Genomic DNA, 115,343 nt, shown 5'->3' with positions numbered 1-115,343 from the left:
TGATTTTATTTTATCATATTCGATGGAGGATGCTTTATTTAACAACAGGTATTCAATAATATGTGTAAAATTGATCACCCCCGAAAAACGGCTGTTTTCCATTACCGGGTAAATACGTTCTCCATTACCAGCCAGTTTATCCAATACAGACGATACCTCTTTTTCTCCATCCAGGCAACTCAGGTTCTCTTTCATAAAAGAGCCTACCGGTAAATCGTATTTTTTTTCTGCCATGGCCGTAATAATATCCATTCTGTTAATAGTGCCTTTGGGTGCACCATTGTCCAGTACAATAAAATACCGGGTATGGTTGTTCATAAGAATATTGGCGGCGTCTTTTATGGGGGAGTTACATTGCAGGCTGTTGTAATCGTGCATCAGCACTTCCTTCAGTTTAATACCTTTTACCAGTGCTTTCAATTTTAAATAGTGCTCTTCCATGCCGGCAGCATACATTATAAAAATGCCCAGTGCTAATAAGGGAATATTGAAAAAAGCTACGCCTGCTATCAGGCAACCAATCGCTATTATTTTACTGATAACAGCCACTGTGCCGGTAGCGTGTATATAATTAAGTTTAAAACCCAGCAACGCACGTAACATGCGGCCACCATCTAAAGGGAAGGCTGGTATAAGGTTAAAAACAACCAGCCATATATTGGCTACATACAAATTTACCAGGAAGTATTCTTTTTCTGCTATACTCAACTGTTCATCTGTTTGCCAGAAACCATATTTGTCTTTTACAAAAACAAGCAATATGGCTGCTATCAGCAGGTTTACCAGGGGCCCGGCAGCACTAATAGCCAGCTCTTGCCGGGAATTATCGGGCAGCTTTTCCAGGCTAGCAATGCCGCCCATGGGTAACAGCAAAATGCTTTTGGAATGAATGCCAAAGCGGGCCGCTACCAGGGCATGACCCAGCTCGTGCAGGAGGATACATACAAATACTGCCAGCAGAAAGGCGAACGCCCAGGAAAGCTCTGACAGGCTGGCCCCATACTGGGTATATACCATTACTATCCAAACGGGTAGTAGCAAAAAAGTCCAGTGTATATATACACTCACCTTTTTTATTGTCGCTATTTTAGTGGCTCCGCGCATAAAAATTGTATTAATTGGTTTATAATACTTTTGCTAAAAACTGGTAACAGGTATGTTTGGTCTCTGTAAATATTTTAGTGGTCATTAGTATTTCTTCGCGTAGTTTATGACTGTTTACCTGGATATCGCTCAATGGTTCTTTTTCTTTGGTTACATATTCTTTCATCCGTACTTTCTGGCGTTGGATGTCGTGTTTTAGTTGCGCAAATTTTTCTTTCTGCACTACCAGCAGGTTTTGAAAATGCTCTACCTGTGCCAGTATCGGTTGTTTTGTGTTTTTTTCCACTACTTCCTGCAACCGCTTTTCCAACGAGGATATTTCATCGTTATAAAAAGAAAGCATATCAATGGATTCTTCCATTTCGGTGTGGTAATTTTCTATGTTGAGAATTAGCATAACTGTTTATTTATGTGCTATGAATAAAGGAACACTGGAGTTTTCCATTAGCGTGTCTGCCGTGCTGGCTTTAAACCATCTCGACATTTTACTGCGTTGGTAAGCACCAAGCACCAGTAAAGTATTTTCGTGCTGTTTTAATAAATAAGCTAAAATCTGGTCATCTGCATTTCCGCTTGTAATCATATATTTTGCTTCCGGAAAATGCCTTTTCATAAATTCTTTCATCAGCTTGTTATCAGGCAAATGCAAGTTGTGTTTATGGTTCTTTACCGTTAAAACTTCTACAGGTAATCTTTTCAGCGAGCTGAATAAGGAACTGAAACTTTGTATGGCAAATACTGATGCCGGGCTGCCATCGTATAACAGTACTATTTTTTCAATAGGATTATAGGTAAGTGGGGTTACCAGCACAGGGCATTGCACATTGCTCAATAACTCGTGCATGAAAAAGGTAGGTGTTTTTTCATCATAAGCCGAAAAGCTTTCTGTTTTATTCACTATCAGCAAATCGGCATATATACTTTCATGCAGTAGCTCATGAATGGCTACATATTTATTATGATGAATGGAATATTCAATTTTTGCCTGCTGACAGGCATGTTCAAAATTACTTGCCGCTTCTTCGCGTTTTTCTTTGTCGCCGGCTTCCAGCATATCCCATTTTTCGGTGCGTATGCCACCATTGCCGGTTATTTCCGACAATTTATAGCTGTGATAGGTAACATCATCTAAAAACACGCCTACCAGGTGTGCGTTACATTCTTTGCACAGCTGAATGGCATAGCGGGCGGTGCTGGTGGAGTAATCAAAGCCATCAAAAGCGGCAATTATCTTTTTCATGGTATGAATTTTAATGGTGAGCAATAAATACAGGGAGATCAATGGTACGTATTACCAATTCGGCCGTGCTGTGCTTAAAGAAACCCGATAACATGTTACGGCCAAATGCCCCCATTACTACAAAAGTGTTCTGCTTGCCCAATAGCTGCTGTAGCAGGGAAGTACTGGCATTGCCGTGCAATAGTTCAAACCCAATGCACGAATAGTGCATTTTTAGCCATTCGCCTACTTTATTTCTTTGAGTTATTTCGCTGTCTTTGTGTGCGTTTACTTCCAGTACCCGTATCTTTTTATCTGCCAGTTCGGGAAAAAGGTAAGTGAACTGCTTCATGGCAAAAACACAGGACATAGAACCGTCGTAAGCAAACAATATTTCTTCAATGGCGGTGAAGTGAAAGGGGGCTATAATCACCGGGCATTCTGCTTTTGCCAGTACCTCTTTGATAAAACTGCTGGGAGTGCCGTCGTACTGGCTGTTAAAAGACATTTCGGCATCTACAATCAATACATCTGCAAACCGGCTTTCTGTAATAATATCGGCCAGGCAGTGGTTATAACATAATGAGTAAGGAATGCCGCGTGTATCACAGGCTTCTTTAAACAGCTTCACATTTTCATTGTAAAGTTTATTTCGTTCTTTTACTTCTGGTAAGTTGCCAGCTACAATGCTGTCGACATAAGGCATACCCAATACCGATTTTCTTACCGGAACTATTTCTTCTGCTTCCGGGCTTTCTAAAAAAACACCCGTTATTTTGGAATGGGTAAGCCTTGCTACATAAGCTGCAAAATCTAACAGGTTTCTGTTCAATTTTGTAGCATCCATCGTTACCAGAATCTTTTCCATAACAATATGTTTGATACCAAAGCTAGTAGTTGTATTTCCTTATTACGATGATACCTGCTATAGGTGACAATGACATTCGTCAACTTATATAAATTATTGTTATATTAACGGTGTGCCATAAATACAGGTAGTAAATGCTCTTTCAGTACATCGGCAACAAAGCTTTTCTTAAACATCCTGGCAAAATACGATTTGCTAAATGCCCCGCTTACCAGGATAGAAGCGGGCTGCTCACTTATCCAGGTAGAAAAATATTTACTTTCCTGTATGGGTAATACCATAGAAGTTAATGCAGTGAAATGCCTGGCAGTGAGCTCTTTAATATAAAATTCGTCGGGTATTTCCTGCATGGTCTCCTGTGTGTATACCAACAGGGTTTTATGTGAGTGCCACTCCGGAAACAGGTAGGTGAATTGCTTAATAGCGTAGGCTGCCGATTCGCTTCCATCATAGGCCAGTATATTGCCGGTAGGGTAGGTAAATTGCTCGGGAACCATTATTACGGGGCATTCCGCGGTGTGCAGCAATTCTTTTACATACTCGTAATGTTCATTCCCCATATTGGAATAGAGGGTTTCGCAGCTTATAATAGCCAGATCGGAAAAACGGGTTTCCTTTATCAGGCCGGGTAAGGCAAAGTCGGAAAAGTTTTTGTGTATGCTATAAGCAATCTGGTGTTTATTACACAGGCATTCAAAATGAGCTATGTTCTTTTCCAGGTCTTCCGAGTGTTCTTCTTCCAGCAGTCTGTCGTATAAAGTACCGCCCAGTGGGCCTGCATAACTCCATAAGCCAGCATAATCTGTCTGAGGTAAAAAAATACCGGTAAGTAAAATCGTGCGCTCCACATTCATCCTGCGTGCAAATTCAAAAGCACCTTCCGAAAAATGGCTGCCGTTAAAGGCTATGACAACTTTTCTCATGACAAAATTTTTTTATGCACTGAATGTACCCCGTTTTGCTGCCGGAAGAAATGACAAAAGAGCGTGGGAGGAATGAGAATTATCATTGTTAGATGCCGGTAGGTGATGACAACTGTCATCGGTAGCGGTGATGCTTCTCATCGTCGTTGTATGACGCCAGGTGTAGTTTTGGAGCATGCGATTGTTTAACACCATAAAACCTATAATATGATACAACCGTTCTTTTCCGAAGCCGCTGAAGTGATAGAAGCCACGCATTATATGCCTGCTATATCTATTATTCTGCCTTTTGAACCTAAAATGGCGGGTAAACATGAATTAAAACACCGGTTACACCTGGCGGTATTGACAGTACATAAGCAATTGGCTAAAAACTATTCGAAGGATAAGGTGTTGGCAGTTAATGCCAAACTGGAAGAAGCCATCAACACAATAGATTATTCTTCCTATAAAAAAAGCATTGCTATTTATGTGTCGCCTGTATTTCAAAAAATATACTACCTGGATATTGCCGTAGAGGAAAAGATCATTATTGATGAAACTTTCGAAATAAGGGATCTGGTATTTTCTAAAAAAGATTTGCATAAATACCTCGTATTAGTATTGAATGAAGATCATTACCGGTTTATTATTGGTAATACTACCCAGTTCATACATATTATTAATAGCGTTAAAGAAACCGAAGCGGTTCATCGCGACCTGCCTTCCCAAACTGGTAATTTTTCGGACACTGCCAGCCAGGATGAAATAGATAGGAACAAGTTTCTGTTACTGGCCGATCTCTGTTTGGGAAGAGTATTGTTATCGCACGATTTGCCTTTATTTATACTAGGTCCTGAGCAGGTGATCGGGCATTTTAAACAAATAAGCCATCATCATAAACGTGTGATACAATATGTATCCGGCTCTTTTGAAAAGGCAGGTGAGCAGGAGATTGGTAAAGTGCTGGCCCCTTATGTGGCTAACTGGAAAAGAGTATGCCAGCAAAATGTTCTTCATAAACTGGCTATGGCCGTAAATGAAAATAAGATAACAGCAGGCATACATAATGTATGGCGGGATGCCCAACATAAAAATGGCAGTCTGCTGGTGGTAGAGAAAAATTTTATGTATCCTGCTATGAAAGATATAGCGGCTGATGATGTAATTGAGCCTTTGGAAGAAGAGGTAGCTACACCATTTTACATAAAAGATGCAGTAGATGATGTAATAGAACAGGTTTTAATAAATGGAGGAGATGTAGAGTTTGTAGATGAAGGTCTGTTAACAGCTTATCAGAAAATTGCATTGATCCGCTTTTTCTAATTCCATTAATTGTTTATAGATATGTTACCAACAACAATGAAGGCCGCTGTGGTAAGGGAGTTTGGTAAACCACTGCAAATAGAAGAAATGCCAGTGAGGGCACCGGGCAAACATGAAATACTGGTAAAAGTGGTAGCCAGTGGCGTATGTCATACCGATTTGCATGCGGCAGATGGTGATTGGCCGGTGAAACCCAAGTTGCCGCTGATTCCCGGACACGAGGCTATTGGCTATGTGGTAGCCCTGGGGCCAGACGTAACGGGCGTTAAGGAGGGCGATATAGTAGGCGTGCCCTGGTTGTATAGTGCCTGTGGTTGCTGTGAATTTTGTATTACAGGCTGGGAAACACTTTGCCACGATCAGCGAAATGGGGGCTACAGTGTAGATGGTGGGTATGCGGAATATGTAGTGGCCGATGCGCGTTATGTAGGCCATTTTCCGGCAGGAACAGATTGCAAAGCCATGGCGCCCATTATTTGTGCAGGAGTAACGGTATATAAAGGTTTAAAAGAAACTGATACCCGGCCCGGCCAATGGGTAGGTATTTCGGGCATAGGAGGGCTGGGGCATCTGGCCATTCAATATGCCAAAGCAATGGGCTTGCAGGTGGCGGCTATAGATGTAGATGATGAAAAACTGGCATTTGCCAGCAGCCTGGGAGCCGAACTTACAGTAAATGCAAAGAAGCAGGACCCCGGAGCGTTTTTGCAAAAAGAAACAGGCGGAATGCATGGCATGCTGGTAACGGCTGTTTCGCCCATAGCATTTAGTCAGGGCATTTCGGCATTAAGGCGTAAAGGAACCATAGCGTTGAACGGCCTGCCGCCAGGCAGTTTTGATTTGCCCATTTTTGAAACTGTGTTAAACCGTTATACAGTAAGAGGTTCTATTGTAGGCACACGCATGGATTTGCAGGAAGCTATTGATTTTGCGGTAGCCGGAAAGGTTAAAGCCACCATACATACCGCTAAGCTGGACGATATTAATACAGTACTGGGTAATATGAAGGCAGGTAAAATTGAAGGCAGGGTAGTACTGGATATAGCATGAACTGTAATTTACACCATACCAAACCCCTGGCTGCTGCCATCATTGAAGGCTGGCTTTCTACTTTGGAAAAGGTCAGGAATGAAAACGTGTTGCTAAAAGGCCTTTTGGCAAAAGCGTTACAAAATGAAGTGCATGCTGCTTTTATAGAAATAGCTGAGCATTATCAACAACTGTGTATTAACCAGGATCAGTTAATTGCATTACTGAGACATGATATTGCCTCGCTTTGGGAACAAATGAAAGCCGTAGAAGGGGATGATGATTTTTATAAATGGTTAACCAGTTTCAGGACACTGGAAAAAGACATGGGAAAACTAAAACGGGAATTTGACAAGATGGCCAGGGAGTTTAATAATTCCCTGGCAGCTTATCTTTAATGCTTCTGTTTAATCTATTAATGTTTCCAGTTTATGCAGGTTGGAAATAAATATGCGATTGTCCTGGATTTGAATAAGCTTTTCCTCTTTAAAATCTCCCAAGGTTCTTATCATTGATTCTTTGGCAATGCCTGCTAAAGAGGCGAGGTTATCCCGGGAGATATCAATGGTGAAATCGGTATCGCCGGGAGTATGGTATTTTTTATATAAGGTAACTAAAGTAAAAGCTACTTTCTTTCGAACGGAATGAAAAGCCAAACCCAGCAAGTGGCTTTCATTTTCATGGATGTTGACTGCCAGTATATGAATAAACTTTTTCATCACCAATGGGTTGCTGTTCACCAATTCTTCAAATTCTGCGCGGGGAATAACAGCCAGCTCTGTTTCCTCCAATGCTTCTGCGCTTTCTTTGTAGGTAATGCCTTCCAGCAAAGGCATATATCCTAAAAACTCTCCCTCATTATAGAGTTTAAGGATCAGTTCTTTACCCTCCTCATTTCTTTTAAAGCATTTCACTTTTCCTTTTTGAATATAGAAGAGGCGGGATGGATGATTTCCTTCGGTATATATTAACTGTTTTTTCTTGTAATAATTAATGCTGCGGTTTTCTTTGAGTTCGCTTAAATAATCTTTGTTTGCTGCCACTTCAATTAACTCATTTACGCCGTTGAGGTTATTGGAAAAGTCAGCTTTAAGCATTGCTGTTTTTTTCAGCCTGCTTTCTACAGCACTCAATAATTCTGTGCCTTCAAAGGGTTTAGTGATGTAGTCATCAGCGCCCATTTCCATACCTTTTCTGATGTCTGTTCTTTCTGTTCGGGCAGTTAAGAAAATGAAAGGAATCGATTGCAGCTCCGGATCACGTTGCAACAGGTGTAATACGCCATATCCATCTAAAACAGGCATCATAATATCACAGATAATCAGGTCGGGATTTTTTTGTTTAGCCTGTTCAATACCTATTTTTCCGTTTTCCGCTGTAATTACCTGGTAACCTGCCAGTTCCAGTATCTCGGCCATATTTTCACGGATATCGTTATTGTCTTCAATAAGTAAGATGGTTTGCATTTAACATGGTTGAATGGCGAAATGTATTTCGAATGTAGTGCCTTCGTTTAATTTGCTTTTGCAGAATATGGTTCCGTTCATCAGTTCGGTATACTTGCTGATAATATGAAGCCCAAGGCCCGTTCCCTGTATGTTGGATACATTGCTTCCCCTGAAGAAACGCTCAAACAGGTGCTGCTGGTCTTCTTCCGATATGCCCAGGCCTTCATCTCTGCATGTTAAACAAAATCCTGTCTGGTTTTGTTTGCTGGCTAGCTGAATAATGGTTTTTTCCGGTGAAAACTTAATGGCATTGGATAGCAGGTTCAGTACTATATGTTTTAACATGGTAGCATCCATTGTCAGCTCTGTGCATCCTTCGTGTGTATACACTATTTTCTGGCCTTTCTTCATCAGGCCATTCAATTCACTAACAATGTTTTGGATGTGTTCTTTCACCTGGAAAGAGGCGGGCCGTACTATAATTTTACCTTCTTCAATTTTGCCCACCGATAAAAAGTCATTTAAAATATCTGTTAGCAGATTCACCGATGAAATGATGCGTTGTACATGTTTTTGCCGCTTTGCATGATCGCTCGACTCTGTATACTTTGAAATTAGGTACGCGGAAGAAAGCACAGTACTTAATGGTGTACGAAACTCATGGGACGCAATAGAAACAAAGCGGGATTTTAATTCGCTTAATTCTATTTCTTTATGGAGGGCCAGTCTTAAATCCGTTTCTGCTTTTTTACGTTCGGTAATGTCTATGGCGATGCCCAGGTAGCCTTCAATACAGCCCTCTTTATTGCGCATGGCAGTGATATTGAGTGAAACAGGAAAGGTGGAATGATCCTTTCTTACATAGGTGAACTCAAATTCTTTAGGTTGGTTGGTTTGGGCAATTTGCTGGTATACCGCAAAATCGGGAGCTATGGATAAGCCTGCCTCGGCAGAAAGGGTTCTGGCAGTTTGTTTTAACTGCTGCTCCTGGTGAAAAATAACCGGGGAAGTATGCTGAATAATTTCATTGGCCTTATAGCCCAGGTGAAGTTCGGCAGAGGGGTTAAACAGGGTGATAGTGCCGGCAGGGTCTGTGGCAAAAATAATAGCGCCCGCATGTTCCCATACGTTGTGCAAAAAAATGTTTACCCGTCTTAGCTCCACATCTTTTGCTTCGGTTTGTGTAATCAGTTCTGCCAGTTGCTTTACCGTACTGGTTAAAGAAGAGGTGCGCTCCGCAATTTTTTCTTCCAGTTCTTCATTCAAATGCTTCAATTCCTCCTCCGCTTTTTTGCGTAAGGAGATATCGCTGACATAAGCTATTACAAATTTTCCTTTCTGCGTTTCAAAGTTACCCAGGCTTACCTCTACCGGAAATTCATCGCCGTTCTTTTTAACGGCGAACAGATCCATTCCCAACCCCATTGGACGGCTTTTAGGATGGGTGTGATAGTTGGCTACGTGCGAAGAATGCCTGTGATGAAAGCGCGAGGGAATCAATTTTGCCAGGGGAGCCCCCAGTAATTCTGATGCTGTATATTGAAACTGGGAAAGTAAAAAAGGATTGGCCAGCACAATAATGCCTTGTTCATTCGTTACAAGAATGCCCATAGATGCGTTACTAAACAATATATCAAACGTAACCTCAGTGCCCTTGTCCATTAATTTAAGGTTTTCGTTACTGCTGAATGTTAATCGTTAGTCTTTTGAATCTATCCTTTTCTGAAGTAGGCGGTCGTTAGCCGAAGTTGTAACTAAAGTTATTGGTAATGGATTGATTTCGAGCTTAAAAACACCTTAATGTGATGTTGCTCTCTCCATTCCTATATCCCGGTGGGGGAAATTGTATCTGTTTTTTCATCAGCTATTGCCACACATCTTTCTACCATAACCACCGCAATTAAATGACGTAACAGTTTGTTACTCAAATAGCCGCTATTATTTTGCTGTCGGAAATCAGGATGCAGCGCATCATGTGGACACATCCCTTCACTTAGGGGATGGCTGTAATGTATAGAAAAAATAGCTTCTTTTTGAGTAATGAAAGATTTATAAGTAGGAGTAGTAAGGTCTTTTGTAGTTTTTATATTTCATAATTCCCCCCAATATGAAACCAATTTTACTGGTAATAGCAACGGTTATTGCTATTACCGCTCATGCACAAAAGAAATGCCTGTTAACCGGGTATATTACTTCCGGCAAAGGTGAAGTGCTGCCGGGCGCTTCTGTTAAGGAAATGGGCCAGCAGGTGGTTTCTGTTTCTGATGCATCCGGATTTTATAGTTTGCCGCTGTTAGAAGGCAGGCATAAAATAGCCGTTGAAGGTAGTGGATACGGACAGCAGATACTGGAGCTGGCCATTGATAAAAATACCAGGCTGGATATCGGGTTAAAAGAAACTGCCAATACTTTACAGGAGGTTACCATTCGGTCTTCGGCTCAGCAACTGCTTACCCAACCACAAGCCGGACTGGAAAGGTTTTCTTTAAACGAAACCAGGAATATGCCTGTTTTAATGGGGGAGCGGGATCTCTTAAAAACCATTCAGTTGCTGCCGGGGGTAAAATCGGCAGGAGATGGGAATAGTGGTTTTTATGTAAGAGGGGGCAGTGCCGATCAGAATCTTATTTTACTGGACGACGCTCCGGTGTACAATGCTTCGCATTTCCTGGGTTTCTTTTCCACGTTCAATACCGATGCGATTAAAGAACTGTCTTTATACAAGGCGGCGATGCCGGCACAATATGGCGGTCGTTTGTCTTCTGTACTGGATATCAGTACCAACGATGGCAGTAACCAGGAATACAAGGTGAGTGGTGGTGTGGGGCTGGTGGCAACGAGGTTAAGTGTAGAAGGTCCTTTGCAAAAGGATAAATCTTCTTTTTTGTTATCAGGACGCCGTACGAATATTGATATGTATCTGAAGTTGTTGAGCGATTCTTCTTTGAATAGGAATAAGCTGAACTTTTATGATCTGAATCTGAAACTGGCTTATGTGCTGGGAAAGAAAGATAAAATAAGCATCTCCGGATATATGGGCCATGATGTATTACTGGTTGCCGGCTTGTTTGGCCTGGACTGGGGTAATAAAACGACGGCAGCGCGCTGGACGCATACGTTTAACAACCGGTTGCTGGCGCATACATCAGTAGCCTACAGCAGCTTTAACTTTACTGCTGCGGTGGAACAGAATAATTATAATATGTCAATGTATTCCCAGATCAAAGATCTAAGCGGAAAAACAGAGTGGATCTATTCACCCGGCACGCGCAGCAAAATATACATGGGGGTAAGTGGCATTTATCATAACATGAACCCGGGCAAAATCAGTGCTTCCGATAAAAGCAGCGTTAACAGTCAGCAACAGCAACGCAGGCGTTCCTTTGAAAATGCGTTATATGTAAACCACGACTGGAAGGCATCTGATAAGCTGCAATTGTCGTATGGGTTGCGACTTACGGCTTTTAGTATCATGGGCGGCGGCGGTTTTTACGAGTTGGATAAGCAGGGAAATGTTACCGATACTTTGTTTTACAAAAACAGGCAGGTGGTAAAAACATACCTGAACCCTGAACCGCGTGTATCTGCCAGTTACCTGCTTTCTTCCTCTGCATCGGTAAAGGCTTCTTATACACGCAACGTGCAGAATCTGCACCTGGTAGCCAATGCCACTTCAGCGGCGCCTACCGACAGGTGGGTGTCGAGCACCAATATTATTAAGCCGGAACTGGCTGACCAGGTGAGCCTGGGCTACTATAAAAATATAGCCGGGTATCAATACCTGTTTAGTGTAGAAACCTATTATAAGCAGATGCAGAACCAGATTGATTACAAAGACGGAGCAGATGTTTTTGATGACCAGGTACTGGAGTCGAAGTTGCTGTACGGTAAGGGCAGGGCATACGGACTTGAGATGCTGATAAAAAAGAGAAAGGGCAAATTGACCGGGTGGATTGGGTATACCTTATCTAAAACAGAACGCAAAATTGATGGTATTAATAATAACCGCTGGTACAATGCAAAACAGGACAGAACCCATGAAGTTTCCGTGACGGCTTCTTATCAGTTGAACAGCCGCTGGGTGCTTTCCGGCAATTGGGTATTTTATACAGGTAATGCAGTTACTTATCCCGCAGGCAAATATTATATAGGCAATCGTACTGTATATTACTATACGAACCGGAATGCACATCGCATGGCCAATTACCACCGGCTTGACCTGAATGCTTCCGTCAGCTTGTTTAAGAAGAAAAAGTTTTCTTCTGATCTTTCTTTTGGGGTGTACAATGCTTATGGGCGTGAAAATGCTTATGCCGTTTTCTTCAGGCAGGCCGCCGCAACACCCGGTAAAATTGAGGCGGTGCAGGTATCATTATTTCGTTTTGTACCGTCTGTTTCTTATGACTTTAAATTTTAGATAACTATGCACGTTCGATGGGTGACAGCACTGATGGCTATAGTAATACTGGCCATAGCTGGTTGCAAAAAGGTAATTAGTGTTTCTTTGGCAGGTGCCGATAGCAAATATGTGATAGAAGGGAAGCTGGATAATACCAGTGGATGCAGTGTGTTGCTGTCTACTACAGAAGATATTAACACGGTAAGTGGTTTTCAGGGTGTGGATAGTGCAGTGGTGACGCTTACGGTGGCGGGTGATTCTTTAATTTACCTGAAGCGAATTAAAAAAGGATCTTATTACACCTCCTATACAGGAGAGCCCGGTAAAACCTATTCTTTACAGGTGGTGATTAATGGAAATGTATTTACCGCTTCCAGCACCATGCCGCAACAGGTAAACATGAACTCACTGTATGTGAGTAATCGGAATATAGCCGGCAAAAAAAAGTATGTGCCCGTAGTTACCTATTCCGATCCTGCTGCCATAGCCAATTATTATAATTTTGTACAGGTGGTGAACCGTAAATCAGCTGGATTGGTCTTTATACAGGAAGATCATTTAACCAATGGCAACGATGTAAGTTTACCTTTGTTACTTACCGGTACCACCATTACCGATAGTTATTTAACGGAAATAGACAAAGGAGATTCGCTGCAGGTTGAAATGCAATGTATTGATGCCAATGTGTATAGATACTGGTATAGCTTAAAAACCGGCGCCAGCGGGGAGGGTTTAATGGCTACGCCGGCCAACCCGGTAAGTAATATCACAGGCGGCGCATTGGGCTATTTCAGTGCACATACATCTCAGGTGAAAAAGATGAAGGTGGAGGATTGATGGGCCTTTTCATGTTTGGGTGAGTGTGTGCTGAAAGCAGGTAATAGCACATAAGAGGATTGCTAATGGCAATGCCCATTGGGTTGCTTTCTTTTTCATTTGTGTGAATTGAGGTTAGTGTGAAATAAATGGTGTGGCCAGCGACAAGGGGTTTGATGGTGAGTGTTGATATGGTTGAACTCATGGCCAATTTATTACTAATATTCCAGGTAATCTGAAAAAAATGCAACAATGACAGCGGGTTATGGCATAGCTTCTTTTTTATTGTAATTTGCCGTCCTATGGTGCATCCCTTACGGAAACATATTGAATCGATCAGCAAGCTCACTGATGAAGAGTTTGAGCATGTACTCACGCATTTCACCCCCGTAAAATACAAGAAACACACCCAACTGGTAAGAGAAGGCGACCTGGTAAAACAGGAATATTTCGTATTAAAAGGCTGCCTGCGTTCCTATATCACGGATAGCACCGGCAAAGATTTCACTTATAGCTTTGCTGCTGAAACCTGGTGGGTAACAGAAAGGGAAGCCTTTACCAAACACCAACCCGCCACTACCACCGTAGAATGCCTGGAAGATTGCGAACTGTTAGCGCTTACCCATGAAAACAGGATGAAGCTGGGCAGGGATCTGTGGAAATACGAGCATTATGTAGCCGAGAAAACCAATCTTGGATATATTGCCCTGCAAAAGCGCTTACAGCTGATGATCACCGGCAGTGCCAAAGAACGTTTTGAACAATTTGTAGCACAATACCCGCACTTATATAACCGCGTACCTAAAACTATGATCGCTTCTTACCTGGGCGTTTCGCGGGAAACCTTAAGTCGTTTGTACCGGAAATAACGCCACAAATGTCACAATTTTAATGTGAGGTTTGTGCTTTCTCACAGGAGAAGGACGGCTGAATTTTGTGTCATTAAATCAAAGATATATGACTTTACAAAATTCAATTTCCCTGAAAGGGCTGTTAACGATAGGCGCAATGATAGGTATATTTTTATCAGCCAATGCACAAAGCACCAGCACTGCGTCCCCCTCACAAACAAGTACTTATCAAATGCCACTGGGCAATTTTGAGGTAATTGCTATATCAGACGGCACTATTGCACTAAACCTGCATACCTTATTGCACGATGCCACGCCCGGCGAACTGGACAGCCTGATGCAACAGCATTTTCCGGATAGCATTGCACAAACAGCCATTACTGCCTTCCTGGTAAAAGGCAACGGTCAACAGATTTTAATGGATGCCGGATGCGGCAGCTTCTTTGGAGCCTCATTGGGGAAAGTAACTACGAATTTGCTGGCAGCAGGCACTCGTCCGGAAGATATCAATGCCGTACTGCTTACCCATTTACATGCAGACCATGTAGGGGGACTGGTAAATAATGGTAACAGGGTATTTACCAACGCCATGCTATACATTTCCCAGCCGGAAGCGGATTTCTGGCTGAACGCAGCCAACAAGGCCACCGCTAACAAACGCGCACAACCCTTTTTCGATGGAGCGCAGGCTGCTATAGCACCGTATCAAAAGGCCGGTAAAGTAAAAACCTTTCAACCTGGCGCACAGTTATTCCCTGGTATCAGCTCTGCTCCCTCTTTCGGGCATACACCGGGAGAAAGCTTTTATATACTGGAAAGCAAGGGACAAAAGCTGATGTTTTGGGGTGATGTAATACATGCAGGCGCTATACAATTTGCTAACCCCTCTATTACTATTGATTTTGATGTAGACCTGGCTGCTGCGGAAGCTACACGTAAGAAAGCATTTACCGATGCGGTTAAAAAAGGCTACTGGATTGCAGCGCCACACCTGGCTTTTCCGGGCATTGGTCATGTGAAAGCGGTGGGCAAACGTTATGAGTGGGTGCCGGTGAATGGTGGGGGAGTTGTTACGAAAGTATCCCGTTAAGGAATAGGTTGTCTATCAGAAATTGATTCTGTAAGTGGATGTGGTAAAAGTAGATTGTGCAGGGATAGGAACTACTGCGGATGCTTATATAGGGTGCTTTTGCAGTTTAGGCTTTATTTCTATAGCTATAGGTGCCACATCCACTAACTCCAACGATTTTACCATAGGCAGTGTACTGCTTTTGTACTTTAAAAAATGCGGAGTTTTCAAATGCGCCTGGTAGGCTTCTTCACTGGCATATATTTCAAAAACAGTAACGAGCTCGGGGTGTGCTTTGTCATAAACCGCCTGCAAGGCCAGTACGCCTTTTTCTACCTGCACCGCTATTTTAGCATGTTCAGCCAGTGCCGCTTTATAGGCAGTAAGATAAGCGGGGTGTATTTCCAGCTTTGCAATGCGTATTTTCCTTTGATCCTGTTGCGCCAATGCACTTTGGGTGCCTGTAGTAAGGATGCCGATGATCAGTAGTACTGAGAGGAGCGTGTGATGGATGGCTGGCATATGAGGTATTTTATGTATTAGGATCAAAGGTCGTACCGTGTAGGTTAAGATGGATGATATAAATAACAGTTTTTGCTACCATTTTTACAGGTAGCGTGCTGAATGGACGTAGTTTTCTGTTTTAAACCCGAAATGGGTAAGGATAATAGCCAAAAGGGCGATTGCATGGTAAAACAGGTATCAATGCTGCTGATGTTAAGTAATTATTACTCGTGAGGGATTTTCCTTTTCAAAACGAATTGAATGAAACTATCCCTCACCTGTAAACAAATAACTATGCGCATATTGATGTACGGCCGTTTCGTCCTCTTCGTGGCTTGCCTTTCCCTGTTTTTATTTTCCTGTAAAAAAAGCCATTCTGATGTGCCGGAGAAATCTGAAAAGTATACCATGATTGCCGGCACCTGGAAACAACAAGATATTTTGCTGGCGGTAGGCGTAAAGCTGGGTGGTCAGTCGTTACCTGCGGGCACCAGTATTATTGCCATTGCGCCGCTGCTGGGTTCGGCTGGCGCTTTATTTACCTGCACTAAAACCACTACTTATACTTTTAATGCCGATGGTAGCTTTGCTATTGATGGCTGTACCGATTTGCTGTTTCCTAAAGCAGGAGCAGCGGGTAAATGGACATTAGACATCTATGATGCGGTGTTTAAACTGAATACCGAAAAGAATGGAGATGATCCGCACTGGATAGATGATATTTCCTCTACTACATTGAAACTTTCCTGTTCCGTTACCATACCTGGCGTAGGAACAGCGCCGTTAACACTGGTTTTGCAAAAACAATAAGCAATTTTAACGGGCAAGCTACTGCCGTTGCGTTTTTATACGCGACGGCAATTTTTATGATAACACCTAACATAACAATATCATAATCCCGGTTCCGGTAAACGCGGGGATTTATAATTCCATATTTGTGGTGCTTTATGTGTAATACATTACAGGATATAAAAGACGGCAACCTGGACAGTTTTAGAGCTGCCTACCAGGAATACCATGTTAAGCTGTATTACTATGCATTCAAGCATACCCAGAGCGAATACCTGGCCGAGGAAACCGTACAACTGAGTTTTATCAAGTTATGGGAAAAAAGAGCTTCGCTTTCTAATCATTTCGATTTGTCTGTTCAGCTGTTTCGCATTGCTAAAAGCATTATGATTGACCTGATACGGAAACAAAAGGTGCAGCAAACCCACCAGCATGCTTTTGCTGAAACAGTGGCGCAGTACATAGAAACAGATCTTACTCCAAAATATACTCTACATAAAGTATATGATCATATAGAAAAGTTATCGCCCCTCCGCAAACTGGTATTTAAGCTCAATCGTTTTGAAGGGTTGTCTCATAAAGAAATAGCAGAAAAGCTTTCCATTTCTCCCAAAGCTGTAGAAAATCAGATACTGCGTGCCGTGCGTCAGCTGAAAGATGCGCTGATGCTCGCTTTTATACTCTGGCTGCAATCCCGCCGTTAGCCCATATTAACGAATTGTTACGGGTGAGGGATTTTCCTTTCACAAACGAATACATGGTACAATGAATATCTCAGAAATAGTAATAGAACGGTTTTTCAGGGGTACATGCAGTGAGGAAGAAAAGGCAGCGGTGATGGCTTATTTTAAAGATCATCCGGATAGCTGGGCGCAATATGTTACACCCGAAAGCTGGCAGCATTTTCAACCATCAGAAGCGTTGCCGTCTGCTGTTTCTGACAAAATGCGGAACGTTATTGAAGCAAGTGTGGCACAGAAAGCCAGGCTGAGAACCATGGTACGCAAAGGATTAGTGGCAGCAGCCGTGTTATTGCCCTTGATCATTGCCGCATTGTTGGTTACCAGGGACAAAAGGCCGGCACAGGATAAGCTGGCAATGGCATCGGGTGCGGCAGATAGCTTATGGGTGCAGTTGCAAAATACCACAAATAAAAGCAAGGTGCTTACATTAACAGATGGCAGTAAAGTAACGCTGGAACCAGAGAGTGCAATAAAATACCGGAAAGATTTTAGTAAGAAAGACAGGGTAGTGTATTTAACAGGACAGGCCTTGTTTTCAGTAACAGGCAACCGGAAGCAACCTTTTATGGTACATGCCGGAGGATTGACCACCACTGTGCTGGGTACGGTGTTTAAGATAACTGCCTGGAACAACCGGGCTAAGAACATCCGGGTGCAGTTGTTAAGTGGTAAAGTGATGGTAACGCCAGATAGCTTGCTGCCGGATGAAAGCATGCGCACTACCTACCTGCAACCGGGACAAGAGCTGCAATACAATGCACTCAGAAAATTGATAACCGTTAACAGTATCAACGAGCAGCAAGGCAAAGTGCCCGCTATAGCAACTACAGTAGTGCCTGCCCGTAAAATACTGGATGCACTAACATTTAATGATGAACCGCTAATGAATGTGTTCAGTGACATAGAAGCAAAGTGCGGTGTTCGTTTTGTGTATAATAAGAGTATTCTGACAGATCGCAATTTTACCGGCTCCTTTACAGTAGGTAAAGATTCCTTAAGCATATTCCTGTCGGACATTGCTGCATTAAATAATCTAACAATTAATACAAAGGAAAACGTGGTGTACATCACACCCTAACAGTAGTATTCCTGTTTTGACAGAAACGGTTCTGTAATGTATTCTCCCATGAATGCACAGTATCCCTATTGCCTTAAATAAAAATAATATGAGCTTAAAAAACAGCTGGTTAAAAATGCACTTCGTGTGCTGGCCCTTGTTACTGCTACTATGTTGTGCAGCAAACCTGCGGGCACAAACAGGCGCCCCGTCTGCCGCGGGCATTGTAAAAAATGAACAGGGCGAACCTTTAAAAGATGTATATGTAACGGTAGAGAACGCTGCGGATAAAACGTTGGAAACCACACTTACCAGCGATAGAGGCATCTTTGTATTTACCAAACTTCCTCCCGGTGGGCCTTATCATTTCACTTTTAAGCATGTGGGCTATATGGCAGACACGTTGAAAGGGCATATGATCACCGAAACCAGCAAGTTAACACTCTCTGTTATTTTACGCCAACAGAATAAGAACCTGGACCAGGTAGTGGTAACTGCCCTGGGTATTAAAAGAGAAAAGAAATCGCTGGGCTACTCGGTAGAAGAGCTGGACGGTAAAGAATTTGTACGGGTGAACCAGGAGAATTTTCTCAATGCCATGTCTGGTAAAATAGCGGGTGTTACCATCAACTCCACAGGCGGCACCGGTTCTTCTGTAAGCATGATCATTCGTGGAGCCACCTCCCTCAGCAGCGATAACCAGCCCTTGTTTGTGGTGGATGGTGTGCCGTTGGCCAATACGCTGAACAACATCAGCCAGATAGGTACTAACAACAAAGTAGACTATGGTAATGCTATTGCTGATCTGAATATGGATAACATTGAAAACGTGTCTATCCTGAAAGGTGCTGCCGCTGCTGCGTTGTATGGCTCCCGGGCAGGTAATGGTGTGGTGCTTATTACTACTAAAAGCGGTAAGAATGCCAAAAAGATGACGGTGAACGCATCGTTCAATACTGTGTTTGATATTCCCTATAAGTTTCTGAAATGGCAAACCAAATTTGGCGCAGGACAACTGGCAGCCATCCCGGTTTCAAGAAGTGGTAACCCGCTTACCAATCCCTTTGGCAGCCTGATACAGGAAAATGTAGATGGCACCTTTGGCGCTCAACTGGATATGGGATATGAAGAAGTACAATGGAACAGTCCTACCGATGAAAATGGTAAAAAGGTAGCCATGCCATTGGTATCGCATAAAAACAACGTAAAAAACTTTGTGCAAACAGGTGTTACCGCCATCACCAACGTATCACTGGCCAATAACAATGAATGGATCACGTACCGGCTATCCTATGCCAATATGCGTAACAGGGGCATTATTCCCGGTACAGACCTGTTTAAAAACTCCATTAACCTCAATTCCAGTGTAAAGCTTACTTCCCGGTTTAGCATCAGCACCAATATTGATTTTAGCAGAAACAACAGCAACAACAGGCCCGCGGGCGACAGGGGCACCAACTCCCTGCAATGGGCTTACAGTGTATCTCCACATATTGACTTACGCGATCTGCAAAACTATTGGATGCCGGGGCAGGAAGGCTTTCAGCAACGTACCCAGTACAACGGCTCTTTTAACAACCCTTATTTCATAGCGTATGAAGTAAGGAATGGTTTTGTAAGGGATCGCGTGTTCGGGAACATCCGGGCAGATTGGACCATTATTCCGCACTTAACCCTGATGGCCAGGTATGCGCTGGATAACTATGACGAAAAGCGCGAAACCATTGTGCCGGTAAGTTACCTCGATAATAAAAATGGAGCATACGGCATTATCAACCTGAATAACTATGAAAGAAACGCCGATTTCCTGTTAACGTATAAAAGTAGATCCGGTGTGTTTGATTATTCCTTTTCGGCAGGTGGCAATGCGCGTTACCAGTTCTGGAAAAACATCACCACTGCTACCAAAGACGGTACAGGCCTGATTGTGCCGGGTGTATATACCATTCAGAATATTTTACCGGAGAACCTGAATTATGCTAATAACCGGTATAAGAAAGGCGTGAACAGCGTATACGGCATGGCCAATATTGGCTATAAAGATAAAATATATCTTGACCTTACCGGCCGTACCGATTGGTCTAGCACGCTGCCTAATGCATCGTCCTATTTTTATCCATCTGCTTCGCTGAGTGTATTGGTGAGTGAAATAGCCAGGTTACATTCCGATAAAGTGAACCTGATAAAACTAAGAGGTAGCATTGCCCAGGTGGCCAATGATGCCGGACCTTACCAGTTAACCACCACGCTGGCCAATGCAGGCACCTGGGGCAGTATTCCCCGGTTAACTACTTCGGGCACCTTATTGAATCCTTATCTGAAACCCGAAACCGCTACTTCTTATGAAGGGGGAGCAGATGTGGCTTTCTTCCATAACAGGCTTCGTTTTTCGGCCACTTACTATATCTCTGAAAACAAGAACCAGATCTTTAACACCAAAACACCACCTTCCTCCGGTTACTCCTCCAAAAATATCAATGCCGGTTTGCTGAGAAGCAGAGGTATTGAGTTAACGCTGGGAGGTACCCCGGTAAAAACCAAAGACTGGGGGCTGGATCTGAACCTGAACTTTACACGTAACAGAACCAAGATCATCAGCTTGTCGGACAACATGCCTTATTATACTTTATGGGAAGAAGGCAAAGGTGGTGCGTGGACTTACCTGGGCGAAGACATTGGTGACATTTACGATGCACAACTGGTTACTGTAAAAGATAAAAATTCCCCTTATTACGGATTCCCGTTACTGGATAACAACGGTAAATGGCAAAGCATTGACGCCATCAACACCCGTAACAAGATCGGTAATTTTAACCCTAAGTTTATTATGGGTATGCAGGCTACGGTAAGCTATAAAAACTTTAGCCTGAGCATGACGTTCGATTGGCGCAACGGTGGCGATTTTGTTTCGCAAACCTACCGTTACGGTGAGGAGCATGGCAATTCACAATTGTTCCTGGATAAGCTTACCAACCCCGGCAATAAACGTGGTACTGAGCTGAGAGATTACCTGGTAAGTCATCAGGATGAACTGATAAAACCTAAAGGCAACCATTTTCCACTGGTAGGCGGCCCAACGCCGGAGTATAATAGTTTTCCGTTTGTATACGGCGCTTATGTGTTGCCCTATGGTGGCGTGTTTATACCGGGTGTTACTGCATCTGGTTACGATGCCAGTGGCAACCCCACCGGTTATACAGAAAACCTGGGTGGTGCAGGCACCAAAACACTACCTTATGCAGGTAGCACCGCCTGGTCGTTTACCCAGGCATTTTTATTCCCCGCTTCTTATCTGAAGCTGCGCGAAGTATCCTTTGCCTATGCCTTACCTGCCAAAGCCTTGAAAGCATTGAAACTACAACAGGCCAGCTTTTCTGTGTACAGCAGGAATATCATTTTATGGACAGCTGCTAAAATAGGCATCGACCCGGAAAACGCCTATCAGCCTTCTACCGATGTACAAGGCTCAGGCATGCAGTTTAAGCAGGGTATTGAAAGATACAACGTAACCCCTTGGGCTATTCCTGTGGGCGCTAAACTCAACGTAACTTTTTAAACATTGATTCAACTTCTGATATGAATAGAAAGAACTGGTTACTGCTGCTTTGCTTGATAGCACTTGCAGGTACCTCCGTTTCCTGTAAAAAAGAACTGATGAAATGGAATCAGAACCCCAATGGCGCTGATCCGAATACTACCAACCCTAACCTTATTTTATCTACGGTGCTTACGGAAGCAGGAAGGGCATATACCGATCTGGGCTTCCAGGATATTGCGGGTGTGATGCAGCATACACAAAAAGACGGATGGACGCCCAGCCATAATGAGTATGACTGGGGTGGCTCTAACACATGGACGCCTTATTATGATATTTTGCGCAATAACCAACTGGTGTATAACCGGGCCGTTGCCGGCAATATGGAGTTGCAGCAGGGTGTATGCCTGGTGATGAAATCTATGGTGTTTGGTCTTATCACCGACTTATGGGGGGATGCGCCCTATACCAATGCCCTGAAAGGCGATCTGGCAGATGTAGTGTATACGCTGCCTGCCTATGATGCACAGGAGGTGATTTATAAAGGCATTCTGGCCGACCTGGAAAAGGCGAATACCTTGCTATCTAAAGCCAAGGCAGCCTACCTGAACCCGATAGATGGAGTGGATGTGTATTTTCAGGGCGATCCTATCCGGTGGCGCAAAATGGCCAATTCCTTAGCGCTCCGGTATTATATGCGCTTATCAGAGAAGCTGCCACAAATAGCCAGGGAAGGCATTGAAAAAATAGCAGCAGATCCGGTGAACTACCCTGTTATCAGTAAAACGGATGCTTCGGAAGATGCTACTATGGATTTTGCCGGTAACAGCGGTACCGATTCCTGGCCTTCCAATACCGTATATGATAAAGACGGCAGCAACTACAGACGTTTAAAAATGTGCAATACACTGGTGCGTATATTGCAAAGCCGTCAAGATCCCCGGTTAGGTGTTTGGGCTAAAAAAGTAGATTGTTTTTTACTGGTAGATGATAACCTGCCATCCGGTACAGGTAATGTATTCGCTACCAGGGATACGGTAGTGGCAGGTGAAAGCAGGAAGGTGCGTTATGTTTCGCCGGATGTACTTGCCGCTAAAAAACTGACCTTAAACGATATTAACCAGGATGTGAATTTTGTAGGACTTCCGGTTGCTTTAAATGGCCCGGCTGTATATAATCTTAGTCCTGATGCGGCACAGGGCTCTACCAATCCGCATGTATCCTGGCTCAGCGATATATACAAGCAGCCCAAAGGCACTTTATTAAAATCGCGGTTTATCTCTGCAGCAGAAGTACATTTTATACTGGCAGAAGCGGCAGCTGTAAAAGGCTGGGCAGCAGGTGTTGCCGCCGATCATTACAAAGCCGGCATCCAGGCTTCCCTGGCTGCATGGGGTGTAGCCAGCAGTTATGCCACTTATATTACGCAACCACAGGTCGCTTTTAACAATACGCAACAACAGATTATAGAACAAAAATGGATAGCCAGCTGGACGGCAGCTACCGAAGCCTGGTTTGATTATAAAAGAACCGGATTACCCGCACTGAGTGCAGGCCCAGCCGCCAAAGCACCGGTAATGCCTGTAAGGTTATACTATATGCTGGACGAACGTAATTTAAACCAGGCGAATGTAAATGCAGCCAATGAAAAGCTGGAAACGACTATCTATTCCGCTTACGGTGCTAATGATGTTAAAAACAGTCCCTGGTCAAAACCCTGGATCATCCAGGGCACAGGCAAACCGTGGTAACCATTCCTTTATCCATTATCATAGAATATGAAAAAAATACTTGTATACTGTTGTCTTGCTTTTACCATAGGGAGTGTTGCCGCGCAAACCAGGCCTGCATTGCCTGCTCCCAAACATTCATTGATAGTTATAGCACACAGGGGCAACCATGTAGCCGTACCTGAAAATAGCATTGCTGCGATAGAGCAGGCTATTGCCTGCGGTGCCGATTATGTGGAGATGGATGTGAGAACTACCGCCGATGGCAAACTGGTGTTGATGCACGATGCTACTGTAAACCGTACTACTAACGGGGAGGGAAATGTTGCCAGCCTTACGTTTAACGAGGTAAGAGCATTGCAGCTGAAAGCTACCGATGGCAAAACCTACAAGGTGCCCACCCTGGAAGAAGCGCTGGCAGCCTGTAAAGATAAGATCCATATTTACCTGGACTTTAAAGTGGCAGATGTAGCAAACACCTATGCGCTTATCAAAGCTGCTGGTATGGAAAACCAGGTGGTAGTGTATATGAATGCAAAAGAACAATACAAACCCTGGCAGTCCGTGGCGCCGCAAATGCCGCTGATGACCAGCCTGCCATCCGAAGTAACGGATGCGCAAACGCTCCGGTATGCTTTGAACAAATACCGGATCAGCGCCTTTGATAATATTACCGACAGCGCCATGCTCAGCGTTACACGGGAGCAACAGGTGCAGGTATGGCTGGATGCACAACACAAAGGCGAAGGCCCTGCCACCTGGCAGGCTGCTATTCAAAAAGGCATTCAGGGATTACAGACCGATCAGCCTGCCGCTTTAATAGCTTATCTTGTAAAAAACAATCTCCGATAATTAAAATCCGATCATTGATATGAAAAAATACTTTGTATACGTGCTTGCTGTAATACTGCTATATCCTGCCGCTGCGGGTTATGCGCAAACGCCTGAAACAGCGCTGCAACATTACCTGGGTAATGGCGATACCTGCTTTCATTGGGAAGTAAAAGAAACTTATGAAACAGGCACTGTAAAAGTGTATGGCTTATTACTTACGTCGCAGCAATGGCGTGGCCTTACCTGGCGTCACCAGCTGACCGTTTTTGTACCTAAAGAAGTTACTGCCGATGGCGCTTTATTATTTATTGCCGGTGGCGGCGTAAAAGAGGGTTATCCAAACTGGACTGGCCAGGGTGATGCTTTTTCTAACGGCATGGCGGCTATGGCCGATAAAAACAAGGCCATCGTTGCGCTGTTAAAACAAACGCCGAACCAGCCTTCGTTCAATAACCTGAAAGAAGATGCATTGATCTCTTACACGCTTCACCAGTTTAAAGAGGATGGAGATTATACCTGGCCTTTGCTTTTCCCGATGGTAAAATCGGCTGTACGCTCCATGGATGCCTTGCAGGCATTTGCGGGAGACAGTTTACATCATCCACTGCGCAGATTTGTAGTATCCGGTGCTTCTAAACGTGGCTGGACTACCTGGTTAACAGGCGCCAGCGACAAACGCGTGGCAGCTATTGCCCCTATGGTAATAGATATATTGAATATGCCCGTTAACCTGGACTACCAGATGAAAGTATGGAAAGAATATAGCCCGCAGATAGAAGACTATGTAAACCTGGAAATTCCGCAATCGGTACATTCCGATAAAGGCACAGCCATTACTACTATGGTTGATCCATACTCATACCGCAGACAACTGACAATGCCTAAGATGATTTTCATGGGCACCAATGATGAGTACTGGACGGTAGATGCTATTAAAAATTATTACGACAGCATCCCGGGTCAGAACCTGATCCATTATGTGCCTAATGCAGGCCATAACCTGGGTGATGGCAAAAGCGCTATGGAAGCATTAAGTGCTTTCTTTGGCTTAACCGTGGCTGATAAACCTTATCCTGTTTGTCAATGGAATGCCAAAGCATCTAAAAAAGAAGTTACCATCCAGGTAAAGGCTACGAATGCTGTATTGCAGGAGGTAGTTTTATGGCAGGCTGATTCGGAGAATATGCTTTTTACCAAACAAAAATGGGAGAGTAGCAAGGTGGCTAAAAAAGACGCTGCCAACCAAAGCGTTACTGTTGCTTATCCTGCCACCGGCTTCCGCGCGTTTTATGTAGACCTGGTATATGCCGATCCGAATGGCGGCACGTATACAGAAAGCACCCGAATGTTTGTGCTGGATCAGAAAACGGTATTGTTGCATTAAATATGTTGCTGCGAACAGGGCCAGCAATTATATAATTTACCAGGAAGGTCTGCATTGTTATAATGCAGACCTTCTGCTTTTAATCAGATTCCATAAAAGTGTCCATTGCTATAAAAAAAATCTACTCAAAGAGCGTCAGCTGGAATACGATAAAGAAAGCTAACATTGGGTCTGTTGCCATAATAGGATAAAAAATATTTAACACAGGAACGTTTTGTAATTTCCCAAATAGTCTATATCTTGATTGCAAACATCGCTGACACCTATTAACTGACCTGGCCTGTGTCCTGGAGTTAGCGAAGCTGCGTTCTGGCAAGTTGTATCATCGGTTTACACTACTTAATGAACCCCCATTCATTACTGGTTTACAACATTTTCACTATTGATGTTATGTTTTTATTGCTTACCGCCAGCGGTAACTGCTAATGCTGTGCAGTTGATGCAGGCACATACATAGCAGCAGTTATTTTTCTTTCCCGGCATACCGGAAGGGTATGCATTTCACCGCTTAATTAAAATTTATTTAATGGACAAACCTATTGAAAGGAATCAGCAGGGGCGTAATGCCTCCGGCCCGTCATTGCTATCCGGTAAACAGGGCAGCAACAGCTCTGTTTCTATTCCTTCTGTGGCCCTGCCTAAAGGGGGCGGCGCTGTCAGGGGTATAGATGAAAAATTCCTGGTAAATGCTGTTACAGGAACTTCTTCCTTTTCTATTCCCGTTCCGCTAAGTGCTTCCAGGAATGGCTTTGCACCGGCATTATCGCTCACCTACAATTCAGGGGCCGGGAATACGGCTTTTGGGCTGGGCTGGCAGATGGATACACCAGCTATTTCGCGGCGAACAGATAAAAAACTCCCCCTATACCAGGATGAAGAAGAGTCGGATACGTTTATAGCAGGCGGAGAAGACCTGGTGCCCTTTTTACAACAACAGCCAGATCAATCCTGGAAAACAGTAATACAAACGATTACTGAAAATGGGGTAGCTTTTACGGTAAAGCAATACCGTCCACGCACGGAAGGCGCTTTTGCCTTAATTGAAAAATGGCGGAATAACGCTACGGGCGAAACTTTCTGGCGCACCGTATCCGGCGATAACCTGCGTTCTTACTATGGTGATAACAGCGAAAGCCGTATCAGTGACCCGGATAATCCCCTGCGTGTGTTTTCCTGGCTGCTCACCAGAACGCACGACGATAAGGGGAATATTTATATATATTATTATAAGAAGGAAGATCATCAGGGTATTCCGGCTGCTTTACACGAAAAGAATAAAGCGCAGCATACTACGCAAGCGTATTTAAAAAAGGTAGTATACGGTAATAAAAAAGCCTACTATCTGGGGGATGATATTCCTGGCGAAGAGGATTTTATGTTTAAGGTAATACTAGACTATGGAGAACATGATGCCGCAATGCCGTTTGTAAAAACCATTGACCAGGAAAAAAATACCTGGGCATGCCGGAAAGATCCTTTTTCCAGCTATCGCCAGGGGTTTGAAGTGCGCACCTACCGCCGTTGCGAAAGAATATTATTATTTCACTGCTTTAGCGAGCTGCCCCTTACGCCTTACCTGGTAAATTCTTTGCAGCTGTTGTACAACGATCAGCTGCCCTTACCTAACAACTCTCAAAACATACCCGGCTACTCCTTCCTGGTAAAAGCCAGGCATAACGGGCATTTATGGAAGGATGATACACAAAGCTACAGCACGAAAAGCTTACCGGATATTGTTATACAGTATCAGCAACATGAATGGAATACCACTATCGAAAGCCTTTTGCCAGGGGATGCAGAACAGTTGCCAATAGTATTACATGATAAATCACATATATGGATTGATCTGTTTAATGAAGGGGTTACCGGTATTTTAACAGAACAATCCAACGAATGGTATTATCAACATAACCTGGGTAATGGCCATTTTTCCAAACCTGGTACGGTGAATCCCCGACCCGCCACTTCCGGCGGCCTTGCCACCGGACGGCTGGCCGTAATTGACCTGGAAGGCAATGGTATCAAATACCTGGCAAGGCTGGATGAGGAGCCTAAAGGCTTTTTCAAACTAACGGCAGAAGATGCCTGGCAGTCTATGCAGTTGTTTGAAAGCAATCCTACTGTTTCTTTAGCGAATCCGCATGCACGCCTGGTAGATCTGGATGGCGATGGTCGTGCCGATCTGCTGGTCACAGAGCAGGATAGTATGCGCTGGTATCCCTCTGCGGGCGAAAAAGGATTTGAGCTGCCTTGTACCATTAGCAAAGCCATAGACGAAGAAAAAGGCCCGGCTATTGTATTTGCCGATACGGAACAACAGATTTTTCTGGCCGATATGAGCGGGGATGGATTAAGTGATATTGTGCGCATTCGCAATGGCGAAATATGCTACTGGCCCAATATAGGTTATGGAAAATTTGGCGCTAAGGTTACGATGGATAATGCGCCGGTATTTGACCATCATGGGGCCTTTAATGCTTCTTATATCAGGCTGGCCGATATAGATGGCTCCGGCACTATTGATGTAATATATCTGGGCAAGAATGATTTTCGGGTATGGATGAACGGGAATGGAAACCGCTGGTCAGATGCGCCGCTGATTCTGGATGCCTTTCCTGGTATAGACAATGTAGCCGATATTGATGTCATCGACCTGTTGGGGCAGGGCACTGCCTGTATTGTATATACTTCGCCACTTACACACCAGCCCGTACAATATATTAACCTGATGGGTGGCAGGAAGCCACATTTGTTAAGCGGTTATAAAAACAACTGTGGCCTGGAAGTCACCATTGCCTATCAGCCCTCTACTTACTACTACCTGAAGGATAAAAAAGAAGGCAACGCCTGGATTACCAGGTTGCCTTTTCCGGTGCATTGCATTGCCAGTGTAAAAACGGAGGATAAAATAAGGGAAACTGTATTTACCAGCTCCTATGCCTACCGGCATGGCTATTACGATTATGAAGAAGGAGAGTTCAGGGGCTTTGCCCGGGTAGAGCAGCTGGATACAGAAGTTTTTGAACAGTTTGCGGTAAACAATGCAAAGAATGTAGTGGAGAAGCCACTGCATCAGCCACCGGTTAAAACTATTACCTGGTATCATACCGGCGCTTATATGCGTAACCGGAAAATACTTCACCAATGCGAAAGCGAATATTTTGCGAACAACGATTTTGCGGAATATGTGTTTCCCGACCCCATGTTGCCCGCAGGGTTATCCGGTACGGAATTGCAGGAGGCATATCGTTGTTGCAAGGGCATAGCCTTGCGCACAGAGGTGTATGGAGAAGATGCCTCTGATAAAAGCGCTATTCCTTATACCGTTACCCAATCCTCTTTTGAAATACGGCTGGTGCAGCCGAAGGAGAACAATAGCCATGCATCTTTCCTGCTGATATCTGACGGGGCTATTACCTATAACTACGATAGAAACGCAACCGACCCCAGGATATCACAGGTGATGATTCTGGCTGCGGACGTATGGGGCAATGTAACCAGCTCTGCCGCTATCACATATCCCCGTAAGCAGCGGCCCACAGGCTCCGCAGCTATTCCCGATAAAGTGTGGGATAGCCAGAATAAGCTGGCTATTGTGTATGATGAAGCATTGTTTACCAAAGACAAAATAGATGCCGCTGCAAACGTATACCGGCTACGGATTATATATGATACCCAATCATACGAATTGGGTGGTTTGTCGCTGCCAGCTGGTTTCTTCTTTCAAAAAGCAGATATCCTTACTGCTATTAACAATGCCCAACCCCTGTCGTTTGAAGAAGACTGGGATGGCTCTTTGCAGAAAAAATTAACCGCTCACAGCCGTGGCTACTTTTATAAAGACGATTTAAGCGGGCCACTGGCAGCAGGTGAGCTGCCGGCCTTAGCTATTCCCTATAAGTCGTACCAGATGGCATTTACCCAAAAGATGGTAAGCAAATATTATGGCAGTAAGGTAACGGATCAAATGCTGGAAGATGCCCAATATGTGCATATAGAGGGAGATGCGCACTGGTGGCTGCAACCGGGTGAAGCAATATATCCCGCTAATCCCAAAGCCGCCTTTTATAAGCCCACAGGCATGCGTGATGTGTATGGCAATGAAAGCCATGTGCAATATGATACGTATACTTTTTTAACTACTGCTTCAACAGATGCCATTGGCAATACCACTACCGCAGTAAATGATTACCGGCTGCTGGCACCGGTGCTGATAACAGATGCCAATTTAAATCGCGGTGCAATAGCTACTGATGAGCTGGGTATGGTAACCGCCACGGCATTGATGGGCAAAGATGGAGCAGGGGAAGGCGATACGCTGGCCGACCCTACTATAAAAGTGGAATATGATGTATTAAACTGGCAAAACAACCAGCAGCCTAATTATACGCACTCCCTGGCCAGGGAATGGCATGGCGCTGCCAATGCCCGCTGGCAGGAAAGCTATGCTTATACCGATGGTGGTGGCGGCACTATTATGACCAAGGTAAAGGTTGCACCAGGAAAAGCCCGCATCTGGAACAATGCAACCAAACAGGTAGAAGAAGTAGCAGCAGCCACCCGGTGGGTGGGTAATGGGCGCACCATCTTCAATAATAAAGGCAACCCTGTAAAGCAATACGAACCTTATTTCAGTACCACACACCACTATGAAAGCGAAGCGGCTTTAGTGGAAACTGGGTTCAGCAGCATTACCTATTACGATGCTGCCGGCAGAAACTATAAAAAAGAATACCCCAACGGCACCTTCTCAACAACGGTATACGATCCCTGGCATTCCCGGGCGTATGATGTCAATGATACCATACTGGAAAGTGAATGGTATGCTAAACGTGGCAGCCCCGATCCGCTGGCAGCAGAACCCACTGATGCCGAAACCAGGGCAGCCTGGCTGGTAGCCAGACATGCCAACACACCTGCTGTTACCTACCTGGATATTTTAGGCAGAACCACCTATGTAGTAGAAGATTGCGGCAATGGTAAAACCATAGCGTCTTCTGCCGAATCGGACACCACGCAGCATTATGGTAAACTGTACGACCAATTGGGGCGACTTGTTTCGGAAGGACGTGCTAATATGATTGGTGTAAATATCTATGGCAAATCGGCCGAGAAAGGCGAACGATGGTCATTTACAGATGTTGCAGGAAGGCTGGTAAAAGTATGGGACAACAACGAGCGCGAAATATACAGTACGTTCGATGCCTTGAACCGCCCGGTAAGTTCTTTTATTAAAGAGGGCGGCGTAGAAAAAATGGTTGGGTATATGGTATATGGTGATATGCTACCTGATGCAGCAGCCATAGCTGCCAACCGGAAAGGACGCGCTTACCAGCTATACGATCAAAGCGGGGTAGTAACCTTTGCCTCTATAGATTTTAAAGGCAACAACACCCGTGTAGAAAGAAGATTAGCCAAAGACTATCAGCAAACACAGGTATGGGACGTGCTGGCTGGCCTGGATAATATCACCGATATTGAAACCGCTGCTGCTGCTAAGCTGGAAGCAGAAGTATTTGCAGGCAGCTCGGTGCTGGATGCCTTTAACCGGCCACAGGAAGTAACCCTGCCCGATAACTCTATTGTAAAAGTAGCATTCAATGAAGGCGGCTATCCCGATTCTATACAAGTGAAAATAAGGGGCGCGGGGGGCTTTATTACTTTCCTTGATAAACAGGAGTATAATGAAAAAGGCCAGCGTTTAATGGCGCGCTATGGCAACGGAACTACTTCTTCCTACCTCTACGATCCTTATACACAACGTTTACTGCAAACATTGACCAAACAGCACGATGCGGATGCGGCCGGTGCTGCCTTGCAAAACCTGTTGTATACTTTCGATCCTGTGGGCAACCTGGTGCAGATAAGAGATGATGCGCAGCAAACACATTTCTTTAAAAACTCGGTAGTATATCCCGAAAACAAATTTGAATACGATGCACTGTACCAACTAACCAAAGCCACCGGCCGCGAGCATGTGAATGGCGGCCTGGCTCCCTATGCAGATAGCGATTTATCCAATATAGCACAGCTGCCGCATGTAAACGATGCCAACGCAGTAGTAACCTATACCGAGAAATACGAGTACGACGATTGCGGTAATATTAAAAAGTTACAGCATTCCGTTAAAAACGCCGATAGCAGCAGCAACACGTGGAGCCGCCGTTATAAATATGCGTATGAAGAAGATGCCAGCAATGCCACCAACCGCTTATTGGCTACCAGCCTGGCGGGTGATGCAGATGGGGTTTTCTCCGGTATCTATACGCATAACCTGTGGGGTAACATTACTGCTATGCCGCATTTGAGCGCAGCGGACAGCCTGCAATGGAATGCGATGGATCAGTTACAGCATGTGAACCTGGGCGGGGGCGGCAATGCCTGGTATGTATATGGGGTAGGAGGCAACCGCGTTAGAAAGGTAATAGAACGCATAGGCGGCAAAATACTGGAACGTATTAACCTGGGTTCGGTAGAAATATACCGCGAACGGCAAGGTAGCAGCGCCCCTGTGCTGGAACGCTATACACTTCACATAGCAGATAATACCGGTAAAATAGCACAGGTAGATACCAAAACCATCGACACGTTGGGCAGCGACACCGTAAACCTGTTAAACGAAAATAATATCCGTTACCAATACGGTAATCATATCGGTTCTGCCACACTGGAAACAGACAACGATGGTAATATCCTTTCTTACGAAGAATATTACCCTTATGGCACTTCTGCTTACCGCATTAGCAAAACGGGCAGCGACATCAGCCTGAAGCGTTATCGCTTTTGCGGTAAGGAAAAAGACGAGGAAACCGGCTTTTATTACTATGGAGCCAGGTATTATGCTGCCTGGCTGGCCCGGTGGACCAGCAGCGATCCTGCCGGTTTTGTAGATGGCTTTAATCTGTACAGGTATTGTATCAATAATCCTGTTAATTATCAGGATCCTAATGGCACGGATGTGCTTTTCAGGAATGATAAGCTGAACAGCAAAGCTTCTTTTGCTGATTTAAGCAAGTATGCACCAGAAGGTCTTCGGGTCATGGATCATGTAACGGCCGGTAATTACAGTAAATACTGGAATCCGAAAACGAATACATGGGATGTGTATGAATCCATACCACCACCAGTAGCGCCCGATCCACCTGATGCGGGTAGCCATCCGGATGCTTCTGCTACTGATGGCGGCAGCTCTGCCGGGGGGGCTCCTTCCACGCCGCCTGCCAATGCAGAACCGGCCGCACCTGTGGCGGATGACAACGATAGAAGTGGTGGCAGTGTAACAGGGGCAGCTACTACCAACGACTCGTACCAGAGAAAAAGGTATGAAACTACCGACCGTGCCGCATCCCGGGGGGCACAGGAAGGTATTGCGGAAGCCAGGGCAAGAGGTGACTCTGCCGGAGCTATGAAAACTGCTGAGGAAGTGTCTACTTTGAGAAACACGCGCAGAACCAATACCCAGGGCTTGTTAACACCACATGGCAGAGCTATATCACAAGCCATTGAAAAGCCCAGTGATTTTCCGCTCATGCGCGACCGATACACCAACCGGGTGCCTAGTGTAGAAAAAAATGCCTCCAATATTGGTGCATTAGGCCATACAGATGATGAGTTTGAAATAGCCAGAAGAATTGCAGTGGCAGCAGGTGAAAGCCGGCCTAGTATGCGCTACCTGGCAAAAGCCGGCCGCGTGCTGGGACCTATAGGTGCGGTGTTATCAGTGTTAGCATTAGGCAATGATTTATACCACAAAGATTGGTCAATGGCAGCGGGCGATTCGTTAACCGTGGCGGGTGGTGCTATGGAATTATATGCACTATATGCCTCTGCCGGCGCAGCAGCGGCCTCGGGAACCACCTCCGCAGCGGCGGTAACCATAGCTGGTGTGGCTGCGCTTCCATTGGGCCTGGTAGTAGGTGGCGTAGGTATGGCCATCACCTCGGGCATCAGTATGAAACGTGCCATGGATCGTGGCGATACAGCGGGGGCTGTTGTGGGAGGTGTAGGTATAGCAGCAGGTGCTTCTATAGCCGTAGGCGGCGCTATAGCCCTGGCGGGTGCTGCTGTTACAGGTACTGCAATTGCCGCGGCGGCACCGGTATTAATTATAGGAGGTGCTGTTGCTGCCCTCGGCGTGGGAGCCTATCATTTAGGTAAATATTTCAATTGGTGGTAAACAACATAAAAATTTATAACAATGATCGCTATTTCTTATCCTATTTATGTAAACGAAGCTTCGGATAACGTGCGGGTATTACACCAGGCGTTAGAAGCATTGGGCTTTCCGTCAGATGCATCCGAAATAAAAAAAGGTATTGCAGGAGAGGTCACTTTAAAAATGGTGCGTGCCCTGCAGGAACATTATACGGTTCGTTATCATGCCGACCTCGTGATAGATGAAGCTACCGCCCTTCTGATTAATGAAGAGCTAAAAGTAAGAGGATTACTGGACGAAGAACAGCCTGTATTAAAAGTCTACGGTATAGTACGCGACGAATACGGACGGCTATTAAATGAGGTAAGGGTGCAGGCGTTTGATCGCGACCTGCGTAAGGAAGAACTGTTGGGCGAGACATATCCCAAAGAAGGACGTTACGAAATACAGTACCGGAAGGAGCAGTTTATTCGCATAGAAAAAGGTGCTGCCGATATAGTGGTAAAAGTGCTGGATGCCAATGGGGGCGAATTGTATAAATCAGCCATCTTTTATAACGCGTCAGAAGCGCTGGAAGTAAACGTAAATGTAAAGGGAAATGAATACAAAGGAGCTTGTGAATGGGATGCGCTGGAAGCCGCCCTTACCCCACTGCTGGAAGGCCTATCGCCGTTGGAGCTAAGAGAAGATGAGAAGCACCAGGATGTTAGTTTTTTATCCGGCGAAACCGGTTTTAGCCAGTTACAGATAGGCATGTGGATAGTGAGCTATCATATGGCTGAAAAAACAAAACGGGAAGACACACCACTGGAAGCACCGGTGTTTTACGGCTTTATACAACAGGGGCAGCCGGCTGTGTGGTATGAAGGTTTATTGCTGGATTTGCAGGTGCCCGAACGCATGGAGTTGTTAAAAGACAAGCTACTGGAAAATTTAACGCTCATTAGTAAAGACCTGCAGGCGCAGGCGCTGCAAAAGGCGTTAACAGAGAATATTATACCTGCCGAAATAAAAGCAGCTATAGAAAAGATACTGGAAATATTGCAGCAGATAAAACTACGCTATGCAGCCAAAACCATTATAGGAGGGGGTAAAGGTACCATCGGGCAACTGCTGGAACTGACGCCGGAACTGGCCAAAGACCAGACGAAGTTTATGGCTGCATTCACTACATTCGAAGGCCCCTTATCTACCTTCTGGAAGCAACTGGAAACAGAGAATGTTTTTGATAAAGAAGTCGTGAGAGATGCCAGGCTGAACTTTCAACTGGGTGCATTGGTACGCAACCATATTCCCCTGGTAGCCGCTTTAAACCAGAAATTCAAAGCCAACGAATTAACCGCCAAACGCCAGCTGGCCAAACTGGATAAAAACGATTGGATAGCCCTGTTAAAAGAAAAAACCATTGCGGGCGAAACAATAGGCATACCCGGCAATATGGATGGCGATACAGAGGAAGAGAAATACGCTGAATTTGGCACTATACTGGAACGTACCTGGGAGCGCGCTTACCCTACCACTGCCTTTAGTGCGCGCCTGGAAAAAAATGAAAAAAGCCCGCTGGCCGCCAGGCAGGAAGTGGCACAGTTTTTAAATGCCAATCCCGAATTTTACCTCGATCGTTACCGTATCGATCATTACCTTGCGAAAAACGAAGGCGCCTTAAAAGAGGTAAAAGACAAAGAAGGCCTGCTCAACGATTTAAAATCCATACAGCGTGTATTTAAACTGAATGCCACTTACAAGGCAGTTGACACGCTTATGTCGCAAAACATTGTTTCGGCCCAGCAAATTTACTTTATGGGGCGCGAGCAGTTTGTGGCCACCTTAAAAGACACCGGCATTAATAAACTGGAAAGCAAAAAAATATACCAGAAAGCCGAGAACACCTATGCATTGGCCTTACACTATTTTGGCAACTATAACGTGGCACTCAATGGCCTTACTCCGCTTGGGGTGCCGGATGTATCCGGTATTATTGCCGGATTGGGTAAGCTGGGTAATTTAACAGGCATCGCCCCGGCCAATAACAGCCTGCCTAACCTGCAAACCCTGTTTGGTTCGCTGGATTATTGCGAAGTAACTGAGTGCCGTTCCGTATACAGTGCTGCTGCCCATTACGTGGACATATTGCGCTTTTTAGGAGAGCGTAACACCAATGGAACAGGAGCACATGCCGGTAAAAAAGTAAAGCAGGTGTTGCTGGAACGCAGGCCCGACCTGGGAGATATAGAACTGAGTTGCGAAAACACCAATACGCCACTGCCTTATATCGACCTGGTAAATGAAATTCTGGAAGATATAGTGTCGCCCCTGGCACCCATTACCTTGAATGCTGCTATTGAAGCCGACCTGGCAGCAGGTACCATCAAAACCAGTGTAAGGAATGAACTGGCACAAAAACAATTATCCATTGATAGCGATGCATTGGTATATGCGCCTGATAGCCGCAACCGTTGGGTGATCAGAGATAAACAACGTTCGTACCAGGTGTTTAAACAGGTTACCCAGCTGGTGTTGCTGCCTTCCAAACAAACCCACCTTACGGCTGCCGAACTACGCGCCAATCCGGAATACACGAACTCTGCAGCGTATGATAAATTATCCAAAGCGGTGTTTCCGTTTGGCTTGCCTTATAACCTGGGGTATGTGCAGTCTGCCGCTTACCTGAACCACCTGGGCGTGGCACAGCCGAAGTTGTTTGAACTGTTTCAGCAAAAGCAGGCCGATAATGTTACGTTAGCGCCCACACTGGTGCAGATTGACAGCGCCTGGCTGGGCATAGCGGAAACAGAAAGAAAAATTATTACAGCCACGCTGGCTGGCAAGCAATCCTGGGATTTCTGGGGCCTGGTAGAAAACGGCAACAACCTGGTGCACCCGGAAACGCCTGCCGATGCCACCACCCATGTTACCGGTAGCTGGATACAGGTGTTAAGCAATGTATCTGTTATGCTGCACCGCACTGGGCTTTCTTATAAAGCGCTGCTGCAATTGCTGGATATGCAGTTTATAAACCCTAATGGCAGTATTTTCATTAACGACAATGCCGATGCTAATGCCGCCAACTGCGATACCACCCGCTTTACTATTGTAGGGCTTACACAGGATGCCTTGAACCGCATTCATCGTTTTATAAGACTGTGGCGGCGCTTGCAATGCTCCATGTGGGAGCTGGATATGATGCTGCCTGATGGGAATGCGGATGCTGCTGTTACAGATAAGCAATTAACCGATGCCGTATTACAGGATATTTCGCGCATGCAACGTATACGCGAAAAACTGGGCTTAGACTGGCCAGTGGTGCAGGCGTTGTTTACCGGCATAGGGCATACGGCTTATGCAGACAGAAGCAAAACAGAAGCACCTGCTATTCAAACCCTGTATCAGCAACTGTTTCGCAACAAGCTGGTAGATGCCACTACTGTATTCCCCGAAAGCCCCGCCCAGTTATTCGGCCCTATTGGTGGAGATTTGGCCACCTCCATTCCCGATAAAATACCCGGCATACTGGCTGCCTTCCGTATTACAGAAGAAGATGTGAACCTGATACTGGAACATTTAGCATTGACTGTTACCAGTACGTTGAGCTGGGAGGTGTTGAATAAGATATATCGCATTACCATATTAAGCAAAGGACTATCCTTCACTACCGATCAGTTGTTACGATTGATCCGGTTATCCGGTACCAATCCATTCACCAGCCCGGCCAATGCTTTAGCGTTGATAGAGCTGGCAGACAATATCGTAGCTTCCGGTTTTTCTATCTGGGAAGTGGATTACCTGCTGGCGCATCAATATAAAGTAAACGGCGGCATTGCACTGGAAGACAAAGCCATTGTAAATGCTTTAAAAGCCATTCGAGAAGGGTTGCATGCCCTTATAGAAGATCTGAGTATAAAGCCGGAAGAAACACAGGAAGAATACATTAAAAGTAAACTGGGACTATTGCCTGCTTTAACCAAAGACAGCGACCAGGTAAAAGCATGGTCAGTGATTAACGGCACCTGGATAGATACGCCAACAGAAACCTACAACACCATCATCGATGCCTACTTTGCGCAGGTAACAGAGGTAACCGTTGCCAAAACCAACCTGGCTGCACCACCGCCAGGAGGAACAGGCATGACTGTTGCCAATCGCTTTGCCTGGTTTCAGCCTGTGTTACAGGGCTACCTGTTGCAAACAAAAAAAGAGATTTTCATTAAACAAAAGATAGCGGAGCTGTTACAGCTGGAAGTGCCTGTTGCCGATGCCTTACTTACCCGTTTGCAATTAAGCGGCAACACCATTGCTTTAATTCAGCACCTTAACAGCAGCAACCTGTTGCAACAGCAGTCCAACGGCACTTATACCTTCGACATTAACGAAGCCAATTTTGCCAATGCCTACCAGGCGTTACGCCTGTTGCATAAGAACGGGCTGATTATAAGCAAACTAAAAATAAAACCCGATGAGCTGGCCTGGTGGCTAACCGGCACACATGCCGCAGACATGGGCTGGCCGCATCCCGCACAATTTCCGGTGAGCACAGGCATCACTATTGCACTTACTTCGTGGTTGCAGTTAACCGGCTTCTTTGTATGGAAAAGCGCACTGCCGGTTGCGGAACAAACAGCGTTTGAATTCCTGGATGTGGTGTTAAATGGCAGCTCTACGGCTACTAATTGCATCAATGCACTGTCTTTATTAAGCTCGTGGGAAGTGCAGGACATTAAAGACAGGGTAAACGCCTACCGTTGGGATGTAAAGCAGGAGTTTAAAAAGTCGGCTTCACTGTTAAGGCTCAGCAACGGTTTTGCTGCCTTGAGAAAGCTGGGTGTTAGTGCTGCCCGCGCCATTGCCTGGGCTAAAGCCGAACCCACCTTTGCCGATGCCGAAAGTATTAAACAGGCTGTAAAGGCCCGGTACGACCTGGTTCAGTGGCAGCAGGTGATACAGCCCCTGCAGGATGCTTTTCGCGAACAAAAGCGCGATGCACTGGTAGGATGGTTAACCGCACAAAGCAACCAGTTTTGGATGGATGCCAACGCGCTGTACAGTTATTTTCTGATTGACGTAGAAATGAGTTCGGCAATGCTTACCTCGCGCTTAAAGCAGGCCGTAGCTTCTACCCAGCTGTTTGTGCAGCGTTGTTTAATGAACCTGGAAAAAGACATTATCGTTCGCTCACAAAAAATAGATGCTTCCGATACCCAGGCCGATTCTAAATGGAAACAATGGAAATGGATGAAGTATTACCGGGTATGGGAAGCCAACCGGAAAATATTCCTGTATCCCGAAAACTGGATTGAGCCTGAATTAAGAGATGAGAAATCGCCCTTCTTTACCGAGCTGGAAAATGAGCTGATGCAAAACGATATCACAAAAGATACGGCAGAGCAGGCTTATATCAATTACCTGGAAAAACTGGATAAAGTAAGCAACTTGGAAACAAGGGCTATTTACAAGGAAGTGATCAGTGCCGATGAAGAGATACTGCATGTGATTGGCCGAACCCGCAGCAGTCATTCGCCTGAATATTTTTATCGCAAACGCATTAACCGTGGCAGGTTTACCGCCTGGGAAAAAATAGATCTGGAAATTGAAGGCAATCACCTGGTAATAGGTATTCATAACAGAAGATTGCACTTGTTATGGCCACAGTTTATAGAAAAAGCAGTAGAGCCTACCCAGTTTGCTGTTCCCAGCGCAGGCGGCACAATGAGTCTTTCGCCCGTTCGTTATTGGGAAATAAGGATGTTCTGGAGCGAACTGAAAAAAGGCAAATGGACACCGAGAATATTATCCGAATACCAGAATACATTAAGCCATTCTATGGTAGGAGGTAATAACCTGGACAGGGTTGCTTTCCGGATGCGACAGATACCGAATATCTATGCCAAAATATTTAAAACCAATTACAGCAATAATAAATTCCCTATAGGCAATTACGGTTATCAAAAGCTGGGCAAACAAATTGAAGTGTTTGGACAGGAAGAAGAAGAGGTAAACCCGGAAGGTTTAATTGCACCGGCAAACGGCACCTTTTATTTTAACCTGATAAAGAACGATGGTTATAATACGCCTTTCTATTTCTTCTACGGTTATGGCAGTGTGTGGGTAAATAACGATACCAGGGATTTAACCAATAGCGTTAAAGTGCTGGATACCCCTAAGCAGGCCAACTATACCGTAATAGACAGTAAAGCACAAACACTGGAAAGCAAGGGCACTTTCTTTTACTGGAACAGTGCCCGCAATTATCACGTGGATTATGTCTGGAACGATTCGGCAGCATATACCAGTTCGGGTGTAGGATATGTGAAAAAAGAAAGAGACTTTAAATTTTATATCCATTATCATCCCTTTACCGAGTTGTTTATTAAAGAGTTGAACGTGTGGGGTATCAGTGGTTTGCTGAACAGGCAAATACAGGTAACGCCGCAAAACATACCAGGCAGCCCTGCGTTGTTCAATTTTGCCGATTACCTTCCTACATCGGTTGTGTCTAAAAACTATACACTGCCTAACAAAACCGCATCTTACCCGGTAGAAGATGTTGACTTCAGTTACCTGGGCGGTTATTCGTTGTATAACTGGGAACTGTTTTTTCATGCGCCTTTTCATATTGCCAATAAGCTGGCAAACAACCAGCGCTTTGAAGAAGCATTGGAATGGTATCATTACATCTTTAACCCCACCAACACCGATAATACCGTACAGGATAACGATACGCCACAACAGAAGTTCTGGATAACCAAACCCTTTTACGAAACCACTAAAGCCGATTACTATAAACAGAAAATAGAAAACCTGTTGCTGGAAATAGCCAAAGGGGAATCGGGCGTAATAGAACAGGTAAAAGAATGGCGCGACAATCCGTTTAATCCGCACCTGATAGCGCGTATGCGCACGGTGGCTTATCAGAAAAGTGTGTTGATTAAATACATACAAACACTGATAGCCTGGGGCGATCAGTTGTTTCGCCAAAACACCATTGAAACCATTAACGAAGCCACTCAGCTATATGTAATGGCCGATGCCGTGCTTGGGCCGCGTCCTAAAAGCATTCCTAAAAAAGTAGCCAACCCGGTAAAGACCTACTATCAGTTAGAGAAAGAAGGCGTTGATGCCTTTGGCAACGTGTTGATGGAGGTAGAAAACCTGCTGCCCAACACTTCTTCTTCCGGCACACTGGGCGAAGAAACACCTGAGCTGCCGCACCTGGATGTGCTGTACTTTGGCATTCCCAACAACGATAAGTTATTAACCTTATGGGATACGGTAGCTGACAGGTTATTTAAAATACGCCACAGCATGAATATAGACGGGCTGGTGCAACAACTTCCGTTGTTTGATCCGCCTATCGATCCTGGTGCGCTGGTGCGCGCGGCTGCCGGTGGCCTGGACATCAGTTCTATCTTATCCGATTTAAATGCGCCTTTGCCACTGTACCGGTTCAGCTTTATGATACAACGTGCTTTGGATTTGTGTAGTGAAGTTAAATCGCTGGGCGGGGCTATGCTGGCAGCGCTGGAAAAGAAAGATGCAGAAGCATTTTCTTTACTGCGTTCCAGCCACGAAATATCCATGATGAATGCCGTAAGAAACGTAAAAGCCAAACAGATTAACCTGGCAGTACGTAACTGGGAGGCATTGATAGAAGGGAAAAAAGTAACAGAGGAAAGGCGGGCCCATTATGCCAAACTGGTAAAAGACGGATGGAATGCCGGTGAAATAACTGCATTTGGCTTATCTACTGCCTCTACAGTAATGAGCGCTGCTGTGGCTGCCGGTTACATTATATCAGGTGGCCTTAAATTGATCCCTTCTTTCCTGGTAGGCGCCGCCGGCTTTGGTGGTACACCGGAGGTGTCGGGCAGCTTTGGTGGTCCGCAAGTTGGTAACGGCGCGGAAATGGCGGTTCGTACCCTGGAAACCATTGCTGCTACACTGGATAAAACAGCCTCTTTAATCACCACTGTTTCTGAATATAACAGGCGCGCCGATGAGTGGGACTTCCAGAAACGTCTTGCAGAAAAAGAACTACCGCAGTTAGACAAACAAATAGCCGCTGCCATTATACAAAAACAACTGGCAGATGTAGAACTGGTGAACCACGACAAACAGAAAGAGAACCTGGAGAAAGAGCTGGAGTTTATGACCACCAAGTTCACCAACAAAGAACTGTACGACTGGATGATTAACCAGCTGTCTACCGTATACTTCCAGAGCTACCAACTGGCCTATGATATTGCCAAACGTGCAGAACGTTGCTTCCGGTACGAGCTGGGTTTAAGTGATTCGGGCTATATACAGTTTGGCTATTGGGACAGCCTGAAAAAAGGCCTGCTGTCCGGTGAGAAACTATATTACGATCTGAAACGCCTGGAAACGGCTTACTACGAGCAAAACCGCCGTGAATATGAACTGAGCAAACATATATCGCTGGAACAGTTAGACCCCGTAGCCCTGGTAAAACTGCGCCAGAACGGCGAGTGTATTGTAAACGTGCCTGAGCTGGTATATGATATGGATTATCCTGGTCATTATTTCAGACGTGTAAAAGCTGTAAGCTTATCCATTCCCTGCATTACAGGCCCTTATACTACTATTGCCTGCACGCTTACCCTCACCAGCAACCACCTGAGAAAAGATTCCACCTTGCTGGGCGGTAAATACGAGCGTGATCTTACTATCGACGATCCACGCTTCAGAGATGAAACATCCCTGATACAATCTATCGCCACCAGCTCGGCGCAAAACGACAGTGGCATGTTTGAACTGGATTTTCGCGACGACCGCTATCTGCCCTTTGAAGGCGCAGGCGCTATTGGCACCTGGCACATTAAAATAAACAAACATTTCCAGCAGTTTGATCCCGCTACTATCTCTGATGTGATATTACATGTGCACTACACCGCCAGGGAAGGAGGGGATGCCCTGAAAACAGAAGTGGTGAAAGACTTTAATCAGAAGTTGAACGCACTGGGCCTGGCGGAGAACAAAAAAGGTTTATTCCGCGTGTATGATATCAGAAAGGAATTTTCTTCACAATGGTATCAATTCATGCACCCGGCGAATAACACCGACGACCAGGAGCTGGTGCTGGAAAACCTGCAGCAGCGCCTGCCTTATTATACCAGGGGCTTTGCTAATAAAAAGGTATCTAAAATAGAATTGGTAGCCTTGCTGAAAGACAGTGCTAAAACCTACAAAATAATGCTGTCGCCAGTAGGTACTACTCCGGGCGATTACCTCACACTATCTGCCGGCGGCACTTACCAGGGTTTGAACAGTGTGTTAAAAGACCTTACCGGCAACGAAGTAAACCTGAACTCCTGGACGGTAAAAATTCAGGAAGACGGGGCCACCGATTTTAAATCACTGCCGGCAGATGCTATTACAGAACTCTTTTTAATCATTAATTACGCTATCAGCTAATGTTTACAGAAACAGAAATACAGGCACTGGTAAATAAAATAGTGCAACGTATACAGCCGGAAAAGGTGATTGTGTTTGGCTCGTATGCCAAAGGCACCGCCACGTACAAAAGCGATCTGGATTTATTTGTGATAAAAGACACGTACTTGCCACCATCCTCACGGGCACTGGAAGTGCGGCCTTTGTTGTCGCAGTTATTATTGAAGGTAGACGTGCATGTATACACGCCGGAGGAGGTGGAAGTATATATTGCCGAGCAATATTCCTTTGTCTATTCTGTAATGAAGACAGGGAAGGTATGGTACGATAAAAGCAAGGCAGCTGTATAGATAACATAGCTGTAGCGGAAATTTAAAAAGAAGGCGTCTCCCGGGTAACAGGAGACGCCTTTTTCATGCTATTAGGCAATTTTCCGGATAACATTGCAGAAAAATCTATCATCGCTTTCCTGGTAAAAACCAACGGTTAAGTGAGGGACACTTTCCGGTAAATGTAGACAGGCCTATGCCGCCGGATAACCGGTTGCTGGTAGATAGAAAGCAGGTAGGTATGTACAGGCTGGTATTGCTGGGCGTGTTGCCTGGTGCTATCGCCTTATTTGCAGTGGTGCTGCTGTTGAGGAGACGAAGGAATTAAAGTGTTTTATAGTTATAGATGGGAAGCCCGCAGTGATGTGGGCTTTTCTGTTTCTTCTATTTTAATTAATACTTTGATTACGCAACAGGTTCATTTCCTCCGTCGGACTTACTATATTAAGTCTGATGACCACCTCTATAAAATACAGACTTATCAAAGGGTTCTGTTTGCAGCAGCCATTGCTGGGGAATGGCCGAAGCTCCGGTTTGCAAAACAACGATACTGCCAATGATGGCACAGATAGTATCCCTGTCGCCCAGCCCGCTTACACCTGTCCAGATAGCTTCGGAAAAGGAAGTCAGGTGGTGGGCAGCGCACCAGAGTGCAAAGGGCACCGTGTCCTGCGCTGTTAACCGGGTGCCGTTACCTAATATAGCTGTAATGGTGCGTATGTCGTAATCAGCAGGCAGGGTAGCGGCTTTTTTAAGCAATTGCTTTACCTCTCCATTGGGTGTATGTTCTATTATAAAGGCAAAAAACTCCTCCGGTGGTAATGTCTGGTTATTCACTCCGGAACGTGTACAAATACATGCAGCCAGTGCCACCGCAATGGCACCTGCAATGGCTTCTGTGTGAAAATGTGTGATCTCTGCCGCCAGGGTGGATTGTTCAATTACCTTATCTGTATTATTATAGAAATAGGCACCGATTAAACCTGAGCGCATAGCAGCGCCGTTGCCCATAGAGCCCATTCCGTCAAATACTGCCTGGCTCACTTGCTGCCAGGGCTTGTTGGCGGCAAAATCGCGTAAAATGCCATGGGCAGTTCCTCCGTATCCCCTGTAGTCGTCCAATAAATAGTTATTGGCAAATTCTTTCGCCAGTGCATCCTGGTTAATATGTTGATGTTGGGCAAGCGTGTTGTAAATGCCAATGCTCATGACTGTATCATCTGTAAAAAGCCAGTTACCTTCCTGTAGTTTTCTGTTTTGTAGCCTTTCGGTGATGATATCCACGGGCCCAAAGAAGGTTTCTCCGAATGCATCCCCAACGGATAAACCCAGCAGGGAAAGTTGGGCCAGCTGTAAAGGCGTACGAGAAGACATGTTTAAAACTGGTTTATGGATGAAAAGGTGAAAAGAGACGAACTGCAATTTACACGGTTTATCCACATTGGTGTTGACTGTTAATAAGATGGCCTGCAAAACGGCGTGTGAATATCCTCGGGCTATTCAGTAAATGCTTCAAATGCACATTCAGTAAGCCTTTGCAAGCGTTTGGGATTCATTTGTTTACAATGATGCTGTGAAAATCGAACAACCTATGCCCTGATCTGCTCATTTGTATTTACTTACAATCAACAGGTTATCCACTCCTATATATCAGGGGAGTTGGAAAAGATGTCGATATCATTTGCGCCACTTTTTTCCGTTTCAATGGGCGGCCTGCTACTTTTACATCCTGATTAAAACGATAGCACGAATGAAACAATACTACTACAAAAAGACGTACAGCGCAGGCGAAGCACAGATTGTATTCTTTAAAGGAACAGAAAGTGATGGCATCTTCCGTAATGTGTTTGGTGCTTTAAGCAGTGCCCGTCCCATGATCAGAAATATTGGTGAATTGTGGACAAACAATGAAATGGTGGTGAATGTGGATAGTGATCTGGGTAACTTTGTTCTGTCGAAAGACATGAGCAATACCTCCTGTATCGTTGCCCGCAAAAATGCCAAATGTATTGAGCAAATAGACCAGTTGCTGGCGGCTGACCCTATGTTTGTGAGGGCTTCCTAATAAGCTAACTGTTTTACAAGATATTTACTGTACCTCAGTAGTGGCTACGACCCTGCTGAGGTTTTGTTTTTGTACAGGGCTGTATTAATATGTTTTTCCCGTTCACCTTCTTTCCTCATTGTTTTCAGTAGCCATTTTCCATCTCCCCGGCAAAAAATATCCCCTCATTTGAAAATTCCGCATTACTTTACGGCATCGTAAACGATTACGGACTTGAAAAAACGTGTTACCATCGCTGATATTGCCAGGGAGCTGAACATTACACCGGCTACAGTGTCCCGTGCCTTATCCAATCATCCTGAAATTAGTGCTGCCACTAAAAAAGTGGTACAGGAAGCGGCGGAAAAGCTTGATTACAACCGTAATAAAATAGCATCTTCTTTACGTTCGGGAAGAACCAACGTGATAGGGGTGCTTATTCCCACGGCCGAGCATATCTTTTTTGGTTCGGTGATACATGGCATCTCCAACATTGCCAGTAAAAACGGGTATGATATATTAATATACCAATCCAACGAATCGCAGCAGTTTGAAAAGAAGGGTATTGATGCCTTTATCAGCGCCCGGGTAGATGGTATCCTCGCTTCCATTGCCAAAGACACTACCGATTTTTCCCACTTTACCTACGCCAAAGCGCAGAATATACCGATAGCTTTTTTTGACAGAGTAAACAATAATCTGGGAATTCCGTCTATTACCATAGACGATTATCGTGGGGCTTACCTGGCAACAGAATCGTTGATTAAAGAAGGGTATACCCGCATTGCTCATATTACCGGGCCACAGCATATACAAACTTTTAAAAACCGGGTAAGAGGTTATCGGGATGCTTTGCAAGATTATCAATTGCCTGCATTAGAGGAATGGGTGTATGAAGGCAATGTGTCTGTAGAAGCAGGACGAGAGGGAGCAAGTGTGTTGTTGAGTCTTACTAATCCGCCTGATGCTATTGTAGCAGTAGAAGACTTTACGGCATTAGGGGTACTGAAAGAATTAAAGCAAAGGAATATTCCCGTGCCGCAACAGTTTGGTGTGTTTGGGTTTTGTAACGATATGTTTGGCGAGCATATTACCCCTTCTTTATCTACTATAGATCAGCAAACGGTGTTGATGGGAGAAGAGGCTTTTAAAATGATGCATGAACTGATACAATATAATGGGGCCGCTACGGGTGTATTAAGCAAGGTGCTGCAGCCGATACCGGTTATCAGAGAGTCGTCCCGTAAAACCAGTAAACCGTAATTTTTTAAACAAATACCGTAATCGATTACGGTGTCAAAGTATAATACAATCACCAATGAGTTACCAACCTTCTAAAGAACGTTATCAGCACATGGAGTATCGCCGTTGTGGTCATTCCGGGTTAAAGCTGTCGGCTTTTTCACTGGGACTGTGGCACAACTTCGGCCATGTAAACAATTATGAAAACAGCCGCCAGCTGATTCATACCGCTTTTGATGCAGGCATCACCCATTTCGACCTGGCAAATAACTACGGGCCGCCACCCGGTTCCGCAGAAGAAAACTTTGGTAAAATACTGAAGCAGGATCTGCAGGACTACCGGGATGAGCTGATCATCTCTTCCAAAGCAGGTTATACTATGTGGGAGGGGCCTTATGGCGACTGGGGTTCTAAAAAGTACCTGGTATCAAGCCTGGATCAGAGTCTGCGCAGAATGCAGCTGGAGTATGTGGATATATTCTATCATCATCGTCCCGATCCGGAAACGCCACTGGAAGAAACCATGTCAGCCTTAGACCTGATCGTTCGTCAGGGTAAAGCATTGTATGTAGGTGTTTCCAATTACCGCCCGGCAGAAGCGGCTAAAGCTTTCGCTATCTTAAAGCAACTGGGTACGCCTTGCATTATACACCAACCTAAGTATTCTATGTTCGAGCGTTGGGTAGAAGATGGTTTGCTGGATCTGCTGGAAAAAGAAGGCGTAGGTTGTATTCCATTCTCGCCACTGGCGCAGGGATTATTAACAGATAAGTACCTACACGGCATACCAGCCGATTCCAGGGTGGCAACCAGCGGCATCTTCCTGAAAGAAAGCCATATTACGCCGGAGCGGATTGAGAAAATAAGCAAATTAAATGCAATAGCACAGCAAAGAGGTCAGAAGCTGGCGCAGATGGCCTTGGCCTGGCTGTTACAAAACAAAAGAGTGACTTCTGTTTTAATAGGTGCAAGCAAACCTGAGCAAATTACCGATTCCATTCAGGCGCTGAGTAACACCAGCTTTAGCGAAGCAGAACTGGCAGCTATTGAAACCATTTTGCAAACCCCAGGCGCTTAAAATATGATACAAATACAAAAGTATATAGCGGGCATATTGGCCTGCTGCGTGGTGGCCGCTGCGTCTGACGTACAGGCACAGTCGCACCGAAATACCAGCTTTGATAACGACTGGCGTTTCTTAAAAGGAGATACCACTAATGCAGAAAAAGAGAGCTTTAGCGATGCAGGCTGGCGTAAGCTGGATGTGCCACATGATTGGAGTATTGAAGGGCTTTATGATAAAAACAATCCCACTGCACGTGGCGGTGGCTACCTGCCTGCCGGTGTGGGCTGGTACCGTAAGTCGTTTACCGTAGAAGAAGGTACTGAAAAGCAATTGCACCTGTTGCAGTTTGATGGTGTAATGGCTAACAGTGATGTATGGATTAACGGTGTGCATTTAGGTAAAAGACCTTTTGGGTATAGCTCTTTTGTATATGACCTTACTCCACACCTGCACACAGGAAAGGGAAAGGTGAATGTGGTAGCCGTGCGGGCAGATAATACTATTCAACCGGCATCCCGCTTTTACACCGGCGCGGGCATTTACAGGCATGTGCATTTGATTACCGTAAACCCGGTTCATTTTGCACAATGGGGTACGGTAGTGACTACGCCTGTTGCTACTGCCGCCACTGCTACCGTACAGGTAAAGACAGCTATTGAAAACACGGGCAATAAAAGTGGAGACTACATTATAGAAGTAGGTGTGCTAGATGCTGCGGGCAAAACCCTGAAAACGGTGAGTGTGAAGCAAACGGTTGCTGCTGGCGCTACTGCTGAACCTATGCAAAATATAGAAGTAAGCAAGCCTGCTTTATGGGATATAGACAATCCCAACCTGTATAAAGTAGTTACGCGGATCCTGTCTGGCAAAACGGTAATAGATGAGCAAACCATTCCGTTCGGTATCAGAACTGCCCGTTTTGATGCAGCTACCGGCTTTTGGTTGAATGATAAAAACTATAAGATAAAAGGCGTGTGCCTGCACCACGATGGTGGCGCTGTAGGCGCTGCTGTTCCTTTAGATGTATGGAAGCAACGCCTGTCTTTATTAAAGCAGGTAGGGGTGAATGGTATCCGTACTTCACACAATCCTGTTGCACCCGAGTTCCTGGATTTATGCGACCAGATGGGCTTTGTGGTGATGGATGAAACATTCGATACCTGGACGGCAGCAAAGAATAACGGTGAAAAAGGCTACAACCTTTACTGGGCGGATTGGTGGCAAAAAGATACGCATGATATGGTAGTGCGCGACCGTAATCACCCCAGCGTGGTGATATACAGCGTGGGCAATGAGATACATGATAACCTCAATAGCCCCGAAGGCTTCAAAAAGTACAAAGACCAACAGGATCTGGTACATCAGCTGGATGGCACGCGTCTTGTTACCATGGCGCTGTTTCGTCCGGCCAACTCTAAAGTGTATACCAATGGTTTTGCCGAAACAATGGACGTAGTAGGACAGAACTATCGTGAAAACGAACTGGTAGCCGCACATGAAGCGCATCCTGACTGGAAAGTGATTGGCACTGAAAACACCCATGTATTAAACATGTGGCTGGCCCTGCGGGATAAACCTTATATGGCTGGTCAGTTTTTATGGACAGGCTTTGACTATCTGGGTGAAGCCGATTGGCCTGAAACCACCAATAACCAGGGCTTGTTTGATCGTGCCGGTAACTGGAAGCAACAAGCGTTACAACGCGAAAGCTGGTGGAGTGATAAGCCTGTAGTACACATCGTAAGAAAATCGGATAACGCCGGTGCGGGTACCTGGGTGGCCAACTGGACGCCTACCGATTTTGATACGTACGATAATGCCAAAGTGCAGGTATATAGCAATTGCGATGAGGTAGAACTGTTCCTCAATGGCAAATCATTAGGCGCATTACCCAAACCCGCTAACGATGCCCCACGCGATTGGGATGTGACTTTTGAAAAAGGTACTATCAAAGCAGTCGGTAAAAACAAAGGCAAAGAAGTGGCAACGGAGTCGTTCACATCTGCCGGTGCCCCGGCACGTATTGTGCTTACCGCCAATGCGCCTTCTATTGCGCATAACTGGGATGCTGTAACGTATATTACCGCTACACTGGTAGATGCGGATGGCATACCTTGCCCCAATGCAGACAATCATTTACAATTTTCTATTAGCGGCCCTGCTGCTATAATAGCGGTGGACAATGGTAATATCATCAGCCATGAACCTTACCAGGCAACCAGCAGGCAGGCCTTTCAGGGCAAAGCCGTTGCGTTGGTAAAAGCCGCCAAAGGAAGTGGTAAAGTTGTAATAGAAGCTGTGGCAGAAGGATTACAAAAAGGAACTGTAACGGTAGAGGTGACTCCCTGATAACAGGAACTTATAAATGGCAAAAGGGTGTGTCAAACTATTGATACACCCTTTTGCTTTAGGGAATAGTATGGCATAGATAGAGTTGCAATATATAAGTGTAGGCTAAAGGATGGAATAACAGAGTGGGGGCAAAGTAACAGTTGTCCGGTAGATACAATATTACAATCGGATAAAAAGGTATTACATCTCAATACGTGTATCCGGTAATTTTGAATCCTTAACGATTGTTGTTATTCATCAAAATTACCCGTATGGAAAAATGCACTGAAAAGCGCTTCCTTTTTGTATTCTCCTTCTTATTAGTATGCTGTGCTGCCGCATTAACAGCCTGTCATAAATCAGATAGCGGCGCGGAATCTACTTCCACTACTACAGGCGATTCCGTTTCCACTTTTAAAACAGTGGGATTAGGAAATGGCGTAAATATCCAACCCTCTTATTACAACGGAGGTAACCCCAATTTTGCCTGGTCACTTATGAAGCAGCAAACCAATATTAAAACGGTGCGCATTGAGATAGAACCTGGTTACGAAACGCAGGCCAAAACCTGGATTGCCAATGCCAAAAGCAATGGCTATGGGGTCATTGCCACCTATCATAAAGCAACGGTGCTGGGTTCGGATAATACGGCGGACCTGAACGCTGCCGCCAACTGGTGGGTAGCCAACTATGCCAGCCTTGCTGCTGCTGGTTCTTTTACCGTGAACCTGATGAACGAATGGGGGAGTCATAACCTCACCGCCAATGCTTATGCCAGTGCTTATAATGCCACTATTACCACTTTACGTAAAGTGTATTCAGGTACTGTTATTATTGACATACCCGGCTGGGGACAGGAAACGGCCATTGCCGCCGCAGCAGCCAAAGGATACAATGGCGGCACTAAAATAACAGATGGCAATTACGTGCTTTCTGCCCATATATATCCAGGTGCCTGGAACCAGGCAAAGGGGCGCTATGTAAACACCAGTGATTTAGATGATATGGCCAGTGGAGGTGTGCCTTGTATGATAGGAGAGTTTGGTAATTCCGGTGGATCGGGCGCGGACTGGTCGGGCATTGTAGATTATGCCAAAGCAAAAGGCTGGACCATATTAGGCTGGTGTTGGAATGGGGATGGCGGCACTATGAATATGGTTACGCCGTCCTGGGCTAGTAATGGCAGCGCTACTTCTTTTAGTCTTAGCTCTTACTTTAGTGTGGTGTACGCTAAGTTGTAATTGTTATCCTGATGTCATAAGTGTACACTAAGTATATGTTACAGACAATAAAAAGTTCAGGCAACAAAAAGGCTGGTGACGGCAGCAAAACGCCACTGCCATCACTAGCCAGTAATTACCTCTTTTTTATAATCAATACTTTTATTGTTTATTCAGCAGCGGTATCGTTGGTGTAAACAAAACAGCATCCTGCAAATCAGCAAAAGGTGGCGGTACGCTACCGGGTTGATAGAATATATAACTAATCGTGCCGGCAGAACCGCTGCCGGTTTTGGGCGTCAGTGTCCATGTTGCATATACTGTCCGATCGTAATAAGTAGTATTGGCAGATGCCGATACTGCACAAATGTCGGAAGTGCTGGAATAGGAAAAGATAAAGCCGTTACCACTGGAAACAGGCCCGCTTGAAAACTTATATCCAGCTGGTGCATAAACAGTATAAGAACCACCGGAAACTGGAAAGTTAATGGTAGTTTGTGCATAAGTGCTGGCGCCCAGCGCAGTTGCTACTACCAAAAAAAGTGAAAGGAATAGTGATTTCATTTTGTGTTTGTTTAGGTTTTGAATAATTACCTAATTTCCACTATTACCTTCTTTTATAGTAGATACATCTTAACCATGTAGCAACGAATTTTGACCATTTGCCGGTTTACCCTGGTAGAGTAATTTTTTAAAGATAAAACCTAACAGTTAAACCCGGCTCTGAATGCCTGCGGAGATAAGCTGGTCTTTGCTTTGAATAGCTTGCTGAACGATTGAGGATGGGTAAAGCCCAGTTCATAGGCTACTTCGCTTACCGATAAGCTGCTGGTAGATAATTTTTCCTTTGCTTTTTCTATTAGTTTGTTGTGTATATGCTGTTGGGTGTTTTGCCCGGTGAGTGTTTTCAGCAAACCGCTCAGGTAATTGGGCGAAATATTCATTTGTTCAGCCACGTAAATAACAGTGGGCAGGCCTTGTTTGTCCAGTTCTTCACTGTTGAAACAGGCGGAAAGTACATCTTCCAAACGGTCTAATACTTTATGGTTGCTTACCTTACGGGTAATGAACTGGCGGTGGTAGAAACGTTCGGTATAGGTAAGCAGTAATTCTATCTGGGCTATGATCACACTTTGGCTAAATTGATCTACGTTGGAGCGGCACTCTTCGTCAATGTTTTCCATAATGCTGATCAGTTGCTTTTCCTCCTTGAGAGAAAGAAACAGCGCCTCGTTTACTTTATAATCAAAGAACTCATATTTTTTGATGGTTTTGGCCAGGGGCGTATTCCATAGAAAATCGGGATGGATCAACAGGTTCCATCCCGTAAATATTTGTTCTTTTTCTTGTGTAGCGTCCCACTCAATGCGCAGCAGTTGTCCTGGCGACATACAGAACAGGATGCCTTCATCAAAATCATAATCCTGCTGACCATATTTCATCTTCACAAAATTATTCCGCTTAATGGCGATGGAATAAAAATCCATGATCCTGCTGATCGGTGCTGTATACTGTCGTTTCGCATCCTCAAACCTGGCCACACTCACCAGCGGGTGAGCAGGCTGGGGCAGTTCCATAAACTGATGGAAAGCGCTGATGGTTTTAATGCGTATGAGTTGCTGAGCGGCCATGATACTATAAATTTACCCCTGTTGATAGGCCGCAGCAAATTCTTTTACAAAGTCCTGCAGTTTTACTTTACCCAGGGCAGGTGGATGCTTTTCATAGTCGCTGGCCAATAATCCGCTATGAATAGCTGCGTTCAGTTCTACCAGTAGTCCGGCAGCAGCCGGTGGCATGCCGTGTTCCAGCAGGTTATTTTTTACCTGTTCATCAGTGAAGGTGAGCCAGGTAAGGTCAGGTTTGCCAATGGCTTCTCCTATTATGCGGGCTACTTCATTACATGTTTTTTCATCACTGGCAATGTAGCGGACTTTGTTTTGCGGTGTAGCGTTCGTCAGTTCTTCAGCCGCCGCTGCTGCAATGTCTAAAGGCGATACCATCACCAGTTTATCTTCACCGCCATAGTTGGACCCCATGAAGTCCTGCGCTTTAATCATGCCCGTGAATTGGTACAGGTTATAGTAGAAGTAGCCGGGCCGCAGCAGGGTAATGGTAATGTTATCCAGTGCAGTCAAAATTCCTTCCGCCTGATGCGATCCCCCAATAATGCCGGACCCTTTTTCGAGGTCTGCTCCGTAGCTGCTCAGGTATACAAGGTGTGGTACATTGGCGGCTTTCGCGGCTTTGGCATAGGCAAGTGCTACATGGCGGTAATAACCAATCAGGTCCGAAGCTGCATAATTAGGTGGCGTCATTGCGTAAACGGCATCTGCTCCGGCAAACGCTGCTGTTAAAAATGCGGCATCTTCCACCGAGCCAATGGCCGCTTTTGCGCCCAGGGCTTCAATATCCTGTTGTTTTGCGGCCTGGCTGCTGATGATGGCAACATCATGTCCCTGCCTGATCAGTTCTGATGCAAGTGGCTTGCTGATGTTGCCTAATGAACCTGTTACAATAATTTTCATACTTCTGTTGCTTTGACTACACAAAGGTCCCGGGTAATTTGTAAGCAGGCATCACCAAATCTATGATTGATGTAGCCAAAAGCAACGATGCAGATTAAAAGGTGCGAAAAACGCACTTTTATCTGAACAACAAAGGTGCGAACTGATACAAACTACGCCGCCAGGTAAGCCACTCGTGCGCTGTTTTAGGCGATTCGTAGTAAACGTGTTTAATGCCCTGCTTATCCAGCATAGTGCGAAATGCACCTACAGATGCAGGGAAGGGGACTGGCTCCCGGGTGCCTAAGCCCAGCCATAACACTTTCAGTTGTTTATTTACGGATGCGCCATTGGAAAACTTGCCTCCTAAAAATGTATGCGGGTCAATTGTGCTGGAATCGGGATAGTTGGATGTGCCGCTAAAACCGCCGTAATAAGAGAATTTATCCAGGTTGTTCATCACAATGCGCATAGTTTGATTGGCGCCCATGGAAAGCCCGGCTATGGCTCGGTTGTCCTTATTGGCGATGGTGCGAAAGCGGGTGTCGATCATGGGGATTACTTCTTTGATCAATACCTCTTCAAAAATGGAAGGGGGTTGCTTACCCGGTGTGGGTGTGGTTTTATCGGAGGGAGTATAGGCATAACCGTTATCCATCACTATCAGCATGGGTTTGGCTTTTTGCTGGGCAATGAGGTTATCCAGTATCAGGTTAGCCTTGCCTTGTGTGGCCCATCCGGTTTCATCTTCAAAGCTTCCGTGTTGCAGGTATAGCACGGGAAAGCGGGTGGTGTTATTGTTGTAGTAGGCGGCAGGCGCATACACAAAGCATCTGCGCCAGGCTTTGGTGATTGTGGAATAATAGATGTTTTCAGATATCAGGCCGTGTGGCACGTCTTTTAAGGCGTAAAATTCCTCGTCATGTGCTGGTATTTCTATTCCGCTGCCCAGTCTTCCTGCACCGTAGAAATAACGGCTGGAAGGGTCGGGGATAGCGGCTCCGTCTATGATCAGTTGATAGTAGTGGAAGCCTTCATCCTGCGGAAGACATTCACCTGTCCAAACGCCTTTATCATCTTTAGCGAGGTCATACTTTTTGCCGCCTATATCCAGTTGTACCTTATTGGCAAGTGGGGCGCTGATGCTGACCCGTACAATGCCTTTGTTGTTTACCTGCGGATAGGGTTTGCCGGGTTGGTTGCTGGCTGCGGGTTGGAATGTTTCGTTTGCTGCGGAAATGTTCTGTGCTGAACAAAAATGGCTGAGCAGTGTGGCAGCTATGGCAGTGATGCCTATTCTATAGTTCATGGTTGTTTGTTTTGTAGCAACAACACAATGCCTGGTGTATATGGGGGGACACCAGGCATAACTGTGTTATCAGGATAATTTATTTAAATAACTGTGGGGCCAGTTCCAGCAGGCTTCTGCGCCAGGTAAGGAACTCGTGGGCTGTTTTATCTGAAACATACGAAACAGCATTATAGCCTGCTGCTTTTAGTTCGGTGGTGGCATTTTTTACACCATCGGGGCGTTCTTTGCTGCCACAGCTCAGGAATATGAGTTTAGGTTTGGGCTTGTTGGCCAGCTCCTCTGTTTTATATATCCCGCCGCTCAGCAGTGCATAATAGCCAAATGTTTCCGGCTTGTTCAGTGTTATCTGATGTGTTTCCATGCCTCCCATAGATAAACCGGCCATAGCGCGGTTGTTGCGGTTGGCGAGGGTTTGAAAATGGGCATCTACATAGGGGATCAGTTCTTCTGTTAATACGGTTTGAAACGTATCTATTTTAAACTCCCGGATGCCTCCCCATTTTATTTCATTAGTCATGCCATAGGTCATTACTATAATGAATGGCTTCACCTTACCATCTGCAATCAGGTTGTCCATAATCAGGTTGGCGTGGCCCTGGTTGCTCCAGGCAGTTTCGTCTTCACCCCAGCCATGCTGCAGGTATAGTACGGGATAGCGTGTGTTGGTTTTTCCATAGCCTGGTGGTGTATATACAAAGGCTCTGCGGGAAGTGTTGGTGATTTTAGAAGGAAAGAGAATCTGCTGTACGTTGCCATGCGGCACGTTTTTCAGCGCATAAAAGCCCTGGTCTTTTGCCGGTATTTCTATGCCGCTTTCCCAGCGGGTAGAGCCGTAATAGTTCAGTGTTCCCGGATCATTGAATACACCGCCATCAATGGTCAGGTGGTAATAATGAAAGCCTTCATCCATAGGGCCTGCAGTAGTGCCGGTAAAGTAGCCGTCAGCGCCTTTATTAAGCAGTGTGCCGCCTTGTCCGCCTAAACCCAGGCTTACACGTATACTGTCTGCCTGGGGGGCATACACTTTAAAGCGGGCATAGCCTTGTGAATTTACCTGCGGGTAAGCCTTACCCGGTTGGTTTAATGGAGATGGCAGGAAATCGTCTTTTACATCATTTGCTGTTGTTTGGGCCTGAGCAAAGCCGCCCAGCAATGCGGCTGTCAGTGCAATCGTAATTGGTTTCAAGTTCATGTTTTTATATTTAAGGTGTAGCGCTGAATAAAAGTATCCCTATTTTTTGAAATTTATGTAATCGATTGAAAAATTACTACATTTACCTTGCAGATGCGGTTCCGGTGCATTTATTTCACGGAACAGGTTTGCCAGATTATTGATGCCATAGAAAGAAAGATTGCTTGTTGTTATTGTAACTAATTGAAATGCTTTGCTTTATACGTCCCTTCTTTCTTGATGAATCCTACGGTATCTATAAACTGAACCAGAATCCGGTAATAAAATCACAATCCAATATTCATGTTTAATTGCCTATTGACCTCAGCTAAAAAAGACTGTTTTATGAAATCGATTGTAATTTTATTTCCTGCGCACTATTTATCTGTAAATTTTTAACGCCAAAAACTATGCGTATTTCAGAGTATCGTCTGCTAAAGGATGTACATCCTTACAAATGGCCCTACTGGTTTAAGTATTCTTTTGTAGGGCTGGCCTTGTTTGCCTTTATCTTATCTACTGCTTATGCCCAAAACACAACAAAGGTTACGGGGCAGGTAAAAAATGAAAGCGGACAGCCGGTTCCGCAAGCTTCTGTAACGGTGAAGGGGCGTTCTGGTGGGGTTTCTGCCGATGAAAACGGAAACTTCGTTATTACGGTATCACCAACGGCCACCCTGGTGGTCTCTTCAGTGGGGTACAATTCCATAGAGGTGCCTGTTAATAACCGTGCTTCAGTTCTAGTAACCTTAACCACAGCAACCAGCAGTACTACCAATGAGGTAATTGTTATTGGTTACGGCAGCCAGCGTAAGAAAGATGTAACGGGTTCCGTTGCTTCCATTGCAGGGGATAAGGTGACAGAAATTCCGGCACCTAACGTGGCACGTGCTTTACAGGGCCGTGTGGCAGGGGTGGTAATGTCGCAAACCTCTACCAAGCCCGGGTCTGATATGCAAATCCGTATCCGTGGTACCCGCTCACTCAATGCCTCTAACGATCCCCTGATCGTACTGGATGGTATTCCGTTCAGCGGCTCTATCAGTGATATTGATCCCAACAGCATTAAAAGTGTGGACATACTGAAAGATGCCTCTGCTACCGCTATTTACGGTTCGCGTGGTGCCAATGGTGTGGTATTAATCACTACCAATAAGGGCTCACAGGGACAAAAAGCGCGTTTAAGTTATAACGGCTTTTATGGTGCTAAAACCGTATTTGGCAAGTATCCTATGATGAGCGGACCAGAGTTCGTTGCTTTACGTAAAGCAGCTGCCGCCAACGGTATGGTCTTTAATAATACGCTGGATGAAAAAGATTCGGTAAATACCGACTGGCAGGATTTATTGTATAGAACCGGCTGGGTTACCAACCATGGTTTGGATATATCCGGTGGTTCTGAAAAAGGGAATTACAGCGTGGGATTAGGATATTACAAAGAACAGGGTGTGATACCCACTCAATACTTTGAGCGTTATTCTCTTCGTACTTCCCTGGAACAGCGTATTGGTAATGCTTTACGTATAGGAATTACCACTAACACCAACTACTCTAATAACCATAACACCAATCTGAGTCCGGGTAATGCCGTAGGGTTGTCTCCTATTCTCAGCCCTTACAATGCCGATGGCAGCTGGAAGTCGATAGTTACCCAGAATACGTCCGGCGCTCAATGGGTGTATACCAGGCATTCCCTGGAAGCATTGGGTAATAAATACATTGATCTTACCCGTGCCTTAAGCTCCTATAACTCGCTGTATGGCGAAGTAAAGATACCCGGAGTGGAAGGATTAAAGTATCGTGCTAATATCGGTTTAAACTTTCGCCAGAGCAATTACGGCACTTATACCGGGCAGGGAGTGTTCAGTGGTGTAGCTACTACGGTTTCAAATGCTACCATCAGTAACTCGGAATCGCTTAACTGGACCATAGAAAACCTGCTTACGTATGACCGTGTTTTTAAAGGCAAGCATAAAATCAATGCGGTTGGTCTGTATTCTGCACAACAAACTACTGCCTGGGGTTCCAGTTCTTATGCCAGGGATATCCCTTCCGATGCCTTTCAGTTTTATAACCTGGGCAGGGCCAACATTGCAGCTACTACCGATCCTAACAACCAGAGCTATACCCAAAGCGGGTTGATGTCGTGGATGGGACGTGCGATATACTCCTTCGACGACAGGTATATGTTTAGTGCTACCTTTCGTACTGATGCCTCTTCTGTGTTAGCCCCAGGGCATAAATGGCATGCTTACCCGGCAGTATCTGCCGGTTGGAATATAAGCAATGAATCTTTTATGAAGAACAAGTCTTTGTTTGATATGTTGAAATTGCGCGTGGGTTACGGACAAACCTCTAACCAGGCAATCAACCCTTATCAAACTCTGGGCTTGTTAACTACTGTGCCTTATAATTTTGGCGCGGACAATAACACAGGCATGTACGTAACACAACTGCCTAACCCAAAGCTGGGCTGGGAGTTTTCTAAAACCTGGAACTATGGAGTTGACTTCTCCATGTTTAAAAACAGGTTAAGTGGTACGTTAGAATATTATGTACAAAATACAGATAATGTATTGCTAAAAGTAGGCTTACCGCCTACTTCGGGTGTTGACAATTACACTGCAAATATTGGCGCTACTCAGAACAAGGGTATAGAGCTGACATTGAATGGTGTAATTCTCGACAACCTTAACGGCTGGACATGGGAAGCGGGCGTAAACATATACGGTAACCGCAATAAGCTGGTAAGACTGGCTTCTGGCCTTACGAAGGATCCAGGTAACCTTTGGTTTGTTGGTTCCCCGATTGATGTAATCTATGATTACCAGAAAGTGGGCTTATGGCAGACGGCTGATAGTGCACAACAGCATATGAATATATTGGAGCCGGGCGGAAAAGTGGGTATGGTGAAAGTTCAATACACGGGTGGTTATAATCCCGACGGCACACCGGTACGTGCCATAGGGCCTGATGACAGGCAAGTGCAAAAAATACAATCGAATTTTGAAGGAGGCTTTAACACACGCGTGGCATATAAAGGTTTTGAGCTGAGTGTTATCGGTGCTTTCAAAAATGGTGGTATCCTTACCAGCGCTCTTTATGGTTCATCAGGTTATCTGAACAACCTGAATTCCAGATCAGGAAACAACGTGAAGGTAGATTACTGGACACCTACACATACCAATGCTAAATATCCACGCCCTGGTGGGGTAGGTGGCGATAATCCGAAATATGGCAGTACGCTGGCTTATTTTGATGCCTCCTATATGAAAATCCGTACCATTACTTTAGGATACAGTTTTGGTCAGAAGTGGATGAAGACTGCAGGAATACAAAAAATGCGTGTGTATTGTACACTGGAAAATCCCTTTGTGCTGTTTTCGCCCTATAAAAAGGAATCTGGCATGGACCCAGAGCCGAACTCTTATGGTGATCAGAACGTAGCAGTAGCTGGTGTAAGCCGTATTTTGATTGTTGGTACCAACACGCCTTCTACCCGTAGCTACCTGATTGGTTTAAATGTAACGTTCTAAAAAAAGCGATATGAAAAAGATATTATCCAAAATAGGTTTAGGAGCTTCCCTGTTTGCGCTGGTGCTGGCAGGATGCTCAAAAATTCTGGAAGAAACTCCACGCGCCATTTATACGCCTGAATACTTTAAAACTACCAACGGCGTATTAGGAGGCATAACGTCTTTATATGCACATCTTCGAACCATTTATGGTAATGGTTATTTCCTGAATAACTGTGAAACCGGAACGGATGAAGCTACCTGGGGAGCCAGCGGTTCCAGTGGCAGCACCTTCCAGGCACATGATTTTTCCTTTTCCGGTGTTGTGCCTACCTCAACTTTAAATGACGCAGCAGTAGTATGGACACAAACCTTTCCGTTTATCAACACGGCTAATGGTGTTATTGAAAACGGAACGGCGGTAGGTGTTTCCCCGGCGTTGATTGCAGAAGCAAGATTTTTCCGGGCATTTGATTATTTCCTGCTGGTACAAACCTTTGGTGGCGTGCCGTTGGATTTGGGTGCCGGAGAATTGAAGTTTAATACGTCTACCTCGAGTATTTCTGTTCGTAATTCAGTACCGGAAGTGTACACAAAAGTGATATTTCCTGATCTGGATTCAGCTGTAGCCAACCTGCCTGTTGCACCACGTCTTACAGGTGGTCTAACCAAAACCGCAGCCCGGCTGTACCTGGCTAAAGCGTACTTGACCTATGGATGGTGGTTGGAAAACCCCAACAACATTCCTACCTACCCGGGAAGTAGTCGTACAGATCCTAACGGACATAACCCACAGTGGTATTACCAGGCTGCTTATGACATGGCTGCTGCCGGTATTGATAACCCGGGAGCAAGTGTAGCTTTACAACCTACTTTTTATGATTTGAATGTGGGCTCAAACGACCGTAACAGTGAAGTGTTGTTGTATGCAGATCATACACAAAACAGTGAATTGTTTAACGGAGGAAGCCTGACTTACAGCAGTGGTAGTAACTCAGATAACTATGCTAGTTGGTTTCTTACCTGGAATTATACAGCGCTGGCAAGTGCCAATGCTCCTGACTGGAAGAATCCTATTAACTCTGTACAACGTGAAGCTGTGCAGTCGCTGGGACGCCCATGGGTGCGCATGGCGCCACCGATTGATGTATTCACTACTACATTTGCCGATAAAATTAACGACTCGCGTTACGATGGCACGTTTACAACCGTTTATCGTGGTAATTGGGCCAAAGCAGGAGTAACCAATCCCACTTTGTATAATGCTAATGCATTACCAGTGGCGAATGGAGATTCTATTCTCAGTTTCCTGAGCACTGATCCGTCAACTGCTATAGACTATAGTAACTCCGTGTATAAAAGCGGCGTTGGTGCGGGGGTGTTGCCTGGCCGTGCTGACTATGTGATAGCCCCCAGTGCTATCAACAGAATCGTATATCCTGGTCTTTGGAAACTGGGACCTTACAGAACCGATAATGCAACCGGGTTAGGTCAGCCTAACGCAGGAAGCACACGTCCTTATAACATTGCCAAGTTCTCCGAGCTGTATTTTATTGCAGCAGAGGCCGCAGTGAAAGGTGCGGTGCCTGTTGCTGGTAAATCGGCCAGGGAGTTGATTAATGTACTGCGTGCCCGTGCCGGTAAATGGAAATGGAGCAATGCAGGTAACAGAACCAAAATAGAAGATCATAGTGCCGATATGGTTGCGGCCACACCTGCTACTATTACTATTGAATATATACTAGCAGAACGTTCCCGTGAATATTACGGGGAAGGTTATCGCTGGTATGACCTTGTACGTACCCAAAAATGGCAGCAGTTGGGTGGTACTTACAGAACCTGCGGACCTAATGTGGGCGATCACACTCCGCAAACATTTACCCGCTATATTGATAGTAAATATTATCTGCGTCCTATACCCCAGGTGCAGTTGGATAAAATGGAAATATCAGCAGCAGATAAGGTTTCTTATCAGAACCCTGCTTATCAATAAAGACTTTGGTATGAAATAGGCGATTATTTTAGGTTTAAAAGAAAAAGACGCTCCTTCTGGGGCGTCTTTCTTTTTTGCCGATGGAAGCTTTATTTTATTGTTTCTTAATGGGGATAACAACTTTGGCAGCAGCACTATCCTGCCTGATCTTTATCCGGTGTTGCATGCCCCATCTTGTCATGGCGCCAACCACCTCTTCCAATGTCTGGCTATAGGGTAGAAGCTCATACGTGATAGTTACCGGGTATCCGGGAACTACTTTCTTTACCAGGAAGCCATTCAGTTCCAGTTCTTTCAATTCGCTGGATAACACTCTGGCTGAAATACCCGTTACCTGTTTCTGTAGTTCTGTAAACCGGTTGTTGCCCCTGGCTATGGCAATAATGATCATAAGCTTCCATTTGCCACCAATGGCATATAAAGCATCACTTACAGCCGCCAGAATGGTGGTACACTCTTCTGTAAATGCTTTGTTTTCCTTCGTCTCCGGTTGCTCCTTGTTCTGTTTCATGTGCAGGGCATTGACTGAAAGTGAAGGTAATGGAATATTACCATCTGTCACCGGTGGCGCCAGGGGATAGGTTAATTCAGGGTTCTTGTTTCTACTATAATAAAATAGCCGGTGCGTTCTTTAATCAACCATTGCCCGTTTTGCTGCACATACTTGTCTTCATATTTAACACTGTAGTCGGAAAGTATGTTTTTGCCGTCTGTTTCTCTTATCATTTTAATCTGGGAAAAGGAAACTCCTGTTGCTGTATCTCCGTCTATGTTTACAGTGTGCTGTCCGTTCAGGGTAAAATAAGTTTTTACCAGGGACACGTGTCCTGTAAACTCTTTTTCCAATTGCTCCGTTCCGGAAACATCAGCTGCCAGGAAGTCTCCCATATATGCCTTATAAATGGCATCCTTTGTAAATAAACGCATTTGTTCCGCAAGCTTTTTCTCATCACCCAGGTAAGCGTAAGCATCAATTAAATTCCTTAGCGCTTCTTTGCTTTTCAACATGTCTGTTGTCATAACTGCTTCATTTATTATTTGAAAGCAAAGCTATCGCAGGCCTGGGTACTGAACGTCAGTCGTTACCTAAAGGTTAGTGCCTAACCAGTTACTCACTGGTGTTGGCGTTTTGAAAAGTATACCGTTTTCCTTTTTGTGTAGGTATGTCGTATAAGAAAGTGGCTGGCAACTCCGGTGTGGTAATCGTTGCTTTTGCCGATACAACCGGTGTAGCCACTGCTTCTGTGTAAAAGAAAGCATTGGGGTTATTGCCTTTAGCGGTAGCGGGTGTTTTACCGCCTGCCAAAGCAAGTGCATTGGGTACACGTAAGCGCAGGTTGCCACCCAGGTTTGATTGTATGGTTACAGTCATTATTTTACCTTCCTTCCATTGCATATCTACTATTTCAAAACCACCTCTGGCGCGCAGGCCGGAGATGCTGCCGGTGGGCTTCCATACTTCGGGTAAGGCGGGCAGCAGGTATATAGCGCCGTCTGCACTTTGCATCAGCATTTCTGTAATGCCGGAGGTGCAGCCGAAGTTGCCATCTATTTGAAAAGGAGGATGTGCATCAAACAGGTTATTGTAGGTGCCACCGCCATCGGGGTTGGCACCCAGTGGGGATAGTTGGTTTTGAATCAGCTGATAAGCATGGTTGCCGTCCAGCATACGTGCCCACCAGTTTATTTTCCAGCCCATGCTCCAACCGGTAGATACATCGCCGCGTTGCACCAGTGTGTTCTTAACAGCGCTGTATAACTGCGGGGTGCGGTAAGGAGATATTTGTGCAGAAGGGTACAGGCCATACAGGTGGGAGATATGGCGGTGGTGATCGTTAGGGGCGTCTGCATCATCCAGCCATTCCTGTAGCTGGCTGTGCTGTCCTATGTGCATAGGTGGCAGCTGGCTGCGCAGGTGGCGCAGGGTATCGGCAAAGGCTTTGTCTTTGTTCAGGATGCCTGCGGCGCGTATGGTGGCACTGAACAGGTCAAATACCAGCTGGTTGTCCATAGTGGTGCCGGCATCTATGCTGGAGCCTTCATGGGCTTTGGGAGCGTTCTCGGGTGAGGTGCCGGGGGCCACTACCAGCCAGTGGTATTTGGGGTGCATGACCAGGAAATCTGTATAAAAAGTTGCTGCGTTTTTCAAAGCGGGGTAAGCCTGTGCCAGGAAGGATTTATCGCCGTTGTACAGGTAATGCTCCCACAGGTGTTGGGTAGTCCAGGCAGCACCGGCGTTCCAGATGCCCCAGAAAGCGCCGTCTACCGGGCCGGTAATACGCCATATGTCGGAGTTGTGGTGTGTCACCCAGCCGCGTGCGCCATACATGGTAGCGGCAGTGCTGCGGCCGGTTTCTGACATTTCTTTTACCATGGTTAGAAAAGGCTCGTGCAGCTCGGACAGGTTGGTTTTTTCTGCGGGCCAGTAGTTCATTTCTGCATTAATGTTCAGTGTGTATTTGCTATCCCATGGCGGGGATAATTTATCATTCCAGATGCCTTGCAGGTTGGCAGGTTGCCCGCCGGGCTGTGAGGAGCATATCAGCAGGTAACGGCCGTACTGGTAATACAGGGTTACCAGTTTGGGATCGTTGGTGTTGCGGAAGTTTTTCAGTTGCTCATCAGTAGGCGGGGAGGGCGTGTGGCTGTTACCCAGCTGAAATTGTACGCGATTGAAGTAATGCTGGTAAGCGGCAATATGATCGCGTTTGATATCGGCGTAGGATTTATGTACTGCCTTGTTTAACCATTCGCTGGCAAGCTTGCTGGCATCGCCGCTGATGTCGTTATAGTGTACAAAGTTGGTGGCAATGGAAACGTAAATGGTGGCTGCATTGGCGTTGGTAATAGCAATGCTGCTATCTGTCTGTTCCAGGGTGCCGCCATCGGGTACTACGCGAAACAGGCTGCTGAACTGCACTTTGCCTTCCACACCTTCATGGTCGCCGGTAGTAGCTGTTAACTGTAGCTGGCCACCGGGTTGGGTATGGATGCTTTGCTTTTTATGCGGTGAGGTGCAGCTGGCAATAAAGTTAAGGCTGCCGGGCTTATCGGCTGTTAACCGTACGGCTATAATTCTGTCTGCCAGGGAAGCTATTACTTCACGCGTATAGGTTACGCCATTTACTACATAACTGTTTTGGGCAACGGCGTTTGCTATATCCAGCTCGCGGTGGTAGTTGCTGTAGCTATTATGCCCTTCAAAACGCAGCAGCAGGTTACCGGCCGGCTGAAAGCGCTGACCAAAGGAGTGACTGGTGAAAAAGGTTTTGTTGGTCAGCTGCTCTGCTTCTTTATACTTACCGGCAAAGATCAGTTGCCGTATTTCGGGCAACGCAGCCAGTGCTTCGGGGCTGTTGTTCTGGTTGGGACTGCCCGACCAGATAGTATGTTCGTTTAGTTGTATCGTTTCTTTTTCTACGTTGCCATACACCATAGCGCCCAGCCGGCCATTGCCCACCGGTAGTGCATTCTCCCATACATTACCGGAAGGTTGTGTATACCAGAGTTTTAAGGGCGTCGTGTTGTTGTTAGCTGGTGCTGTTGATTGCGCACTGGCTGCCGTAACGGACGCGGCCAGCAGGCAAACACACCACAATTGGTATCTGTTCATATCGCTATTGATAATAGTTATTATTTTTTATTTTCTTTTCTGTGGCACTACCCATTGTTCTGTCCACGTAGGGTTGTGCATATAAAATCGTCCATCGTGGTAGTAAACAGGCTCAATGCCCATTTGCGGCAGCGGTTCCCAGGGTTCCAGTGTTTTGCTGTAAGGGTAGGGGCGCTGCTCATACATCATATAATGGCAACTGCTCCATAGCTCCCCATCCGGACCGGTAAACAAGGCGTTGTGGCCTGTTTCGCAGTAAGGGTCTTCCGTGTCCTGAAACTGCAGGTGACTGTACCCGCCATTGGCCGCCAGTTCGGGGCGGTATCCTTTTTTGCGGGTGCCGAAGATGGGCTGGTCAGATGCCAGTTTCCATGGGCCTAAAGGGGTGGGGGCTTTCAGCAGGCCCACTTCATAGCCTCTTGTCCAGGTGCTGAAGAACATAAAGTACATACCCTCTTTCTTAATTACAAACGGGCCTTCTATGCCGCCCTGCATCCAGTCCGGATAGCCGGGCGATCTTTTATCCAGGAACTTCTGAATGCTGCCCTTCAATTTGCCGGTGGGCAAGTCTATGGGTGCCTGAAACAACCCGTTGCCGCTGCAATAGAGATAGGTTTGCCCGTCCTCATCTTCAAACAAAGTAGCATCGTTGTTATACTGCGGTGTTAACGGGCCGTTTACCAGCTTATAGGGGCCGGTAACACTATCAGCAGAAAACAACCATATGCTGTGTGTTTTCATGCCTTTCGGGTCGTCTGCGGTAACCTTGCCGCTGTTCACCGTAAGCCAGTACTTCTTTTGTATATAATGAATTTCCGGTGCCCAGAAGCGGCCGTTATAGGGGCAGTCTGCCGGCAGCTTAGCCGCATCAATGAGCCAGGAATGCTGTTTCCAGTGTAACATATCGTCAGATACCAGTAACCTTACTCCGGGGTTGGGCCCTGTCCATACCGGGTTGGAAGTGCCTGTGCAATACCATTTGTTGCCCACCTTAATAATACAATGATCCCGCATAGAGATAGCGGTGTCGCGTGTAATGGGGTTGGTATAGCGGAATATAGCAGCCGTATTTGTAATGGTGCTGCCTGTTTGCGCATTGCTGTATTGCAGTGTGGCCAATAACAAGACGGATAACCAGGTTTTATTCATGTGTTTTGGCTTTAATGAGAGTGTTTGCTGATGCCGGAGGAAAGGTGCTTACCTGTTGAGAGGTAGTCGCCAGTGGAAAAGCTTTGCCTGTAACGGCTTCGTTGTTTACCAGGCTTTGTGCAATGGCATGTTGTAACAGCAGCAGATGCTGTCGTGCAGTACGACAGCATCTGCATCATTGCCGCTGGCAACATCCGTTTTATCATCGCTTGTGTTTACAATTCAATACTGGTTTGCACTGGTGTGCCGGAAGTGGTGGCGGTGCCTGGCTGGCTGCCGCCTACGGCTATCATTACTTTACCCTTCAGGGTTTCTGGTTTGCCGTTGTTATCCAGCAGGGCCAGTTGTTCGGGGGTAACGATAAAAGTCACGGTTCTGCTTTTCCCTTTTTTCAGTGCAATGCGCTGGAATCCTTTTAAAGAACGTAAGGGCGCTTCTTTACCGGGCACTGTTGTGTACAGCTGTACCACTTCTTCACCATCGCGGTTGCCGGTGTTGGTTACCTGTACTGCAATGGTGTATTTGTTTTTACCGGTAACGCGCAGGTTCTGGTAACTGAAACGGGTATAGCTTAAACCGTAGCCAAAGCCGTATAAAGGCTTACCGGTAAAGTAGCGGTAGGTACGGTTGTGCATGGTGTAATCGGTAAAGCCGGGCAGGTCTGCATCGCTGCCGTAAAAGGTAACGGGCAGACGGCCTGCGGGGTTATAGTCGCCAAACAATACATCTGCAATGGCAGTACCGGCGCTTTGTCCGCCGTACCAGGCGTTTACAATAGCGGGTATGTATTCTGCTTCCCAGGGTATGGCAATGGCGCTGCCGGTCATCATTACAAACACAACGGGTTTGCCGGTGGTTTGCAAGGCTTGCAGCAGTTCTGTTTGCACTTTGGGTAATAGGATAGAGGTTCTGTCGCCGCCGTTAAAACCAGGGTAGTCTACCCGCATTTCTTCACCTTCCAGCTGTGGCGATATACCGCCGGCGTATACGATAGCATCTGCATTTTTCAGGCGGCTGGCCAGTGCGGCAAAATCTGTTCTGATAAAATGACCGGCTTTTAGTTTTACATTGGCTTTGCCTTCTGCCTGGTAATATTCTACCACCAGGCGGTAGGTGGTGCCTGCTTCTGTATTCAGTTTATAGGTGCGTGCGCCCCAGCGGTTACGTGTCCATGCATTAATTACTTCTTTGCCATCTACCAGGAAACGGTAGCCATCATCTGCATCCAGTTCAAAGGACATGCTTCCGGTGGTGTTGGCGGTGAAGTCGGTGGTATAGCGTGCTGAAAAATGATAACCTTTCAGGGTGTCTATAATCAGTTGTCCTTCCTGCCAGTTGTTATCCAGTGCAGGTTCTATCCTGGTAGCCAGTGGCTGGCCCTTCAGTTCTGTGTTGTTGTAATACTCCGCATAAAAGCCCTGCTTGCCCTGCCAGTGGTATTGGTTGGCAACATCGGCATATTGCAGTAAGGTATCGTTGGTAAAGTTCACCGCTTTCTCAAATACCACCTGTACGTTAGGGCCTACCTTATCGCGTATACCCTGTAACAAGGTTACGGTTTGAGAAGGGGTGCCGTTGTAGTTACCCAGTACGGCAATAGCATTATCGGCATTGGGACCTACCACGGCAATCTTTTTCAGTTGTTTGCTCAGTGGCAACACGTTGTTCTGATTGCGCAGTAATACGATGCTCTGACGGGCCATTTCCAGCGCATGCGCTTTGTGGGAAGCGCTTTCCAGTACCGAAGCCGGTGTTTGTGCAAAGGATACCATTTCTTTGGGATCAAACATACCCAGCTGAAAGCGAATCAGGAACAGGCGCTTTACCGATACATCAATCTGCTTCTCGGCAATGAGCCCATCCTTTACGGCTTTTACCAGCGACAAATACGCATCGGTACCACATTCTACATCGGTGCCATGCAGTACGGCATCGGCAGAAGCGTCTTCAGCGGTTTTATGTGTTTTATGGTTTTTGAAGAAATCGTCAATGGCCCAGCAGTCAGAGGTGACATAGCCGTTAAACTGCCAGCGGTTGCGCAGTATATCAATCATCAGCTGATCGCTGCCGCAGCAGGGTTGCGATTTAAAGGCGTTATACGCACACATTACGCCCGCTACATGGGTTTGGGTGATGAGTTGTTTAAAAGCAGGCAGATAGGTATTCCAGAGGTCGTAATCGGTAGGGGATACATTATCCACGTGCCGGGAAGGTTCCGGGCCGCTGTGTACGGCATAGTGTTTGGCACAGGCGGCTGCTTTCAGATACTTCGGATCATTGCCCTGCAAACCGCGTACAAAGGCAGAACCCATCATTGCGGTGAGAAAGGGATCTTCGCCGTAGGTTTCCTGGCCACGGCCCCAGCGGGGATCGCGGAAGATGTTGATGTTAGGCGTCCAGTAGGTAAGGCCCACATAACGCTGACCTTCCCTGCCATCCTGCTGTGCTTTGTTAAAGATGGCTCTGCCTTCCAGTGCGGAGTAATCGGCCATGCGTTTGATGGAGTTGGTATCAAACGTAGCAGCCATACCAATGGCCTGCGGGTATACAGTCACACGGTAAGGGGTGCGCGCTACACCATGCAGCACTTCATTCCACCAGTCGTAGGCAGGTATGCCCAGCCGGGGAATGGCAGGGGCGGTATTTAACATCTGCGCTACTTTTTCTTCCAGTGTTAAACGGCCTACCAGGTCATCTACCCGCTTTTCAAAAGAAAGCGCGGTGTTCTGAAAGGGATAGCCGTTTTGTGCCTGACAGGCAGGTCCCCAGGCGCAGGCGCCGATAAGCAGGGGCGTAACAAACATCTTTGCAATCAATCGCATATTAATCTTCATTATCGGTTCTGAAAGGAGAGGCGGGCAAGCCCTCTTTGTTATATAAGTTGGGATTTACCGGGTTATCGGCCCAGGCATACCGTACATATTGTGGTTGCCTGATCGCAGGGCTTTGTACTACTATGGTGTTGCCTTCGATAGTAGCTTTGGCCCATACAAACTTTTTATCGGCACCGGCAATGGCAAACTCACTCAGCGGACCATCATCTATAGCGGTTAAACCGCTGCCGGTGTTGGTAAAGGATAGTATAATTTTATCGCCTTCTATCCGTGCGGCTTGAAACAGCGGGCCGGAGTACACTACGGTGCTATCGCCATAGGCTACGTGCTGTGCGGCCAGCGCCAGCCTTTCACCCACTTCTTTTTTCCGGTCGGGGTGTATATCATTCCATTCTCCCAGGTCTATAGCTACGGCCATACCGGTGTGGGGTATTTGCAGCGATTGCAGCTGTGCTTCGCGAAAGGCGGCCCAGTTGCTTTCCATCGGTCGGTAACTCATATCCATAAAGCCCGGTAGCTGTACGTATAGAAAGGGTTTGGTGGGCTGCTTCCATTTGCTGCGCCAGTTGGCAATGAGTGCGGGCTGTAAATGGGCGTACTCTTTCGGGTGGCCGGTATCTGTTTCTCCCTGGTACCATAGAAAGCCTTTCAGACTAAAGGGTATCAACGGGGCTATCATCGCGTTAAATAAGGCGGCGGGCTGGTTCTCCGGCGCTATTCTGCCGGGGCCGGGGGCAGGTCCCGGGCCGCCGTTGCGGGCGAAAGCAGGCGGATTGTTTACCAGGCCTACTTTGTATTGCCAGGTGCCCTTGAGGTCTATGGTATCATTACCGGCTATCAGCTGGTAAGGCTTATCCGGTACAAAACCGCCTTTGCCTGCGTTGTTGGTTACCCGTATTACAAACAGGTTTTTACCGGCATGCAATGTGCCTGCGGGCAGCGGATAGCGGCGTTGCGGATATAGATAAGTAGTATTGCCTACCTGTTTGCCATTGATATACAAGGCATCGGCATCTACAATGCGGCCCAGGAATACTTTGGCGGCGGCAGTAGTCATAGCGGCAGGTACGTCTATCTCGCGGCGGTACCATACCACGCCATCCAGGTCTCGTATGCCCTGGTCTTCCCAGTAGCCGGGTATGTTGATGCTGCGCCAGCCTTTGGGCGCATAGCTGGTATTAAACCAGCCTTCTTCCATGCCTTTATCTAAAGGCATTTCGGGCTTTGGCCTGTTGGCTGCAGCGCGGCTTATACCGTTTACATAGGCGGTATCTTTGTTTTGCTGCAGGGTGCTGAGTAGTTGCGGAAATGGCTGAAAGCCTTCTTCACTCATCCACGACTGCAAGGGCGTGCCACCCCAGCTGGCATTGATAAGGCCTATGGGTACGTGGTACTGTGCATATATTTTCTGTGCAAAAAAGTAGGCTACGGCCGAAAACTCACCTACATCTTTCGGGTTGGCCCATTTCCAGGAACCACCGGGCAAATCGTTTTGCGGGCCTTGCATATTGGCGGTGTTGGGTACCCAGAAATGCCGTATCTGCGGATTGTTGGCGGTGGCTACTTCGCTGGCATAACGTACAGCATGCAGTGCCATCTGGTGTACCATGTTCGACTGTCCGGAGCATAACCATACATCGCCTATCAGTATGTCGTTAAGGGTAATATGGTTACTGGCATCCAGCTGCATGGTATAGGGGCCACCTGCTTTCATGGCAGGTAGTTGCGCATTCCATTTACCCAGTGTATTGGCACGGGTGGTAATATGTTGCTGCGCGAAACGGATGCTTACTTTTTCGCCGGGTGCAGCCCAGCCCCAGAGTTGAATGGGCTGTTCGCGTTGCAATACCATACTATCACGAATAAGCCTGGGTAGTTGTATCTGTGCCCAGGCGGCAGGTGCTAAGCCTGCTGATAATAACAAAAGAAGAATATTTTTTTTCATACACTAAGGTGTGTTGGAGTGTAATAACTGGTTTACTGCGTTTACCAGCAGTATATAACTGGCGCCCAACCCTACCACGTATTCGTTTTCGCCCCATAAGAAAGGCCAGTCCTCTTTATTCTCCGGAAAGTCGGGCGGTATAATCAGCACGCCCGGTACAATGCCGCCTGCTATATACGTGAAATTGGCGCGGTTGTTACCGTAGGCTATTTTTTTAGATTCGGTACCCACGGCAGATACCAGTGATATATCAGAGCCGGGATGTGTGCCATACAAATAATGCAGGCTGTTAAAAACCGGCTCGCTGCCAATAATATCGGGGAAGGCGCGATGTAAATAGTAATTGGTGAGTCCAAAATTGATCACTACACCACTGCCTGCCCAGCCACCGCCGGTTACGGGCACGCCGTAAGGGTTTTGGGCGCTCATTTTATCCAATCCCTGTTTATAATTGGTAACCAGCTCTTTTACGCGGGCCTGGTAAGATGCATCCAGGTAGGGCAGGGCCTGTATACACAAGCGTGCACGGCGGTTAAACTGCTGTGTTATTTCTGTAAAATGCGCGGCCAGTGTATCGGCATACTTTTGTTGCCCGGTAGCCATACGCAGTTCCAGCGCTGCCTGCATCTTTTCATCCAGCAGCGGGCCGCCGGTGGTGTTGCCGTGGTTAAACACATAAGGCGGGTGTGTTTGCTCTTCTTCCCATACCTGCACGGCCTTTTGCAGGCATTGCATGGCCAGTGTGTCGTTATAGCCTTTCAGGGCACGGCTGGCGGCAGCCAGCGCGGCAATAGAGCCATAGTTTAACGCGGTGGAACGGTTGGTAAAAGCCCAGCGGTCATCCGTTCTGCCACTGAAGTTGCCTTCTGTTTCCTGCGGGCCCAGGGATGGTTTATAAATTAAATTATCTGTTTTGGTAACAGCATCGCCCAGGTGGGTGTATTCTTCCAGGTGGGCTTCGACTATACCATTGATGGCATGACCTACGGCGTTAAACTGGGCCAGCAGCTGTAAAGTGCCATGCTCAATCTGTTGCAGCATATCGGGCTTGCCATCGGGGCGGTGCAACTCCACATAACGGATGGTTTGGTCAACCAGTGTTTCGTCGCGTGTGGGGCGAAACAGTTCCCAGGCATGTACCAGGTCGGTTACAGTACCGTAGATGGTTTGTGTGCGTAAGTCAAAATCGCCCGCATCGTACCAGCCGCCTACGTTCAGGCCGGGTATATGTTCGTAAGGTTTAAAGCGGGTATCGGTAGTAGGCCCTTGTGCATATAAATCGAAATGTACCCGGTCTGTAGGGGCCTGTAGTGCATCATCCAGGTGGGAGGCTCCGTGCCATACGCGGTAGGCTTCCTTTACCGTTATATGATCCATTTGTTCCGGCATAAATATATCCTGTGTGGCATGCCAGGCGGTCTGGTATACACTTTTATCTATGCGGAAGGGCTTTGTTTGGGTGGTGCCGTATTGTATCATATACAAGCCGGTATCCTTTACGGCGGAGAAGTTAAAGGTATAATACTGGTAACGCAGGTAGTTGCCCCAGCGTTGAACGGGTGCGGTGTATTTAGTGCGGATAGTACCCTTGTCATCTATCTGTAGCAGGGTAGCGTTGGCTAGTGCCTTGCTGTTCTTATCCAGTTCAATAGCGGCCATCTTTGGCTGATCGGGATGGTAACCTACCTGCGAGTGGCCAATTACGGGTGGGCGTGTCCAGCCTGCCTGTGTAGAGGCAGTGATGTGCCATTCCAGCACGGTGCCTGTTTTGCCTGCAGGTAACAGGCTGCGTACTACAAACCAGCCGTTCTGGGCTTTGTTCCGGCCATCGTACAGCAGTAACGGTGTTTCGCTTTCTATGCGTACCCGGCGCATGGCATCTTCGGGTGCCAGCACCAGGCGGTTACCCTGGGCCAGTGGCAGGGGCGCAGTACGTCCGTTGCTGAGGGCCATGTTACTGGTAGGGTATAAGGGAAACACGCCTGCTTTGCCATCGGCCATATAGGTTTTGGAAAAATAGGCCGAGGGTAAAAACTCCAGGTTAAATCCAGCACGTCCGGCCAGTTCGGCAGGTACGGGTTTATCCAGTAATACACGTATTACCACGCCTTCTGTTGCGGGTTTTACTTCTATGGTATAGTCGAAGTTGAAAGCCGGGTAGCGTAGCCAGGCGCGTACGGTATTGGTTTGTTTGTCTGTTTCGCGGCGGATGAATTGCGGAATAGAATCCCATTGCTCCGGCGTGGCATCCAGGCGCACATCGCCATTGGTGGCGGTGCGCACTTCGTGGTGTATCAGTTCTATGCCTGCCAGCTTTTCATCGCCAAACAGTCCGTAGTGGCTATTGAACACCAGCACATTCAGTCCGGGCTTGTACAGGTAGCCGGTTTCTGTCAGTTGTAGTGTACCTGGTGCGGGTGACTGTGCATGCAGGTAACAGGGGGCCAATGCCAGTGCCAGCGATAGTATGCGCAGGGCTTTGCCTGTGTTGTTGCCTGTATATCGGGTGAAATATTTCATGCGTGGTAGCTGTTGTTAATAGTGAGCGGTGTGTTTTTTTATATCAATTACCCGGTAAAAAGCGGGTTTAGGCTGGAACTTACGGTCGAACAAAAGCGGGTAATTGGTTCTGCCGCGAACGGGGAAATCGTTCAGCCACGATTGACCATCATCCACGCCCCAGAAGGTAACGCGGCTCACTTTGTTCTTATACTGTAAAAACAGTTTGAAAAGCGATTCGTAGCTGTCTGCCAGTTTGGTTTGCATGGAATCAGGCAAGCCATTACGGTAAGGATTTATTTTATCGTTATAGGTGGCCGACTGGTTTACATCTGCACCCACAATGCCGCGCGGGTTGGGCAGCACACTCAAATCCAGCTCGGTAAACATTACTTCTATACCCAGTGCGCCAAACTCCTGTATACTTTTTTCAATCTCCCGCAGGGGCAGGTTTTCAACGCTCCAATGGCCCTGAATACCTACGCCGTCAATACGCACACCGGCGGCCTGTATCTTTTTAATCAGGGCAATAGCGCCGGCTCTTTTAGCGGGCTGTTCTATATTGTAATCGTTATAATACAGGCGGGTGTGTGGGGCTGCCTGCTGCGCCAGCCGGAAGGCTTCTACCACAAAATCATCTCCCAGCTTTTGCTGAAAAACCGATTTGCGCATGGTGCCATCTTCATTCAACGCTTCATTCACTACATCCCAGCTATATACTTTGCCATCGTAGCGGCCTGCTACCGTGGTAATATGATCGTGCATAAACTGCCGTACAGAATCGGCGTTGTTCATATGCCGCATAAAGGCAGGCAACTGGCTGTGCCATATCAGTGTGTGGGCGTTTACTTTAATGTTATGCTTTTGAGCATAGGCCACCAGTTTATCAGCCTCATCAAAAGTGTACCGGTTCCATTCAGGGTGCAGCAATGCCGCCTTCATCATGTTCTCGGGGGTAGCGGCATCAAACTGCTGTGGCACCAGCCGGGCGGCGGCGGTATCTCTTTCTGCTACCTGGCGGTTGTTGAGGGCGGTGCCAATAGCAAAGTCTTTTTTATATACTTCCCGCAAGGCAGGCATTGTGTGGGTGTTTTGGGCTTTATTACTGCCGGCGCAACCCGCCAGGGTGAGCGAAAGCAGTGAGGCCGTAACAAGAGAATGTCTGGTTGTCATATAATGCGTTTGTTATTTATCTGATAATGTGTCTGGTGGTGGCAGGTAGCCTTCGGTGCGGCCTGCTGTTTCTACTACCAGTTTCTGCAATACCACACCTGCATCCAGCATCCAGTAACGCACTATGTGCTTGCCGGGTGCGGCCAGGTAATGGCGGCTTTGTTTCACAATGTTGTTATTGGCTACCCAGGCGTTCCATATGCCGGTGTTGTCTTCTTTATTCAGGCCCAGTAACTGCGGCGCTTCATCGTCAATTGACACGGCAAAGCGCAGTCCGGTAGGTGCATGGTGAATGTTCAGTGTGGGGGAGAACCAGGTGCGCAGGGTAACACTGTCTTTACCGGTAGTGTATATGTCGTATTCCAGGTGTGGACTGGTAGCGGATAAGTTTACGGATGTGGTTACCGGGAAGGTGGTAATGCCATCGCCGTTTTTGCCAATGCCGGGTATGGTTTTCCATTCTACGTTGTTGCCGGTTACCGCGCGGGTATAACGTGTGGCACTCATGGCTGTATAACCGTCTTTCTCTACATACACCGCTTTCTCTGTTGGTGCTGCGGGTGGGGTATACAGGGGTTGGGTTTTTAATACCGCAGTGGTGGCGATGGCACTGTCGGGCGCTACATCATCCAGCGCAGGCATAATGTTGCGGCGGGGTTCCTGCCACGAGCGGTAGCCTATATGTGTTTGATCCATCATGTGATTCCATTTGCCACCGGCTATTTCTTTGTTGTATTTTACGGAAATGAGGGAGTCGGCCAGGTAAAAGGCTTTTGCCTTCTCGGCCCATTGGTTGGCCAGTATATTCTTTTGTGTGGCCAGCTGTTTGTTCATGGCTACGGCATAATACAACTGGTGCAGGTTTTCCAGCGCCTGTATGGGGTGCAGTACCAGTTGAAAATACGCATCTTTATCTGCGGCTGTTAAACTGTTGTTGATGGCTTCTGCCTGCTGCCGCAGTGTTGTCCATTCCTGCACTACCTGTGCAAATTCGTTACGCACGGTAAGGCTGTAGGTGCTGGCATCCAGCAGTTCGGGTTTTCTGCGGCTGGCATAGTGTGCATATGTTTTCAATATAGCTGCAATAGCAGGTGCCTTTGCGTGGCCAAACTGCTCTGTAGCCCATTGGGTATAGAATTGCTCTATATTGTCTTCGTTCCAGCGGTGGGTGTTGTAAGCATAATCCAGGAAGAAGGATATAGGTAGCTCCATCGGTTTCAGGTCGCCCACGTTTACAATCCATATCTGGTCAACGCCATGCGCATAAGCCAGGTGCATCTGCTCCCATACGCGGCTGATGTTGTTGGTGTTAAGCCATTTGTAGTTGCGGGGACCGCCTACATAATCAAAGTGGTAATAAATGCCGTAACCACCGGCTCTTTTAGGTTCACCGGGTTTGGGCAGGCGGCGTATGTTGCCCCAGTTATCATCACACAACAAAAGGGTTACATCATCCGGCACACGCATGCCTTCATCATAGTAATCCTGCACTTCTTTATACAGGGCCCATAGCTGCGGGGTTTGTGTGGCGGGTTTGCCGGTAACAGTGGTAATGATGTTGCGCTGGTCGGTTACTATCTTTTCCAGTAACTGGGTGGCGGTGCCTTTGGTCATGGGCATATCCCCATCGCCCCGCATGCCCAGGGTAACAATGCTTTCATGGGTGCCCATGTTGGCTATGCCCTTTGTCCAAAACTGTTTCAGCCCGGCTTCATTCTTTGTATAATCCCATTCACCTTTACCGTACCGTTTCCATTCCTGTTGCGAGCGTTGCATGGGCTCGTGGTGCGAGGTGCCCATTACAATGCCCCATTTATCTGCCAGAATGGGGTTGAGTGTATCATCATCATTAAAGGCATTGCCCCACATGGCCGGCCACAGGTAATTGCCTTTCAGGCGCAGCAGCAGTTCAAACATCTTTTCATACACAAGGTGGTTTACGCCGCCAAACTTTTCGCGTGTCCACCCGGAAAAGGCGGGTGCTTCATCGTTGATGAATATGCCCCGGTATTTGACAGAAGGGGAGGGGAACTGATAAATGCCTTTGGGTATGTAAGCGGCTGTTTTCTTTTGCACCGGTGCATCGGCCCACCAGTACCAGGGTGATAGGCCCAGCTGGCGCGATAACTCAAACACACCATAAGCGGCCCCGCGTTTATCGCTGCCGGCTATTACCAGTGTAGCGTTGCTGCCTTTGCCTGCGCCGGGTATGGCCTGCACACGAAAGGCTTCCCATTGGCCTTTCAGATCAGTGAATTCTACCTGCTTTTGCGCATGCAACTGTTGCAGGGCTTTGCAGCCGGTAACGGTGCCTATAATAATCAGGTTTTTAACGGTGGTGCGGCTGTGTACCAGTTCCGGTTTTGTACCGGTTACCTGTTCTATATCCTGTTGTAACAGGCTGGCTGCTTTTTGTACCAGCCAGTCGTCCTGCGCATCGGTATAAATAGCGGGCATATTGGCGGCGCTGATTGTAAAAGCGCCGGGCTGTTGCCGGGTGGATACCATTTGCTGGGCCATGGCATACGGCGCGCTCCATAACAAGAAAGAAAAAGCAATCAAACGTTTCATGCTGGCAATCTGTTTTAATAAGGCTGATAAAATAGCCGCTAATTGCTGCCGGCGCCCGGTACAAATAGAGAGCGTATACTTTTATAATAATCCAACGTATGATCCGGCGGCTCTACACCTGCAGGCAGCGGCATACGGGAATAGGTTTGAAAATAAAGCAGGCAACTGTTGCGCCACCACCGGGCTTCTTTCTCCTGTATGGACAGCAATTGCTGTACCTGGTGAAAGCGTTCGGGATCTATCACGGTTTGCAGGCTGTTCCAGCTGGCCTGCATGCGGCGCACGGTATCTACGCCTTGCTGGTAACGTGTACACAGCTCATCCCATAATGTTTTACCGGAGTGCATGTGGTGTTGCCACGATACATGATGAAACCACAGCAGGTATCTTTCATCGCAGGTGTTGGAATCTTTCCACTGTGCCTGCACTTCGGGTTTGTATTGCGCCAGGGCGTTGCTGCCGGTGGCGGTGCGGTTAAAGCCAAGGCCAAAGCTGTCTGCACGGTGGTAGTATACCGAGTTCCAATCGGCCCGTCCGGCATTGTTTACCCAGGGACCCGGACCCCAGTGGCCGCTGGCGCCCATAATGTGGTGCAGGCCCAGTGGGGTCATATAGTTAACTACGGCTTCGCGGGAAGCCATCATCATATCGGTAATGGTTTGTACGGCCTGCGGCTGGTGGGTAAAGGTTTGCTGTACCCATTCCCGCGCAATGTCCCTGGCATTGGCGTTGGGGTTCCAGGCCAGTTTGCCGTAAGCATACCAGGTAGCCTGGCCAAACGGGTGATTCGTCCAGTTTCTTTCACTGCCTATATTGGATACGCCTGCAATGGCTGACAGGGAATGATGATACAGGCTGCCATCGATCACTTTGGCGATGGTAGCACCCTTACCGGTGGCATAGGTATCGGCATCCAGCACTTCTTTAAACAAGGGGGCCTGGTAAACCAGGTGGGTGCCCTGTCCCAGGTACTCCATGGTAAGCTGAAACTCCATGGCCAGTGGCGTTTGTGGCATAGCGCCAAACAACGGCGAAAAGGGTTCGCGGGGCTGAAAGTCAATAGGCCCGTTCTTTACCTGCACCAGCACATTTTTGCGAAACTGTCCATCCAGTTTGGTAAACTCTGCATAGGCCTGTTTAAACCGGTCTGCCGCGGCAATGTCCGGCAGGTTTTTATTGGTTTTATTCGAATCAAAATCTTCATCGTGTTTCTGCACCCGCACATCGTATACAAACGCCCGCCACATAATAATACCGCCATGTGTGCCTACGGCATCTGCCAGCATATTGGCGCCATCTGCATGGGTGCGGTTATAGGTTTGCGGGCCGGGCTGCCCTTCGGAATTGGCTTTCACCAAAAAACCACCAAAGTCTGGTATCAGTTCATAAATTTCATCGGCCTTATGTTGCCACCAGTGCTGTACGGAGGTATCCAGCGGGTCGGCCGTTTTCAGGCCACCTATTTCTACCGGTGCGCTGAATTTAGCAGTGAGATATACTTTCAGGCCATAGGGGCGAAAAGCATCTGCCAGTGCTTTAACCTTCAACAGGTAATCGTGCGTTAACACCAGGGCATTGGCATTTACATTGGTTAGCACCGTGCCGTTAATACCTATGGAAGCATTGGCGCGGGCATAGTCAATATAGCGCTGATCAATATAATCCGGCAGGGTATGCCAGTTCCAGATGGAGAAGCCTGCATAGCCGCGTTCAATGGTGCGGTTGAGGTTATCCCAGTGGTTTAAAATGCGGTGCTGTATAGCGGGTACGCTAACTACCTGTACAGCCTGTATGGGTTGTTGTGTTTGCAACAACCGCAGCAGGTGAAAGGTGCCGTATAACACACCTATATCTGTATTGGCGGTGATAATGGTTACTTTCTTTTCTTTGATGCGGGCTGTTGTAATGCAAAAGCCATCCTGGCCCAGTGCGGCATAATCTGTTGTTATACCCGTAAGCTGTGCCGGTTGGGTAAACCGGGTAAACAGCAGCAGGCTGGCCTGTTCTGTTGTAGCGCTTTCGCGTGGGGTATTGCCGGTAAGCCCGCTAAGGCCCATCACTAATTCTTTTTGTGCAGCGGCAAGGGTAGGTGATTGACCATATACTTTTATGTACTGCAATTGATTGCTGTAGCTGCTGCGCAGGGCGGCATTTTCTATTTTATCATAACGTAGCCAAAGCCGGTATCCATCTTCTGCATGGGCTTTCAGTGTAATAAGTGTAAGTGGTAACAGTAGCCGTAATAACTTCATCATGAGGATTTTTTTTGCTGTTTTATTTATCCCGGAGCGTAAAGGGCAGCATGCAGGCCAGCGAAGAGCTGTTGATTTTCTAATGGCTTGCACACAATCGTTTATATCCTTTCTGAAGGCTAATTTAGAAGAATTTTTAATAAGATTAGAAATCGATTGCAAAAATCGGGAAAAGCACTATTATTGTCGGGCGAAAGCTGATTACTACTCCTGCCATATCTGTTTGTATCAGCTTGCCATTTTACGCATTCTATTCTTAACCATTGATTTACAAATAGTATTACTATTATGAAACGGCTAACGCTTACGATTGCTGGTTTTTGTATCGCCTGTATTACCGGCCATACACAACTTGTGAAACAGGCCCCGCAGGGGTTTGATGTGTTGCAAACCTCTATTGCACACGGAAAAATAGATACCATTCAATATGCTTCCAAAACCGTGGGCACCACACGCCGGGCGTTGATTTATACACCGCCGGGTTACTCCAAGAAAACAAAGTACCCTGTGCTGTACCTGCTGCATGGTATTGGTGGTGATGAAAAGGAATGGCTGAATGGGGGCACACCGCAGGTGATACTGGATAACCTGTATGCCCAGGGCAAACTTACTCCTATGATTGTAGTAATGCCCAATGGCCGTGCCATGAAGGACGACCGGGCTACCGGTAACATTATGGCGCCGGATAAGGTACAGGCGTTTGCCACTTTTGAGCAAGACCTGTTAAACGACCTGATCCCTTATATGGAAAAGCAATTTCCTGTATTGACTAACCGCGAAAACCGCGCTATTGCCGGCTTATCTATGGGTGGCGGTCAATCGCTCAACTTTGGTCTGGGCAACCTGGACAAGTTTGCCTGGGTAGGTGGTTTTTCTTCTGCCCCCAATACCAAAAAGCCGGAATTGCTGGTGCCCGATCCGGAAAAGGCACGCCAACAGCTGAAGCTGTTATGGATATCGTGTGGGGATAATGATAACCTTATTACGTTTAGTAAACGCACACACGATTACCTGTACGAAAACAAGGTGCCGCATGTGTATTATGTAGAACCTGGTGTACACGATTTTAAGGTATGGAAGAACGGGCTGTATATGTTTTCCCAGTTTCTGTTTAAGCCGGTAGATCCTTCTGTTTTTACCCAATACACCGTGCTGGGTACACCGGCTGCTACTAATGTGCGCAACGCCCGTTACCCGCAGATATTGCCGGATAACCGCGTGGTGTTTCGCCTGAAAGCGCCGGATGCACAGCGTGTGCAGGTAGATTTGGGCAGGAAATACGATATGGCAAAAGATACCGGTGGTTACTGGACGATAACCACAGATTCTATCAGTGAAGGTTTTCATTATTATTCGGTGCTGATAGATGGGGTAGCTATGGCCGATCCTGCCAGCGAAACTTTTTATGGTATGGGCCGCATGGCTGCCGGTATTGAAATTCCTTTTGCCAATGGTGATTATTATGCCACTAAGGATGTGCCACATGGCGAGGTGCGTATGAAACGTTATTTCTCTACCATTACCAATTCCTGGCGTCGTTTTTTTATCTACACACCACCAGGGTATGATAATGCTGCCAACCAGCAGTACCCGGTATTGTACCTGTTGCATGGCGGCGGGGAAGATGAACGCGGCTGGAGCACCCAGGGCAAAACAGACCTGATACTGGATAACCTGATAGCAGCGGGTAAAGCTAAACCCATGCTGGTGGTAATGATGGATGGCAATGTGGGCACCGGCGGCTTTAACGAAATGACGCTGAAAGCTTTTGAAAACGAACTGAAGAACGTGGTAATACCCACAGTGGAAAGTAACTACCGTGCTTCTAAAGAAGCCAGTCAGCGTGCGCTGGCAGGGTTATCTATGGGCGGTTTGCAAACCCTGTATGCGGGCATTGGCAATACCAGCCTGTTTAGCTACCTGGGCGTGTTCAGCTCTGGCTGGTTTGGTGGTCAGCAGCCGGTGGCAGAGCAGCAGTATGCTTATATGAAGGAGAATGCCGCTACTATTAATAACAACCTGAAACAATTCTGGATAGCGATGGGCGGTAAGGAAGATATTGCCTGGAACAACTGCCAGAACATGATGAAGAAGCTGGATGAATTGAACATCCATTATAAATACAGCGAATACCCTGGCGGCCACACCTGGCCGGTATGGCGTAATAACCTGTACCAGTTTTCCCAACTGCTTTTTCAATAACACAATCATACTGTACCTCCAAAGGGCAGCAAATCTCCAAAGGGGTAGCAGTAGCTACCCCTTTACTAACGAAATAAAGCATATGAAAAAACAACTTTTATCTATACTGTTGCCTTTGCTGGCAGGTGCCGGTGCGCAGGCGCAGAATCCTTTCATCACCAACCAGTTTACGGCCGATCCTTCTGCCCGCGTGTTCAACAACCGCGTATATGTATATCCTTCGCACGATATCCGTTGCGGACCAGGCCAGGGACGCCCTAACTGGTTTTGTATGGAAGATTACCATGTATTCTCTTCTGATAATCTTACGGACTGGACAGATCACGGTATGATTGTGAGCCAGGATAAAACCAACTGGACAGCACCCACCGCTTACAGTATGTGGGCGCCGGACTGTGTGTATCGCAACGGTAAGTATTACTTCTATTTTCCGGCTCCCGCTAAAGACACTACCAAAGGCAGAGGTTTTTCCATTGGGGTAGCTATAGCCGATAAGCCCGAAGGCCCCTTTACGCCACAGCCGGAGCCGATAGCCAACGTACGTGGTATAGACCCCAACGTATTTATTGATAAAGATGGGCAAGCCTATCTATACTGGGCGGGGGGCAACCTGTATGTGGCTAAATTAAAGGAGAACATGCTGGAACTGGATGGTGCTCCTGTAACCATTGCTAACCTGCCTACGCAGGGCCTGAAAGAAGGGCCATGGTTGTTTGAGCACGGTGGTAAATACTATCTTACTTACCCGCATGTGCGCAACAAAACAGAAAGCCTGGAATATGCTATGGGCAATACTCCCATGGGGCCGTTTACCGTAACGGGTGTTATCATGGATGAATCGCCTACCGGTTGCTGGACCAATCACCAGTCTATTACCGAATTTAAGAACCAGTGGTATCTCTTCTATCACAATAATGACCTGTCGCCGCGTTTTGATAAAAACAGGTCTATCCGTGCAGATAGCCTGTTCTTTGAAAAAGATGGCACCATCCGCAAAGTAATACCTACTCTCAGAGGTGTAGGGCTTACCAAAGCCACCAGTGCTATACAGATAGACCGTTACAGTCATATCAGCCCCAGTGGCGCCAGTGTAGCCTTGCTGGATACAGTCAATACCTTTGCCGGCTGGAAAACTATATTCCATAACAGCGAAGGCTGGATACAATACAACAGTGTGAATTTTGGCAGCCAGCCACTCAAAACCCTGCAGGCGCGTGTGGTATCTGCCACCGGCGCTACACTGGAGGTAAGGCTGGATCATGCAAAGGGGCCGGTGTTGGCCGAGGTAAAAGTTTCCGGTGGTAACCAATGGCAGGTGGTAACTGCGCCTGTAAAAGGCAAACCATCCGGTGTACATCACCTGGTGGTAAGCCTGAAAGGGCAGGGCAGTTGCGAGGTGGACTGGCTACAGCTGGCATTGTAAGCAGGGCTGTTGCGCACCATGATTTATTTACCACTACGGCTTTTTTCATCGCTGTTGCTGGTTTCGCGGTCTTGTGTTTGCGGTATTTTGTTGTTGCCAAAGCGCCAGTTAAAACGAAGGTTTATACGCCTGCTTTCCCAGGTGCTGTAACTGGTATATTGCAAACTGCCGAAGTGAACAGTAGTGATATTGCGCTGGGTATGGAATATATCGCTTACCGATATACCAACACTGCCCTGGTTATGAAACAATTTACGGCTCAAACCCAGGCTGATATTGGCATTACTTCCCTGGCGATAAATCAGGTTTGTGGCCGGGGAAGCATACCGGGCGCTCAATTGAAGCTGTAGTTTGGCGGGTAGTGTAAAGCGCTGGCTGGTAGAGGCGGTATAGCTCCATTGCCCGTTATCCAGCATGCCCCCGAAAAGCTGCCCCCTGAAATGGTTGTAGAAACCGGAAGCTTTATTTACCATTGTCCACCATTTGCGGATGGTTACGGGGTAATTCAGGTTGATATCCCAGTTGTTCATAGTACCGGCATTCTGCGTGGTCTGGTAGGTAATATCTCCTTTACGGTACTGTACGGGGTTGAAATAATTACCGGTATGCGTATAGGCTGCCGTAAGGGTGAATTTTTCTTTATAGGTATAACTCAATTCCGCGCTGGTATTCTTTTGCGCCTGCAACAACGGGTTGCCGGTTTGGTAATGATAGGGATCGGTTTGATAGGTAAACGGTTGCAGGTCGGTATAATCCGGTCTTTTCATGCGCTGGTTCAGCGATAGCCGCAGGTGCTGGCCGGATAAGGGTTGCCAGCTGATGTATAGGGCAGGCAACCAGTTGGTATAAGCAGAGTCCGGCTGCTGAAAATGCGTGCCGGCGGCATCTGTGCCGGTTCCTTTTACATGCGTTTGCTCTATCCGCACGCCTAATTGCCAGCCCCATCTACGATAGTTTTTAGACAGGTTGGCGTAGGCGCTGTTTACTTTTTCCTTGTATACAAAATAGTCATTGCCCGGCACATCGCTTTGGGTAAAACGGTTGTCGGTGTTTACAGAGGATAGCTTTACGCCGCCTTCCATTTTCCAGTTGTGTTTCCAGTTGTGCGTGTAATCGGCTTTCACCGTGGTAATGGTGATCACCGTATGCGTTATGTATTGCAAAAGGCTTTGTGCATCTGTGGCAATGCGGCTGGTATCTTCTTTGGTATAACCTGCCCGGTCAATATCTGCCGTAAACTCATTGCCGGTAGTATCTGCATAGCGGTAGTTGAGGTTGAAGGTAGTCCAGTAACGTTTGTTGGGGTTATAGGCGTAGGTATTGGCTTGCTGCCCGGCTATTTGCGAGTTGGTTTCATAACTGCCTTTATTGGTGCTTACTTCCCGCTCTACCAGTCCGCCAATGGTTTGCCGGCTGTTAAGGTGGTATTCCGCTGTTACACGTACTACCGGGTCGCGCCATTTGTCCAGGCTGGTGTTCTGTTGTGCCAGCAGGTTGCTGTTTAACAGCGTTTCTTTGTGATACTGTGTTTGATACGTGCCGTAATGCCATCCCAGATAGGTACTCACTGCCAGTTTGGGGGTGCCGTAATTGAAAAGGCCCGATACATCGCCCATGTTATGGATGCCCTGCGAGGTAGAGGCATCCAGGTTGCCCGTGAGGCCGCGTATTACGTTCTGCCGGGTTTTGATGTTCAGCAGGGCGGTATTGCCGGTTACATCGTATTTGGCGGAGGGATTACTCATTACTTCCAGCTGACTGAGCGAGTTAGCGGGCATAGATTTGAGCAGCTTTACCAGGTCGCGGCTGCTTAACCGAACCGGTTTGTCGTTAATCATTACCAGCACGGCATCTTTGCCACTCAGGGCAATCGCATCTTCGTTATCGGAAACGGTTAACCCCGGTGCCAGTCTTATCACATCCAGCGCGTTATCGGCCAGTTTCAGCACCTGGCTGTTTATACTAATCACCGTGCGGTCGGTGCCCTGCTGCACAAAGGGCAACCTGGCTTTTACGGTTATCCCGTTCAGCCAGTTGGGTTGCGGGATCAGTACAATGCGGCCCAGGTTGCCTGTGGGGTTGCTAATCCGGTGCAGCTGGTAGCCGGTATATTGTATTTCCAGGTAGGTATGGGCCTGCTGCGGCATCTGAAAGTAACCGGTAGCATTGGTGCGGGTGGTTTGCTGTACCACCGAATCGGCGCTTGTATACAGCCGCAGGGTTACGCCTGACAGCGGCTGGTTTTTCTCATCCGTTACTGTTCCACTTAGCTGTGCCTGCACAGCCAGGGTTAATAAAAGCGTTATTCCCAACAACCCAAATTTCATATTGTGAATTTTGGAAAGCAAGGTATTGTTACGGGCACACGCTGTCGCTTCAATATATGATTTGACACCACAAGTTGTTGCTATTCGCTCCGTTGGGCTGCTTGCGGGTAGTCGCCCGGTGTTTTTCCGGTTACTTTTTTAAAAGCCCGGTTAAAGGTAGATTTGGAATTGAACCCTGCTTCGTAGGCAATCACCAGCAGGTTCAGGTGCCGGTGCGCATCGCTTTGCATCAGGCGAATGGTTTCCTGTACGCGGTAGTAGTTGATAAAATCGTTGAAATTCTGCCGAAAGCAGGTATTGATAACTTTACTTAACAGGGAGGCATTGGTGTTCATTTGGCGGGCCAGCTGGGTTAAGGTCAGTTCGGGGTCGGTATATACTTTTTCAACTTCCACCAGTTGCATCACCAGTTGCTTCCATTCGTTCATCCATTCCGGCATTGCTTCCGGCTGGTCACTTACTGTCACCTGCGGATAATCCAATAGCAGGGGCGCGCGGTATTCCAGCAGCAGCTGTGGTTGAAAATTAAGTTTGATATAGGGCACAGGGCCGGTATTGTAGCCGGTAATGGCCATGTAATACACCATCAGCGCAAAGGCAAAAAAGTAATACCAGGAGCGGATATAGTGCAGGTTGATGAACAGCGATAGTATCTGTTCACTCAGCAGCAGTATCGTAAGCATGCTAAACAGGTACAGAAAATTACGCAGCCATTTAAAACCGGCCTCATAGGCAAACGAAAACTCGTATTGACTAAAGGTGATGTATTGCCGATAGTAACGGATAGCGAAAATGAGGTAGGTAAGCAAACTGAGCGACCATGTAAAACTGTACCAGCTGTCAAAGTCCGGATCGCTGTATCCGTTCATCAGGTAATAGTCTTTCACTATCCATTTATCTGTAACGGCGACCACCACACTCCACAGCACATACAGTCCGCCTGGTAAAAAGTGGAGCCAGTCTTTACGCGTAATCCGGTACCCGTTATTGGTCAGGCTTTTCAGGTACAGGTACAGCAGCGGGCCAAAGCACAGTGCATGAATAAAGGGCGTGTAAAACAGAATATCGCGGTAAGGCTGCGTATCGTACCAGCCGGCAAAACCAGCCATCCAGGGGAATATAAACAGGGCCGATAAAAACAGAAAAGTACCCAGCAACCTGTCTGCCAGGCGCTCCTGCTTTATGCCCCTTTTCCAGAAAAGGAAGGCATACACCACCAGGTGCGTAAAAAAGATAAGCAGTAAAGAGCTGCGCAGGCCAAACAGGAAGTACATGTATATTGGTTGAATCCATAGCCAATATACATCTAAAAGCGATGGGTTGTTGGCCGGTAGGTTGCTTAAGATATGAAATCGCTGATTTTCAATTTTGTGCTATTAATGCCCCGGCCGCGCTTTAGTTTTCCTATTTTTGACCCCTAAGTTCCTCCGGCTGGCCGGTTAAGCACCAGAACAGCTGAATTTTATTCAATTTGGTGAACGAAATCACGTCAATTCAATAAATTGAGGATATTAGGTAATTGATTTTCTAAACAACAAGCGGCATTTTAAGCGTTACACTATACTCAGATGAATATCCAGAGGCTGGTAATAAGAAATTTCAGAAATATTGGGGATGATGAAGTGTTATTTGATTTAAATAGCAGATTCACTGTCATTATTGGCGTAAATGGGAGAGGTAAATCAACTATCCTGAATGCATTGCGGGTTGCTTGCGGTGCATTTTTTCTGGGCATACCTGACGTTAAACAAAAAGGCGGTATTAAGAGTGAAGAGATCAGGCAATTGGAAGAGCGTGGGTTATTAATAAGTGTTAAACCTGTTAAAGTAGAAGCATATGGCACTATGGCTGGCACCTCCGAGGGTATTATATGGCGCAGGCAGATAGTAAAGGGAAGTAACAGCAATTCTTCCACTGAGGCAGACGTAGGACAGATAAGGCAGTTAGGTCAACAGAAATATAACGAAGTAACCGAGAATCGTAATGATGCGGTGGGGTTGCCGGTAATTGCCTTGTTTGGCACTTCCAGGGCGCACGGTGCAGGCAGAGCTTCTAAAACAAGAATAGGCCGACAGTTATTTAAAGATGGTTACCAGGATTGGAGTGAGATGAAATCTACCAGCTTTTCTTATGAAAACTGGTTAAAGTCTTACGATATATTAAAAGAGGGTGGCAGAGAATATGCACACACCAAAGATGCCTTTTTTAATGCATTGAAGAAGGGTAACCGGTATATAGAAGAAGTACGTGAAGTGGCGGGCAAGCTTTGGCTGAAGGTAAAACTGGAAGATCAGATCAGTGAGTTTTTACCTATTGAACTGCATAGTGATGGTATTCGTTTTTATACGGAAATGATTGCTGAGTTAGCTTACAGATGTATTGTTTTGAATGGATACCTCGATGCGGATGCGGTTACCGGTAGCTATGGTATAGTAATGATAGATGAACTCGATTTGCATTTGCACCCTAACTGGCAAAAGGTAGTGGTGCAGGATCTGAAAAATGCTTTTCCCCATATTCAATTTGTTGTTACCACGCATTCGCCATTTATAGTACAAAGCCTGGAAAGCAGCGAACTGATTAATCTTGATCCTGTGGCAGGTCTGGACGAAGACCCTCAAAAGTATAGCATTGAAGAAGTTGCAGAGCAGGAGATGGGGGTTAAAAACGTGGAACGGAGCACGCAGTTTATGGAAATGCAGCAGGCTGCCGCTACTTACTTTGAGTTGGTGAAAGGCGATGCTGAACCGGAGCGAATAGGCAGGGCTAAAGTATTGTTAGATCAGCTTCGTATTAAATATGCTAATGATCCGGCTTACGTGGCGCTGCTGGAATCTGAACTTCCTAAAAACACCCTGTAATATATGCGGCCAGTAGTTAAATCTGTTCGTACTGCAGGTGATGGCACACCATTAGAATTTAAACCGCATGGTGATGCAAAACCTGATTTGTGTGATGAAATCGGAACCTTCTGTAGCTTCTGCGGAAAATACAATACCCGTGCTTCACTTCATATTGAACACATTCACGGAAAGGAAACAATGGATGCTACCGGAAACTTAAAATACCCCCATTTGCTTTACAGGTGGGATAACTTTTTACTGTGCTGTAACAATTGCAACGGAGTAAAAGGAACCAAAGATGTTCAGGTTTTACAGCCTTACCTTCCACACGAAAACAATCTTTTACATTTTATAGATACATTACAGGGAGGCTATATACAAATACGGCCAGGCGTTACAGGTATAGAGCTTCAACGAACACAGGCTTTTGTTGATCTGGTAGGGTTAGACAGAATTCCCGGTCATCCCAACTACTCTTTAAAGGATGATCGTTGGGAAAACCGAATGAAAGCGGACGATATAGCCAGACGCCAGTTGCTGAAATATACACAGCCAGTACCAGCTACAGATATTGAAACGATAGTAGATCTGGCGGGAACAACCGGCTTCCTGAATGTATGGTATCATGTATTCTCTGCTTTCGATGAAGTGAAAGAAGCTTTAATCTGTGGTTTTATCAATAGTAATGGATTGTATGTTCATCCCTTTCCTGGTACACACGGCGATTCTTTTGATCGTACCAATGGGTTTAGTACCACTGCACGCCCAAAATAGGTTATTTACATTGCATATTATTACAAATGGAGACAATATTACTACTGTCTCCATTTGTTGTTTTATACATAGCTGTCTGTGTGATAAGCTATTTCTACCTTGTTGATTACTATTTTGTTACGGTACTGTTTCTTACATTTATTTCTTTCCCCGTATACACAATTGTTTGGACAGGCATATGGGTTACTGCTCCATCATGCCCCTGTGCTTGCTGCACCCAAACAATATTAAACACCTGTTTTTGCAGCATGCCGGGATAGCTGCCCTGGCGTTTGCCTATGGTAAGCGTTTGCTGCCGATTATTCCAGTACAGGGGTATGGTGGTATAAGCGCCCTTTTCATAGGCATAACCGTCGCCGGCATCACTATATAACTCAAAGCTGCCATCTGCGCCGGTATATACCCGTATCTCCACGGTGTCGGTGGCATTGGGCTGTGTGTACTCCAAGGGTTTGCCCATGGGTATAATGGAGCCTGCTTTTATGTACAGCGGAATTTTATCGGCAGGGGCATCGGTGTTGATGGTTTGCCCACCTGCATACTGTTTGCCTGTCCAGAAGTTATACCAGGGCTGTCCTTTGGGCAGGTAAACGTTCCAGTCTTTTATGCCGGGCGCGGTAACCGGTGCTACCAGGAAGGCATTGCCAAACATGTACTCATAAGGTTGTGATACCGCTTTTTCGTCGGGTGCAAAATCCATTACCAGCGGGCGCATGATGGTGTAGCCTTTGTGGTGTACCTGCCATGCGGCGGAATATATGTAAGGCATCAGGCGGTAGCGTAGCTGTAACATGGTGCGCATGCGGCTTTCCACCACATCACCATATTTCCAGGGCTCTGTTTCTGTCTGGTAGCCATGTATGCGGAAGATGGAATTGAAACAACCCCATTGAAACCAGCGGGTAAGTATATCGTGATAAGTGGTATCGGTATACTGGTTGCGGCCGGGGCGGAAGAAGCCGCCGATGTCGGTTGTCCAGTAAGGCATACCGGTAAGGTGGTAGTTGAGTCCGGCAACGATCTGGCGTTTATAGGTATCCCAGTCCCAGCCAATATCACCGCTCCAGTTTATAGTGCCGTAGCGTTGCTGGCCGGCAAAGGCGGAGCGGGTGAGTATGGCTACGCGTTTGGTGGTATCTGTGTTTCGCTGACCTTCGTATACGGCTTTGCTTACAAACAGGGGGTAGGTAAGGCGGTAAAAGTTACCGGGGCCCAAATAGGTTTGTTTGCCGGCAAGGGCGTCGTTTTCCGGTTCGGTGGCATCCATCCACCAGCTGTCCACCCCTTTGCTGTACAGGTTGGTGTTTAATGCATTCCAATGTGTTTTAGCGGCTGCGGGGTTAAACATATCTACCCAGGGGCTGTTGGGTATGTACAGGTTCTGCGCCAGGTAAGGCTTTGCCACATCCGACTTTTTATCCAGGTTCTCCCATACGGATATGTTGAAGCGGGCGTGGAGGTTATGCAGTTGTTGTATAAACTGTTCGGGTTGGGGGTAATGGGTTTCATCAAACTTAGGCACACCCCAGCCGTATTTGCCCCAGTATTGCCAGTCCTGCACAATTACATCCATGGGCAGGTGGCGGTTGCGAAACTCCTGTACGGTTTTTACCAGGTGTTCGCCACTGGTATACCGCTCCCGGCACTGCCAGAAGCCGTAAGCCCATAAGGGCAGCATAGGCACTTCACCTGTCAGCTGGCGGTAACCGGCTATTACTTCATCAGCATCTTTACCGGTGAAGACTATATAATCTAACGACCGCGCATGTGGCGAGCGGAATATGGTTTCATTACTGGCCGTACGAAAGGATAGCTTAGGTGTATTACTGGCTTTGCATACCACCTGTACGGTGTGGGTACCAGCGTTGAGTTTTATTATTTTACTTGCAGCAGGCGGCAGCCAAAGGTTAGATTGGTTGATACATGCGGCACCATCTACAATTACCAGGTGGCGGTTATCCATATCTCCCAAATCCAGCATCAGGGTATAATCTCCTTCCTGCGGTACGGTAAAGCTGCCGGTGTATACGCTCTGCTGTTGAGATACACGTTGGGTGCCGGTGGTAGTGGTTACCTCGGCTTCTTTTTTGCCACCGGCGGCAGTATCTTTTTTCTGCAAGGCAATGATATTATCTGCCGGGTTAAACCAGGTAAGCCCGTACTGATGCCATAACAGGCCATAGCCCTTGCTGGAATACAGAAAGGGAATGGCTATCTGGGTGTTTACCTGTATCAGCTTGCGGGTAGTGTTTTTAAGGTTGTAATGCCCATCCTGAAACTGGCCCAGGCCAAACAGGTATTCATTTTCCTGTGTGGCAAAGCCTTGCTCCGCACGGTAACAGGGCTCGCCGTCAATAGAGTCGGTCAGCAGTTTTCTGCTGTTTGCCGTTTCGTTCAGCAGCAGCTTTCCGTTTTTATCGCGAAAGCTGAGTATACCGGTGCGTTTGTGAAAGCTTACGCTTGCTGCTGCCGTGCTTACTAACAGTGTGGTATCTGTATTACGACAGGTAAAGGCCGGTACGGGTTGCGGGTACTGCAGCACAAACTGCTGCTGTTCGGCAGGCAGCTCTTTTAGCCATTGTACACGTATGGCTTTAGTGGTAAGAGGCGTAAGGCTCAGGTGGCCTTCTGTCAGTGTTATTACTACTTTATCTTTTGTTACGGTATGGCTGCGGTAGGTTTGGCTGCACAGTGCAGCGGGTATCATGCCCAGCAATACTACGGTTATCCATTTCATACGGCGTTAAGTTTTATTGCATGGGGGTTAACACAGCAGCAAAACCGCCGCGGCGCAACAGCTTTACGTTGAACGTGCCGGTGCTGTCTGCTACCGAATACGTGGTGCTGAAATCTTTATCATGTTTGCCATCGGCTATCAGGGTAACCTGGTAGCGCGTGTTGCCGGGCAAAAAGGTAAGTGGCAGGCTTTTTCTTTTCTCCCGCAGCTCTGCGTTAATACCGGCTATATACCAGGTATTGCCTTTGCGCCGGGCCAGTGTTACGTCTTTACCGGGGTAACCATCCAGCAATCGTGTTTCATCCCAGGTGTTGGGCACCTGTTGTAAAAAGTTTTTGGGAGCATCCGGCAGCTGGTAATAGCCTTCCGGCCTGTCTGCCAGGTGTTGCATGCCCGACTCAAACAATACACTCAAAGCCAGCTCATGTCCGTAGGAGGTGATATGCGGGAATTGGGAATTGGTGAAGGTTACCGGTGTATAATCCATGGGGCCTATCACGTTGCGGGTAAAAGGCAGTATGGTGTTGTGCTCCGGTGCGGTGGTAGTAAACTCGGGGCCGTTGTTGTACCATTCGGCACCGCGCACGGCTTCGTAGGTCACCAGGTGCGGGTAGGTTCTTGACCAGCCGCGGGGTACTATACAGCCATGAAAGTATACCATCATTTCAAACTGTGCGGCATCGTCCAGTATATCCAGGTAGTAGCGGATCATATCCTGCTTTTCGCTTTCAAAAAAGTCAATCTTCACACCGGCTACACCCAGTTGTTTCAATTTGGTAAATTCTGCTACGCGGTTTTCATGTGTAAGCATACGGTCTTTAGGCGTGGCATTTACCCAGGTATGATCTCCGCCGGAGTTGTACCACATCAGTGGTTTAATGCCTTTGGATTGGATATACGTAAGGGCATCTTCCAGCTTGCCGCCGTTGCCCATGGCATCCCATTCCCAGTCCAGCAGGGTATAGGGCCAGTGCATGGCAGCAGCCAGATCGGCAAAGCGGCATACGGTGTTATAATCTTTGGTGCCGTGGTTGTCCGACCAGTAGTTCCACGAAACCAGTCCCGGTTTTACCCAGGCCGTGTTTTTCAGTGTAGACGCAGGTGCCACATCTTCTACCAGTGTAGAGGCTACCACATCAGCCAGGCTACCCATGATAATGACGCGCCAGGGCGATTTCCAGGGCAGGCTGATGGTAGGGGCAGATTCTCCTTTGCCTCTGCCATCTTTCGGGTTGGGAAAGGTGAGTTTGTAGCTGGCCTTCTCTGCCAGGTTACTGAGTTTAGAGCCGCAGTAGCTGCGGTTTACATCCGATTCGTGCAGTAAAAACCAGCAGGCGCTGTCGCCGGTGTTAAACAGGGCGGGGTAGCACCATTCCTGCTGCTGCACTTTATCGTTGCTCATAGCAGTGTACAGGCCTTCGTTGGCCGTGTTCCATTTCTCCATCCACCGGGTGGTTTCAGGTGCTATGGTATAGGCAGTCAATTCATCGTTTACGGTAAAGCTGCCCTGTTTTTCCGGCAGCTCGTAACGAAAGGCTACGCCATCGTTGTAAGCTCTTATTACCAGGTTCAGCCTGTTTTGGGCAGCGTTGTCAAATGCTATCACTACCTCGTTAGCCGTGTTGCTGCGGTTGAGTTTTTTACCATGCAGTGCGGTATACTGTTCCTGTATAACGGTGGGCTTGCCCGATTTTACAAAGCGGAGGTCTTTGGCGTAGTCCTGGTTGTTCAATAGTAATCCCAGGTCAATACGGGGTATGGCTTCCGTGGTTTTACCGCCAGCGGTGTACCACACTTTCAGATAACTGGCAGTGTTGCTGCCGGAGGAAGTTACCTGTACATTAATATGCTGGTTAGGTGATGTGAGGGTGGCCTGTTGTGCTGTTATAGTGGAGGTAGATAATAAGGCAACGCCTATTACAAGCCATCGTATATTTTTTTTCATATTGCTATCGGTATTTACAAAAAGTGTTTCCCGTTTTATTATTGATGTGATCAGTAACAAAGGGGAAACACTCAAAAATAATCGTCTGCTTTTGGTAACTGCTGTAACAAAACAGACTTTGTTTTATACAAATCCGTTCTCTGCGCTACAATTTTACCGTCAGTGCTTTTCCGGTATAGGTAACCGTTTTGGCGGTGTTGCTGCCGGGCAGGGTTATCCTGAACTTACGGGTGGTAAGCATGCCCGGAAACTGACCTTTCCTGTTGCTGATGGTGAGTGTTTTGGCGGTATTGTTATACTGGAAGGTGATGTTGGAATACATCCCTTTTTCGTAATTGTAGTTGTCATTCTCATCTTCATACAATACAAAGCTGCCGTTGGCGCCAGGGTATACACGTATTTCCAGGTTATCCCATTTCTTTTCTTCGGCATACTGTACCTGTGGGCCAATGGGCAGTACAGCACCTGCTTTTACGTATACGGGTATAATATCCAGCGGTGTTGCTTTCATTACCTTCTGGCCGCCGTTGTGTTGTTCGCCCGTCCAGAAATCGAACCAGCTGGCGCCAGCGGGTAAATACACTTCAGACTGTTTAGGTGTGCTGAAATCCTCGGCCCAGGTAGTGTCTTTACCATTGGTGGCAGCGGGTTTCAGGTATTGCGCATGGGTAACCGGGGCTACCAGCAGCGATTTACCAAACATATACTCGCTGTTTATGTTCCAGCTGTTTTTATCCTGCGCAAAATCCATCATCAACGCACGCATCATGCTGCCCTGGTGGGCTGTAACTTCCCAGGAAGTGGAATAGATATAGGGTAACAGGCTATAACGTAACCGGATAAATTTTTCAATGGCATCATATATCTGGTTGCCTTTGCTGCCAAACTGGTATATCTCTCTCGGGGCGTCTGCACCGTGCGAGCGCATCATAGGGCAGAATGCGCCAAAGGCTACCCAGCGGGCATACAGTTCGCGGTACTCCGGATCTTCCAGCTTTTTGCGAAACTTACTCAGGAAGAAGCCGCCGATATCGCTGTTCCAGTAAGGAATGCCGCTTAACGAGAAGTTGAGGCCGGTGGGTATCTGCTTTTGCAGGGTTTCCCAGGAAGAAGTAATATCGCCACTCCAGGTGTTGGCGCCATAACGCTGCTGGCCTGCAAAGGCAGAGCGCGTGAGTATGAATACACGTTTATCGGAGCTTACTTTACGCTGGTGATCGTACACGCCGCCTACCGTCATTAACGGGAAGGCATTGCGCACTTTGCGGAAGGAGCCCAAAAATGATTTTTGATCGAGGTCCGTATTTTTAAACGAAAGGTGATCGGGCTCGGAGGAGTCCATCCACCAGCCGTCCAGCCCAATGGAGAACAGGCCTTTGTTTACATACTTCCAGTAAATATCCCTGGCATCAGGATTATAGGGGTCGTATACACGTACACCGGAAGGATAGTTCATATCCGGCGGCCATACGTCTTTACCGCTTTCGGGCCAGGTGCTGAAGTTGAACAGCATGCCTTTGGCATTCAGCTCTTCGTAGGGTTGTGTTTTAGGTCCGAACGATGCCCAGATAGAGATGATGGCATGCGCTTTTAATGCATGAATATCATCCACCATTTTTTTCGGTTGCGTAAACTCGGGGTTCAGAAAGTTCATGCCGTTCCAGTGGTAGTTATCGCCCCAGTATTGCCAGTCCTGTATAATGCCATCCAGCGGCACCTGCAAGTCGCGGTATTTCTGTACTACGCCCACTATTTCCTGTTGCGATTTATAACGCTCTTTGCTTTGCCAGAAGCCGTAGGTCCATAGGGGAAACATAGGGCTTTGGCCTGTGAGTTCACGCATGCGGGCTATTACGCCATCGGCATTGCCGCCGTACATAAAATAATAATCCACGCCATCGCCCACTTCCGAAGTAAACAGGGTTTCGCCGGGCTTATCTTCAAAGGTGGTGGGGGAGTAGTTATCCCAGAATAGGCCATAGCCTTTTACGGATTGGAAAAAGGTAATAGGGTCGTCTGTATTGCCTTGCATCATCAGCGTATACTTCTGGTTACGCTGACTCAGGTTGCCGCGTTGGTGCTGGCCCAGGCCGTAAATAGGTTCGTCTGCTTCCAACTGAAACGCCTGGGTTACGGTATAGGTTTTATTGCCTGCATCATCAAACGGTGTAAACGCTGTGCTGCCGGGCTTTTCGCTTAACAGGGCGTTGCCATTGGCTGCCTGGTACTGTATAGCGCCGGTGGTGGTGTTTACGCGTACCTGCAATTGTTTGCTGGTAAGTACTATCTCGCCGGCTTGCGTAGTTACGGCTACCTGCGTTTTTTGTGGTACTGCTATTACCGACAGGCTTTTTTTATTCAATGGTTGGTGTACGGGCATTTTTATCACCCTTACTATACCGGGTGTATAAAATTGAATACTCACGTCCTTATCACCTATGGTAGTGGTAATACCATCACTGTTTTTGCGGTATTGCTGTGCCTGGCTGTATATACCTGGTATCATCAACAGCAGTATAAAAACTCTTTTCATGGGCTTCTGTTTTAACAGGTGTTTATTTCACGGAAGTAAATTTATATAGCAATACGCCATGTGCAGGCACTTTAACGGGCAAGGCACCGCTGCGGGTATCTATACGGGTAATGTTCTGCTGGCGCCACAGGTCGCGCACCTGCTGTTTGCCGGTAAGGCCCAGTTTGTCAAAAGCTTTATAATCGAGTGTCGCGCTTTCCAGCCCAAAGTTGCAGAAGCCTACGGCGCGGCTGCCATCTTCCAGTTGCTTCACATATATGCGCAGGTCGCCGATGGTTTGCACACAGGTGGCTTGTTTGCCCAGCGGGTCCTGGTCAATGGCTATTACTTCATCATTGGTGAGCAGGTTTATCGTAAAGTCGTCCAGCTTTTCCATATCACAGCCTATCAGCAGCGGGGCGCTGAACAGGCTCCACAGGCTCAGGTGCAGGTATTGTTCATCCGGCTTCAGCTTGCTGGGGTGCGGGTTGCCCCAGCCTACGGTGCCTACTACCAGCATATCAGGATCGTTCCAGTTACCGGGGCGTGCCCATGCGGCAGCTTTGTCCTGCGCCAGGGCTATTTCTTTTACGCTGGCCCAGGTATCGGTAATATCATTGGTAGTGCGCCAGCAGCTGCCGTTGACACTATCCCCCCATTTCCAAACGTCGGACATACCATACTGGCACAGACTGAACACAATATCCCGTGGCTGCTGTTGCAGGTAATTGCCCATCAGCTCAAAGGGACGTTTGGCTGTAGCCAGCTCGTTGCCGCCACGGTACGACAGGGAAGATACTTTATAAGGATCATTATCTTTCATGCCATTGATCACGCCACCATAGCTGCACCAGTCGTACTTCAGGTAATCAAAGCCCCATTTGGCATAGCTTTCTGCATCCTGCTTCTCATAGCCATAGCTGCCGGCACAGCCGCCGCAGGTCCACGGGCCGGGGCTGGAATACAGGCCTATTTTCATACCGGCATTGTGTACATAATCAGCCAGTGCTTTCATATTACCAAAGCGTACGTTGGGTACAATGTTGCCGTTATCATCGCGCAGTTTACCGCGTAAGGTGGAGTCTTTTGAATCGCGGTGGTTTTGCCAGAAATCATCTATGTTAATATAGGTCCAGCCGTGGTTTACCAGGCCGCTTTTAACCATGGCATCGGCGGCACGTTTTACTTTATCGGCCGATACTTCACCGGCAAAGCAGTTCCAGCTGTTCCAGCCCATGGGTGGGGTAAGGGCCACCTTATCGCCGCATACAATGCGCAATTGCCTGGTGGTTTTGCCTTTGGCGTTTTGTGCGCCCAGGGTTACGGTATAGCTGCCTTTGGCGGGCAGTGTGCCGGTGATAATACCTGTTTGGTTATCCAGTTGCAAACCGTTGGGTAAGCCTTTGGCGGTAAACGTCATGGGCCTGTCGCCGGTGGCGGCTATGCGGTATTGAAAAGGTGAGCCGGGACGTGCGCCGGTTACCGTGCTGCCGTTAATGCGTGGTGTGGCGGGTGCTTTGGGGGTAAGTATATACGGCACGGTAGCAATAGGGTTCCAGGTTTTAGTGCCAGCCACATCGGTGGTGGTGATGCTGGCATCGGCCCAGTTGGCATGGTCATAATAATTTCCGTTGCCGCCGTCTGTTACCACCAGTTCCATTTTCTGTACACCGGTAAGGGGTACGGAGCAGGATTTAGCGGCATCACCCAAATGCATTACGCCGCTTGACCATAATTTTTTACCATCGCCATACACTTCAAACACCACAGCAGGTTCGTGGCCTTTTACTTCATCATCGATACCTACCTGTGCAGTAAACAAACTGGCTTTGCCCTGCATCAGTATGGTTAAAGAACTTACTGCATGCGTACCAAACCCGCGGGAAAAGGTTTTGCCCGCTATGGTCATGGTTTTGCCATCTATCGATTTGTTTTTGCCGGGTACGCCATAGCCCTGTGTGGCTGCGCTGAGGTCTAACTGATCCAGCCATACGGTTTGGGCAGAAACGACGCCGGAGAAAAGGGAGAAGGCAAGCATGCCGGTAAAGACGTAAGGTTTTTTAGAACGGAATAGATTCATGAGGCTCTTAATCGTTTAGTAAATCAGGATATTGTTAATGGGGGGTGTTTACCGCTACGGGTGAAACATCCACCAGTCAAAATGAAAAAGGTCTTTTTCTCCTTTAAAAACAAAATACAGGTCGTGTATGCCTTTTATGTTTTTAACGGGTACGTTCAATGTTTTCCAGATATCTCCTTCACCAGAGGCGGTAACGTTAACGGTGCCCAGTAACAGGCCATCCGGCTTATCGGCATGTATCTCTATTTTTCCACCGTACAGGGCTGCTACACTTACCTCTACAGCCGAAGCGCCTTTGGAAAAGTCAGCTCCCTGCACCTTCACATAGTCGCCATTGTGAATGGAAGATACAAATATCCTGTCCTTTATTTTCTTTCCCCTGTTCCAGGGCGATTCTCTTTCCCATTCCGTGGCTTTGTCGGTGGTTACGCCTTCGCTATAGGCCATGGTTTCTGCTTCTACCTGCTGGTAGGGGTTAAGCGTGCCTACCTGTTTAACGCCGGCTACTGACCAGAAGGGCAGCTTTTGTATAGTGCCATCCGCATTAAAAGTAAGTGTGGCTAAACATACCGAGCGGCGCTCTGCATGCTTCTTCATGGTTTGTTTCAGCAAGGCATAGTTAAAACCGAATACATACCACTGGCCTTTGTATTCAATAATGCCGGGGTGGTTGCCGCTGGAACGTTGGTCGCCATCCATAATAGACCCTTTATATGCCCAGGGGCCGGTGGGGGTATGGCTCATGGCATAACCTATCCCTTCCGGGCAACAGGTAGAAGCATAGGCCATATAATATTTTCCGTTACGTGTAAAAGCCCAGGGGCCTTCCTGGTAATGAAAAGGATCGGGCTGGTCTTTTACTTTGGCTATGGAGCTGTCTTTTACAATGCCGCCGCTGTACGAGATCATGTCTTCATTCAGCTTTACATAATACAGGTTGGGGTTACCCCAGTACAGGTAGGCCTGTCCATCTTTATCAATCAGTACGGTGGGGTCAATATCATCCGTGCTGTTCTTTACCAGGGGCTTGCCTATGGGGTCTTTAAAGGGGCCATAGGGGCTATCCGCTACCAGCACGCCTATACCCAGGCCGTTGGGCATGGGGCAGTACAGGTAAAACTTACCGTTGCGTTCCACACACTGCGGGGCCCAGGCACCGTTATCGGTATGTACCCAGGCAAAGTCTTTTAGTGAGGCTATTTCACCATGATCTGTCCAGTTGACCATATCTACCGAAGTATACAGCAGCCAGTTTTTCATCACAAAGCCAAAGGCATTGTTTTCATCATGGCTGGTGTAGAGAAATACCGTATCGTGATATACCAGGGGCGCGGGGTCGGCCGTATGCCTGGTTTGGATAATGGGGTTCTGGGCGTAAGTAGTAGCTGCGGCAGTAAAGGCCAGGCAGGCAAGAGAAATACGGCAAAGCAATTGATTCATCAGATATAGTTCGGTTTTGTATGTTACATGCATGATGGGCCATTTTTCCGGAAGCAGGCAGGGAGGTCCGGAACATCAGGATGGCAGGCATTGGTATTATCACCACTGTAAAAATAATCCCGCAGCGGGGCTGCCGGATGTAACATTTGTTGAATTTACTGTACCATATGTTTAATTTACGGTGGCCGCCCGGCCATTGCAAAGGCAACAGCCAGGCGGTAACCGTTTATTGCGGAAGAAACACCTTCAGCAGTTGCAGGTCTTTTTCTGCCGAGCTGTTGCCGTACCAGAGTTCATACTCACCCGGCGCAGCAGATACTTCCTGCTGATTGTTATCATAGAAAGCAAAGGCCGAACGGGGTAATGCCATCTTCACCTGGCTGGTGCTGCCTGCGGGCAGGGTTACTCTTTGAAAGCTTCTCAGTGTTTTAATAGGGCCGGTGGTATCGGCCACTTTGCGCACATATACCTGTAGCACCTCGGTGCCGCTGCGCTTACCGGTATTGGTTACGGGTATGGTCAGTATCAGGGAATCCTGTTGCAGGCCGGTCCATTTGCCGGCATCCGCTTTGCCAATGGTAAAGCGGGTATAGCTTAAACCATATCCAAAAGGAAACAGTGCATCATTCATAAAGCGATAGGTGCGGCCCTTCATGGTGTAATCTTCAAAATCGGGCAGCTGGCTTATGCTTTTGTAAAAGGTAACAGGCAATTTGCCGCTGGGGTTATAATCGCCAAACAATACATCGGCTACTGCCTGACCACCACTTTCGCCACCGTACCAGGCCTGTAGTATGGCATCGCAACTGGTGGTTTCCGGCACCAGGGCCATAGCGCTGCCAGAGCAGTTAACGAATATCACTGTTTTGCCCGCTGCTTTCAATGCCTTCAGGCAGTTGCGCTGCACTAAGGGCAGTTCAATATCGGTGCGGTCGCCACCTTTAAAGCCGGGGTAGGATACCGGCATTTCCTCACCTTCCAGCAGCGTAGACAGGCCGCCCGCAAACACCACGGTGTTAATACCTTTGAGTTTACTGATCAGCACGGAATAATCTATATCCACTTCCTTCCCAAAATCAAATTCCAGGTTGGCCTGCCAGTTGTTAAGCTGGGCATAGCGTATTTCTATGTTGTACTGCTTTCCTTTTTCTACCTGGTAAGGTATGCGCGAAGGCAGGGTGCGCCAGTTATTGTAACGTGCTGCAGATTTGCCGTTTACCAGCAGTTCAAAATAGCCGGTAGCGCCGCATTTAAACACGATTTCTTCTGTACGGGGTGCAGTAAACACAGCTTCGTACCGGGCACTGAAGGCTTCGAGGTGCACACCAGAGGCAAACTCATGCTGCCCGGCAGTGGTGAGTTTAAAAGGGTTGGCTATCTGCTGAGTAATTGCGGGATCGTCTTTCCGCTCGCGGTTGTTCCAATATGTGGCTTTGAAGCCGCTTTTGCCATCGGCCATGGCTTGTGTAAAATAGCTTTGCGTTACCTTGTTCTCTACCAGGTCGCAGGCTTTATCATACACCACGTTGTCTTTACCCAGCTTGCTTTGCAGGCCTTGCAGTATGGTAATGGTTCGTACCGGTGTGCCGTTGTAGTTGCCCCATAGCATGGGGGCGTTATCGGCATTGGGGCCTACCACCGCAATGCGTCCGCTGTTTTTGGCCAGGGGTAACACCTGCTGCTTGTTTTGCAGCAGCGTCATCGACTTTTGCGCCATTTCCAGCGCCAGCTGGCGGTGTGCGGCATTGTTTACCACGTTCATAGATATATTGGCCCAGGGTACCAGTGCATCATCGTCCATATCGCCCAGCTCAAAGCGGGCGGCCAGTATGCGCAGCAGGTGCTTGTCTACTTCCTGTTCGTTAATCAGTCCTTTGGCAACGGCATCGGGTATCTGCTGGTAGGCATAGCCTTCCCAAACACATTCCACATCGGTACCGGCCAGTGCGCCTTTGGCGGCGGCGTGTACGGCGTCGGAAGATACTTTGTGGCTGGTATAGAAATCGGTAACAGCGCCGCAGTCAGATACTACCAGGTATTGAAAGCCCCATTTCTCCCGCAATATGGTTTGCAGCAGGCGGCTATTGCCACAGCAGGGCTCATCATCCAGCCGCTGGTAAGCACACATTACTTCGCGTACCTCTGCATCCTGCACCAGCGACCGGAAGGCAGGCAAATATGTATCCCACAAATCGCGCGGGGTAACCTTGTTCAGGTTCAGCTCGTGGCGGCTCCACTCCGGACCGGAATGCACGGCGTAATGTTTGGCGCAGGCCAGTAGCTTTCTGTATTTCGCATCGGCAGGACCCTGTAAGCCCTTTACCACGGCCACACCCATGCGGGAGGTGAGGTAAGGATCTTCGCCATAGGTTTCCTGTCCACGACCCCACCGGGGATCGCGAAAGATGTTGACATTGGGCGTCCATACACTCAGGCCCAGGAAACGTTTGCTCTGTTTGCCATTGCGCAGTGCATGATGATATTTGGCCCTTGTTTCGTCAGATGCCGCATCAAATATGTGGTATACCAGCGAGTCGTCGAACGAGGCTGCCATACCCACCGGTTCGGGAAACACGGTAACACTGTCGTTATTGGCCAGGCCGTGCAAAGCCTCGCTCCACCAGCTGAACCGTTTAATACCCAGGCGGGGAATGGGTTTCGATTCATCCATCATCAGGTTGGCCTTTTCTTCCAGCGTGAGCCGGGTAACCAGGTCGGCGGCCCTTTGTTGCGGGGTTAATGCCGGGTTTTTCCAGGGTTGCTGCTGTGCAGCCCCGGTAAGTGTTAATAGCAGTAGGCCTGTACAGCTATAAAATTTCCTTACTAATGTGTATATTTTCATTCCTGTTGTTTTAACGGTTGGGTTTCCGGTTTCTATCATTCCCAGTCGTATTTTTGTTGTTATCCGGCTCGCTCCATTTCGTATTATACTGCCACGTTAGCTGCGGCAGGTTTAAAGCTCTTGATGGATGTATGTGGCTTTGTAGCTTATGTAAATGCCTTTCAAAAGCCGCAGCCGCATTGGGAACCGCCCTAACGGGCGAACGGAAATGATACGTTTGCTGTATGCGGGAAAAACCGGCTTCCAGCTCCGGATATTGTAAAAGCAGTTGTGTCAATTCTTCCTGTTCGGCTTCTGTAGCCTGATTGTCAATTGCCTGCATGGCAAGCAGGAGAAAGCGTTCGTAGCGTAAAGGCAAGCTCATGCAGGGTAAGACACAAAAAGAGGAGCGGGAATACCAAAGGAGGGAAAAATAAATTTAGAATGGTTAGTTTTAACGGTCTGTTTTTTCAGAAAAAACAGGGTTTTGTGTTTGTGAATAAAAAATAACTCGTTTGGTACAAAAGATACCGGTTAAAGATAAAATGGATGCCGGCGCCCCCTTCAAGGTGAGCCTGATGAAAGAGGTAATTAAACCTACAGTGCCTCACCGCCATGCCGGTTATCACGAATTGATATGGTTAAGTCAGGGTGCAGGCTTTCATGAAATAGATGGTATGCAGCTGGAAATAGTTCCGCCCCTTGTGTATTATTTGCGGCCCGGGCAAACGCATTGCTGGAACTTTACTGCTATACCCAAAGGGTACGTTATCCTTTTTAAAGAAGAACTGTTACAGAAGCAGGATATCAGTGCACTTTTTCATTTCCCGTCTTTTATAAAGCTGCAACAGCCGGAGGTGTTTTTTCAGCTGGCTGCTATCCTTTATCAGGAATATACCGGGCAAACCTATTCGGCCAATACCGTTCAGGCCTATATTCACCTGTTTGTAACCAAACTACAGCAGTTGGTTTTACAGTACAAGCCTGATCTGCGCCCTGCCAGCAGCTTGTTTCAGCAATTTAAACAACTGGTAAATACCCATTTTGCTGCCAGAAAAGACCTTGCTTTTTATGCAGCCCAACTTCACATCACCACCACAGCGCTTAACCAGACCTGCAAAAAAGAAATGGCTAAAACGCCGGGCGCCGTAATTAATGAGCGTGTATTGCTGGAGGCCAAGCTGCTACTTTCGGCCACAGAAAGGCCTGTTAATGATCTTGCCCTGGAACTGGGCTTTGGCGACTCACCACATTTTATCAAATTTTTCAAGCAGCACACCCATCTTACCCCGCGGCAGTACCGCGAAATGGCTACCGCCAGAAAGTAATATACAATTCTTAATAGGTAACATACAGTTTCGGCTGCTTAGCACTGGTTAGCTTTGCAGCTAAAGATCAGATTGTCTTATGGCCTGGCTCAAACCCCTTCTCTTTCTACTTATCATTTCCTGCTGGCATGCTGTGCGTGCACAAAAAAGTGTTATTCGCGGTACGGTGTACGATCAGCAAAACAATAAACCCGTGGAGTACGCCAGTATTGCCTTACTTACCGCCCGGGATTCAACGGTGGCTGGCGGAACGGTAACAAAGGCAAACGGTGCTTTTGAACTGGGGCGGGTACGGGCCGGAACATTCCGGCTGAAAATATCCTTTGTAGGGTATTATACCATCAGCACTGATGTGTTTACTGTGGCAGGAAATGGCGTGGTGAATATGGGCACGATTACATTGCAGCCTGCTGATGCGTTGTTAAACGAAATGAAAGTAACTGCCCGGCAGTTACCCATTGCTACTAAAATTGATAAACAGACATACAAGGCCGATCAGTTTAACAATGCACAGGGTGGCACTGCCATAGATGTATTGAAAAACCTCCCGTCGGTAAGTTTGAATGGTGAGGGAGCAATCAGTGTTCGTGGCTCATCCGGCTTTCTGGTGCTGGTAAATGGCAAACCTGTTATTACCGATGCCCAAACGGTGTTAAGTCAGCTCCCTGCCAATAGTATACAAAGCATTGAACTGATCACTGCGCCATCGGCCAAATACGATCCCGATGGAAAGGGAGGAATCATTAACATCATTACCAAAAAAGGGGCGAACGACGGCATCACCTTTACCGCCAATATACAGGGTGGCCTGCCAAGTACTACCGACCATAACAACAAGGAGAAACCGAAGCGGTTTGGTGGCGATATGGCCTTGAACTATCGCCATGGCAAATGGGATATATCGGCAGGTGGCAATTACCTGCGGGCAGATGTGGCCGGTTACCGGGAAGGAGATGTTTACACCAAAAACCTGGCGGCCAATACCATTACACGGTTACCCTCGGCAGGAGAAAGAAGTTTTGATAAGTATAATTATGCAGCACGTGCATCGGTTCATTTTCAGGCCGATAGCAGCAATGCGTTTGCAGCAGGTTTTATGACAGGCCACCGGTTTCAGTCACGCCTGGCCGACCTCGTGTATAACAATAGTAAAGCAGATCTTTCATCCGGCACAGTACTGTATACCAATACTTATTATAACTCCAACCTGCAGTCTAAACACGGTACCTTTTCGCTGGGTAGCCTGGATTATACCCATACTTTCCGCAATAAATCAACCCTCGCCACATCCGCGCTGTATGAACATGCCAATTTGTATGGGGATACTAAAAACCGGAACCTGGGCTATCCGCAAGTACAGGATACCCTGCAATATGTATACAATCCTTACCGTAATCCCATTAATGGCTACCGGCTTAAAGTAGATTACGCACAGAAAACCCGCACCGGCAAATGGGAGAGTGGTTACCAGTTCCGTTACGACACACAGGATGGCCAGTTTGACTATTTTGTAACACCTGACATTGCCCAGCCCGATGCAGCCCGGTTTCGCGGCAGCGCAACAGCAAAAAACACTATCCATGCTGTATATAGTCAATACGCCGGCAGGTTTCATCAGCTGGAATACAATGCAGGCTTACGGTATGAATATGCCACGCGGTCTGTGCTTGTTTCGTATGAAGCCAACCCCTACCAGCTCCATTTATCTAATTTGTTTCCGTCTGCAGCACTGCTTTATCCATTCCGTAAAGGGTGGCAGGCCAAAGCAGGCTACAGCAAGCGTATACAACGTACCACCAACTTCGAACTCAATCCTATACCCGAGCGCGAACATTCTGAAACGCTGGAACAGGGCGATCCTAATTTGCTGCCGGAGTTTATAGATCTGGCTGAGCTGGGTATCGTACACCAGTTTACAAGCGGCAATTTCTTTTCAAATATCTATTACCAGCACATTAAAAACCCTATACAGCGGGTAAACAGCGTATATGCCGATACCATTTTAAACCGTGTATTTACCAATGCAGGGCAGGCCCGCTCTTTAGGTATAGAAGCTGGCGCCAGCTGGCAGTTAAATAAATGGTGGAATATTTATCTGGGCGGCAACGTGTACAACTACCGGATAAAAGGGCAACTGGCTATATTGGGCGTTCACTCCACCGTATCCAATAGTAACTGGATCTATTCCTTCAACACCAATAACAGTTTCAAACTCGGCAACACCTGGACATTGCAGGCGACTGTGAATTATCTTTCGCGCCGCGCAACCGCACAGGGGGAAGATTCCTATTTTCTTACACCCAATACTTCTCTCAAAAAAACATTTATGAACGGGCGGCTGGCTGCCACCCTGCAATGGCAGAACATGGATATGGGTATGAAAATATCTAACCGCCAACGGATCAGTACCTGGGGTGCAGATTTTTACACCACCACGAATTATATTTATGAAACAGATGTGTTTCTGGTAAATCTTAGCTTTCATCTGAATAAAAACACCAGCAAGTCAAAACTGCCAGGCAGTGAATTTGGAGAAAAAGAGTTTTGATAGGTAGAATGAACACTCTCGAAGAATTGTACAGCTATCCCGGCGCTCCCCGGTGCTGTGCCGGTGAGTGCTATAAAAATATTGTTTACCGGCATATGTTTGCCGGCAGGCGGCACAACAGTATGAGTTAGCGGTAGTGCTATGCCGATGGGTGGTACAGCACTATCGCTAACCGGCATAGCAACGCTGTTAAGCCATCCGAACAGACGAATTGCTCACTTAGCTATCCCGTGGAGTGGTTGTGCTATACGGTTGATATGTATATCTGGGACGATGAATGCAATAGCTGTACGGATGATCGGGATAACTTCCCCGGCTGGCGGGGAATGTGTGGGGATCATCCCCACAGTAGCCAGACTGATCGCCACAGTAGTGGGGATGATCCCCACAGTAGCCAGACTGATCGCCATAGTAGTGGGGATGATCCCCACAGTAGCCAGACTGATCGCCATAGTAGTGGGGATGATCCCCACAGTAGCCAGACTGATCGCCATAGTAGTGGGGATGATCCCCACAGTAGCCAGACTGATCGCCACAGTAGTGGGGATGATCGCCACAGTAGCCAGACTGATCGCCACTGTAGTGGGGATGATTCCCACTGTAGCCAGACTCATCACCATTGACCCGTCCTAAAAAAACTTGACAGTAGAGAGCAGTTAATAATAAGTAGTTGTTGCAAGATAAAATTTAATTCTAACATCAGTTTACAGGGGTCTCAGTGATCCTATCCTGATCTGTCAGGATGAGCGCATAAACCTGCTGTCAAAAACAGGATTCTCAAAATCCTGTTTTTTGTTACGTTCCAGCCAGCTCATCCGGGCTTCCTTAACAGGCTTGCGCTTAGTCCTGTTTATGATAAACTTAATCCTGTTTGGCGTTACAGAGCTTCCCTAATCCTACGTTGCTTACTTCTAAGTCCTGATTCTTAATAATATGCTTACTGTAAGTCCGCCAGTTCCTTTTGATTATTCCGGTTAGTTCATGTGCCTGGTCCGGCGTCAGATAACTTAAACTATCATGGGGTCTGCGGCTGTTGTATAAGTTTACGGCAGCCTGTACAGCTTTGGTGGCCTGAACTAGATCTTCAAACTCTTTATTAAGACTATATTCATGCTTTAGAATACCGTTAACCCGCTCTGCTATTGCATTCTGATAGGGATCTCCTTTATGACTCATACTAATATTGATCTGATAGTTTTGCAACTGTCCAACATAATCAGAACAGCAGTATTGTACACCGCGATCAGAATGGTGTATGAGCATGTTCCGCCCAGGCTGCTGTTCATTTAAAGCCATGTTTAGCGCTTCTATGCTTCCACGCGCTGCCAGATTAGGCCACAGGCGGTAGCCAACTATTTTACGACTAAAAGCATCAGTTACAAGACTCAGGTAGCAAAAGCCTTCTGATACTCGCAGATAGGTAATATCACTAACCCAAAGTTGATTTTTACCTGTTAATATCAAGTGCTGTATTAAGTTATCATATTTACGGTAAGGATGGTTGCTATCGGTGGTAATAGCACGCCGTCTGCGATGACGGATAAGCAGGTCATAGCGTTCCAGCATATCAAATAGAGCATCACGGCCCATTTTAATTCCATGCGCCTGTAGCTGAGGTTCCAACAGATAGTAGAGCTTACGGGTACCCAAGCGAGGTTGTTCCTCCCGTATTTCTTTCACCATTTTTACTACAATAGAATCTGTCATTTCCTGCTCAGCCTGGGTGCGTGTAGCATAATACCAGGCTTGACGGGTCTTGCCAAACACTGTACAAAACTGACCTACCCCAATATGAGGGTGCAGTTCTGTAAGCAGGTTCACTGTTTGGCACCAGGCTTTTTTCGGATGGGAATTTTGAGATCATTTTCCGCTACATCAATGAGCGTTTCGAGGGCAATATTCTTGATCTCAGCGTGTTCAAGCTGCTTTTGAAGCAGTTTTACCTGCTTCTCTAATTCTTCCAGCTTCTTTTTTTCCGCTTCAGTCATTGCAGGTAAAGTTACTACCTCAGGAGGATATTGCTTACAAATCAAACGAATCTGTGTGTCGCTTATACTCAATTCAACCGTTGCCTGAGCTACGCTAACGCGTCCATAATGAATCTCACGCGCCAGCCAGCGCCGAAAACTTACTTCGTAATGATTGATACGGGGATCATCACTCAGCTTCACCCCAATTACGTTTTTAAAACTCTTGATCTGACTGTTTTTAGCCATCTTCTTTTCAGATTTAGGCTCTTAACTGTCAAGCTATTTCAGGACGAGACACCATAGTAGTGGGGATGAGCCCATATATGTGGGGAGGAAATCTATAGCTGCTAAACTCTTCGCTACATACATGGGGATGAGTTTAGCAGTAGCCGGACTGATCGAAGTTTTTGGGGTAAAATGCGGATGGTTATTTAGTGTTCATTGGATAATTGACCATCCAGGCGCTTTGGTACGAAGATAATACTAATAGTTACGCCATTTTGATCGCTACTCAGGTTAAACTGGCCATCTATCTGTCCGGCTAAGCCTTCCATCAGGCTCATGCCCAGAGAAGTTAGTCCGGTGCTTTCTGTTTTAAATCCAATGCCATTATCTGCTATGGAAAGCAGGCAATGCTGTGCGTTTGTTGTATGAAGGGTAACACGAATTTGTCCTTTGCGTCCATCTGTAAAGGCGTATTTGATGGAGTTGGTAACTGCTTCATTCAGGATCAATCCAATAGGAATTGCCTGCACCACATCCAGTAGAATGGCTTCACTGTCCACCAGGAACTGAATACGATCCCTGGCTTCAAAACTGTCTTTCAGAAAAGACATGAGTTCCGATATATACCATTTCATATCAATGTTACCCAGGTTGTCGGTTTGGTACAGGCGCTGGTGAATCAATGACATGGCGTACATGCGCCGTTGGCTGTTGCGGATGGCTGTAAGGGCATCTTCATTTTCCAGGTGTTGCGATTGCATGTTCAGCAAGCTAATGGCCACCTGTAAGTTGTTTTTCACGCGGTGGTGAATTTCTTTCAGCAGCCATTCTTTGTCATTTACCAGCTTTTTTAATAGTTCATTCTGGGCATTGATCTCCTGCTGCTGGCGTTCCAGTCTTCTATTGTTTTGCTGCTTTAAACGGTAACGGTTATACAATAGCACCAGGAATAGCAGCAATACAATGGAGCCGCCTATTACTATTTTTAAGCGTGTTTCCTGCGCCTGTTGTTTACTCTCCAAAACAATGATGTTCTTATTCTTCTTTTCAGTTTCGTACTGTAATTGCAATTCATCCATTTGCCTGCTTTTATCAACTGCTGTAACAGAGTCGGAAAAAGCTTTGTATAACTGGTAATGGTTGATGGCCGAAGTGTGTTTGCCCAGAGCAGAATCGGAAATAAAGTACAGTTTCTCAATCCAGGATGATCTTCTGAAATCTGTACCGTACATGATTCCTTTTTTATAAGAATCCAGGTATTTATATGTGTCCTGATATTGTTTGGCAGCCTGCAGATAGATAGCCAGCATGGGCTTGGTAAATTGGTATTGGGGATCTTCATCGTCATGGGCCTTGCGTACTTTGAGTACGCGTTCGTAATACACCTTCGCTTTTGCATATTCCTTCAGTGCCAGGTGATTATTGAGAAAGATGATAGAAACGATGGCTTCCCGCGCATCGTCATTGTAAATGGGATATATCGCTACTGCCTTCGACAGAAATTCATTCGATGCTGCATAGCTCCCCATTCTATATTTCATATCGCTGATATTGTTAATCAGCACCAGGATGTTGGGAGTGTCCTTTGCGGCCTGTGCTATGGCATATGCCTTTTCAAAATTATTCACCGCCTGGGGATAGTCTTTTATCATAGCGTATTCATAGCCCAGCCTGTTGTATAAGGTGGACATGAATGGGGTAGTGTCCTTATTTTCCTCGGCGGTTCTTGCGGCCAGCAGCAAGTAGCGGCGGGCTTCTACATGGTTGTCCAGTTCTGTATAGATAGTACCCAATACGGTATAGGCCGACTGTAATTGTTTATACCCGATTTCATGATAAATCTTAAACGCTTCGTTCATTATTTCCAGTGCGCGTTTCGGTTGCCCGTCATTGATGTATAAATCCGCTACCAGTTGTGTAGTTTCTGCCTCCTTTAATTTATTGCCGCTTTTACGGTACACAGCTGCCGCCTTTTCATAATAAGCGATCTTTTCCGGAAATTCCTGGTGTGTATCTCCGATAGTGCTACCGGTAAGCGTTAAACAGGCCGCATGATCTTCGGAATTATCTGATTCACTAAGTATAGCTAAAGCCTTGCGGCTGTATTCCGCCCCTTCCACCGTTTTTTTCATTTCCATACAGGCTTTTGCCTTCAACAGTAATGACTTGCCAATGCCCGGGTTGTAATTAATGCGGCGGCATAATTGCTCTGCTTTTGTAGCCAACACCACCGCATACTCCAAATCTGGCAGGTATTCCCCCTTTTTCATAATCAGCGAATCGCTCTGGCCTTGCAATAGGGAAATGCTATCGTTTATTTGATGCGTATTGGCAGTGTTTGCCCGTTGCTGCTTGCTGTTATTTTGGGTACAACTGAATGCGGATAGAAGCAGGCAGCCCCATAGGATAATAAGAGAGCTGATTTTAGGAGGGTATGTCATGCGCAAAAATTGGTCTGGATAGAATGCTGGATTTTTGGCAAGGTACGGAGGATAGCGCTTTATTTATATAAATGCTGGTCTTTTAGGTAGTCAATGCCGTTGTGTTTCAGGTAATCGATACCCCATTCACTCAAAAATTGGAATAAGGGGGATAGCGTTTTGCCATGTTCGGTAAGTGCATAGGTTACCCGGTAAGGCTTTTGCGATACAATGGTTTTTGCAATCAGCTTATCGCGTTCCAGCTCTTTCAGCTGCTGGCTCAGCATTTTTTCGGAAACACCAGGCAGGTTGTCTATAAAATCGCTGTAGCTCCTGTTTGCCTGATAGTAGAGGTGGGATAGGATCAATATTTTCCATTTCCCGTCAATAAAGCTTAATGAGAAATCTATCGGACATGTATATTTTTTACCGTGTAATGTTATCATCGTATTGAATTAGTGACTGACCTACTTTTTGGTAAGCTATTTTTTGCGAATAGCGACTCCGTTACTTTTGAATGGATTCAATAATAGTTAATATGAAACAGTTACTTATTTACATCGTATTAGCCACCATTATCCTCCTTTCAAACACCAGTGCACAGCCTAAATTAAAAGTAATGGAAAAAAGTAAATACTCCGTTGAGCTTATCCGGTATACCATTCCTGAAAACCAATGGACACCATTTGAAAATGCCTACGCACAGGCAGGCAAGTTGTTGAGTAAGAGTAAGTATTGCCTGTATTATACCATTAACAAAGGGAGTGAAGAACCCAATAATTATGTGGTGATTATTCATTGGACTTCGGAAGAGGATCATTTGAACGGCTTTAGGAAAAGCGCTGATTTTGCACCCTTTTTAACGCTGGTAAAACCTTTTTATAATCAGATACAGGAGATGAAACATTATACTGAAATTGCCGCCTGGTCAGGATCTGGAAATAATTAGCGATATTATAGTATGAAACAAATACCAACCTTGTATGAGTGGGCGGGTGGCATGCCTGCCTTTGAAAAGCTTACCGCCGCCTTTTACAAAAAGGTGTTGAAAGATGAATTGCTGGAACCTATATTCAAGCATATGTCTCCACATCATCAGCTGCATGTAGCCCATTTTATTGCGGAAGTGTTTGGTGGGCCTGAGGCATACACCGCCGAAGGTGGCTGCCATTTTACTATGATTCAGAAACACTTTTCCAAACATCTTACAGAGGCGCAACGGAAACGGTGGGTGTTTCTGTTGCTGGAAACGGCTGATGAAATTGAATTGCCGGACGATCCTGAGTTCCGGTCGGCTTTTGTTGGTTATATAGAATGGGGGACGCGGATTGCGGTTATTAATTCGCAGGGGGAGCATACGGGTGTTGCTGTAACGGAGCCTATGCCGCGTTGGGGGTGGGGGGAGACGGGCGGGCCTTATTTGAATGGGGAATAGGTGAACGAGTGTACTTACATAAGGTAGCCTCTGCATTGAATTGTTCGTAGCTTATATTTTCCTTTACTTATCTAAGTGATGGATGAATGCTGAGGGGATAGTTTTACAAGGTATTGACTGGGATTTTCGCAAAATGGAGATAGATCACCTGGAATCTGCATTAAGCTCGCTTTTTTTTCGCTTTCATTAAAGTTGCATACCCTATAAAGCCAATATTTATTGGGGTGTTCCCTGCTTTTGTTTAACTCTGTCCTTGTGATATAGAATGGAGTATGAAAATGACCGGTGGTAGTCTTTACTTCAATGTATTTCTCGCTACCATCGCTGTTGTAAGATAATATGTCAAACCCTAATCCATCACCATCCTCCACAGAGACGTGTCTTGGCTTTTTTCTTATGTTGTAGCTTGCTATTAAATTGCATTCTCTCTCAAAGACATATTGTTCTCCTAATAGACCAATCCGGCTCATTTCTGCTTGTCTGCCTTGATAATCTACAAATCGACCTGTAAAAGATGGTTGTGAATCGAAAATTGTATAATCAGTGTCGATTAAGTCAAAGTGAAAGTTTTCAATCGGAACAGCCGAAAAGTTATCTAAATGCTTATCTGCTGCATATATTATATCTTGAGTAAGGATATGAAATTTAGGATCCGCATAACAATGTTCATTCAGGCGCTCTTGGTGCATAATTAGAAGTTCATTATCCTTTTTTATTTCATGTAGTATCTGATAGCACATGTTTGTATAATGAAATACGTCTTGAACCTTACTCTTTTTTGGCACACAGGGGTATTCAATACGCTTAGCTACTTTTTGGAACATTCTGAACTTATAAAAGAAATAAGTGTCAGGGTATCTGAAATTCAAGTAAACCAGACGAGCGCGTGGATCTTGATAATAATTATCAAGATTAGAATAATGTGTTTGCCACACTTCTCGAATAGCGGTATTAAATTGATTCAATCGGTCATAAAGATCTTTAGATTCGTCATATAAATTTTTGAAGCAGGTTCGCACTGTTTCCGGATCTGACTCGGCAAATTGGAATATCATTCTTCTAGGAAAATACTTGCCGGAATCCATAAGGTTGCCTGCTTTAGAAAGCGCATTTTTAAGCATGCCGGTAAAATCATCTGAATCTATATGCCAGTGGTCCTGGAAGTGCTTAACTGCCTCCCATTTATATATTTCCAGATGGTTAATTCGGGTGAAATTGTCTTTGTAAAGTTTAATCAATTCATGCAGCGCTTGGTAATTCATAAGGGTTTTTCTCAAATTTAAAGTTTCAATGTCAATACTTTTATTTGAGTTGGGAGAATATTTCTAAATCAGTAACTTAACTATCACAATTTGGATAGTCTTGCAAAAGATGGTAACTGTAATAAGAGAAATTAGTTGCTTTAGTCGGTTGCAGTGTATAGTCTAAAAAAGCTGAAAATGAGTAAAAAAATAGAACGAATACCTATTGATGAAGAGGTAGCAGCTAAACTACTTTACCACTCGTCTAATACTTGCAGCATTTGTAATGAAGCAGCCAAGCCGGCACAGGTTCATCATATTAATGAAAACAAGGCAGACAATAGCATCGAAAATCTAGTTGTATTATGTCTGAACTGTCATTCGCTGGTCCATCAAAAGGGCGGTTTCGCTAGAGGGTATAGTGAACAAACGATCAAGGAATATAAATCAAACTGGCTAAAACGAGTACAATATCGAAGGGATGAAACAGATCGTATAGCTTCTTTGCAAAGTGTAACATCTAATGTAAGTCTCTTAAATCCAATGGAAGATATAGCTACTATTGATCTAGATAGAGAGTCTATAAGTTGTAATCCATTTTTAAATGATGATCAAGCAAAAGAATTAACTACTTATGTGTTTAAAATAGCAGAGATCAGACAAATAATTTTAAAGTATGCTAAAGAAAAGATCGATAGTGGAATTTTATCAGAAAATTCAGATGGCATAGCTTCCATATTGCACTTTTATGAAGGTGTGTATGTTGTTTTATGCAAATTTTATCCCGATGAACATTTTTCCGGTCATGAACCACGGCAATATTTCAGTGAATGTGTTGCGGCATTTGAAAAATGGCATTATAAATTAATGACTCGCTCCGGCGTTGAAAATATGGGGTCAATAGAAGGCGGGTTCGTTAGATATGGAGCGATGCAAAAAGCTGAGTTAATGGTGGTTGATTTAATAAAGGCACTTTTGTATTATTCGGGTGGAGATATAAATAAGTGGGAAGCTGCATGGGATGGAAGAGTATATTCAGAAGATATAAGCGTTTTAGATAATGTAGCAGAAAGGGATGGTGCCGATTTAGAAAAAGGAAAAATACCCGCTAAGTTTCCGGGGGGAGATGAAGCGTGGAG

At 46.6% G+C, this 115,343-nt stretch carries 73 protein-coding genes (2 of these 73 cut by a window edge); 35 read left to right on the top strand and 38 right to left on the bottom strand.

The genetic code is table 11. From position 1 onward, the window contains the following. From FLA_RS13945 to FLA_RS13925, 5 genes are all read right to left on the bottom strand, one after another. On the bottom strand, positions 1 to 1,104 hold the 5' portion of the coding sequence (locus FLA_RS13945; RefSeq protein ID WP_084206167.1) for a site-2 protease family protein. The gene continues 18 nt to the left of window position 1, outside the view; only the first 1,104 of its 1,122 coding nucleotides appear in the window; its start codon is at positions 1,102 to 1,104; its stop codon lies beyond the left edge, outside the window. Positions 1,105 to 1,123: 19 nt separating this feature from the next. Further along, complete coding sequence (locus tag FLA_RS13940; protein WP_096511022.1) at positions 1,124 to 1,501, bottom strand: hypothetical protein; 378 nt, start codon at positions 1,499 to 1,501, stop codon at positions 1,124 to 1,126. A gap of 6 nt (positions 1,502 to 1,507) precedes the next feature. Then, positions 1,508 to 2,344: a universal stress protein gene (locus FLA_RS13935; RefSeq protein WP_076378298.1), complete on the bottom strand. Its 837-nt coding sequence runs from the start codon at positions 2,342 to 2,344 to the stop codon at positions 1,508 to 1,510. Positions 2,345 to 2,354: 10 nt separating this feature from the next. Then, positions 2,355 to 3,191 (bottom strand): universal stress protein, encoded by an 837-nt coding sequence (locus tag FLA_RS13930; RefSeq protein ID WP_076378300.1) that lies wholly within the window; start codon positions 3,189 to 3,191, stop codon positions 2,355 to 2,357. Positions 3,192 to 3,295: 104 nt separating this feature from the next. Beyond that, positions 3,296 to 4,114: a hypothetical protein gene (locus tag FLA_RS13925; protein WP_076378302.1), complete on the bottom strand. Its 819-nt coding sequence runs from the start codon at positions 4,112 to 4,114 to the stop codon at positions 3,296 to 3,298. Positions 4,115 to 4,321: 207 nt separating this feature from the next. Here FLA_RS13925 and FLA_RS13920 point away from each other — a divergent pair, with 207 nt between their 5' ends. The 3 genes from FLA_RS13920 to FLA_RS13910 are packed head-to-tail and all read left to right on the top strand — an operon-like array spanning position 4,322 to position 6,846. Further along, positions 4,322 to 5,419, top strand: coding sequence for a baeRF3 domain-containing protein (locus FLA_RS13920; RefSeq protein ID WP_076378304.1), 1,098 nt, complete (start codon positions 4,322 to 4,324; stop codon positions 5,417 to 5,419). 21 nt (positions 5,420 to 5,440) lie between these two features. Then, positions 5,441 to 6,469: an alcohol dehydrogenase AdhP gene (adhP, locus tag FLA_RS13915; RefSeq protein WP_076378306.1), complete on the top strand. Its 1,029-nt coding sequence runs from the start codon at positions 5,441 to 5,443 to the stop codon at positions 6,467 to 6,469. Next, positions 6,466 to 6,846 carry a hypothetical protein gene (locus FLA_RS13910; RefSeq protein ID WP_076378308.1) on the top strand — a complete coding sequence of 127 codons (381 nt, stop codon included), beginning with the start codon at positions 6,466 to 6,468 and terminating at the stop codon, positions 6,844 to 6,846. Before adhP ends, FLA_RS13910 begins: the two co-directional genes overlap by 4 nt. Before the next feature lie 9 nt (positions 6,847 to 6,855). Here the strand turns inward: FLA_RS13910 and FLA_RS13905 are convergent, their stop codons facing one another. After that, positions 6,856 to 7,914: a response regulator gene (locus tag FLA_RS13905; RefSeq protein ID WP_076378310.1), complete on the bottom strand. Its 1,059-nt coding sequence runs from the start codon at positions 7,912 to 7,914 to the stop codon at positions 6,856 to 6,858. Further along, on the bottom strand, positions 7,915 to 9,558 hold the full coding sequence (locus tag FLA_RS13900; RefSeq protein ID WP_076378312.1) for a sensor histidine kinase: 1,644 nt from the start codon (positions 9,556 to 9,558) through the stop codon (positions 7,915 to 7,917). A 445-nt stretch (positions 9,559 to 10,003) separates the two neighbouring features. On the opposite strand from FLA_RS13900, the gene FLA_RS13895 reads away from it, so the two are divergent. The 4 genes from FLA_RS13895 (at position 10,004) to FLA_RS13880 (ending at position 15,052) form a co-directional block, all read left to right on the top strand. After that, entirely contained in the window at positions 10,004 to 12,313 is a 2,310-nt protein-coding gene (locus FLA_RS13895) for a TonB-dependent receptor (protein WP_076378314.1), read from the top strand. Between the two features lie 6 nt (positions 12,314 to 12,319). Next, complete coding sequence (locus tag FLA_RS13890) at positions 12,320 to 13,132, top strand: DUF4249 domain-containing protein (RefSeq protein ID WP_076378316.1); 813 nt, start codon at positions 12,320 to 12,322, stop codon at positions 13,130 to 13,132. A gap of 281 nt (positions 13,133 to 13,413) precedes the next feature. Further along, positions 13,414 to 13,980 carry a Crp/Fnr family transcriptional regulator gene (locus tag FLA_RS13885; protein ID WP_076378318.1) on the top strand — a complete coding sequence of 189 codons (567 nt, stop codon included), beginning with the start codon at positions 13,414 to 13,416 and terminating at the stop codon, positions 13,978 to 13,980. An 88-nt stretch (positions 13,981 to 14,068) separates the two neighbouring features. After that, complete coding sequence (locus tag FLA_RS13880; protein WP_076378320.1) at positions 14,069 to 15,052, top strand: MBL fold metallo-hydrolase; 984 nt, start codon at positions 14,069 to 14,071, stop codon at positions 15,050 to 15,052. A gap of 84 nt (positions 15,053 to 15,136) precedes the next feature. Here the strand turns inward: FLA_RS13880 and FLA_RS13875 are convergent, their stop codons facing one another. Then, complete coding sequence (locus FLA_RS13875) at positions 15,137 to 15,553, bottom strand: putative quinol monooxygenase (protein WP_076378322.1); 417 nt, start codon at positions 15,551 to 15,553, stop codon at positions 15,137 to 15,139. Positions 15,554 to 15,796: 243 nt separating this feature from the next. Here FLA_RS13875 and FLA_RS13870 point away from each other — a divergent pair, with 243 nt between their 5' ends. The 11 genes from FLA_RS13870 to FLA_RS31955 all read left to right on the top strand — a co-directional run bounded on the left by FLA_RS13870 (position 15,797) and on the right by FLA_RS31955 (position 43,824). Continuing rightward, on the top strand, positions 15,797 to 16,345 hold the full coding sequence (locus tag FLA_RS13870) for a hypothetical protein (protein WP_144264007.1): 549 nt from the start codon (positions 15,797 to 15,799) through the stop codon (positions 16,343 to 16,345). A gap of 137 nt (positions 16,346 to 16,482) precedes the next feature. Beyond that, positions 16,483 to 17,028: a sigma-70 family RNA polymerase sigma factor gene (locus FLA_RS13865; RefSeq protein ID WP_076378326.1), complete on the top strand. Its 546-nt coding sequence runs from the start codon at positions 16,483 to 16,485 to the stop codon at positions 17,026 to 17,028. Between the two features lie 61 nt (positions 17,029 to 17,089). Then, a complete protein-coding gene (locus FLA_RS13860; protein ID WP_076378328.1) occupies positions 17,090 to 18,145 on the top strand; it encodes a FecR family protein in 1,056 nt (351 codons plus the stop codon). An 88-nt stretch (positions 18,146 to 18,233) separates the two neighbouring features. After that, positions 18,234 to 21,680: a SusC/RagA family TonB-linked outer membrane protein gene (locus tag FLA_RS13855; RefSeq protein ID WP_197705896.1), complete on the top strand. Its 3,447-nt coding sequence runs from the start codon at positions 18,234 to 18,236 to the stop codon at positions 21,678 to 21,680. 20 nt (positions 21,681 to 21,700) lie between these two features. Then, positions 21,701 to 23,410 (top strand): SusD/RagB family nutrient-binding outer membrane lipoprotein, encoded by a 1,710-nt coding sequence (locus FLA_RS13850; RefSeq protein WP_076378332.1) that lies wholly within the window; start codon positions 21,701 to 21,703, stop codon positions 23,408 to 23,410. Positions 23,411 to 23,437: 27 nt separating this feature from the next. Beyond that, the gene (locus tag FLA_RS13845; protein WP_076378334.1) at positions 23,438 to 24,241 is read left to right on the top strand and encodes a glycerophosphodiester phosphodiesterase family protein; all 804 of its coding nucleotides are present in this window, start codon (positions 23,438 to 23,440) and stop codon (positions 24,239 to 24,241) included. 19 nt (positions 24,242 to 24,260) lie between these two features. Further along, positions 24,261 to 25,607, top strand: coding sequence for a PhoPQ-activated pathogenicity-related family protein (locus FLA_RS13840; RefSeq protein WP_076378336.1), 1,347 nt, complete (start codon positions 24,261 to 24,263; stop codon positions 25,605 to 25,607). A 526-nt stretch (positions 25,608 to 26,133) separates the two neighbouring features. Further along, the gene (locus FLA_RS13835; protein ID WP_076378338.1) at positions 26,134 to 33,783 is read left to right on the top strand and encodes a SpvB/TcaC N-terminal domain-containing protein; all 7,650 of its coding nucleotides are present in this window, start codon (positions 26,134 to 26,136) and stop codon (positions 33,781 to 33,783) included. 21 nt (positions 33,784 to 33,804) lie between these two features. Continuing rightward, the gene (locus tag FLA_RS13830; RefSeq protein ID WP_076378340.1) at positions 33,805 to 43,188 is read left to right on the top strand and encodes a Tc toxin subunit A-related protein; all 9,384 of its coding nucleotides are present in this window, start codon (positions 33,805 to 33,807) and stop codon (positions 43,186 to 43,188) included. Beyond that, on the top strand, positions 43,188 to 43,517 hold the full coding sequence (locus tag FLA_RS13825; protein WP_076378342.1) for a nucleotidyltransferase domain-containing protein: 330 nt from the start codon (positions 43,188 to 43,190) through the stop codon (positions 43,515 to 43,517). Before FLA_RS13830 ends, FLA_RS13825 begins: the two co-directional genes overlap by 1 nt. A gap of 175 nt (positions 43,518 to 43,692) precedes the next feature. Then, positions 43,693 to 43,824, top strand: coding sequence for a hypothetical protein (locus FLA_RS31955; RefSeq protein ID WP_262495933.1), 132 nt, complete (start codon positions 43,693 to 43,695; stop codon positions 43,822 to 43,824). Positions 43,825 to 43,940: 116 nt separating this feature from the next. On the opposite strand, the gene FLA_RS13820 is transcribed toward FLA_RS31955, so the two are convergent. Further along, entirely contained in the window at positions 43,941 to 44,870 is a 930-nt protein-coding gene (locus FLA_RS13820) for an ADP-ribosylglycohydrolase family protein (RefSeq protein WP_076378344.1), read from the bottom strand. Positions 44,871 to 45,246: 376 nt separating this feature from the next. On the opposite strand from FLA_RS13820, the gene FLA_RS13815 reads away from it, so the two are divergent. From FLA_RS13815 to FLA_RS13795, 5 genes are all read left to right on the top strand, one after another. After that, positions 45,247 to 45,561, top strand: a complete 315-nt coding sequence (locus FLA_RS13815; RefSeq protein ID WP_076378346.1) for a hypothetical protein — start codon at positions 45,247 to 45,249, stop codon at positions 45,559 to 45,561. A 213-nt stretch (positions 45,562 to 45,774) separates the two neighbouring features. After that, positions 45,775 to 46,803: a LacI family DNA-binding transcriptional regulator gene (locus FLA_RS13810; RefSeq protein WP_076378348.1), complete on the top strand. Its 1,029-nt coding sequence runs from the start codon at positions 45,775 to 45,777 to the stop codon at positions 46,801 to 46,803. 55 nt (positions 46,804 to 46,858) lie between these two features. Continuing rightward, positions 46,859 to 47,860 carry an L-glyceraldehyde 3-phosphate reductase gene (mgrA, locus tag FLA_RS13805; RefSeq protein ID WP_076378350.1) on the top strand — a complete coding sequence of 334 codons (1,002 nt, stop codon included), beginning with the start codon at positions 46,859 to 46,861 and terminating at the stop codon, positions 47,858 to 47,860. Positions 47,861 to 47,863: 3 nt separating this feature from the next. Continuing rightward, positions 47,864 to 50,197 carry a glycoside hydrolase family 2 TIM barrel-domain containing protein gene (locus tag FLA_RS13800; protein WP_076378352.1) on the top strand — a complete coding sequence of 778 codons (2,334 nt, stop codon included), beginning with the start codon at positions 47,864 to 47,866 and terminating at the stop codon, positions 50,195 to 50,197. Between the two features lie 254 nt (positions 50,198 to 50,451). Beyond that, a complete protein-coding gene (locus FLA_RS13795) occupies positions 50,452 to 51,420 on the top strand; it encodes a glycoside hydrolase family 5 protein (RefSeq protein WP_076378354.1) in 969 nt (322 codons plus the stop codon). A 141-nt stretch (positions 51,421 to 51,561) separates the two neighbouring features. Here the strand turns inward: FLA_RS13795 and FLA_RS13790 are convergent, their stop codons facing one another. The 5 genes from FLA_RS13790 to FLA_RS13770 form a co-directional block, all read right to left on the bottom strand. Further along, positions 51,562 to 51,963 carry a hypothetical protein gene (locus FLA_RS13790; protein WP_076378356.1) on the bottom strand — a complete coding sequence of 134 codons (402 nt, stop codon included), beginning with the start codon at positions 51,961 to 51,963 and terminating at the stop codon, positions 51,562 to 51,564. Between the two features lie 140 nt (positions 51,964 to 52,103). Further along, the gene (locus FLA_RS13785) at positions 52,104 to 53,030 is read right to left on the bottom strand and encodes a helix-turn-helix domain-containing protein (protein ID WP_076378358.1); all 927 of its coding nucleotides are present in this window, start codon (positions 53,028 to 53,030) and stop codon (positions 52,104 to 52,106) included. Between the two features lie 12 nt (positions 53,031 to 53,042). After that, complete coding sequence (locus FLA_RS13780; protein WP_076378360.1) at positions 53,043 to 53,927, bottom strand: NmrA family NAD(P)-binding protein; 885 nt, start codon at positions 53,925 to 53,927, stop codon at positions 53,043 to 53,045. A gap of 118 nt (positions 53,928 to 54,045) precedes the next feature. Beyond that, positions 54,046 to 55,215, bottom strand: coding sequence for an alpha/beta hydrolase-fold protein (locus FLA_RS13775; RefSeq protein ID WP_076378362.1), 1,170 nt, complete (start codon positions 55,213 to 55,215; stop codon positions 54,046 to 54,048). Positions 55,216 to 55,294: 79 nt separating this feature from the next. Beyond that, a complete protein-coding gene (locus FLA_RS13770; protein WP_076378364.1) occupies positions 55,295 to 56,410 on the bottom strand; it encodes an alpha/beta hydrolase in 1,116 nt (371 codons plus the stop codon). Positions 56,411 to 56,799: 389 nt separating this feature from the next. Here FLA_RS13770 and FLA_RS13765 point away from each other — a divergent pair, with 389 nt between their 5' ends. Continuing rightward, positions 56,800 to 59,925 (top strand): SusC/RagA family TonB-linked outer membrane protein, encoded by a 3,126-nt coding sequence (locus FLA_RS13765; protein WP_084206168.1) that lies wholly within the window; start codon positions 56,800 to 56,802, stop codon positions 59,923 to 59,925. A gap of 10 nt (positions 59,926 to 59,935) precedes the next feature. Beyond that, on the top strand, positions 59,936 to 61,897 hold the full coding sequence (locus FLA_RS13760; RefSeq protein WP_076378366.1) for a RagB/SusD family nutrient uptake outer membrane protein: 1,962 nt from the start codon (positions 59,936 to 59,938) through the stop codon (positions 61,895 to 61,897). A gap of 94 nt (positions 61,898 to 61,991) precedes the next feature. Here FLA_RS13760 and FLA_RS13755 read toward each other — a convergent pair whose 3' ends face one another. From FLA_RS13755 to FLA_RS13710, 10 genes are all read right to left on the bottom strand, one after another. Next, positions 61,992 to 62,408 (bottom strand): winged helix-turn-helix transcriptional regulator, encoded by a 417-nt coding sequence (locus FLA_RS13755; RefSeq protein WP_076378368.1) that lies wholly within the window; start codon positions 62,406 to 62,408, stop codon positions 61,992 to 61,994. 71 nt (positions 62,409 to 62,479) lie between these two features. Then, positions 62,480 to 62,917 carry a nuclear transport factor 2 family protein gene (locus tag FLA_RS13750; protein WP_076378370.1) on the bottom strand — a complete coding sequence of 146 codons (438 nt, stop codon included), beginning with the start codon at positions 62,915 to 62,917 and terminating at the stop codon, positions 62,480 to 62,482. Positions 62,918 to 63,005: 88 nt separating this feature from the next. Further along, positions 63,006 to 65,510, bottom strand: a complete 2,505-nt coding sequence (locus FLA_RS13745) for a glycoside hydrolase family 95 protein (RefSeq protein WP_084206169.1) — start codon at positions 65,508 to 65,510, stop codon at positions 63,006 to 63,008. Between the two features lie 27 nt (positions 65,511 to 65,537). Then, complete coding sequence (locus FLA_RS13740) at positions 65,538 to 66,659, bottom strand: glycoside hydrolase family 43 protein (protein ID WP_076378372.1); 1,122 nt, start codon at positions 66,657 to 66,659, stop codon at positions 65,538 to 65,540. A gap of 215 nt (positions 66,660 to 66,874) precedes the next feature. After that, positions 66,875 to 69,481 (bottom strand): glycoside hydrolase family 3 protein, encoded by a 2,607-nt coding sequence (locus tag FLA_RS13735; RefSeq protein WP_076378535.1) that lies wholly within the window; start codon positions 69,479 to 69,481, stop codon positions 66,875 to 66,877. A 1-nt stretch (position 69,482) separates the two neighbouring features. Further along, the gene (locus FLA_RS13730) at positions 69,483 to 71,438 is read right to left on the bottom strand and encodes a sialate O-acetylesterase (RefSeq protein WP_076378374.1); all 1,956 of its coding nucleotides are present in this window, start codon (positions 71,436 to 71,438) and stop codon (positions 69,483 to 69,485) included. A 3-nt stretch (positions 71,439 to 71,441) separates the two neighbouring features. After that, a complete protein-coding gene (locus FLA_RS13725; protein ID WP_084206170.1) occupies positions 71,442 to 73,958 on the bottom strand; it encodes a glycoside hydrolase family 9 protein in 2,517 nt (838 codons plus the stop codon). A 15-nt stretch (positions 73,959 to 73,973) separates the two neighbouring features. Next, positions 73,974 to 75,110 (bottom strand): endo-1,4-beta-xylanase, encoded by a 1,137-nt coding sequence (locus FLA_RS13720; protein WP_076378376.1) that lies wholly within the window; start codon positions 75,108 to 75,110, stop codon positions 73,974 to 73,976. Between the two features lie 12 nt (positions 75,111 to 75,122). After that, complete coding sequence (locus FLA_RS13715) at positions 75,123 to 77,681, bottom strand: glycosyl hydrolase 115 family protein (protein ID WP_076378378.1); 2,559 nt, start codon at positions 77,679 to 77,681, stop codon at positions 75,123 to 75,125. Between the two features lie 38 nt (positions 77,682 to 77,719). After that, a complete protein-coding gene (locus FLA_RS13710; RefSeq protein ID WP_076378379.1) occupies positions 77,720 to 79,936 on the bottom strand; it encodes an alpha-glucuronidase family glycosyl hydrolase in 2,217 nt (738 codons plus the stop codon). Between the two features lie 285 nt (positions 79,937 to 80,221). On the opposite strand from FLA_RS13710, the gene FLA_RS13700 reads away from it, so the two are divergent. Continuing rightward, positions 80,222 to 82,135: an alpha/beta hydrolase-fold protein gene (locus FLA_RS13700; protein ID WP_076378383.1), complete on the top strand. Its 1,914-nt coding sequence runs from the start codon at positions 80,222 to 80,224 to the stop codon at positions 82,133 to 82,135. A gap of 82 nt (positions 82,136 to 82,217) precedes the next feature. Beyond that, positions 82,218 to 83,558: a family 43 glycosylhydrolase gene (locus FLA_RS13695; RefSeq protein ID WP_076378385.1), complete on the top strand. Its 1,341-nt coding sequence runs from the start codon at positions 82,218 to 82,220 to the stop codon at positions 83,556 to 83,558. A 23-nt stretch (positions 83,559 to 83,581) separates the two neighbouring features. Here the strand turns inward: FLA_RS13695 and FLA_RS13690 are convergent, their stop codons facing one another. Both FLA_RS13690 and FLA_RS13685 read right to left on the bottom strand, forming a co-directional pair. Then, positions 83,582 to 85,885, bottom strand: coding sequence for an outer membrane beta-barrel family protein (locus FLA_RS13690; RefSeq protein WP_076378387.1), 2,304 nt, complete (start codon positions 85,883 to 85,885; stop codon positions 83,582 to 83,584). 80 nt (positions 85,886 to 85,965) lie between these two features. Next, entirely contained in the window at positions 85,966 to 87,159 is a 1,194-nt protein-coding gene (locus FLA_RS13685) for a helix-turn-helix domain-containing protein (protein WP_076378389.1), read from the bottom strand. 294 nt (positions 87,160 to 87,453) lie between these two features. On the opposite strand from FLA_RS13685, the gene FLA_RS13680 reads away from it, so the two are divergent. After that, entirely contained in the window at positions 87,454 to 88,746 is a 1,293-nt protein-coding gene (locus FLA_RS13680) for an AAA family ATPase (RefSeq protein WP_076378391.1), read from the top strand. A gap of 3 nt (positions 88,747 to 88,749) precedes the next feature. Then, complete coding sequence (locus FLA_RS13675) at positions 88,750 to 89,502, top strand: HNH endonuclease family protein (protein ID WP_076378393.1); 753 nt, start codon at positions 88,750 to 88,752, stop codon at positions 89,500 to 89,502. A 109-nt stretch (positions 89,503 to 89,611) separates the two neighbouring features. Here FLA_RS13675 and FLA_RS13670 read toward each other — a convergent pair whose 3' ends face one another. The 7 genes from FLA_RS13670 to FLA_RS13640 form a co-directional block, all read right to left on the bottom strand. Next, entirely contained in the window at positions 89,612 to 92,239 is a 2,628-nt protein-coding gene (locus FLA_RS13670; protein WP_076378395.1) for a glycoside hydrolase family 31 protein, read from the bottom strand. A gap of 13 nt (positions 92,240 to 92,252) precedes the next feature. After that, complete coding sequence (locus FLA_RS13665) at positions 92,253 to 94,184, bottom strand: glycoside hydrolase family 97 protein (RefSeq protein ID WP_076378397.1); 1,932 nt, start codon at positions 94,182 to 94,184, stop codon at positions 92,253 to 92,255. Positions 94,185 to 94,329: 145 nt separating this feature from the next. Next, complete coding sequence (locus FLA_RS13660; RefSeq protein WP_076378399.1) at positions 94,330 to 96,717, bottom strand: glycoside hydrolase family 31 protein; 2,388 nt, start codon at positions 96,715 to 96,717, stop codon at positions 94,330 to 94,332. A 22-nt stretch (positions 96,718 to 96,739) separates the two neighbouring features. Beyond that, entirely contained in the window at positions 96,740 to 98,776 is a 2,037-nt protein-coding gene (locus FLA_RS13655) for an NPCBM/NEW2 domain-containing protein (RefSeq protein WP_076378401.1), read from the bottom strand. 54 nt (positions 98,777 to 98,830) lie between these two features. Continuing rightward, positions 98,831 to 100,249, bottom strand: a complete 1,419-nt coding sequence (locus FLA_RS13650) for a glycoside hydrolase family 43 protein (RefSeq protein ID WP_096511013.1) — start codon at positions 100,247 to 100,249, stop codon at positions 98,831 to 98,833. A gap of 193 nt (positions 100,250 to 100,442) precedes the next feature. Further along, positions 100,443 to 103,058 (bottom strand): xylan 1,4-beta-xylosidase, encoded by a 2,616-nt coding sequence (gene xyl3A / locus FLA_RS13645; protein ID WP_076378541.1) that lies wholly within the window; start codon positions 103,056 to 103,058, stop codon positions 100,443 to 100,445. 10 nt (positions 103,059 to 103,068) lie between these two features. Then, the gene (locus FLA_RS13640) at positions 103,069 to 103,422 is read right to left on the bottom strand and encodes a hypothetical protein (protein WP_076378403.1); all 354 of its coding nucleotides are present in this window, start codon (positions 103,420 to 103,422) and stop codon (positions 103,069 to 103,071) included. A gap of 130 nt (positions 103,423 to 103,552) precedes the next feature. Between FLA_RS13640 and FLA_RS13635 the strand changes: the two genes are divergently transcribed. From FLA_RS13635 to FLA_RS31170, 3 genes are all read left to right on the top strand, one after another. Then, positions 103,553 to 104,365 (top strand): AraC family transcriptional regulator, encoded by an 813-nt coding sequence (locus FLA_RS13635; protein WP_084206171.1) that lies wholly within the window; start codon positions 103,553 to 103,555, stop codon positions 104,363 to 104,365. Between the two features lie 133 nt (positions 104,366 to 104,498). Then, a complete protein-coding gene (locus FLA_RS13630) occupies positions 104,499 to 106,913 on the top strand; it encodes a TonB-dependent receptor domain-containing protein (protein ID WP_231940440.1) in 2,415 nt (804 codons plus the stop codon). A 273-nt stretch (positions 106,914 to 107,186) separates the two neighbouring features. Beyond that, positions 107,187 to 107,546, top strand: a complete 360-nt coding sequence (locus FLA_RS31170; protein WP_148666368.1) for a hypothetical protein — start codon at positions 107,187 to 107,189, stop codon at positions 107,544 to 107,546. A gap of 228 nt (positions 107,547 to 107,774) precedes the next feature. Here the strand turns inward: FLA_RS31170 and FLA_RS13620 are convergent, their stop codons facing one another. The 4 genes from FLA_RS13620 to FLA_RS13605 form a co-directional block, all read right to left on the bottom strand. Next, the gene (locus FLA_RS13620) at positions 107,775 to 108,734 is read right to left on the bottom strand and encodes an IS3 family transposase (RefSeq protein ID WP_096510712.1); all 960 of its coding nucleotides are present in this window, start codon (positions 108,732 to 108,734) and stop codon (positions 107,775 to 107,777) included. After that, positions 108,731 to 109,129: a hypothetical protein gene (locus FLA_RS13615; RefSeq protein WP_076383029.1), complete on the bottom strand. Its 399-nt coding sequence runs from the start codon at positions 109,127 to 109,129 to the stop codon at positions 108,731 to 108,733. Before FLA_RS13615 ends, FLA_RS13620 begins: the two co-directional genes overlap by 4 nt. A gap of 185 nt (positions 109,130 to 109,314) precedes the next feature. Then, on the bottom strand, positions 109,315 to 111,549 hold the full coding sequence (locus FLA_RS13610) for a tetratricopeptide repeat-containing sensor histidine kinase (RefSeq protein WP_076382678.1): 2,235 nt from the start codon (positions 111,547 to 111,549) through the stop codon (positions 109,315 to 109,317). Between the two features lie 59 nt (positions 111,550 to 111,608). Next, the gene (locus FLA_RS13605; protein ID WP_076382679.1) at positions 111,609 to 111,974 is read right to left on the bottom strand and encodes a winged helix-turn-helix transcriptional regulator; all 366 of its coding nucleotides are present in this window, start codon (positions 111,972 to 111,974) and stop codon (positions 111,609 to 111,611) included. Positions 111,975 to 112,066: 92 nt separating this feature from the next. Between FLA_RS13605 and FLA_RS31700 the strand changes: the two genes are divergently transcribed. Together FLA_RS31700 and FLA_RS31695 are read left to right on the top strand one after the other, a co-directional pair. Continuing rightward, positions 112,067 to 112,477, top strand: a complete 411-nt coding sequence (locus FLA_RS31700; RefSeq protein ID WP_197705895.1) for an antibiotic biosynthesis monooxygenase family protein — start codon at positions 112,067 to 112,069, stop codon at positions 112,475 to 112,477. Positions 112,478 to 112,489: 12 nt separating this feature from the next. Continuing rightward, positions 112,490 to 112,963, top strand: coding sequence for a group II truncated hemoglobin (locus FLA_RS31695; protein WP_076382680.1), 474 nt, complete (start codon positions 112,490 to 112,492; stop codon positions 112,961 to 112,963). 71 nt (positions 112,964 to 113,034) lie between these two features. On the opposite strand, the gene FLA_RS13590 is transcribed toward FLA_RS31695, so the two are convergent. Next, positions 113,035 to 114,225: a DUF3883 domain-containing protein gene (locus FLA_RS13590; RefSeq protein WP_076382681.1), complete on the bottom strand. Its 1,191-nt coding sequence runs from the start codon at positions 114,223 to 114,225 to the stop codon at positions 113,035 to 113,037. A gap of 177 nt (positions 114,226 to 114,402) precedes the next feature. On the opposite strand from FLA_RS13590, the gene FLA_RS13585 reads away from it, so the two are divergent. Next, positions 114,403 to 115,343: the 5' portion of an energy transducer TonB gene (locus FLA_RS13585; RefSeq protein WP_076382682.1), read on the top strand. It continues 268 nt past the right edge of the window; 941 of the gene's 1,209 nt are visible here — the first part of the coding sequence; its start codon is at positions 114,403 to 114,405; its stop codon lies beyond the right edge, outside the window.

It is taken from the genome of Filimonas lacunae (assembly GCF_002355595.1).
GTDB classification, from domain to species: domain Bacteria; phylum Bacteroidota; class Bacteroidia; order Chitinophagales; family Chitinophagaceae; genus Filimonas; species Filimonas lacunae.
This window is presented reverse-complemented; position numbering and strand designations above follow the sequence as displayed.

What these genes read in the sequence shown, in the direction of transcription:
- FLA_RS13795 (WP_076378354.1), top strand. Translation starts at nt 50,452, where the DNA reads ATGGAAAAATGCACTGAAAAGCGCTTCCTTTTTGTATTCTCCTTCTTA.
- FLA_RS13660 (WP_076378399.1), bottom strand. Translation starts at nt 96,717, where the DNA reads ATGAAAAGAGTTTTTATACTGCTGTTGATGATACCAGGTATATACAGC.
- FLA_RS13765 (WP_084206168.1), top strand. Translation starts at nt 56,800, where the DNA reads ATGCGTATTTCAGAGTATCGTCTGCTAAAGGATGTACATCCTTACAAA.
- FLA_RS13675 (WP_076378393.1), top strand. Translation starts at nt 88,750, where the DNA reads ATGCGGCCAGTAGTTAAATCTGTTCGTACTGCAGGTGATGGCACACCA.
- FLA_RS13640 (WP_076378403.1), bottom strand. Translation starts at nt 103,422, where the DNA reads ATGAGCTTGCCTTTACGCTACGAACGCTTTCTCCTGCTTGCCATGCAG.
- FLA_RS13855 (WP_197705896.1), top strand. Translation starts at nt 18,234, where the DNA reads ATGAGCTTAAAAAACAGCTGGTTAAAAATGCACTTCGTGTGCTGGCCC.
- FLA_RS31170 (WP_148666368.1), top strand. Translation starts at nt 107,187, where the DNA reads ATGAATGCAATAGCTGTACGGATGATCGGGATAACTTCCCCGGCTGGC.
- FLA_RS13710 (WP_076378379.1), bottom strand. Translation starts at nt 79,936, where the DNA reads ATGATGAAGTTATTACGGCTACTGTTACCACTTACACTTATTACACTG.
- FLA_RS13780 (WP_076378360.1), bottom strand. Translation starts at nt 53,927, where the DNA reads ATGAAAATTATTGTAACAGGTTCATTAGGCAACATCAGCAAGCCACTT.
- FLA_RS13890 (WP_076378316.1), top strand. Translation starts at nt 12,320, where the DNA reads ATGCACGTTCGATGGGTGACAGCACTGATGGCTATAGTAATACTGGCC.
- FLA_RS13685 (WP_076378389.1), bottom strand. Translation starts at nt 87,159, where the DNA reads ATGTACTTCCTGTTTGGCCTGCGCAGCTCTTTACTGCTTATCTTTTTT.
- FLA_RS13905 (WP_076378310.1), bottom strand. Translation starts at nt 7,914, where the DNA reads ATGCAAACCATCTTACTTATTGAAGACAATAACGATATCCGTGAAAAT.
- FLA_RS13895 (WP_076378314.1), top strand. Translation starts at nt 10,004, where the DNA reads ATGAAACCAATTTTACTGGTAATAGCAACGGTTATTGCTATTACCGCT.
- FLA_RS31700 (WP_197705895.1), top strand. Translation starts at nt 112,067, where the DNA reads ATGAAACAGTTACTTATTTACATCGTATTAGCCACCATTATCCTCCTT.
- FLA_RS13790 (WP_076378356.1), bottom strand. Translation starts at nt 51,963, where the DNA reads ATGAAATCACTATTCCTTTCACTTTTTTTGGTAGTAGCAACTGCGCTG.
- FLA_RS31695 (WP_076382680.1), top strand. Translation starts at nt 112,490, where the DNA reads ATGAAACAAATACCAACCTTGTATGAGTGGGCGGGTGGCATGCCTGCC.
- FLA_RS13865 (WP_076378326.1), top strand. Translation starts at nt 16,483, where the DNA reads ATGTGTAATACATTACAGGATATAAAAGACGGCAACCTGGACAGTTTT.
- FLA_RS13925 (WP_076378302.1), bottom strand. Translation starts at nt 4,114, where the DNA reads ATGAGAAAAGTTGTCATAGCCTTTAACGGCAGCCATTTTTCGGAAGGT.
- FLA_RS13785 (WP_076378358.1), bottom strand. Translation starts at nt 53,030, where the DNA reads ATGGCCGCTCAGCAACTCATACGCATTAAAACCATCAGCGCTTTCCAT.
- FLA_RS13820 (WP_076378344.1), bottom strand. Translation starts at nt 44,870, where the DNA reads ATGTCTTCTCGTACGCCTTTACAGCTGGCCCAACTTTCCCTGCTGGGT.
- FLA_RS13845 (WP_076378334.1), top strand. Translation starts at nt 23,438, where the DNA reads ATGAAAAAAATACTTGTATACTGTTGTCTTGCTTTTACCATAGGGAGT.
- FLA_RS13690 (WP_076378387.1), bottom strand. Translation starts at nt 85,885, where the DNA reads ATGAAATTTGGGTTGTTGGGAATAACGCTTTTATTAACCCTGGCTGTG.
- FLA_RS13755 (WP_076378368.1), bottom strand. Translation starts at nt 62,408, where the DNA reads ATGAAACAGAACAAGGAGCAACCGGAGACGAAGGAAAACAAAGCATTT.
- FLA_RS13665 (WP_076378397.1), bottom strand. Translation starts at nt 94,184, where the DNA reads ATGAAAAAAAATATACGATGGCTTGTAATAGGCGTTGCCTTATTATCT.
- FLA_RS13610 (WP_076382678.1), bottom strand. Translation starts at nt 111,549, where the DNA reads ATGACATACCCTCCTAAAATCAGCTCTCTTATTATCCTATGGGGCTGC.
- FLA_RS13870 (WP_144264007.1), top strand. Translation starts at nt 15,797, where the DNA reads ATGAAACTATCCCTCACCTGTAAACAAATAACTATGCGCATATTGATG.
- FLA_RS13935 (WP_076378298.1), bottom strand. Translation starts at nt 2,344, where the DNA reads ATGAAAAAGATAATTGCCGCTTTTGATGGCTTTGATTACTCCACCAGC.
- FLA_RS13825 (WP_076378342.1), top strand. Translation starts at nt 43,188, where the DNA reads ATGTTTACAGAAACAGAAATACAGGCACTGGTAAATAAAATAGTGCAA.
- FLA_RS13680 (WP_076378391.1), top strand. Translation starts at nt 87,454, where the DNA reads ATGAATATCCAGAGGCTGGTAATAAGAAATTTCAGAAATATTGGGGAT.
- FLA_RS13605 (WP_076382679.1), bottom strand. Translation starts at nt 111,974, where the DNA reads ATGATAACATTACACGGTAAAAAATATACATGTCCGATAGATTTCTCA.
- FLA_RS13760 (WP_076378366.1), top strand. Translation starts at nt 59,936, where the DNA reads ATGAAAAAGATATTATCCAAAATAGGTTTAGGAGCTTCCCTGTTTGCG.
- FLA_RS13745 (WP_084206169.1), bottom strand. Translation starts at nt 65,510, where the DNA reads ATGAACAGATACCAATTGTGGTGTGTTTGCCTGCTGGCCGCGTCCGTT.
- FLA_RS13885 (WP_076378318.1), top strand. Translation starts at nt 13,414, where the DNA reads ATGGTGCATCCCTTACGGAAACATATTGAATCGATCAGCAAGCTCACT.
- xyl3A (WP_076378541.1), bottom strand. Translation starts at nt 103,058, where the DNA reads ATGAAAATATACACATTAGTAAGGAAATTTTATAGCTGTACAGGCCTA.
- FLA_RS13720 (WP_076378376.1), bottom strand. Translation starts at nt 75,110, where the DNA reads ATGACAACCAGACATTCTCTTGTTACGGCCTCACTGCTTTCGCTCACC.
- FLA_RS31955 (WP_262495933.1), top strand. Translation starts at nt 43,693, where the DNA reads ATGCCGCCGGATAACCGGTTGCTGGTAGATAGAAAGCAGGTAGGTATG.
- FLA_RS13850 (WP_076378332.1), top strand. Translation starts at nt 21,701, where the DNA reads ATGAATAGAAAGAACTGGTTACTGCTGCTTTGCTTGATAGCACTTGCA.
- FLA_RS13655 (WP_076378401.1), bottom strand. Translation starts at nt 98,776, where the DNA reads ATGAATCTATTCCGTTCTAAAAAACCTTACGTCTTTACCGGCATGCTT.
- FLA_RS13750 (WP_076378370.1), bottom strand. Translation starts at nt 62,917, where the DNA reads ATGACAACAGACATGTTGAAAAGCAAAGAAGCGCTAAGGAATTTAATT.
- FLA_RS13860 (WP_076378328.1), top strand. Translation starts at nt 17,090, where the DNA reads ATGAATATCTCAGAAATAGTAATAGAACGGTTTTTCAGGGGTACATGC.
- FLA_RS13835 (WP_076378338.1), top strand. Translation starts at nt 26,134, where the DNA reads ATGGACAAACCTATTGAAAGGAATCAGCAGGGGCGTAATGCCTCCGGC.
- FLA_RS13875 (WP_076378322.1), bottom strand. Translation starts at nt 15,553, where the DNA reads ATGCCAGCCATCCATCACACGCTCCTCTCAGTACTACTGATCATCGGC.
- FLA_RS13900 (WP_076378312.1), bottom strand. Translation starts at nt 9,558, where the DNA reads ATGGACAAGGGCACTGAGGTTACGTTTGATATATTGTTTAGTAACGCA.
- FLA_RS13615 (WP_076383029.1), bottom strand. Translation starts at nt 109,129, where the DNA reads ATGGCTAAAAACAGTCAGATCAAGAGTTTTAAAAACGTAATTGGGGTG.
- FLA_RS13920 (WP_076378304.1), top strand. Translation starts at nt 4,322, where the DNA reads ATGATACAACCGTTCTTTTCCGAAGCCGCTGAAGTGATAGAAGCCACG.
- FLA_RS13880 (WP_076378320.1), top strand. Translation starts at nt 14,069, where the DNA reads ATGACTTTACAAAATTCAATTTCCCTGAAAGGGCTGTTAACGATAGGC.
- FLA_RS13725 (WP_084206170.1), bottom strand. Translation starts at nt 73,958, where the DNA reads ATGAAATATTTCACCCGATATACAGGCAACAACACAGGCAAAGCCCTG.
- FLA_RS13830 (WP_076378340.1), top strand. Translation starts at nt 33,805, where the DNA reads ATGATCGCTATTTCTTATCCTATTTATGTAAACGAAGCTTCGGATAAC.
- FLA_RS13940 (WP_096511022.1), bottom strand. Translation starts at nt 1,501, where the DNA reads ATGCTAATTCTCAACATAGAAAATTACCACACCGAAATGGAAGAATCC.
- FLA_RS13735 (WP_076378535.1), bottom strand. Translation starts at nt 69,481, where the DNA reads ATGCGATTGATTGCAAAGATGTTTGTTACGCCCCTGCTTATCGGCGCC.
- FLA_RS13910 (WP_076378308.1), top strand. Translation starts at nt 6,466, where the DNA reads ATGAACTGTAATTTACACCATACCAAACCCCTGGCTGCTGCCATCATT.
- mgrA (WP_076378350.1), top strand. Translation starts at nt 46,859, where the DNA reads ATGAGTTACCAACCTTCTAAAGAACGTTATCAGCACATGGAGTATCGC.
- FLA_RS13740 (WP_076378372.1), bottom strand. Translation starts at nt 66,659, where the DNA reads ATGAATAAAACCTGGTTATCCGTCTTGTTATTGGCCACACTGCAATAC.
- FLA_RS13670 (WP_076378395.1), bottom strand. Translation starts at nt 92,239, where the DNA reads ATGAAATGGATAACCGTAGTATTGCTGGGCATGATACCCGCTGCACTG.
- FLA_RS13815 (WP_076378346.1), top strand. Translation starts at nt 45,247, where the DNA reads ATGAAACAATACTACTACAAAAAGACGTACAGCGCAGGCGAAGCACAG.
- FLA_RS13590 (WP_076382681.1), bottom strand. Translation starts at nt 114,225, where the DNA reads ATGAATTACCAAGCGCTGCATGAATTGATTAAACTTTACAAAGACAAT.
- FLA_RS13770 (WP_076378364.1), bottom strand. Translation starts at nt 56,410, where the DNA reads ATGAACTTGAAACCAATTACGATTGCACTGACAGCCGCATTGCTGGGC.
- FLA_RS13800 (WP_076378352.1), top strand. Translation starts at nt 47,864, where the DNA reads ATGATACAAATACAAAAGTATATAGCGGGCATATTGGCCTGCTGCGTG.
- FLA_RS13700 (WP_076378383.1), top strand. Translation starts at nt 80,222, where the DNA reads ATGAAACGGCTAACGCTTACGATTGCTGGTTTTTGTATCGCCTGTATT.
- FLA_RS13695 (WP_076378385.1), top strand. Translation starts at nt 82,218, where the DNA reads ATGAAAAAACAACTTTTATCTATACTGTTGCCTTTGCTGGCAGGTGCC.
- FLA_RS13650 (WP_096511013.1), bottom strand. Translation starts at nt 100,249, where the DNA reads ATGCATGTAACATACAAAACCGAACTATATCTGATGAATCAATTGCTT.
- FLA_RS13840 (WP_076378336.1), top strand. Translation starts at nt 24,261, where the DNA reads ATGAAAAAATACTTTGTATACGTGCTTGCTGTAATACTGCTATATCCT.
- adhP (WP_076378306.1), top strand. Translation starts at nt 5,441, where the DNA reads ATGTTACCAACAACAATGAAGGCCGCTGTGGTAAGGGAGTTTGGTAAA.
- FLA_RS13930 (WP_076378300.1), bottom strand. Translation starts at nt 3,191, where the DNA reads ATGGAAAAGATTCTGGTAACGATGGATGCTACAAAATTGAACAGAAAC.
- FLA_RS13775 (WP_076378362.1), bottom strand. Translation starts at nt 55,215, where the DNA reads ATGAACTATAGAATAGGCATCACTGCCATAGCTGCCACACTGCTCAGC.
- FLA_RS13715 (WP_076378378.1), bottom strand. Translation starts at nt 77,681, where the DNA reads ATGAAACGTTTGATTGCTTTTTCTTTCTTGTTATGGAGCGCGCCGTAT.
- FLA_RS13730 (WP_076378374.1), bottom strand. Translation starts at nt 71,438, where the DNA reads ATGAAAAAAAATATTCTTCTTTTGTTATTATCAGCAGGCTTAGCACCT.